102 protein-coding genes and 1 pseudogene (2 of these 103 cut by a window edge) are annotated in these 114,695 nt (G+C 63.2%); 47 read left to right on the forward strand and 56 right to left on the reverse strand.

Annotated features, from left to right (window positions below):
- The 3 genes from AC3YOG_RS14960 to AC3YOG_RS14970 all read right to left on the reverse strand — a co-directional run.
- Positions 1-267 carry the beginning of a DMT family transporter gene (locus tag AC3YOG_RS14960; protein WP_172124224.1) on the reverse strand. 666 nt of this gene lie to the left of the window's left edge, so the window shows 267 of its 933 coding nt (coding positions 1-267); the start codon lies at positions 265-267; the stop codon falls past the left edge of the window.
- Positions 268-373: 106 nt separating this feature from the next.
- Positions 374-1,219 (reverse strand): AraC family ligand binding domain-containing protein, encoded by an 846-nt coding sequence (locus AC3YOG_RS14965; RefSeq protein ID WP_489935644.1) that lies wholly within the window; start codon positions 1,217-1,219, stop codon positions 374-376.
- Positions 1,220-1,346: 127 nt separating this feature from the next.
- Positions 1,347-1,835: an MgtC/SapB family protein gene (locus AC3YOG_RS14970; protein WP_349236715.1), complete on the reverse strand. Its 489-nt coding sequence runs from the start codon at positions 1,833-1,835 to the stop codon at positions 1,347-1,349.
- A gap of 264 nt (positions 1,836-2,099) precedes the next feature.
- Here AC3YOG_RS14970 and AC3YOG_RS14975 point away from each other — a divergent pair, with 264 nt between their 5' ends.
- Positions 2,100-3,011: a bifunctional GNAT family N-acetyltransferase/nucleoside diphosphate kinase regulator gene (locus AC3YOG_RS14975; protein ID WP_489935645.1), complete on the forward strand. Its 912-nt coding sequence runs from the start codon at positions 2,100-2,102 to the stop codon at positions 3,009-3,011.
- A gap of 175 nt (positions 3,012-3,186) precedes the next feature.
- Here AC3YOG_RS14975 and AC3YOG_RS14980 read toward each other — a convergent pair whose 3' ends face one another.
- Entirely contained in the window at positions 3,187-4,101 is a 915-nt protein-coding gene (locus AC3YOG_RS14980; RefSeq protein WP_164854870.1) for a LysR family transcriptional regulator, read from the reverse strand.
- Positions 4,102-4,242: 141 nt separating this feature from the next.
- Here AC3YOG_RS14980 and AC3YOG_RS14985 point away from each other — a divergent pair, with 141 nt between their 5' ends.
- From AC3YOG_RS14985 to hisN, 3 genes are all read left to right on the forward strand, one after another.
- Positions 4,243-4,992: an SDR family NAD(P)-dependent oxidoreductase gene (locus AC3YOG_RS14985; RefSeq protein WP_489935646.1), complete on the forward strand. Its 750-nt coding sequence runs from the start codon at positions 4,243-4,245 to the stop codon at positions 4,990-4,992.
- Between the two features lie 56 nt (positions 4,993-5,048).
- On the forward strand, positions 5,049-5,720 hold the full coding sequence (locus AC3YOG_RS14990; RefSeq protein WP_127754041.1) for a glutathione S-transferase family protein: 672 nt from the start codon (positions 5,049-5,051) through the stop codon (positions 5,718-5,720).
- Between the two features lie 187 nt (positions 5,721-5,907).
- Positions 5,908-6,696, forward strand: coding sequence for a histidinol-phosphatase (gene hisN, locus AC3YOG_RS14995; RefSeq protein ID WP_489935647.1), 789 nt, complete (start codon positions 5,908-5,910; stop codon positions 6,694-6,696).
- An 18-nt stretch (positions 6,697-6,714) separates the two neighbouring features.
- On the opposite strand, the gene AC3YOG_RS15000 is transcribed toward hisN, so the two are convergent.
- Positions 6,715-7,686 (reverse strand): alpha/beta hydrolase, encoded by a 972-nt coding sequence (locus tag AC3YOG_RS15000; RefSeq protein WP_164854871.1) that lies wholly within the window; start codon positions 7,684-7,686, stop codon positions 6,715-6,717.
- Positions 7,687-8,129: 443 nt separating this feature from the next.
- Between AC3YOG_RS15000 and AC3YOG_RS15005 the strand changes: the two genes are divergently transcribed.
- The 6 genes from AC3YOG_RS15005 to hpt all read left to right on the forward strand — a co-directional run bounded on the left by AC3YOG_RS15005 (position 8,130) and on the right by hpt (position 16,896).
- Entirely contained in the window at positions 8,130-8,591 is a 462-nt protein-coding gene (locus tag AC3YOG_RS15005) for an Hsp20 family protein (RefSeq protein WP_489935648.1), read from the forward strand.
- 145 nt (positions 8,592-8,736) lie between these two features.
- On the forward strand, positions 8,737-9,210 hold the full coding sequence (gene dps / locus AC3YOG_RS15010) for a DNA starvation/stationary phase protection protein Dps (RefSeq protein ID WP_127754045.1): 474 nt from the start codon (positions 8,737-8,739) through the stop codon (positions 9,208-9,210).
- Positions 9,211-9,732: 522 nt separating this feature from the next.
- Positions 9,733-14,481, forward strand: a complete 4,749-nt coding sequence (gene gltB / locus AC3YOG_RS15015) for a glutamate synthase large subunit (protein WP_489935649.1) — start codon at positions 9,733-9,735, stop codon at positions 14,479-14,481.
- A gap of 12 nt (positions 14,482-14,493) precedes the next feature.
- The gene (locus tag AC3YOG_RS15020) at positions 14,494-14,802 is read left to right on the forward strand and encodes a hypothetical protein (protein ID WP_172124242.1); all 309 of its coding nucleotides are present in this window, start codon (positions 14,494-14,496) and stop codon (positions 14,800-14,802) included.
- Between the two features lie 73 nt (positions 14,803-14,875).
- On the forward strand, positions 14,876-16,303 hold the full coding sequence (locus AC3YOG_RS15025) for a glutamate synthase subunit beta (RefSeq protein WP_489935650.1): 1,428 nt from the start codon (positions 14,876-14,878) through the stop codon (positions 16,301-16,303).
- A gap of 53 nt (positions 16,304-16,356) precedes the next feature.
- Positions 16,357-16,896, forward strand: a complete 540-nt coding sequence (hpt, locus tag AC3YOG_RS15030; RefSeq protein WP_172124246.1) for a hypoxanthine phosphoribosyltransferase — start codon at positions 16,357-16,359, stop codon at positions 16,894-16,896.
- A 26-nt stretch (positions 16,897-16,922) separates the two neighbouring features.
- On the opposite strand, the gene AC3YOG_RS15035 is transcribed toward hpt, so the two are convergent.
- Genes AC3YOG_RS15035 through galE form a run of 3 tightly spaced genes read right to left on the reverse strand, consistent with a single transcriptional unit; the run spans position 16,923 to position 20,423 of the window.
- Positions 16,923-18,158, reverse strand: coding sequence for an SGNH/GDSL hydrolase family protein (locus AC3YOG_RS15035; protein WP_489935651.1), 1,236 nt, complete (start codon positions 18,156-18,158; stop codon positions 16,923-16,925).
- 53 nt (positions 18,159-18,211) lie between these two features.
- Entirely contained in the window at positions 18,212-19,423 is a 1,212-nt protein-coding gene (locus tag AC3YOG_RS15040) for a lytic murein transglycosylase (protein WP_489935652.1), read from the reverse strand.
- 13 nt (positions 19,424-19,436) lie between these two features.
- Positions 19,437-20,423, reverse strand: coding sequence for a UDP-glucose 4-epimerase GalE (gene galE / locus AC3YOG_RS15045; RefSeq protein ID WP_489888646.1), 987 nt, complete (start codon positions 20,421-20,423; stop codon positions 19,437-19,439).
- A 52-nt stretch (positions 20,424-20,475) separates the two neighbouring features.
- Between galE and galU the strand changes: the two genes are divergently transcribed.
- Complete coding sequence (gene galU, locus AC3YOG_RS15050; RefSeq protein WP_127754053.1) at positions 20,476-21,405, forward strand: UTP--glucose-1-phosphate uridylyltransferase GalU; 930 nt, start codon at positions 20,476-20,478, stop codon at positions 21,403-21,405.
- Positions 21,406-21,408: 3 nt separating this feature from the next.
- On the opposite strand, the gene AC3YOG_RS15055 is transcribed toward galU, so the two are convergent.
- The 3 genes from AC3YOG_RS15055 to AC3YOG_RS15065 form a co-directional block, all read right to left on the reverse strand.
- A complete protein-coding gene (locus AC3YOG_RS15055; RefSeq protein ID WP_489935653.1) occupies positions 21,409-22,614 on the reverse strand; it encodes an outer membrane beta-barrel protein in 1,206 nt (401 codons plus the stop codon).
- Between the two features lie 198 nt (positions 22,615-22,812).
- Positions 22,813-23,289, reverse strand: a complete 477-nt coding sequence (locus AC3YOG_RS15060) for an NfeD family protein (RefSeq protein WP_489935654.1) — start codon at positions 23,287-23,289, stop codon at positions 22,813-22,815.
- A gap of 10 nt (positions 23,290-23,299) precedes the next feature.
- The gene (locus tag AC3YOG_RS15065; RefSeq protein WP_127754056.1) at positions 23,300-24,277 is read right to left on the reverse strand and encodes an SPFH domain-containing protein; all 978 of its coding nucleotides are present in this window, start codon (positions 24,275-24,277) and stop codon (positions 23,300-23,302) included.
- A 138-nt stretch (positions 24,278-24,415) separates the two neighbouring features.
- Here AC3YOG_RS15065 and ku (AC3YOG_RS15070) point away from each other — a divergent pair, with 138 nt between their 5' ends.
- Both ku (AC3YOG_RS15070) and ligD read left to right on the forward strand, forming a co-directional pair.
- Positions 24,416-25,321: a non-homologous end joining protein Ku gene (gene ku / locus AC3YOG_RS15070; protein ID WP_489935655.1), complete on the forward strand. Its 906-nt coding sequence runs from the start codon at positions 24,416-24,418 to the stop codon at positions 25,319-25,321.
- A gap of 3 nt (positions 25,322-25,324) precedes the next feature.
- On the forward strand, positions 25,325-28,009 hold the full coding sequence (ligD, locus tag AC3YOG_RS15075; protein WP_489935656.1) for a DNA ligase D: 2,685 nt from the start codon (positions 25,325-25,327) through the stop codon (positions 28,007-28,009).
- Here ligD and modB read toward each other — a convergent pair.
- From modB to AC3YOG_RS15100, 5 genes are all read right to left on the reverse strand, one after another.
- Positions 28,006-28,686, reverse strand: coding sequence for a molybdate ABC transporter permease subunit (modB, locus tag AC3YOG_RS15080; protein ID WP_489935657.1), 681 nt, complete (start codon positions 28,684-28,686; stop codon positions 28,006-28,008). The genes ligD and modB overlap by 4 nt on opposite strands.
- 7 nt (positions 28,687-28,693) lie before the next feature.
- Positions 28,694-29,428: a molybdate ABC transporter substrate-binding protein gene (gene modA / locus AC3YOG_RS15085; RefSeq protein ID WP_489935658.1), complete on the reverse strand. Its 735-nt coding sequence runs from the start codon at positions 29,426-29,428 to the stop codon at positions 28,694-28,696.
- Positions 29,429-29,455: 27 nt separating this feature from the next.
- Complete coding sequence (gene eda, locus AC3YOG_RS15090) at positions 29,456-30,091, reverse strand: bifunctional 4-hydroxy-2-oxoglutarate aldolase/2-dehydro-3-deoxy-phosphogluconate aldolase (RefSeq protein WP_489935659.1); 636 nt, start codon at positions 30,089-30,091, stop codon at positions 29,456-29,458.
- 93 nt (positions 30,092-30,184) lie between these two features.
- A complete protein-coding gene (locus tag AC3YOG_RS15095; RefSeq protein WP_489935660.1) occupies positions 30,185-30,691 on the reverse strand; it encodes a hypothetical protein in 507 nt (168 codons plus the stop codon).
- Between the two features lie 64 nt (positions 30,692-30,755).
- Positions 30,756-31,715, reverse strand: coding sequence for a carbohydrate kinase family protein (locus AC3YOG_RS15100; protein ID WP_489935661.1), 960 nt, complete (start codon positions 31,713-31,715; stop codon positions 30,756-30,758).
- Positions 31,716-31,937: 222 nt separating this feature from the next.
- Between AC3YOG_RS15100 and AC3YOG_RS15105 the strand changes: the two genes are divergently transcribed.
- Positions 31,938-32,501: a TRAP transporter small permease subunit gene (locus AC3YOG_RS15105; RefSeq protein WP_489935662.1), complete on the forward strand. Its 564-nt coding sequence runs from the start codon at positions 31,938-31,940 to the stop codon at positions 32,499-32,501.
- A complete protein-coding gene (locus AC3YOG_RS15110; RefSeq protein ID WP_489935663.1) occupies positions 32,501-33,889 on the forward strand; it encodes a TRAP transporter large permease in 1,389 nt (462 codons plus the stop codon). Before AC3YOG_RS15105 ends, AC3YOG_RS15110 begins: the two co-directional genes overlap by 1 nt.
- A 77-nt stretch (positions 33,890-33,966) precedes the next feature.
- Here the strand turns inward: AC3YOG_RS15110 and AC3YOG_RS15115 are convergent, their stop codons facing one another.
- Positions 33,967-35,067 carry a TRAP transporter substrate-binding protein gene (locus AC3YOG_RS15115; RefSeq protein ID WP_127754066.1) on the reverse strand — a complete coding sequence of 367 codons (1,101 nt, stop codon included), beginning with the start codon at positions 35,065-35,067 and terminating at the stop codon, positions 33,967-33,969.
- Positions 35,068-35,317: 250 nt separating this feature from the next.
- On the opposite strand from AC3YOG_RS15115, the gene AC3YOG_RS15120 reads away from it, so the two are divergent.
- The 3 genes from AC3YOG_RS15120 to AC3YOG_RS15130 are packed head-to-tail and all read left to right on the forward strand — an operon-like array spanning position 35,318 to position 37,032.
- Entirely contained in the window at positions 35,318-35,710 is a 393-nt protein-coding gene (locus AC3YOG_RS15120) for a COG4315 family predicted lipoprotein (protein ID WP_489935664.1), read from the forward strand.
- Between the two features lie 18 nt (positions 35,711-35,728).
- Complete coding sequence (locus AC3YOG_RS15125; RefSeq protein WP_127754068.1) at positions 35,729-36,235, forward strand: sigma-70 family RNA polymerase sigma factor; 507 nt, start codon at positions 35,729-35,731, stop codon at positions 36,233-36,235.
- Positions 36,232-37,032, forward strand: coding sequence for an anti-sigma factor family protein (locus tag AC3YOG_RS15130; RefSeq protein WP_489935665.1), 801 nt, complete (start codon positions 36,232-36,234; stop codon positions 37,030-37,032). Before AC3YOG_RS15125 ends, AC3YOG_RS15130 begins: the two co-directional genes overlap by 4 nt.
- Positions 37,033-37,038: 6 nt before the next feature.
- On the opposite strand, the gene AC3YOG_RS15135 is transcribed toward AC3YOG_RS15130, so the two are convergent.
- Together AC3YOG_RS15135 and AC3YOG_RS15140 are read right to left on the reverse strand one after the other, a co-directional pair.
- On the reverse strand, positions 37,039-38,226 hold the full coding sequence (locus AC3YOG_RS15135) for an alpha-hydroxy acid oxidase (RefSeq protein WP_489935666.1): 1,188 nt from the start codon (positions 38,224-38,226) through the stop codon (positions 37,039-37,041).
- A 104-nt stretch (positions 38,227-38,330) separates the two neighbouring features.
- A complete protein-coding gene (locus AC3YOG_RS15140; protein WP_489935667.1) occupies positions 38,331-39,881 on the reverse strand; it encodes a UxaA family hydrolase in 1,551 nt (516 codons plus the stop codon).
- Between the two features lie 124 nt (positions 39,882-40,005).
- On the opposite strand from AC3YOG_RS15140, the gene AC3YOG_RS15145 reads away from it, so the two are divergent.
- Positions 40,006-40,755 (forward strand): GntR family transcriptional regulator, encoded by a 750-nt coding sequence (locus AC3YOG_RS15145; protein WP_489935668.1) that lies wholly within the window; start codon positions 40,006-40,008, stop codon positions 40,753-40,755.
- A 42-nt stretch (positions 40,756-40,797) separates the two neighbouring features.
- Complete coding sequence (locus AC3YOG_RS15150) at positions 40,798-41,646, forward strand: fumarylacetoacetate hydrolase family protein (protein WP_489935669.1); 849 nt, start codon at positions 40,798-40,800, stop codon at positions 41,644-41,646.
- 107 nt (positions 41,647-41,753) lie between these two features.
- Here the strand turns inward: AC3YOG_RS15150 and AC3YOG_RS15155 are convergent, their stop codons facing one another.
- Positions 41,754-42,128, reverse strand: a complete 375-nt coding sequence (locus tag AC3YOG_RS15155) for a RidA family protein (protein WP_489935918.1) — start codon at positions 42,126-42,128, stop codon at positions 41,754-41,756.
- 116 nt (positions 42,129-42,244) lie between these two features.
- On the opposite strand from AC3YOG_RS15155, the gene AC3YOG_RS15160 reads away from it, so the two are divergent.
- The gene (locus tag AC3YOG_RS15160; RefSeq protein ID WP_248305123.1) at positions 42,245-42,541 is read left to right on the forward strand and encodes a GNAT family N-acetyltransferase; all 297 of its coding nucleotides are present in this window, start codon (positions 42,245-42,247) and stop codon (positions 42,539-42,541) included.
- Positions 42,542-42,544: 3 nt separating this feature from the next.
- On the opposite strand, the gene AC3YOG_RS15165 is transcribed toward AC3YOG_RS15160, so the two are convergent.
- Together AC3YOG_RS15165 and AC3YOG_RS15170 are read right to left on the reverse strand one after the other, a co-directional pair.
- On the reverse strand, positions 42,545-43,585 hold the full coding sequence (locus tag AC3YOG_RS15165) for a DUF3298 domain-containing protein (RefSeq protein ID WP_489935670.1): 1,041 nt from the start codon (positions 43,583-43,585) through the stop codon (positions 42,545-42,547).
- Positions 43,586-43,682: 97 nt separating this feature from the next.
- Positions 43,683-44,303 (reverse strand): alpha/beta hydrolase, encoded by a 621-nt coding sequence (locus tag AC3YOG_RS15170; RefSeq protein WP_489935671.1) that lies wholly within the window; start codon positions 44,301-44,303, stop codon positions 43,683-43,685.
- Positions 44,304-44,483: 180 nt separating this feature from the next.
- Here AC3YOG_RS15170 and crtY point away from each other — a divergent pair, with 180 nt between their 5' ends.
- The 3 genes from crtY to AC3YOG_RS15185 are packed head-to-tail and all read left to right on the forward strand — an operon-like array spanning position 44,484 to position 48,141.
- Positions 44,484-45,728, forward strand: coding sequence for a lycopene beta-cyclase CrtY (gene crtY / locus AC3YOG_RS15175; RefSeq protein WP_489935672.1), 1,245 nt, complete (start codon positions 44,484-44,486; stop codon positions 45,726-45,728).
- Positions 45,725-47,221: a phytoene desaturase gene (locus tag AC3YOG_RS15180; protein WP_489935673.1), complete on the forward strand. Its 1,497-nt coding sequence runs from the start codon at positions 45,725-45,727 to the stop codon at positions 47,219-47,221. Before crtY ends, AC3YOG_RS15180 begins: the two co-directional genes overlap by 4 nt.
- Positions 47,218-48,141, forward strand: a complete 924-nt coding sequence (locus AC3YOG_RS15185) for a phytoene/squalene synthase family protein (RefSeq protein ID WP_489935674.1) — start codon at positions 47,218-47,220, stop codon at positions 48,139-48,141. The genes AC3YOG_RS15180 and AC3YOG_RS15185 overlap by 4 nt, the downstream gene beginning before the upstream one ends.
- Here AC3YOG_RS15185 and AC3YOG_RS15190 read toward each other — a convergent pair.
- The 6 genes from AC3YOG_RS15190 to AC3YOG_RS15215 all read right to left on the reverse strand — a co-directional run bounded on the left by AC3YOG_RS15190 (position 48,138) and on the right by AC3YOG_RS15215 (position 54,117).
- A complete protein-coding gene (locus AC3YOG_RS15190) occupies positions 48,138-48,662 on the reverse strand; it encodes a sterol desaturase family protein (protein WP_489935675.1) in 525 nt (174 codons plus the stop codon). The two genes, AC3YOG_RS15185 and AC3YOG_RS15190, sit on opposite strands and share 4 nt — an antisense overlap.
- An 80-nt stretch (positions 48,663-48,742) precedes the next feature.
- Positions 48,743-49,945, reverse strand: coding sequence for an ABC transporter permease (locus AC3YOG_RS15195; protein ID WP_489935676.1), 1,203 nt, complete (start codon positions 49,943-49,945; stop codon positions 48,743-48,745).
- Positions 49,942-50,898 carry an ATP-binding cassette domain-containing protein gene (locus AC3YOG_RS15200; RefSeq protein WP_172124302.1) on the reverse strand — a complete coding sequence of 319 codons (957 nt, stop codon included), beginning with the start codon at positions 50,896-50,898 and terminating at the stop codon, positions 49,942-49,944. Before AC3YOG_RS15200 ends, AC3YOG_RS15195 begins: the two co-directional genes overlap by 4 nt.
- Positions 50,895-51,821 carry a polyprenyl synthetase family protein gene (locus tag AC3YOG_RS15205; protein ID WP_172124304.1) on the reverse strand — a complete coding sequence of 309 codons (927 nt, stop codon included), beginning with the start codon at positions 51,819-51,821 and terminating at the stop codon, positions 50,895-50,897. The genes AC3YOG_RS15200 and AC3YOG_RS15205 overlap by 4 nt, the downstream gene beginning before the upstream one ends.
- A gap of 298 nt (positions 51,822-52,119) precedes the next feature.
- Entirely contained in the window at positions 52,120-53,145 is a 1,026-nt protein-coding gene (locus AC3YOG_RS15210; RefSeq protein WP_172124306.1) for a sulfate ABC transporter substrate-binding protein, read from the reverse strand.
- 183 nt (positions 53,146-53,328) lie between these two features.
- Positions 53,329-54,117, reverse strand: a complete 789-nt coding sequence (locus AC3YOG_RS15215) for a sugar transferase (RefSeq protein WP_489935677.1) — start codon at positions 54,115-54,117, stop codon at positions 53,329-53,331.
- 318 nt (positions 54,118-54,435) lie between these two features.
- Here AC3YOG_RS15215 and AC3YOG_RS15220 point away from each other — a divergent pair, with 318 nt between their 5' ends.
- From AC3YOG_RS15220 to AC3YOG_RS15230, 3 genes are all read left to right on the forward strand, one after another.
- On the forward strand, positions 54,436-55,224 hold the full coding sequence (locus AC3YOG_RS15220; protein ID WP_489935678.1) for a metallophosphoesterase family protein: 789 nt from the start codon (positions 54,436-54,438) through the stop codon (positions 55,222-55,224).
- A gap of 101 nt (positions 55,225-55,325) precedes the next feature.
- Positions 55,326-56,753, forward strand: a complete 1,428-nt coding sequence (locus AC3YOG_RS15225) for a mannose-1-phosphate guanylyltransferase/mannose-6-phosphate isomerase (RefSeq protein WP_489935679.1) — start codon at positions 55,326-55,328, stop codon at positions 56,751-56,753.
- Between the two features lie 32 nt (positions 56,754-56,785).
- The gene (locus AC3YOG_RS15230) at positions 56,786-58,219 is read left to right on the forward strand and encodes a phosphohexomutase domain-containing protein (protein ID WP_489935680.1); all 1,434 of its coding nucleotides are present in this window, start codon (positions 56,786-56,788) and stop codon (positions 58,217-58,219) included.
- A gap of 72 nt (positions 58,220-58,291) precedes the next feature.
- Here AC3YOG_RS15230 and glf read toward each other — a convergent pair whose 3' ends face one another.
- Positions 58,292-59,443, reverse strand: coding sequence for a UDP-galactopyranose mutase (gene glf, locus AC3YOG_RS15235; RefSeq protein ID WP_489935681.1), 1,152 nt, complete (start codon positions 59,441-59,443; stop codon positions 58,292-58,294).
- Positions 59,444-59,858: 415 nt separating this feature from the next.
- Between glf and AC3YOG_RS15240 the strand changes: the two genes are divergently transcribed.
- From AC3YOG_RS15240 to AC3YOG_RS15260, 5 genes are all read left to right on the forward strand, one after another.
- A complete protein-coding gene (locus tag AC3YOG_RS15240) occupies positions 59,859-60,965 on the forward strand; it encodes a glycosyltransferase (protein ID WP_489935919.1) in 1,107 nt (368 codons plus the stop codon).
- A complete protein-coding gene (locus AC3YOG_RS15245; protein WP_489935682.1) occupies positions 60,962-61,888 on the forward strand; it encodes an NAD-dependent epimerase/dehydratase family protein in 927 nt (308 codons plus the stop codon). The genes AC3YOG_RS15240 and AC3YOG_RS15245 overlap by 4 nt, the downstream gene beginning before the upstream one ends.
- Before the next feature lie 96 nt (positions 61,889-61,984).
- Complete coding sequence (locus AC3YOG_RS15250) at positions 61,985-63,007, forward strand: MraY family glycosyltransferase (protein WP_489935683.1); 1,023 nt, start codon at positions 61,985-61,987, stop codon at positions 63,005-63,007.
- A 569-nt stretch (positions 63,008-63,576) separates the two neighbouring features.
- Positions 63,577-65,295, forward strand: a complete 1,719-nt coding sequence (locus AC3YOG_RS15255; RefSeq protein ID WP_489935684.1) for a type I secretion system permease/ATPase — start codon at positions 63,577-63,579, stop codon at positions 65,293-65,295.
- 66 nt (positions 65,296-65,361) lie between these two features.
- Entirely contained in the window at positions 65,362-66,699 is a 1,338-nt protein-coding gene (locus AC3YOG_RS15260; RefSeq protein ID WP_489935685.1) for an HlyD family type I secretion periplasmic adaptor subunit, read from the forward strand.
- A gap of 515 nt (positions 66,700-67,214) precedes the next feature.
- Here AC3YOG_RS15260 and AC3YOG_RS15265 read toward each other — a convergent pair.
- The 12 genes and pseudogenes from AC3YOG_RS15265 to AC3YOG_RS15320 all read right to left on the reverse strand — a co-directional run bounded on the left by AC3YOG_RS15265 (position 67,215) and on the right by AC3YOG_RS15320 (position 81,862).
- On the reverse strand, positions 67,215-69,098 hold the full coding sequence (locus AC3YOG_RS15265) for a polysaccharide biosynthesis protein (protein WP_489935686.1): 1,884 nt from the start codon (positions 69,096-69,098) through the stop codon (positions 67,215-67,217).
- Positions 69,099-69,334: 236 nt separating this feature from the next.
- Complete coding sequence (locus AC3YOG_RS15270) at positions 69,335-70,111, reverse strand: SDR family oxidoreductase (RefSeq protein WP_489935687.1); 777 nt, start codon at positions 70,109-70,111, stop codon at positions 69,335-69,337.
- Positions 70,112-70,288: 177 nt separating this feature from the next.
- On the reverse strand, positions 70,289-71,518 hold the full coding sequence (locus AC3YOG_RS15275; protein ID WP_489935688.1) for an OpgC family protein: 1,230 nt from the start codon (positions 71,516-71,518) through the stop codon (positions 70,289-70,291).
- Positions 71,505-73,262 carry a glucans biosynthesis glucosyltransferase MdoH gene (gene mdoH / locus AC3YOG_RS15280; RefSeq protein WP_489935689.1) on the reverse strand — a complete coding sequence of 586 codons (1,758 nt, stop codon included), beginning with the start codon at positions 73,260-73,262 and terminating at the stop codon, positions 71,505-71,507. Before mdoH ends, AC3YOG_RS15275 begins: the two co-directional genes overlap by 14 nt.
- Before the next feature lie 41 nt (positions 73,263-73,303).
- Positions 73,304-73,441 carry a hypothetical protein gene (locus AC3YOG_RS15285; RefSeq protein WP_489935690.1) on the reverse strand — a complete coding sequence of 46 codons (138 nt, stop codon included), beginning with the start codon at positions 73,439-73,441 and terminating at the stop codon, positions 73,304-73,306.
- Positions 73,431-75,038: an OpgD/OpgG family glucan biosynthesis protein gene (locus AC3YOG_RS15290; RefSeq protein ID WP_489935691.1), complete on the reverse strand. Its 1,608-nt coding sequence runs from the start codon at positions 75,036-75,038 to the stop codon at positions 73,431-73,433. Before AC3YOG_RS15290 ends, AC3YOG_RS15285 begins: the two co-directional genes overlap by 11 nt.
- Positions 75,039-75,224: 186 nt before the next feature.
- Positions 75,225-76,292 (reverse strand): CgeB family protein, encoded by a 1,068-nt coding sequence (locus tag AC3YOG_RS15295; protein ID WP_489935692.1) that lies wholly within the window; start codon positions 76,290-76,292, stop codon positions 75,225-75,227.
- On the reverse strand, positions 76,289-77,380 hold the full coding sequence (locus AC3YOG_RS15300; RefSeq protein ID WP_489935693.1) for a CgeB family protein: 1,092 nt from the start codon (positions 77,378-77,380) through the stop codon (positions 76,289-76,291). The genes AC3YOG_RS15295 and AC3YOG_RS15300 overlap by 4 nt, the downstream gene beginning before the upstream one ends.
- Positions 77,377-78,507 (reverse strand): CgeB family protein, encoded by a 1,131-nt coding sequence (locus AC3YOG_RS15305; protein ID WP_489935694.1) that lies wholly within the window; start codon positions 78,505-78,507, stop codon positions 77,377-77,379. The genes AC3YOG_RS15300 and AC3YOG_RS15305 overlap by 4 nt, the downstream gene beginning before the upstream one ends.
- A gap of 9 nt (positions 78,508-78,516) precedes the next feature.
- Positions 78,517-79,650 carry a glycosyltransferase family 4 protein gene (locus AC3YOG_RS15310; RefSeq protein WP_489935695.1) on the reverse strand — a complete coding sequence of 378 codons (1,134 nt, stop codon included), beginning with the start codon at positions 79,648-79,650 and terminating at the stop codon, positions 78,517-78,519.
- Positions 79,650-80,717: pseudogene (locus tag AC3YOG_RS15315) on the reverse strand (NAD-dependent epimerase/dehydratase family protein); the annotation flags it as partial. The gene AC3YOG_RS15310 and the pseudogene AC3YOG_RS15315, both read right to left, overlap by 1 nt.
- 38 nt (positions 80,718-80,755) lie before the next feature.
- Positions 80,756-81,862, reverse strand: coding sequence for an NAD-dependent epimerase/dehydratase family protein (locus AC3YOG_RS15320; protein WP_172124378.1), 1,107 nt, complete (start codon positions 81,860-81,862; stop codon positions 80,756-80,758).
- A gap of 586 nt (positions 81,863-82,448) precedes the next feature.
- Here AC3YOG_RS15320 and AC3YOG_RS15325 point away from each other — a divergent pair.
- Complete coding sequence (locus tag AC3YOG_RS15325) at positions 82,449-83,435, forward strand: MDR/zinc-dependent alcohol dehydrogenase-like family protein (RefSeq protein ID WP_489935696.1); 987 nt, start codon at positions 82,449-82,451, stop codon at positions 83,433-83,435.
- A gap of 42 nt (positions 83,436-83,477) precedes the next feature.
- Here AC3YOG_RS15325 and ku (AC3YOG_RS15330) read toward each other — a convergent pair whose 3' ends face one another.
- Together ku (AC3YOG_RS15330) and guaD are read right to left on the reverse strand one after the other, a co-directional pair.
- The gene (ku, locus tag AC3YOG_RS15330) at positions 83,478-84,404 is read right to left on the reverse strand and encodes a non-homologous end joining protein Ku (RefSeq protein ID WP_489935697.1); all 927 of its coding nucleotides are present in this window, start codon (positions 84,402-84,404) and stop codon (positions 83,478-83,480) included.
- An 89-nt stretch (positions 84,405-84,493) separates the two neighbouring features.
- A complete protein-coding gene (gene guaD / locus AC3YOG_RS15335; protein WP_489935698.1) occupies positions 84,494-85,894 on the reverse strand; it encodes a guanine deaminase in 1,401 nt (466 codons plus the stop codon).
- 70 nt (positions 85,895-85,964) lie between these two features.
- Between guaD and AC3YOG_RS15340 the strand changes: the two genes are divergently transcribed.
- Positions 85,965-86,222: a hypothetical protein gene (locus AC3YOG_RS15340; RefSeq protein WP_172124384.1), complete on the forward strand. Its 258-nt coding sequence runs from the start codon at positions 85,965-85,967 to the stop codon at positions 86,220-86,222.
- Positions 86,223-86,234: 12 nt separating this feature from the next.
- Here AC3YOG_RS15340 and denD read toward each other — a convergent pair whose 3' ends face one another.
- From denD to AC3YOG_RS15365, 5 genes are all read right to left on the reverse strand, one after another.
- Positions 86,235-87,221, reverse strand: a complete 987-nt coding sequence (denD, locus tag AC3YOG_RS15345; protein WP_489935699.1) for a D-erythronate dehydrogenase — start codon at positions 87,219-87,221, stop codon at positions 86,235-86,237.
- Between the two features lie 86 nt (positions 87,222-87,307).
- On the reverse strand, positions 87,308-88,063 hold the full coding sequence (locus tag AC3YOG_RS15350) for a glucosamine-6-phosphate deaminase (RefSeq protein WP_489935700.1): 756 nt from the start codon (positions 88,061-88,063) through the stop codon (positions 87,308-87,310).
- Positions 88,064-88,172: 109 nt separating this feature from the next.
- Positions 88,173-89,984: an ABC transporter ATP-binding protein gene (locus tag AC3YOG_RS15355; RefSeq protein WP_489935701.1), complete on the reverse strand. Its 1,812-nt coding sequence runs from the start codon at positions 89,982-89,984 to the stop codon at positions 88,173-88,175.
- A 21-nt stretch (positions 89,985-90,005) separates the two neighbouring features.
- The gene (locus AC3YOG_RS15360; RefSeq protein ID WP_489935702.1) at positions 90,006-91,451 is read right to left on the reverse strand and encodes a M81 family metallopeptidase; all 1,446 of its coding nucleotides are present in this window, start codon (positions 91,449-91,451) and stop codon (positions 90,006-90,008) included.
- A gap of 14 nt (positions 91,452-91,465) precedes the next feature.
- On the reverse strand, positions 91,466-92,587 hold the full coding sequence (locus tag AC3YOG_RS15365; protein ID WP_489935703.1) for an ROK family protein: 1,122 nt from the start codon (positions 92,585-92,587) through the stop codon (positions 91,466-91,468).
- A gap of 103 nt (positions 92,588-92,690) precedes the next feature.
- Here AC3YOG_RS15365 and AC3YOG_RS15370 point away from each other — a divergent pair, with 103 nt between their 5' ends.
- Genes AC3YOG_RS15370 through AC3YOG_RS15395 form a run of 6 tightly spaced genes read left to right on the forward strand, consistent with a single transcriptional unit; the run spans position 92,691 to position 99,217 of the window.
- A complete protein-coding gene (locus AC3YOG_RS15370) occupies positions 92,691-94,232 on the forward strand; it encodes an ABC transporter substrate-binding protein (RefSeq protein WP_489935704.1) in 1,542 nt (513 codons plus the stop codon).
- 57 nt (positions 94,233-94,289) lie between these two features.
- Complete coding sequence (locus AC3YOG_RS15375) at positions 94,290-95,210, forward strand: ABC transporter permease (RefSeq protein WP_127754138.1); 921 nt, start codon at positions 94,290-94,292, stop codon at positions 95,208-95,210.
- Complete coding sequence (locus tag AC3YOG_RS15380; protein ID WP_489935705.1) at positions 95,211-96,077, forward strand: ABC transporter permease; 867 nt, start codon at positions 95,211-95,213, stop codon at positions 96,075-96,077.
- The gene (locus AC3YOG_RS15385; RefSeq protein ID WP_489935706.1) at positions 96,074-97,048 is read left to right on the forward strand and encodes an ROK family protein; all 975 of its coding nucleotides are present in this window, start codon (positions 96,074-96,076) and stop codon (positions 97,046-97,048) included. Before AC3YOG_RS15380 ends, AC3YOG_RS15385 begins: the two co-directional genes overlap by 4 nt.
- A gap of 4 nt (positions 97,049-97,052) precedes the next feature.
- A complete protein-coding gene (locus AC3YOG_RS15390; RefSeq protein ID WP_489935707.1) occupies positions 97,053-97,778 on the forward strand; it encodes a copper homeostasis protein CutC in 726 nt (241 codons plus the stop codon).
- Positions 97,779-97,789: 11 nt separating this feature from the next.
- Positions 97,790-99,217 (forward strand): amidohydrolase, encoded by a 1,428-nt coding sequence (locus AC3YOG_RS15395; RefSeq protein ID WP_489935708.1) that lies wholly within the window; start codon positions 97,790-97,792, stop codon positions 99,215-99,217.
- A gap of 37 nt (positions 99,218-99,254) precedes the next feature.
- On the opposite strand, the gene AC3YOG_RS15400 is transcribed toward AC3YOG_RS15395, so the two are convergent.
- The 4 genes from AC3YOG_RS15400 to AC3YOG_RS15415 form a co-directional block, all read right to left on the reverse strand.
- Positions 99,255-100,022 (reverse strand): aspartate dehydrogenase, encoded by a 768-nt coding sequence (locus AC3YOG_RS15400; RefSeq protein ID WP_489935920.1) that lies wholly within the window; start codon positions 100,020-100,022, stop codon positions 99,255-99,257.
- A gap of 91 nt (positions 100,023-100,113) precedes the next feature.
- The gene (locus AC3YOG_RS15405) at positions 100,114-100,464 is read right to left on the reverse strand and encodes a DUF2200 domain-containing protein (protein WP_489935709.1); all 351 of its coding nucleotides are present in this window, start codon (positions 100,462-100,464) and stop codon (positions 100,114-100,116) included.
- Positions 100,465-100,523: 59 nt separating this feature from the next.
- Positions 100,524-102,146, reverse strand: a complete 1,623-nt coding sequence (locus AC3YOG_RS15410; RefSeq protein ID WP_489935710.1) for an ABC-F family ATP-binding cassette domain-containing protein — start codon at positions 102,144-102,146, stop codon at positions 100,524-100,526.
- A 159-nt stretch (positions 102,147-102,305) separates the two neighbouring features.
- The gene (locus AC3YOG_RS15415; protein ID WP_489935711.1) at positions 102,306-103,166 is read right to left on the reverse strand and encodes an alpha/beta fold hydrolase; all 861 of its coding nucleotides are present in this window, start codon (positions 103,164-103,166) and stop codon (positions 102,306-102,308) included.
- 249 nt (positions 103,167-103,415) lie between these two features.
- On the opposite strand from AC3YOG_RS15415, the gene AC3YOG_RS15420 reads away from it, so the two are divergent.
- Positions 103,416-103,901, forward strand: a complete 486-nt coding sequence (locus AC3YOG_RS15420; RefSeq protein WP_489935921.1) for a methyltransferase family protein — start codon at positions 103,416-103,418, stop codon at positions 103,899-103,901.
- Between the two features lie 27 nt (positions 103,902-103,928).
- Here the strand turns inward: AC3YOG_RS15420 and AC3YOG_RS15425 are convergent, their stop codons facing one another.
- Genes AC3YOG_RS15425 through AC3YOG_RS15435 form a run of 3 tightly spaced genes read right to left on the reverse strand, consistent with a single transcriptional unit; the run spans position 103,929 to position 107,672 of the window.
- Entirely contained in the window at positions 103,929-105,401 is a 1,473-nt protein-coding gene (locus tag AC3YOG_RS15425; protein ID WP_489935712.1) for an NAD-dependent succinate-semialdehyde dehydrogenase, read from the reverse strand.
- Positions 105,402-105,417: 16 nt separating this feature from the next.
- Positions 105,418-106,641 (reverse strand): iron-containing alcohol dehydrogenase, encoded by a 1,224-nt coding sequence (locus AC3YOG_RS15430; protein ID WP_489935713.1) that lies wholly within the window; start codon positions 106,639-106,641, stop codon positions 105,418-105,420.
- Positions 106,638-107,672, reverse strand: coding sequence for an Ldh family oxidoreductase (locus AC3YOG_RS15435; RefSeq protein ID WP_489935714.1), 1,035 nt, complete (start codon positions 107,670-107,672; stop codon positions 106,638-106,640). Before AC3YOG_RS15435 ends, AC3YOG_RS15430 begins: the two co-directional genes overlap by 4 nt.
- Before the next feature lie 156 nt (positions 107,673-107,828).
- Here AC3YOG_RS15435 and AC3YOG_RS15440 point away from each other — a divergent pair, with 156 nt between their 5' ends.
- The 3 genes from AC3YOG_RS15440 (at position 107,829) to AC3YOG_RS15450 (ending at position 111,091) form a co-directional block, all read left to right on the forward strand.
- Positions 107,829-109,019 carry a pyridoxal phosphate-dependent aminotransferase gene (locus tag AC3YOG_RS15440; protein ID WP_489935715.1) on the forward strand — a complete coding sequence of 397 codons (1,191 nt, stop codon included), beginning with the start codon at positions 107,829-107,831 and terminating at the stop codon, positions 109,017-109,019.
- A gap of 42 nt (positions 109,020-109,061) precedes the next feature.
- Positions 109,062-109,940, forward strand: coding sequence for an extensin-like domain-containing protein (locus AC3YOG_RS15445; protein WP_489935716.1), 879 nt, complete (start codon positions 109,062-109,064; stop codon positions 109,938-109,940).
- A gap of 68 nt (positions 109,941-110,008) precedes the next feature.
- Positions 110,009-111,091, forward strand: a complete 1,083-nt coding sequence (locus AC3YOG_RS15450; protein WP_489935717.1) for a L,D-transpeptidase family protein — start codon at positions 110,009-110,011, stop codon at positions 111,089-111,091.
- A gap of 68 nt (positions 111,092-111,159) precedes the next feature.
- Here the strand turns inward: AC3YOG_RS15450 and AC3YOG_RS15455 are convergent, their stop codons facing one another.
- A complete protein-coding gene (locus tag AC3YOG_RS15455; protein WP_489935718.1) occupies positions 111,160-112,008 on the reverse strand; it encodes a helix-turn-helix domain-containing protein in 849 nt (282 codons plus the stop codon).
- A 153-nt stretch (positions 112,009-112,161) separates the two neighbouring features.
- Between AC3YOG_RS15455 and AC3YOG_RS15460 the strand changes: the two genes are divergently transcribed.
- The 3 genes from AC3YOG_RS15460 to AC3YOG_RS15470 form a co-directional block, all read left to right on the forward strand.
- Positions 112,162-113,439 (forward strand): extracellular solute-binding protein, encoded by a 1,278-nt coding sequence (locus AC3YOG_RS15460; RefSeq protein WP_489935719.1) that lies wholly within the window; start codon positions 112,162-112,164, stop codon positions 113,437-113,439.
- Between the two features lie 70 nt (positions 113,440-113,509).
- Positions 113,510-114,370 (forward strand): carbohydrate ABC transporter permease, encoded by an 861-nt coding sequence (locus AC3YOG_RS15465; RefSeq protein WP_489935720.1) that lies wholly within the window; start codon positions 113,510-113,512, stop codon positions 114,368-114,370.
- Positions 114,367-114,695, forward strand: the 5' end (the start) of a protein-coding gene (locus AC3YOG_RS15470; RefSeq protein ID WP_489935721.1) for a carbohydrate ABC transporter permease. 508 nt of this gene lie beyond the right edge of the window; 329 of the gene's 837 nt are visible here — the first part of the coding sequence; its start codon is at positions 114,367-114,369; its stop codon lies beyond the right edge, outside the window. The genes AC3YOG_RS15465 and AC3YOG_RS15470 overlap by 4 nt, the downstream gene beginning before the upstream one ends.

Consider the following 114,695-nt stretch of genomic DNA (forward strand, 5'->3'; position numbering starts at 1 on the left):
CACTGCTAGAATAACGCCGAGCACAGCAGCCCGCACCAGGTCCGCCCGCGCAGCAGATGCCAGTTCGCGCCGCGCCAGCATGGACATGATGCAGGCAGTGGCGAAAAACCGGTAGAAAATCAGGACCAGAACCGGCGCATAGGCCAATGCGCCTTTGCTGACCGGGTAGCTCGCCCCCCAAACCACCGCCACGCCCAGCACGGCCAGGTCGGCCAAGCCGGTGGAGCGGCGATCATGTGTTGCCGCCGCATGGACCCTGTCCGTCATCGTCTTTACCCTCGTTCAACTCAGACCGGCCACTGTGGCTCACGGTCTAGCTGTCAGTGGGTAGGCGATGGCACAGGCGAGCTATAGAACGAAAGTGCAGCCCCGGTCAGGCCTGCGCATAAGCTGCCGGTGTGGTGCCGACTATGGCCGTGAAGTGCCGCGTCATGTGGCTCTGGTCGGCAAAGCCCGCCTGGGCCGCCGCCGCAGCCAGCGAGTGCCTTTCGCGAAGCAGGTTCTGCACCAGGCGCACCTTCAAGCCGATATGGTAGGCATGGGGCGGCAGTCCGGTGCGGCGCTTGAACAAGTCGATCGTTTGCCGCCGACCCAATTCGGCCAGCGAGGACAGCACGTCGAGACCGACATCCTCTTCAACATGGGCATGGAGGTAATCGACAAGGTTTCGGGCGCGGTGATCCGGAAGAATAATCGCCATTTCTGTTGGGGCAGTGTTACCGGCAAGCCTGGCCACCACATCCCCCAGGGCATCGAGGGCCGTGTCCCGGGACAGCGCCAGCCGTGACGCATGCACAACCTGGTGGATGCGTTCCAGCCGCGCCGCGAGAGAGGGATCACGGCGGTTGGAGAGCTTGAAGTCCGGCAGGGGCACGCCCTCGCGGCCTTCCCGATTTCCCAGGATGTCCCTCATGGTTTGCTCGGAGACATAGAACATCCGTTGCCCCCAACCGTCCTCGACCGCCGCATTGCCGTGGTGCACGTCGCCGGGCCGCATGGTCATGACGGTTCCCGCGCTCACGCTGAGCTGCTCACCCCGGCACCAAACCGAATGCACGCCGGCTGTGATCACCCCAATCAGGTATTGCGGGTGAAAATGGGGTTTGAACGATTGGCGCACATAGTGAGCGGCGAGGGTTTCGAGGCCCCCATGGACCAGTGGTCGCCGGAAGGAAACGCGCTCCGATCCTCCCTTCGCCCGCGCTGGCCTATCGTTCACCGCTCTCGCCTACTCGTTTGTGCCGCAAGGATCCTGCCACCATCGCAGATAAACCGCAGGGAGCGGCGAGTAAATAAAATCCGCAGACCACATCAGCCCCCGTGTCCCCCCGGGGCCTGGCGCTTGCCTACTGGCTATCGCCGTTATCGGCTTTTGACGGCAAGATCAGTGGCACCGCCGCCAGGATGATGAGGATAACAGCCGCCGACAGCACCGCGGTTGCTTCGAGGCCCAAACCGGCAATGACACCAATGCCCGCGGTCGCCCAGATATTGGCGGCGGTGGTCAGGCCCTCCACCTGGTTCTTTGCCGTGCGCACGATAATTGCGCCGGCGCCGAGGAAGCCGATCCCCTGCACAATGCCCTGCAAGACCCGCGACATATCCTCGATCGGCATGCCACTCTGGGTCGGTCCGATGACAAACAGTGCCGCCCCCACGGCAACCAGCATATGGGTGCGCACCCCTGCGCTTCTGCCTTTGCGTTCACGCTCATAGCCAAGGATCCCACCAAGCATGGCGGCGAGCAGCAACCGCATGGCAATGCGCGTAATGGTCGAAACGTCTGGAACGTCTGAAAATTCACTCAGGGCGGTCGACCAGATTTCGTCTAGCACGGTTGGTTTCCTCATCATGATGCCGGGGCACGGCGTGCCGCTGCACCTATAAGGCAACAGGCCCTACATGGATGCCAGGGGCATGCAAATGCGCGTCCCTGGGTCGCAGCCCGGGGCCTGACCCTCCGCGTGAGCACCCCGGCGCTGGCCTTGGCGGGTACATCCTTGCTATGGTGTGCTTTCCTGTTTTTCAGCTCTGACCCGAAAGAACCAGCACGGCCATGACCGTGACAGGCTTTCATTCTTGCGACCAAGGTGGCGAAGATGAACAAGCCTTTTGTGGCGCTGCGTCCGGAAATCACGCGGACCCACGCCCAGATCCTGATGCGCTGGTTGGAAGATGAACGCGTCACGCGCTATCTCAGTGATTCAAGCAGCGTGTCCCGCTTCATCGCCCAGGCCGTCGATCGAACGCAGCTGCCGATCCTGACCCATTTGTTCAACGGGGGCGGACGCTTCTTCATGGCCCATGATCGCACTGATCGGCCCGTGGGCTTCGTCCGCCTGGTCAAGACCGGCCCTGATTGCGAAATCGTCCTGGTGATCGGCGATCACGACAACTGGGGTCGCCGGCTCGGCGCCAGCACCATCCGCGAAGGGCTGAAGCTCGCCTTTCTCGATATGCGCGCCCGCACCGTCATCGCCAAGATCCATCCGGACAACACCCGCTCGCTCAAGGCCTTTGAGCGCTGCGGCTTTCTGGTCGATCGGGAAACACCAGGGCTTACCGCCCTGTCCATGACCTCTGCCCGCTATCTGCAGCGCCTGCGTGACGGAGCCATGGCCGAAGCCGCCGAGATTTACATCACCGAGATGGACAAAGCCCGCCTCCAGGACCTGATGGCCTACGAGCAAGGGCCGGCCATTGTGGACCTCGAACACGAGATCGAACGAGCCATTGTGGTTGATCCCCGGCGCGTCGCGCGCGATGTCGTCACCATGAATTCCAGGCTCGTGCTGCAGCTGGACGACGAGCAGCGCGACGTGACGCTGGTTTATCCGCAAGACGCCGACAAAAACTCGGGCAAGCTTTCGGTGCTCTCCGACCTCGGCGCCGCAATCCTGGGTTATGGTGAAGGCCATGCCATCGACTGGCTGGTGTCCGATCGTCCACAGCAGATCCGCATCGAACGGGTACTTTACCAACCCGAATCCGCCGGTCACTTTCATCTCTAGCGGCAGTATCGGGCCGCTACCCCCTACCCCAGCAGCCACCCAAGCCACCAATCCGGCTCAGCGACCCGGAACGGCCACCATGGGGGTGGGAAGCTGAATGCCGGCTTTCAGCAACGGAGCCGAAGAAGAAACAGGCCACACGCTGTGCTAGAGCTTTGCTTTAGGTTCCAGACCGCTACCCAGTCACGGTGTTCTCGAGCAATTGTGGCGCGTTCAGAGCTGGCTCGTGGGAGAATTTATCGGCAATAAAGTCCATGACCACGCTAACACGCCGCGGCAGGAGCCGTGTCGCGGAGTAAAGGATGTTGATCGGCGTGGGCTCGCCCAGATGATCTGCGAGAACCACCCGCACAGATCCGCTCCGTATGGCATCTTCGAAAAGCCAGAACGGGCCATAACCAATCCCGAGCCCGTCACGCACTGCCCGATACACGGCGTCGATAGAATTCACCTTTAAGCGTCCAGTGACCGGGATGTCTCCGCTTCTGAACGACCACGCTCCTGTGGTCAGCAACGTGTAGACAATGCAGGTGTGATCTTTGAGGTCGTCCGGGACTTTCGGCTCGCCGCGTCTCTCAAGATAAGTGGCGCTGGCGACGCAAACTCTTACAGAACTACCGATCCGCCTGGCACGCATGGCGCTATCACGGAGGGTCCCGATACGGATGGCTATGTCGACACCTTCGCCAATAAGGTCGACGTACTGGTCGCCGATCTGAAGGTCCATCTGCAACTCGGTATAGCGTTCCAACAACTCGCCCAACCAGGGAAGCAGGACCTGGCTGCCGAGTGAGGTCGCGCAGGCCACACGCACAAGTCCACTCGGGCGGTCTTCGCCGCGGGCATTCGCCTCCGCCTCGTTTAGTCCGTCGAGTACGGCACGGGCTTCCTGGTAAAAACGTTCGCCTTCGGGCGTCAGACTGAGTTTTCGCGTCGACCTCTGCATGAGGCGTGCACCGAGATGCTTTTCCAGTGCCGCGATGTTTCGGCTGACGGCCGGCTGCCCAACGCCCATTTCACGGGCCACAGCTGTGAAACTGCCGGTCTCGACAGCCCGTGTGAACGAAAGCATCAGGGTAAAGCGATCCACGCGAATTCATTCCTCAAAAGCATGAATGATATACAAAAGCGCCGACTAATCCAGGCTTCGCAGAAGTCTATATCCAGACAACGGTCGAACGAACGCTCCGTTTGGAAGTGTCTTGTGCCGATTTGATTCTGGATGACGATGATGGGTAGGCTTCAAGGAAAGGTTGCCGTCGTGACTGGCGGTACGAGCGGTATCGGGCTGGCAACAGCTCTGCGGTTCGTGCAGGAAGGCGCTTCGGTCTTCATCACGGCTCGCCAGCAGGTGGACCTGGACAAGGCGGCAGCGGCAATCGGTGGTGACATCACTGCCATCCGCGCGGACTCCACCAATCTCTCGGATCTCGACACGCTTTTCCGTGCCGTAAAGTCGGCAAAGGGGAGGCTTGATATCCTGGTGGCAAGTGCCGGTCTCGTGGACCCGGTGCCATTCGGCGATATCAGCGAGGCGAGCTTCGACAAGACGTTCAATCTCAATGTGCGCGGCACGATGTTCACTGCGCAAAAGGCGCTGCCTCTGATGGCAGCTGGCGGGTCCATCATCCTCGTCGGGTCTGCGGCCAGCTATATGGGGCTTCCTGGCTACAGCACCTATAGCGCTACCAAGGCGTCGCTGCGCTCCTTCGCCCGAACTTGGACCGCAGAACTCAAGGCAAGCGGGGTTCGAGTCAACACATTGAGCCCTGGCCCGATCGACACTCCGATCATCGATAGCCAAGCCGATTCCAAGGAAGGCGCGGACGCCATCCGGACGGCATTCGCATCCATGATTCCGTTGGGTCGGATGGGACGTGCCGAGGAAGTGGCCAACGCGGTTCTTTTCCTCGCCTCAGATGAAAGCAGTTTCGTTGCCGGAACCGAGCTTAGTGTCGATGGCGGCATGGGGCAGGTCTGACCCCACACGGCCACGCCCTGGTGTGGCCCACTACTCAAACAACCAAAGGAGCAGTTATGACAATCAAGATTTACGGCGATCCCGGTTCGGGCAGTTTGCGTCGCGTGACCACCGCCGCAAAGATCATGGGCATTGAAATAGAACGCGTGAAGGTCGATCTGTTTAAGGGCGAAAGCCAAACCGACGAGTTCAAGTCGCGCTTCAATCCACATGGCTTGACGCCGGTTTTGGAAGACGGAGATTTCATTCTCTATGAAGCCGCCGCCATCAATTTGTACCTGGCTAACAAGGTAAACTCACCGCTGGTCGGAGCTACGGAGAGAGAACGCTTCGAGGTCCTTCAGTGGATGTTCTGGTCGGGCGAGCAATGGCGTATCTTTGCCACCACCCTATTCGATGAACGGGTCGGCAAGACGGTCATGGGCGCACCAAAGAACGAGCCGGTGATCACGTTCGCTGAGGGCAAGATGCGCGCCGCAGCGAAGGTGCTCGACCAGCATCTTGAAGGGCGCAAGTTCATGGTAGGCCAAGCTCTGACCCTTGCTGACTTCGATATTGCGGGCCCCTTCTCCCAGATTGATCGTTCGAAGCCTCCTCTCCGGGACTATCCTAACCTTATGGCGTGGCACGACAATCTTCTTCAGTCGGTCCCAGAGTGGGCTGAAACAAAAGAGGAAGTCGACAACCGTATCGACAGCTTCCTGGGGAGCGTCGGCGTAAAGCTGTAAATTGCAGCCTTTCCTTCTGGCCAGCGCGCATCTGGAATGGTGCTCGCTGGCAAGAGGGGGCCTGCAGTGGGTGGAGTTCGGGGAGCCCACCCAGTTCCTCCCCTCACCTCTTCATGCTACCACCACCGCGTCTCCCCCAGACCTCCTGGTGAGCCCCAGCCACGAGGTCGTGCCCCGGACCTCCTGCATGACGCCTGATTTCGCTGCCATCCAAGCCACCCTGCTCCGCGCCGCCGACGCCGCTGCGGCCTGCACCCTGCCCTTGTTCCGCACGCCCCTGCTGGTCGACAACAAGCTCGCCGGCGGTTTTGACCCGGTTACCGAGGCCGACAAATCAGCGGAAACCGCCATTCGCGCGGTGATCGCTGAAGCCTTTCCCGATCATGCCGTCATTGGCGAGGAATGGGGCAACACGGGCGAGCACCGCTTTTCCTGGATCATCGATCCCGTGGATGGCACCCGGGCCTTTATTTCGGGTGCCCCCGTCTGGGGCACGCTGATCGGCTTTGCCGTGGACGGCGTGGCGGTCGCCGGGATCATGACGCAACCCTTTATCGGGGAAACATTTTTGGCGGTGCCTGGCCAGGCCAGCTATCGCCGCGGCCAGACCCAGGCACCCCTGCGCAGCTCAGGGCAAACCGAGCTTGCCGCCTGCCGCGTGTTCACCACCACGCCCGAGCTTTTCCGCACGCCCGAGCTGCAAGCCAAATGGCAGGCTGTGGCCGGCGCCACCCGTCTGCAGCGCTTCGGCATGGATTGCTATGGTTATGCCCTGCTCGCGGCCGGCCATGCCGATCTGGTGGTCGAGCCTTTCCTTAACACCTATGACATCGCCGCCCTGGTGCCGATCATCCGCGAAGCGGGCGGCGCCATTGCCCGCTGGGACGGCAGCGAGCCCACCAGTGGGGGCAATGTGGTGGCCGCGGCTTCCCCCCGGCTGCTGGATGCTGCGCTCGAACTGGTGAATCGCGCCTGAGCGGACGGAGCCCTGCGGTCAGCTCTGCTCGGTGATGAACGCGTCAAAGGCGGCGAACACCTGCGCGCGAATCGCGTCGGTTTCCATGAACAGCTCATGCTGGGCCCCCGGCACCACCATATGCCGGCCGGTGCGCAGGCGCAGGCCCAACTCCTCGGTCGCCGGTGTCCAGACCACCCGGTCCCGCGCTGCCGCCAGGATCAGGAGGGGCACCCGCAGCTTTTCGGGAAAGTCATCGCGCTGTGCCGCAGCCATGGCCGCCAGCGCCGCCCCGGTCCACTGGATCGTTGGCGCCCCGATTTCAAGTTCGGGATGGGCCTTGAGCACCGCGATGCTCCGGGCAAAGCGCTCGGGATCCCCGGTCAGCGGGTTGTCGGCAAACGCCATTTTCGAGGCAGCCTTGTCCTGCGGCCGCCGCAACGGCAACCGTCCGAGCCCAAGAAAGCTCATTGCGCTCAGGATCCGTGCGGCGCCCGCGGTGCCGAAGGGCGGCGATTCCAGCCCCACCATGGGCGAGGACAAAAAGATGCGCTCGAACATCAGCCGGTCATTGACCCCGGCAAACAGCGCCGCGAGCCCGCCCATCGAATGGGCCACGAGGTAATAGGGCGGCGGGCAATCGGGCAGCAGGATTTCGCTGTGAAAGCTTTTGAGGTCGCTCCAGTAATCGGAGAACTTGTCGACATATCCCAGCTTGGGATTGCCGATCAGCCGTTCCGATCCACCCTGCCCGCGCCAGTCAAAGGTCGCGACGCCAAAGCCGCGCGAGCGGAAATCGGCGATGGTCTCGAAATACTTCTCGATGAATTCGGTTCGCCCCTGCAGCAGGCACACCGTGCCCCGATGCGGCCCCACGCCCTTGGGCCAGATCGCATAGCGCAACCGCACCCCGTCGGCGGACCGGAAGAACCCGACGCGCCCCCCTTCGGGAACCGGATTGTTCGGGTCGCTGGCCAGTTTGGGCCCATTGGGATCCACAACAATGGTCATGCCAGAACCTTCATGCCGGAGGGGCCGGTGCTGGAGGCAAGCCGGCCGGAGGGGTGGGCTTATATAGGCGCTGGACAAAAGAAAGCCAGCACCTCTTGCGAGATGCTGGCTCCCTTACGCTGCGGGCCCGTGCGGGGGGCGGGTGACAAGCCCGCAGTTGCGTAGCGCCGGCTTTGGCCAGCACATGCCCCCTTATGCGCCCCCCATCCTGAACGGGGATGCAAAACCGCGTTCAGAATGCGTTCATCTACATGGCCATTGCGGGGCAAAAAAATTTGCAGCGCCCGCTGTGCAACGCTCTTGAACCCCCAAACCGGGCGCCTAGATATAGCTCGTCCGCCGGCTATCCGGGGACCTCACCCGAGCAAAATCAACGGCTTGCCTCTTTTGGGAGCCGCATAGCAAGGGTCGAGAACACCACGTTGCTTTCAGGAGAATGTGTTATGCAGACCATCGATTTTTCCCCCTTCTACCGCTCCACCGTCGGCTTCGACCGCCTCTTTAACCGCCTCGATACCCTGAGCGGGCAGGAAGCAAAAACTTATCCTCCCTACAATATCGAGCGGACCGGCGATGATGCCTACCGCATCTCCATCGCCGTGGCTGGCTTCTCCAATGGCGACATTGCCATCGAGACCAAGGAAAACAGCCTGGTTGTGAAGGGCGCCAAGCCCACTGAGAGCACTGAAAAGGCCCGTGAATTCCTCCATCGCGGCATTGCTGAGCGCGCTTTCGAGCTCCGCTTCCAGCTGGCCGACTATGTCGAGGTTCAGGGTGCCACGCTCGAAAACGGACTCCTGCATCTGGAACTGAAGCGCGAACTGCCCGAAAGCAAGAAGCCGCGCACCATCCAGATCAGCGGCGGCACCAGCCAGCCTACGATCGAGGACCAGTCGGTCAACTAGTCCGACCCGTTCGCAACGATCCAAGAGGCGCAGTCCACCCGGGCTGCGCTTTTTCATTTACCCCCAGCCGGAACTTCACCGCGGCCACAATGGTTTCCTCCAGAGCACACGGCAGCCATCTGCCCCTCACCTCAAGGACAAACCCATGGCCATCCCCTCGGTAGAATTGAAGTCCAACTCCAAATCCGCGGTGATCGAGCTGCTCAATGCCCGCCTTGCCGACTCCATCGATCTGGCGCTGCTGACCAAGCAGGCGCACTGGAATCTCAAAGGCTTGCAGTTCATCGCGGTGCACGAAATGCTCGATCCATTCCGCGCCGCCATCGACACCCATACTGACGTGATCGCCGAACGGGTGGCGCAGCTGGATGGCATTGCCTTGGGCACCAGCCAAGTGGTTGCCGCCTCCACGAGCCTGCCGCCCTATCCCACCGAGATTCGCAAAGTCCCAGACCATCTTGCGGCACTGACTGAGCGCTACGCCCAACTCGCCAACCAGATTCGCGACGATATCGACACCGTCGAAGAGGCCGGCGACCCCACTTCAGCCGATATTTTGACCGCCTTCTCGCGCGAGCTCGACAAGGATCTGTGGTTCCTTAAATCTCATCTTGAGTAGCCCCCGTTCCGCGGTCTGCCTAGCTCACGCGGCTCTTCTCTTCGGAGAGCCGCGACCCTCCTGAGCGCAGCTTTCCTATCCTGAACTTGGTAATTTCCTACTTGGCTGTCCCAAGCCGCTCATATCCCGCTTGACCCCCGGTTTCTATTTGTGCAATTGTGACCGCGATAGGGCAGCACGTCTGTCCTTTCTGACGCGTCGCCCCGGTCTCCCCGGCCAGCACGCACGCCGATCCGGCTGGCCCGCTATGCCATTAGCGGAAACGGAAAGGCGGGGATAAATCCGAGACGCCGAACGCCCGTTCAGGCCAGTCTCGAAGCCCGAATGAGCGGCCATTTGGATGCAGCGCCGCTCCCACGCATGGACGTATTTGCTCTTCCGAGCCGTACCAGGTACGACCCGCTCGAGCAACGCGCCCACCAGAGGACGACAACGCATCCGCCCCGCCGGTCTGCCGGCACACCCAGGATGCACACGACATAGCGACATGCCCGCTTGGGCCGACAGAGCAAGGATACGACCATGGCACTCCACCGGAACGGACCCACTTCTCCCGTCACGAGCCCAGCCAGCACTCGTAAAACTCTGATCGAGAATGGTCGCCCTGTCGCTCTCAACACCGGCCGCCCCGCTGCCCAGGGTCTTTACGATCCGGCCAACGAGCACGATGCCTGCGGCATCGGCATGATCGCCAATATCAAGAACAAGCCCAGCCACGAAGTGGTCGAAAAGGGTCTCGAAATCCTCGAGAACCTCGAACACCGCGGCGCCGTAGGTGCCGATCCGCTGATGGGTGATGGCGCGGGCATCCTGGTGCAAACGCCGCATGCCTTTTTCAGCAAGGTCCTGCCGTTCCCCCTGCCCGAAAAGCAGTTCTACGCGGTGGCCATGCTGTTTTATCCCAACGATCCCGCCCTTCGGGATCGCTGCGCCCAGACGGTGCGGGCGTGCCTCGCGAGCGAAGGGCTGACCCTGCTCGGCGAGCGCCTCGTGCCCTTCGATAACTCTGCCCTTTCGGCCGGCGTTATCGCCACCCAGCCCATCATCGAGCAGATGGTGATCGGCCGCCCCGTTGGCCTTACCATCGATGAGTTCGAGCGCAAGCTCCTGATCGTGCGCAAGGTGATCTCCAACACGGTTTATCGCGAGATCCCCGAAAGCGACACGGACAACGGCTTTTACGTCGTCTCCATGTCGGCGCGCACCATTGTCTACAAGGGCATGTTCCTCGCCTACCAGCTTAAGGCCTTCTACCCCGACCTGCATGACGAGGACTTCGAGTCCGCGATTGCCTTGGTGCACCAGCGCTTTTCCACCAACACCTTCCCCTCCTGGAAGCTGGCGCATCCCTATCGCATGACCACCCATAATGGTGAGATCAACACCATCCGGGGTAACGTCAACTGGATGGCTGCCCGCCAGGCCTCGGTGTCTTCGCCCCTGTTTGGCGAAGACATCACCAAGATCTGGCCCATCTCCTATGAGGGCCAGTCCGATACCGCCTGCTTCGATAACGCGCTCGAGTTCCTCGTGCGCGGCGGCTATTCGCTGCCCCATGCGGCCATGATGCTGATCCCCGAAGCCTGGGCCGGCAACCCGCTGATGGACGACACCCGGCGCGCCTTTTACGAATACCATGCTGCCCTGATGGAGCCCTGGGACGGTCCCGCTGCCATGTCGCTGTCCGATGGCCGCTATGTCGTGGCAACGCTCGACCGCAATGGCCTTCGCCCCGCCCGTTACCTCGTCACCAAGGAAGGCCATGTCGTACTGGCCTCCGAATCGGGTGTGCTCGACATCCCCGAGGAAGATGTGGTCGAGCGCTGGCGCCTGCAGCCCGGCCGCATGCTGCTGATCGACCTTGAAGAAGGCCGCATCATCTCTGATGACGAGATCAAGCAGAGCCTGGCCGTCCGCAATCCCTATTCGGCCTGGCTCGCCCGCACCCAGATCGTGCTCGAAGACCTGCCCGAAACCCAGCCCAAGGCGCCGACCACCTCGGAGTCGCTGCTCGACCGCATGCAGGCCTTTGGCTACACGCAGGAAGACATCAAGCTGCTGATGACGCCCATGGCGACGACCGGCCAGGAAGCCGTTGGCTCCATGGGCACCGATACGCCCATCTCGGCGCTCTCGGACAAGAGCAAGCTGCTTTACACCTACTTCAAGCAGAACTTCGCCCAGGTCACCAATCCGCCCATCGATCCGATCCGCGAGGAATCGGTGATGAGCCTCGTCTCGTTCATCGGGCCGCGGCCGAACTTGTTCGACCTTGAAGGCGCATCGCATCACAAGCGGCTAGAAGTGCGTCAGCCCATTCTGACCAATGAGGATCTCGAAAAGATCCGCGCCATTGGCGACATGGCCGACAACGAGTTCCGCACCCAGACCCTCGACATCACCTACCCGGCCGCTGAGGGCGCGGCGGGCATGGAAGCGGCGCTTGCCGCCATCTGCGAGGCCGCCGAAACCGCAGTGCGGGGCGAATTCAACATCATCATCCTCTCGGACCGCCTGGTTTCGGCCGAACGCATCGCCATCCCCGCACTGCTGGCCACCGCTGCTGTGCACCATCACCTGATCCGCAAGGGTCTGCGCACCTCTTCCGGGCTCGTGGTGGAAACCGGCGAAGCCCGCGAAATGCACCACTTCGCCATGCTGGCTGGCTATGGCGCCGAAGCCATCAACCCCTATCTGGCCTTCGAAGCGCTGGCGGCCCTGCATGCGGAAGGCGAGTTCCCGGCCGAAGTCGACGCCCATGAAGTGGTTTACCGCTACATCAAGAGCGTCGGTAAGGGCCTGCTCAAGGTCATGAGCAAGATGGGCATCTCCACCTATCAAAGCTATTGCGGCGCCCAGATTTTTGACGCCGTCGGCCTCAGCAGCGAGTTCGTCAAGCGCTTCTTCTTTGGCACGGCAACCACGATTGAAGGCGTGGGCCTGCTCGAGATTGCCGAGGAAACGGTCAGCCGCCACGCTGGCGCCTTTGGCGACGACATCGTGCTGCAAAAGTCGCTCGATGTCGGTGGCGAATATATGTACCGCATTCGCGGGGAAAAGCATGCCTGGTCGCCCGATGTGGTCGCTGACCTGCAGCATGCCGTGCGCACCCGCGAAGACAGCCCCGAAACGGCCCAGGACCGTTACAACAGCTTCGCGCAGCGCGTGAACACGGCCGAGAACGGCTATCTCGCCATTCGCCACCTCCTCGACTTCAAGCCTCTCGGCCCCGCCGTTGCGCTTGAGGAAGTCGAGCCAGCCGTCGATCTGGTCAAGCGCTTCGTCACCGGCGCAATGAGCTTTGGCTCGATCAGCCGCGAAGCCCATACCACGCTTGCCATCGCCATGAACCGCATCGGCGGCAAGTCCAACACGGGCGAAGGCGGCGAAGAGCCCGACCGTTACAAGCCGCTCCAGGATGGCTCGTCAAACCCGCTGCGCTCGGCAATCAAGCAGGTTGCGTCCGGCCGCTTCGGTGTCACCACCGAATATCTGGTCAATGCCGACCAGCTCCAGATCAAGGTCGCGCAGGGTGCCAAGCCCGGCGAAGGCGGCCAGTTGCCTGGCCATAAGGTGGACTGGATCGTCGCCAAGACGCGCCACTCGACCCCTGGCGTCGGGCTGATCTCACCCCCGCCGCACCACGACATCTATTCCATCGAAGATCTGGCGCAGCTGATCTACGATCTCAAGAACGTCAATGAGACCGCCGATATCTCGGTCAAGCTCGTCTCGGAAGTCGGCGTCGGCACCGTGGCCGCCGGCGTTGCCAAGGCGCGCGCAGACCACATCACCATCTCGGGCTATGATGGCGGCACCGGCGCGTCCCCGCTGACTTCGCTCAAGCATGCCGGCGGTCCGTGGGAGATCGGCCTCGCTGAAACCCACCAGACCCTGGTGCTCAACCGCTTGCGCGCCCGCGTCAAGCTGCAAGTCGATGGCGGCCTTAAGACCGGCCGCGATGTGCTGGTGGGTGCCCTGCTGGGCGCCGACGAGTTCGGCTTTTCGACCGCACCACTGATTGCCGCTGGCTGCATCATGATGCGCAAGTGCCATCTCAACACCTGCCCGGTTGGCGTTGCCACGCAGGATCCCGTGTTGCGCAAGCGCTTCAAGGGCACACCTGAGCACGTCATCAACTACTTCTTCTTCATCGCCGAAGAACTGCGCGGCCTGATGGCACAGCTGGGCGCCCGCACGATCAACGAGTTGGTTGGTCGCTCCGACCTCATCGTGCAAAAGCCCATGCCGGAGCACTGGAAGAGCGAAGGCGTCGACCTTTCTCGCCTCCTGTTCAAGCCCGAGCCGCTGGGTGGCGACACGCTGTTCCAGTCCGAGCGGCAGGATCACCATCTTGAAGCCGTGCTCGATCGCAAGCTGGTCGAACTGGCCCAGCCAGCTCTCGAACATGGCAAGGCTGTCCAGATCGAGCTGCCGATCCGCTCCCGCGACCGCTCGGCCGGCGCCATGCTGTCGGGCGCCCTGGCCAAGCGCTATGGCCTCGAGGGCCTGCCTGAGGACACCATCTCAATCAAGCTCACCGGTACTGCGGGGCAGGCTTTTGGCGCCTTCCTCGCCCATGGCATTTCGATCGATCTGGTGGGCGACGCCAACGACTATGTCGGCAAGGGTCTTTCGGGCGGCCGCATCGTCGTGCGTCCATCCCCGACCACGAGCATCATCCCGGAGAAGTCGATCATCGTGGGCAACACGGTGCTTTACGGTGCCATCTCGGGCGAATGCTACTTCCGCGGCGTGGCCGGTGAACGCTTCGCCGTGCGCAACTCCGGTGCCCTTGCCGTCGTGGAAGGCACGGGCGATCATGGCTGCGAGTACATGACCGGCGGCGTGGTTGTCGTCATTGGCCAGACCGGGCGCAATTTTGCGGCCGGCATGTCGGGCGGCGTTGCCTATGTCCTCGACGAGGACGAAACCTTCCGCTCGCGCTGCAACCTCGCCATGGTTGAGCTTGAGCCGGTGCCTGAGGAGGAATCCCTCATGCAGCGCCTGCATCACCATGGCGGTGATCTGGAATGGCATGGCCGCGTCGATATTTCAGGCGACATGACCAAGCACGACGATGAGCGTTTGCATCAGCTCATCTCCAACCACCTGCACTATACCGGCTCGACCCGTGCTAAATATGTGCTGGATCACTGGGCAGAGATGCGCCCGAAATTCGTCAAGGTGATGCCGGTAGAATACCGCCGCGCCATCCTCGAAATGGAAAAGCGCCGCGCCGGCACCAACACCGTCGTGGCAGCGGAATAAGGCACAAGGATCATGTTAAGAATCGTTGTACTCGCCGCTTCCCTCTGCTTGACCACCTGGCCCGTCGCCGCTGCAGAAAAGGAAATCGCCATTGTCGCTCAGTTCTTGTCGCCCGATGGCGAGCAGCGCATCGAGCTGACCTTTGGTCGACCCGGACTTAGTTTGGCGGATTGCCGACGCGACTACTACGCATCCCTGCGTTCGATCAAAAGCCAGATGGCCAACGGCTTTGTGCATCCTAATCTGCGCCGTTTCACCTATGTTGACGGCAGCTGCCAGGACGTAACCGGCCAGGGACGCGGATCGCCAGCAGTACGCTAGGGCAGGTTCGGCATCGTCAACGGCGACATCCACTTCTGACGACCATCGATAGACGGTCAGCTAAGGCTTAATAATGGGCAAGGTTACAGGCTTTCTTGAGATCGAACGCGAAGAACCGCGTTACGAGCCGGCATCCGATCGGGTGCGCCATTTTGGTGAGTTCACCATCCCGATGACCGAAGGGCGCGTTGCCGATCAGGCCGCGCGCTGCATGGATTGCGGCATTCCGTTCTGCCACGGCGATACGGGCTGCCCGGTGCACAACCAGATCCCAGATTTCAACGACCTCGTTTACCACGGGGATTGGGAGGAAGCCTCGCGCAACCTTCACTCCACCAATAACTTCCCAGAGTTCACCGGCCGCATCTGCCCGGCGCCCTGCGAGGAAGCCTGCACCCTCAATCTTGAGGACACCCCGGTCACCATCAAGACCGTGGAACAGGCTATCGCCGATAAGGCCATCCGCTCAGGCTGGGTCAAGCCGCAGGTCGCAGCCATCAAGACCGGAATGTCGGTTGCCGTGGTCGGAAGCGGTCCTGCAGGCCTGGCCGCAGCCCAGCAATTGGCGCGCGCCGGGCACGATGTGCATCTCTATGAACGGGAGCCCAAGGCTGGCGGCCTGATGCGCTATGGCATTCCCGACTTCAAGATGGAAAAGGACCATATCGACTTTCGGGTCGAACAGATGACCGCCGAAGGCGTCACCTTCCATTATGGCGAGAATATCGGGATTAGCCGCCCCTTATCCGACCTACAGGCGCGTCACGACGCAATCCTGCTGTGCGGTGGCGCCGAAAAGCCGCGTGACGTCTCTGCTGAAGGCGTTGAACTCAATGGCGTTCACTTCGCCATGCCGTTCCTGGTGCAACAAAACCGGCGCTTGGGCGGGGAGCCTATTCCCGAAGAAGCCGTGCTCAGCGCAGCAGGCAAGCATGTGGTCGTTGTGGGCGGCGGCGACACCGCTTCGGACTGCGTGGGCACGTCCTTCCGCCAGGGCGCTATTGCGGTGACCCAGCTTGATGTGCGTCCCATGCCGCCTGAAATGGAAAACAAGCTGACCAACTGGCCCAACTGGGCGGTCAAGATGCGCACCTCTTCGTCCCAGGCTGAAGGCGCCATTCGGGAATTTGCCGCTGGGACGATGAAGATCATCGGCAATGCCAAGGGCCAGGTCACCGGCGTTGAATGCGCCCGCGTTGATCGCGCGCGCCAGCCGATCCCCGGCACAGAATTCGTGATCAAGGCTGATCTGGTCTTGCTGGCGATCGGCTTTGCCGGTCCGGTCCAGGAGGGTATGCTGACCCAGCTGGGCGCGCAACTCGACAAGCGCGGCAACCTGTTTGCCGATACGTTTAGCTACAAAACCAGCGTCGAGAAGGTTTACACCGCCGGCGATATGCGGCGTGGTCAGTCGCTCGTGGTCTGGGCGATTCGCGAAGGCCGCCAGGCCGCTCGCGCCATCGACCTCGATCTCATGGGCAAGACCGCTCTGCCCCGCTAAACTCTGGTGGGGCGGGAGCGATCCCGCCTCATCAACCTGCTTCGGACCTGCCAATGACTTCCCCGGCCTATGTTGTCGATGAACTGATTTCCGCCAAGGCGATTGCTGCCCGCGTGGAAGCTCTCGCCAAGGAAATCTCGGCCCATTTTGCCGACACCGACAAGCTCGTCGTGGTGGGTCTGCTGCGCGGCTCCTTCATCTTCATCGCCGATCTCGTGCGCGAGCTCGATCTGCCGGTCGAAGTGGATTTCCTGGAAGCCTCGTCCTATGGCAATTCCACGGAATCGAGCCGGGAAGTGCGCATCCTCAAGGATCTGCGCGGCGAGATTGCCGGCCGCGACGTGCTGGTCGTCGAGGACATTGTCGATACCGGTCACACGCTCAAGCATGTGCTCGAAATCCTGCAAACGCGCCATCCCCGGCGCGTCGAGGTTTGTGCCCTGCTCAACAAACAGAGCCGCCGCGAAACCGACGTGCACGCCAAATGGATCGGCTTCGACATCCCGGATAAATTCGTTGTCGGCTACGGCATCGATTATGCGCAACGCAATCGCAACCTGCCCTATATCGGCGCAGTGCGTTTCCTCGATTAGATCAGGCCCGCTCTGAAGTGGCGATCCTAGAGCGGGCTTGCGCCATTATCGGCTGGTACTGCTTCCGGATTGATGCCCACGCCGAACGCATCCACCCGCCCCATCGGGGCATTCATCAACTGATCGAGCGTGAACGCTGGCGTGGGGCTCGGCGCACCGGTTGCCGTTAACAGATCGCCGGCGCGAGCCGGGGCGCGGTTAAGCGGGATAATGGCCCCTGCCACTTCAAGCAGCCGGATTTGCCCCAAGCCCTGAAAAGGAGGCCGCAGCATCGCCGCGGCATCGGTGCCGGCGAGCGGATCGGCAACCGCCACGCTCACCCCACCACCGCGGTAAAAGGTGCGCAGTGACTGGCTGACGTAAAAGGCAAGCTTGTCCGCTCCTGCCGAGGAGAAATGGATGCCGTCATCTCGGCGCATGCGGGCGTTCTGCCCGTTCACATCTGGACCATAGGTGGCGTACTTGCCGTCCTCACCTACAAACCGTTCATAGATGTCGAGGAACTCGGCGCCGCCTGAGAAACTGGCCAGCCGCTGAATGGCATTGATCTGGCTGATCGCGGTTGAATAATCGTTCTTGGACATCGGTGGCAGTCCCACCCACAGGACCGGCTTGCGCGCTGCACGCAGCTTTTGCAGGAACTCGGTAATCCGCCCTTGGTAGAGGCGGCTCCACTGCTCGCTGAGCGGCTCCAGCGTCTCGCCTTCCGCCTTGATCTCCTGGCGATCATTGAGCCCGATAATCACCACCGCCAGATCGAAGCTGCCCTCGGCGATCTCCTCTTCGACCTCTGCCGTCCAGTTGAAATGATCCTGTCGCACAAAGCCGGAATCACCCACACCCTGATCGATCACCACCAGGTTTGGGTCTTCGGCGTAGAAGCGCTCCAGCGCCTTGGCGAGATCAACAGCCATGGAGTCGCCGAACACGGCCAGCTTGGTTGCATCCGCCGCTTTTTCGACCGTGGGCTTTGGGGGCGGCGCAGCTGCCGCGGGCGCCTCCCGCCGCCTTTGCTGCTGCTGTGGCTCCTGGCGCGGCTGCTGGCGTTGCTCCTGTTGGCGCGGCTGCACCCGGCGCGGTTGCTCAACCGGGGGAGCGGCCTGAGGCTCCTCGCCAAACAGCAGGTCAAACAAGGTCCGTCGCTTTTGCTGCTGGGCGACTAAGATGTCGGGCACAGGTTGTGCCAAGGCCGGCGCCACGTCCACGAACATGAACATGGCGAGCCACAGGGCCACAGCAACACGGACAAAAGGAGCCTTCATACGCATGGCGCTATATTAGCCCAGGCGCAGTGTCAAAACCATGGCCCTCGATGTCAGCGTGCTGCAGACACCAAGGCTTGATAAGCAGCGCGCGTGATGAAGCCGTCCGCCACCTCACCGCGGCTCGCCTGAAAGCGCGCATAGGCCTCCTGCGTGATCGGCCCCAGCCGTCCGTCCACCGCCCCGTCATAGAGCCCCAGGGCCTTGAGCGCCGCCTGCACCGCCTCTCGCTGCTGCAGATTGGGGAACACCGTGTCGCGCGGCCAAGCTGCCGCAAAGGCGCCTCCGCCCTTGAGGCGATCGGTGAGATGCGCTACCGCCAAAGCATAGCTGTCGGAAAAGTTATAGCCCTTGAGCACCAGATAATTCTGCGTCAGCAAGAACTTGGGCCCGTTCTGCCCTGCCGGCACATACAAGAACACCGGCAGGCCCGGATTGGCAAAGGCCCGCCCACCGGCCCGGGTAATCCCCCGTTCAGCGAAAAACGCGATGGGCCGCATCTGGGTGCGCGACGCCAGCAAATAGTCGAAGCCCTGTGGCACTTCGACCTCAAAGCCCCAGTCTACTCCCGGCTGGTAACCGAGCCCGCGCAGATAAACCGCACTGGTCGCAAGCGCATCGGTCAGCGAGTTGTGCAAATCCACCCGGCCATCGCCGTCCCCATCCGTGCCGAACTTCACCACATTGGATGGGTTCACCTGCAGGTGCCCGATCGCTCCCGCCCAGGAGCCAACAAGGCGCTGTGCATCCAACGGTCCGCGCTGCACCAGCAGCAGCGCCGCAATCAAATCGCCCTCATCTTCCAAAAGCCGCGAGCGACGCTGGTGCACAAGGGTCGCGAGCGAGCGCACCACCGGCCGGATCAGTGAGTTGTTGCCCAGCACCGTGCCATAATCGGTTTCCATGCCCCAAATGGCGCCAAGCAGATAGGGATCAACCCCGTATTGCTGCCCCACTGCACCGAACAGCGCCGCGTTGCGCTCGACCGCCGAGCGGCCACGCGCTACCCGCTCGCCGGTCACCCGTCCATCAATATAGTCCCAGATGGGGGTAGCAAACTCGGGCTGGCTGGTGACCAGACCAGGCGTACGCGGGTCGGGCGAGAGCCCGTCCATGGCCGCCGCGTAGGTTTGAGCACTTACGCCGGCAGCCAGTGCCTTGGCGCGAAAGCTCGCCACAAAGCTGTCAAAGCTCTCCGCGGGTTGTCCCCATGCCGTGGACAGCCCCGCCAAGCTCAACACCAGAACCGCCAGCAGCCGCTTCATCTTTGTTCCGATCCTAGCGATTGCGCACCATCAGGTGCTTTTCCCAGTCATAGGCCGTCCGCACGATTTCGGTGAGATCGTCGTGCTGCGGCGTCCAGCCCAGCAGCGAGCGCACCTTCTCGCCCGTTGCGGTAATGGAGGCCGGATCGCCCGGTCGGCGCGGCCCCTCCTCCACCTTAAAGTCTACGCCCGACACCGATTTGACAGTGTCCACCACCTGCCGAACCGAATAGCCTTGCCCATAAGCGCAGTTCAGCGTCGTGCTCTCGCCACCCCCGCGCAGATGCTCCAGCAGCAGCGCATGGGCCTCGATCAGGTCGGTGACATGAATATAGTCGCGCACGCAGGTCCCATCGGGCGTTTCATAATCGGTCCCGAAGATGTCCATCTTGGCCCGCTGCCCCAATGCAGTCTGGCAGGCAACCTTGATCAGGTGGGTCGCGAGCGGCGTCGACTGGCCCGAACGCTTCTCGGGGTCGGCACCAGCGACATTGAAGTAGCGCAACACGCCATAGGTCATTGGATGGGCCGCCGCCACGTCCTGCAGCATCCACTCGGTCATGAGCTTGGAGCGGCCATAAGGCGACATCGGGTTGAGTGGAGTGGTTTCCACAACTGGCGCCAGTCCGGTCATGCCGTAAACTGCCGCCGTCGAGGAGAAAATGAAGTGCTTGACCCCACCCGCAACCGCAGCCTCGATCAGATCGCGCGAGGCGGCGGTGTTGTTGGCGTAATATTTCAGTGGATTGCTCACCGATTCCGGCACCACAATCGAGCCGGCAAAATGCACGATCTCGGTTATGCCATGATCGGCGATTATCCGACCGACCAGTTCTTGGTCGGAGGCGGAACCTTGCACGAAACTGGCACGCCCATCGATGGCCCAGTCAAAGCCGGTAACCAGATTGTCCAGCACCACGACGGCTTCGCCGGCATCGGCAAGCTTGAGAACCATATGGCTGCCGATATAGCCGGCGCCTCCCGTTACCAGAACGGCCATAGATTAACTCCTGTTGGGCAACCCACTGTTGCACGATGGGGTTATGTGGCAGATGTTGCCACCCCTTCATAGCCTTTACCCTTTCGGGAGTGAACGATTGCACAAGCGCGTACGAACAGCGGTTTTTCCGGTTGCAGGTTTGGGGACCCGGTTCCTGCCGGCAACCAAAGCTCTCCCCAAGGAGATGCTCACAGTGGTAGACCGGCCGCTGATCCAGTATGCGGTTGATGAGGCGCGCGAGGCCGGCATCGAGCATTTCGTCTTTGTTACCGGGCGCAACAAGGGCGTGATCGAAGACCATTTCGACCGCCAGTTTGAGCTCGAAACCACCCTTGAACTACGCGGCAAATCCGCCGCGCTCGACGAGTTGCGCAAGGACCTGCCTTCGGCGGGCCACACCAGCTTCACCCGCCAGCAGGAACCTTTGGGCCTTGGTCACGCGGTGTGGTGTGCCCGTGACATTGTAGGCAACAACCCATTCGCCCTTCTGTTGCCCGACATGCTGTTCAAAGGCACGCCCGGCGTGCTCAAGCAGATGATGGATGCCTATGAGGAAACCGGCGGCAATGTCATCGCCGTCGAGGAGGTGCCCCATGAGGAGGTTTCTTCCTATGGCGTCGTTGCCCGTGGTCCAGGGGAGGATAATGGCTTCCGCATCACCCAGATGGTCGAAAAGCCCAAGCCCGCCGATGCCCCGTCCAACCTCATCATTTCCGGGCGCTATATCCTGCAGCCCGAAATCTTCTCGCTCCTTGCCGAACAAACCAAGGGTGCGGGTGGTGAAATCCAGATCACCGATGCCATGCAGACGCTCATGCAGGGCCAGCAGTTCACCGGCGTGAAGTATGAGGGCAAGTCCTTCGATTGCGGATCCAAGAACGGCTTCCTGATGGCCAACATCGTCTACGCCCTTGACCGCCCCGACATCCGCGACGGCTTCCTCAAGGAATTGCGCAAGCTCGATCTGTCCGATCAGCTCTGAGCCTTAGCGGCGCAGGGTAACACCCAGGCTGAGCTGATGGCTGCGATCGCGGCCATCAGCAGTGCTGTCCGTCCTTGCATAGCCATAATCAACGCTTGCGGCAGTATGCGCGTTGACCCGATAATCTGCTCCGGCACCGAGACCATAACCGGTTTCCGTGTCGGCGCTCCCCTCGAAGCGGGCCGTGTGCCATCCCGCTAGCGCGCGCAGAGCCAGCCATGAATTGACGGTGTAACCCAGATCGGCGCTGGCGCTATACTGCACCCGGGTCGTGCCGCCATTGTCCGGTCCCGATGGCTGCACATCAGTGGTCAGAGCCCCTGTCAAGCGCCAGGTGGAATCGGGCCGGTAGGTGACAGCAGCTTCAAACAATTGCGCCGTCACTTCCTCCAGGTTCTCATCATCGAAACGCCGTAACGCCAAACCGGTCGAGGCGGAGGCCTCAAGGGTTTCGTTCCAGCGCCCCACCACCCCGACACTGACTGAACTATCGGTGGCATCGCGCGTCGGCATGCGAGTCTGCCGTGCAAACAAGTCGCGGCCCAGATTGCCCTCCCCGAAGACTTCAAAGATGGGAGTCGCCTGGAAGCCGAGGCGCAACCCGCCATCGAGCGTCCAGTAGTTGTCGTCCTCGTTGTCCTCGACTGTCCCGTCCACCAACTCGGTGGGACCATAAAGATACCGGGCTACTGCGCCGGTTACGCCGATATTGAACCTGCCGAACTGCCGTGTGGCGCCACCATTGAGGCTGCCCACCAGCGTTGCGGCGGGCTCGGCAATATCATTGGCGAGCCCCGGCGTGCTTGCCGGCTCCTGCGCGTAGGACAGGTCGGCGGCCCCGCTCAGCGCCGTAACGCTGTCCAGCGCGTAACCGCCCTCAAGGTTAAGTCGCAAGCCGCTAACATCCACCTCGTCGGCATCGGACGGTCGGATAAGCTCCAGCTCTCCCGAGGCTCCGAGCTGGGATCTCGACCCCTCATGCTCAAGCGCGAAGCTCGGGACGAACCGGATATCGAAAGTCTCGTCATCCGTAGACTTGGTATAGGTTCCCCGCAGCGCAGTTGCCCAATCCACGTCGAAAAACGGATGCGCGGGTTCAGCTAGCCCCGCACTGCTCGCCAGCACCGGCTCGGCTGGATAAACATCGGGGAGCAGCCGCTCATTGCTGGTCTCGGAGCCATCGCCAGTGGCATGGTCAGACGCAGCCATGACCGGTCCGGCAGCCAACAGCACGCCAAGCAAGCATGCTCCTGCTGATCGCCGCCGCTGCATTTTGAACCGCACGCTCAAATCCCGCTCCACCCGCCTGTTCGCGGCGCCCGAGGGTTGTCGCTGCGGCCAACCTGTCAGTGTATGGTTAAAAAACCGTTCGGGGCGGCGTGTCGGCAACAGGTTGAACGCGGGCGTCTATGCGTTGGTTGAGGGAGCAACCTGGTCGGCTGGCACTACCCGCAGCACCGGACCATTGCTGCCGGTCACCCGCACCCGTGTGCCCTGCGGCAAATCGGGGCCGGACACCCGCCACAAACTATCGCCAAGGGCTACGCGCCCGAACCCGCCCTCAATCGGGGCCTGGAGCGCCACGACCTGCCCCACCAGGCTTTCGGCGCGCTCGTTCAATTGCGGGTGGTCGCTTTCAGGCGGGCGCGAGCGGCTCCAGCGCACCCAGACAAAGATCGCGATCAGGGACAGGCCCCCGAACAGCAGCCATTGCAGCGGCCAGGAAATAGGCTGGAAAAACAGCATCAGCCCGGTGACGATACCGGCAATGCCCATCCAGACCAGGAACCCGCCCGGCACCACCAGTTCCAGCGCCAGCAGCACCAGTCCCGCGACGATCCAGGACCATGGTCCATAGCTTGCGATAAAACTGATGACTTGCATGGCCTGTTTCTCAGCTCTGGCCGGCGCTAGGCGGCCGTGCTGACCGGGGCGGTGCTGCCGGCGCACCAAAAGTCTCGCGGGCGATTTCCGCAATGCCGCCAATAGAGCCGATGACGCTCGCGGCCTCCACCGGCAACATCAACACCTTCTGGTTGGGTGAAGTCGCGATCTTGCCTAGTGCTTCGATGTAGTTGTTGGCCACGAAATAGTTGATCGCCTGCACGCTGCCCGAAGCGATGGCATCACTGACCATCTGGGTGGCCTTGGCCTCTGCTTCAGCGGACCGCTCGCGAGCCTCCGCGTCCCTAAACGCGGCTTCCTTGCGCCCCTCAGCTTCCAGAACCTGCGCCTGCTTGGCGCCTTCGGCCTGCAGGATCGCGCTTTGCCGGCGCCCTTCGGCCTCAAGGATCGCCGCGCGCTTCTCGCGCTCCGCCTTCATCTGCCGGCCCATGGATTCCACCAGATCCTTGGGCGGATCGATATCCTTGATCTCGATGCGGGTGATTTTGACCCCCCAAGGGGACACAGCCGTATCCACCACCCGCAGCAGACGCTCATTGATCTCGTCGCGATGGCTCAACAACTCGTCGAGATCCATCGACCCCATCACCGTGCGGATATTGGTCATGGTGAGGTTGAGAATAGCGTTTTGCAGGTCGGTGACTTCATAGGCCGCCGCCGCCGCATCCAGGATCTGGTAGAAGGTGACGCCGTTCGCCGTCACCGTGGCGTTGTCACGGGTGATCACTTCCTGATGAGGAACATCAAGCACTTGCTCCATGACATTGATCCGTTTCCCCACGCCATCAATGAACGGCACGATGAGGTTTAGACCCGGCTTGAGCGTGCGGGTATACTTCCCGAACCGCTCGATGGTGTAGTTGTACCCTTGGGGTACCGTCTTTGCCCCGGCGAACAGCACGAGCAGGGCCAGGATGCCCAGGACGATCAGTGTGATGCTGAGCCCATCAAGCGCAAATCCGTCCATCGATCCCATCCTTGGTTCCGCCTCGTCTCTCGGTCATGGACCTTAGGGGGCGCACCGGCCTGACGCAATTGGGTGGGCGGGAACAAAGCCCATCACGGACTCGTTTACCGCCAAAGTTTCCCCGCGCGCGAGTATCCCATGGCAGCGTCACGTCCCGTCTGGAAAGGCCAGCTTCGTTTGTCGCTCGTGTCGATTGCCGTCGAGCTCTATACGGCCACCAAGAGCAACGCCAAGCCATCCTTTCATCAGATCCATGAGCCGACGGGCCAGCGCATCCACTATGAAAAGGTGGTCGAAGGCGTGGGCCCGGTCGATCCCGACGAGATCATGAAGGGCTTTGAATACGAAAAGGGCGACTATGTCCTCCTCACCGACGAGGAGATCGACGCCGTCAAGCTCGACACGCGCAAGACGCTGGAGCTGACCCAATTCGTGGGCGCCTGCGAGATCGACCCCATCTATTTCGACAAGCCTTACTTCGTCGTCCCCGCCGACGACCTGGCCGAGGATGCCTTCCGCGTTATCCGCGATGCCCTGCGCGAAAGCCAGAAGGTCGGGCTCGGCCAGCTTGCTCTGCGCGGCAAGGAATATCTCGTCGCCATCAAGCCCACCGGCACGGGCCTCCTCATGGAAACGCTTCACTACGAAGAGGAAATCCGCAAGGCCGACCCGTTCTTCGCTGAAATTTCCGCCAAGAAGGCCGACCCGGACCTGCTGGAGGTCGCGACCGCCCTTATCGACAAGAAAACCGCCAAGTTCGATGCCGGCGTGTTCAAGGACCACTACCAGGCGGCGCTCCGCGATCTGATCGCGCAAAAGCTCAAGTCCAAGGGCAAAAAGGTCGAGGCCAGTGACGAGGCGCCCGACGACAAGCCGAACACCTCCAATGTGGTTGATCTGATGGCCGCACTCAAAAGCAGCCTTGAAGGCAGCGGCGGCTCGGACAAGGCGTCGGCCAAAGCGACGGCGAAGCCGGCGGCCAAGACCAGCAAGTCACGCGCCACGGCGGAAAAACCTGCACCCTCTCGCAAAAAGGCGAGCTAACCAATGGCTACCAAGTCCGACACGCTGCTCAAGGACTACCGCGCCAAGCGCGACTTCGCCAAAACGCAGGAGCCATCCGGCGAAAGTGCCGCCAAACAAGAAGAGGCCGGCGCCCCCCTGAGCTTTGTCGTGCAAAAGCACGACGCCACCCGCCTCCACTACGATTTCCGCATCGAGCTCGATGGCGTGCTCAAGAGCTGGGCCGTGACCAAGGGACCATCGGACAATCCTGCCGACAAGCGGCTGGCCGTCCATGTGGAAGATCATCCGCTCGACTATGGCACTTTCGAGGGCACGATCCCTGAGGGCGAATATGGCGGCGGCACCGTGATGCTCTGGGACGAAGGCACCTGGGAGCCGATCGGCGATCCGCATGAGGGCCTCGAAAAGGGCGACCTCAAAATGCGCATCAACGGCAAGCGCATGAAGGGCGAATGGGTGCTCGTGCACATGAAGGGGCGCGATACCGCCCGCAAATCCGGCCCGGCCCGCGAGAACTGGCTGCTGATCAAGCACAAGGACGATTACGCCAAGCCCGAGGAAACCCTCACCACCCGTTTTACCACCTCCGTCTCGACCCGTCGCGACCTTGCCGGCATTGCCAAGGGGCTCAAGCCCAAGAAAGCCAGTGCCACACCGGCGGACGCCGTCTGGCATTCCAACCGCGAGCCCACCCCCGACGCGGCATCAAAAGCCAAGCCGACCAAAACCGCCAAGCCCACGCGCAAATCATCCGCCAAGTCGCTTACCCTGCCCGAGTTTCGGCCGCCCCAACTCGCCACCCTGGTTGACGAGGTGCCGCAGACCAATGGCTGGGTGTTCGAGATGAAATATGACGGCTACCGGTGTCTCGCCGCGCTGTCAGCCGACCAGGTGCGGCTCTACACCCGCAACGCCAATGACTGGACGACCCAGTTCGCTGCCATCGTTCCAGCACTCAGCCAGGTCACCTCCGGCTCGGCTCTCATTGATGGAGAACTCTGCGCCTTGGACGATAAGGGCCGCACCGATTTTTCGACCCTCAAAAACGCGCTGTCCACCGGCGAGTCCCTGGTTTACTTCGCCTTCGACCTGCTTGAGCAGGACGGCGAGGATCTCACCGCGCTCCCGCTGACCGAGCGCAAGACCCGCCTGCAGGCGCTGCTCGGAGAAACCGGGCCCGATAGTCCCATTCAGTTCTCCACCCACGTCGTCGGCAACGGCCTGCGCGTGTTCCAGAGCATCTGCAGCGCCGGCCATGAAGGCGTGATCGCCAAGCAGGCCGACGCGCCCTATCGCGGCGAGCGCTCCCGCTCTTGGCTCAAGGTGAAATGCTCCAAACGGCAGGAATTCGTTATTGCCGGCTGGAGCACCTCGACCAAAAAGAAGTCCTTCGCTTCCCTGCTCCTCGGGACCTGGGAAGACGGCAAGCTGATCTATCGCGGCCGCGTCGGCACGGGCTTCACCCGCGACGAAGCACAAGCCTTGCAAAAGCAGCTTGATGCGCGCGCCAGCAAGACCAACCCCTTCAGCAACATTCCGCGGGCCGCCACCCGTGGCGCCAACTGGGTCAAGCCCGAGCTCGTGGGGGAAGTTGCGTTCACCGAATTCACCCCTGATGGGGTTTTGCGTCACCCCTCCTTCATGGGCCTGCGCGAAGACAAGCCGGCCAGCGAAGTCGTGATCGAAGCTCCGGCCCCCCTGCCTGCCGAGGCGAGCAAAGGCGGCGCGGCCAAGCCGGCACCTTCTCCTAAAACCAAGGCTCAGGAGCCCGCTGAGTCCCCTAAGCTAGATCGCGAGGCAGGCCTCGCTGCCGCCGAAAAGGCGGGCTTGCACGTGACCTCTCCCGATCGGGTGATTTATCCCGGCCAAGGCGTGACCAAAGCCGATCTGCTCGCCTATTACGCCGCGGTCGCCGATCGCATGCTGCCCTATATTGCCGATCGCCCGCTCAGCCTCGTGCGCTGCCCGCAGGGACGCGCCAAATACTGCTTTTTCCAGAAGCACGATTCCGGCGGCTTTCCCGACGCGATGAAAACAGTGATGCTGACCGAAAAGGACGGCAGCGAGGTGGACTATTTCTATGTGGACTCCCTCGCCGGCCTCCTCGCCGGCACGCAGATGAATGTCATGGAATGGCATCTCTGGGGTGCCCGCAAGGAGGATGTCGAGCGGCCCGAACGCATCATCTTCGACATCGACCCCGATGAAGGCCTGGCCTTTGCCGATGTGCGCGCCGCCGCCCGGGACATCGCCAAACTACTGGAAGAGCTGGGCCTCAAGACCTATCCACTGGTCAGTGGCGGCAAGGGAATCCATGTGATCGCCCCGCTGACCCCAAAGGCGCAGTGGCCCGAGGTCAAGGCCTTCTGCAAGCGGGTGGCGCAAGTGCTGTCCGAGCGCGAACCCGACCGGTTCATCGCCAATATGAGCAAGGCCAAGCGCAAGGGGAAATTCTTCGTCGATTATCTGCGCAACGAGCGTGGCTCGACGGCCGTATCGCCTTGGTCCAGCCGGTCGCGCGAAGGCGCTCCAGCTGCCGTGCCTGTCACCTGGGAGGAACTCGAAGCCGTTAACGCGGCCAATCAGTTTACCCTGGCGTTGGCCGCCGAGCGGGCGAAACGACCCGACCCGTGGACCGGCTATTTCGATTTGGACCAGGCCATCACTCCGGCCATGCGCAAGGAGGTCGGCACCCCCGACGCTTAGGGCGCGGTTTGCACCCGCACCCGCCCAAGCGTCGTGGTCAGCACGATCGCCAAAAAAGCGAACACCACCATGCCCGCAGCCAGCAGGTGAGCGGTGCTCCAGTCCAGCCGCTCCACATAGTCATAGATGGCAATGGACAACACCTTGGTCTGCCCGGGAATATTGCCCCCGATCATCAGCACGACCCCGAACTCCCCCACCGTATGGGCAAAGCTGAGCACGGCTCCCGCCACATAGCCCGGCCGCGCCAACGGCACCGCCACCCGCCAAAAGCGCTGCCACGGACTGGCGCCCAGGCACAGCGCCGATTCCAGGGGCTCACTGCCGATCGCGGCGAAGGCCCCGCGCAAGGGCGCAATCATGAACGGCAGCGACGACAGCACCGACCCGATCACCAGCCCGGTGAACGAAAAGGCGAGCGTCCGCCCGCCCCAAAGCGCGGCGAGACTCCCGCCTGGCCCATTGGGTCCGAGCGCCAGCAACAGGTAAAATCCCACAACTGTCGGAGGAAGCACCAGTGGCAGGGTCAAGAACGCCGCCACCGGCTCCACCCAGCGCCTGCGGCTGCGCGCCAGCCACCAGGCTATGGGCGTGCCGGCAACCACGAGAATGGCTGTTGTCACCGTCGCCAGCGCCAGGCTCAACCCGACCGGTTGCAGGATCTCGGCCATGTTCATCACCGGCTCACTGCTCGATCCGGTAGCCCGCCGCCTCGATCAACGCCACAGCCGCATCGCTGCGCAAGAACTCGAGAAATGCGGTTGCCGCCGGATTGTCGGCACCCGGCTTGAGCAGCACGGCATCTTGCCTGATCGCCGTATACAGCTCGCTCGGAACAATCCACACGCCGGACTGGCCCTGCACCTGGCTCAAACCCACAAAGCCCAGCTCGGCATTGCCGGTTTGAATGAACTGCAGGGCTTGGCTGATGTTCTCGCCCAGAACGAGCCTGGGCCGGAGCGCGTCATAGATCCCCAGCGAGGTCAGGGTTTCAACCGCCGCTTGCCCATAGGGCGCCGACTGCGGATCGGCGATGGCGAGCTTTTCGAACCCGCCACGTAGCGCCGCTGGCCCACCGGTCACATCGAGGCTCATGCTGTAGAGCGCCAGCACACCGGTCGCATAGCTGAAGACGCTGCCCTCAACGCCAAAGCCTTCATCCACCGCACGTGCTGGCCGCTCGTCATCGGCAGCCAAGAGCACATCGAAGGGCGCCCCTTGCGTGATCTGGCCATACAGCAAGCCCGTGGCGCCAAAGCTGAACTGCACCTCGTGCCCGGTTTGCGCGGAAAACACGGGGGCCAACTGTTCGGCAACGCTGGTGAAGTTGGCCGCAACGGCGATCCGGGCCACCTCGGCCTGGGCCGGCCCCGCCAACAGCACTCCCCAGGCGGCGACAACCAGCACCATCTGCTTCATCGCCGACGCTCCGGTTCCTGGTGCTGCTTAGCCGCGCAGCGTCGAGGCTTCGCGCGCTAGCGCTTCGATCCGGCCAAAGTCATTGGCGGCCAGCGCATCGGCCGGCATGATCCAGGAGCCCCCGACGCAGATCACATTGGACAGCCCGAGATAAACCTTGGCCTTGGCCGGATCGATGCCGCCTGTCGGGCAAAAGGTGATGTCGGGGAGCGGCGAAGCGAAGGCCTTGAGCACCGGCGCGCCACCCAACGCTTCGGCGGGAAAGAACTTGAGGAAACTATAGCCGCGTTCCGCCGCCGTCATCGCTTCACTCGGGGTGCCAATGCCGGGCAACAGCGGAATACCCATGTCGTCAGCCGCATCCAGGATACGCGGCGAGATGCCCGGCGAAACCATGAACCGGCACCCGGCATCCACCGACTGCTTCATGTGCTGGGCGGTTCGCACCGTGCCCGAGCCGACAATGGCGCCAGTAACCTTGCCCATTTCCTCTATCACCTTGAGCGCATTGGGCGTGCGCAGGGTGACTTCGAGAATGGGCAGTCCACCCGCCACGAGCGCTTCAGCCAACGGCCGTGCCAGCGCCACATCATCGAGGATGATGACCGGCACCACGGGCGCGAGCGACAAAATGGAGCGCATGGCTTGTGCGTCTTGCGGCATGGGAACTCTCACGGCAAAGGAACGATAGCACAGGGTTATGAGCTTGCCGGCCTGCCTGCAACCCCGTTGCGCAGCAAACGCCGCCGATTTGACCTATCGCGCCGCAGCTCGCATAAAAACCTGCATCCGGTGAAATGCCAAACCTTCCGGATCGGGAGCCGCCTCGGGGTCGCTGGGCAAAGCGAGCCGGCCATCGGCATTGAGCCTGGTCAGCAATTCACGATCAAGCCGGCTGAGATCAACAATGATCTCGTAGCCCGGCCCAATGGTCAGATAGCCCGCCTCAAACGCCTGATGCGCTTCAGCGCTGAGGCACAGGAAATTGCTGGCCTGCAAACTGCCGCCAGCGTCGCGCGGCCGCAGGGGCGTAACCTCCAACCGCGGATGGGCACTCTCTGCCCCCGCTGCGAGTCCGGTCAGCGCGCAACGATGGCCGTAGTGGCTGAGCACGCTCTGGAAGAGACCGGCATAGCTCTCCAGCGGCTCAGCTTCGAAGCCACCAAAGGGCACCGCAGCCTCTTCAAGCCCGCGCAGCCAATAGGCCGGGTTGCCGGGATCGTCGATCCCGCGATTGCTGTCATCATCGCCGCCGTCAACCACGTACCGAGCTTTCCGGATTGGATTGCCGGAGCTTATACGTAATTAGCCGCAGCTAAAAGGCGGATCAGAATTGTGCCTCTGCGAGCACCCGGTCCACCTGGCTACGAACCGGCGGCCGGCAGCCCTTTTCGGCGCAGTTGAGACCGGCCACCACGGCGCCAAAGCGCAGCGTGGTTGCGAGCGCCGCATCATCGAGCCCCTGCAACGCGCCTGCCCGCAGGGCGCCGGTTTCGCCCAGCCAGGTCAGGATACCTGCCATCAAGCTGTCCCCTGCCCCCACCGTGTCGCCAAACACCGGCGGCGCATAAATCCCGACCTGCGCGGTGCCAGATGCCGTAAAGGCGCGCGATCCCTTTTCGCCCAGGGTCACCACCACCAGCTCGCAATTGGGCCGCGCCAACAACTCGGCGGCATGCGCCTCGATGCTCTTGCCCGCATCCAGCGCCTCCATATCCTCTTCCGAAACCTTGATCACATGGGCAAGATCGAGAAAGGACGACAGCCGCTGCTTGTAGCTCTCGAAGTCATCCACCAGCGATGGCCGCACATTGGGGTCGATCGAGATCGTGGCGCCCTTGGCGACTGCCGCCCGCACCACGTCGAGCCACGCTGCCGCGTCCTCGGGCAGGATCGGACAAAAACCGCCGATCTGATACAGCGATAAATCCTCGGGCAAAGCCGCGATCATGCTCGCCGCAGTAAATGCGCGATCTGCGCCGCGGTAAAACTCGTATTGCGCCTTGCCCTGCGCGTCGAGCGTCACCACGGCCAGCGTGGTCGGCGCCGCGACCCGCTCCTGCAGCAGCGTTTGCACACCGGCCTGCGCTAGTGGCTCGAGCAGATACGAGCCAAACCCATCCTTGGAGATGGGACACAGATAACCCGTCGCGTTGCCCAGCTTGGCCAGCGCTATGGCGCAGTTATAGGGCGAACCACCCGGATGGGCCTGCATCCGGATCTCCTCACCCCCTTGGCGCGGCTCGGATACGAGATCAATCAGGCTTTCCCCACCCACAACAAACATGCGCGCTCCTTTGTCGGCGTTTTGCTGCCGTTCTGCAGCGCCATAGCATCTAGGGCGACCTTGTCACCAGCAGACTGCAGTTTTGCCCCTTCTATCGATTACTAACAAGTTGACGCAAAGCGTCGATGCTGTTCAATCGCAACATCAAAATTTCCGTGCTCGGCAAGGAGTTGGATCCCCAAAGATCCGCAGCCGTGCGGAAACTCTGCTGGGGGATATCGATTGCAATTGCTCGCCATGCTCGTCAGGGGCATCAGCGCCATCAATTGGCTTGTGGGACAAATTCTGTCCTGGCTCGCCTTGGCCTGTGTCCTCGTATGCTTCACCGTTGTGGTGCAGCGCTACTTCTTCAACACATCAACGCTCTGGGTGCAGGATCTCTATGTCTGGCTCAGTGGCGCCATGTTCACCGGGGTGGCCGGCTTTGCCCTGCTCCGCGACGACCATGTGCGCGTTGACATCTTCTACCGCCCCGCTTCGGTACGCTGGAAGGCCACCGCAGATCTCTTTGGTGTCGTCTTCTTCCTGCTGCCCTTCATGTATGTGGTGCTGGCCTACACCTATCCCGCCGTCGCCCGCTCTTGGGGCTATTATGAGGGCTCCAGCAATATCGGGGGCATGCCCGGTCTTTTTGTGCTGAAGAGCTTTGTGATCGTCTTTGCGGTCCTTGTCGGGCTGCAAGGCATCGCCATGGCCCTGCGCTCGATCCTTGTTCTCACCAACAACGAGAACCTGTTGCCCACCGATCTGCGCTACGGCGCTAACGACGTCAAGGAAGCGCATTGATGGACCCTGTACTGATCGGGGAGATACTCTCCGCCTTGATGTTTGTGGGCGTGGTCGGCGTCCTGATGCTTGGCTTTCCGGTGGCATTTTCGCTTGCCGGCACCGCGCTGATCTTTGGCCTCGTCGGCTGGTGGCTCGGCGTTTATGACCCCTCCAATTACGGCTCCCTGGCCGGCCGCTATTTCGGCCTGATGACCAGCGAAACGCTAGTTGCCGTGCCGCTCTTTGTGTTCATGGGCGTCATGCTCGAACGCTCCGGCATTGCCGAGCAATTGCTCCTCACCATGGGCAAGCTCTTCGGCAATCTGCGCGGCGGCCTCGCCCTTTCGGTGATCGTGGTTGGTGCCCTCCTCGCAGCTTCCACCGGCGTGGTCGGCGCAACCGTTGTTACCATGGGCCTCATCTCGCTGCCTGCCATGCTGCGGGCCGGCTATGACCCCAAGCTGGCCACCGGCGTGATTTGCGCTTCCGGCACGCTGGGACAGATCATCCCGCCCTCGACCGTCCTGATTTTCATGGGCGACATGCTCTCGGGCATCAATGCCCAGGTGCAGATGGAGAAGGGAAATTTTGCCCCCGAGCCGGTTTCGGTCGGCGCCTTGTTCGCCGGCGCCATTCTGCCTGGCCTGCTGCTGGTCGGGCTTTACGCTATTTGGGTCATCATCAAGGCAATCATCGATCCAAAGTCGGCGCCGGCTACGCCCGTGCCCGAAGATGAGAAAAAGCATCTGCTGCGCGAAGTCTTTGTCGCCCTGGTGCCGCCGCTCCTGCTGATCATCTCGGTTCTGGGCTCGATCCTGGCCGGTATGGCGACCCCTACCGAAGCGGCATCGGTCGGCTCGGTCGGCGCCATGATCCTGGCGGCAATGCGGTGGCGCTTGAGCTTCTCGATCCTCAAGCAGGCGGTGATCTCGACCGCCACCATCACCTCGATGGTGTTCATCATCCTGTTTGGCGCGGCAGTGTTCTCCGTCGTGTTCCGCATGATGGGCGGCGATAATCTGGTGCATGAATTCCTGTCCAACATGCCGGGGGGCGCAATCGGCGCCACCATCATCGTCATGTTGATCATGTTCATGCTCGGGTTCATTCTCGATACCTTCGAGATCATCTTCATCGTGATCCCGATCACAGCGCCAGTGCTGCTGGCCTTGGGTGTGGATCCGATCTGGCTCGGCGTCATGGTTGGCGTGAACCTGCAAACCAGCTTCCTGACCCCGCCCTTCGGCTTTGCCTTGTTCTATCTGCGCGGCGTGGCCCCACCGCGGGTCAGCACCGGCATGATCTATCGCGGCATCATTCCCTTCGTGCTGCTACAGATTTTGGCGCTGTTTATCCTGTTCTTCTTCCCCCAACTGATCACCTGGTTGCCCAGCATGCTGTATTAACCTGTGGTCGATCACTGACGCACAAACAAAAAGCCCGGGCAAATTGCCCGGGCTTTTCTGCATCCAACCGATGCCGCTTAGCTGTACTGCACGTATTTTTCGCGCGCTACGAGATAAGGCATGTCGGTGTTCTCGGTGCGGGTGCGCAGCAGGTTGAACGCGGCGATAAAGCTCTCCGCCGTCTTCTTGGTCAGCGGGTCGCCGCCTTCACGGATTTCGGTCAGCAGTTCAACCGACGCCTTGGCACCAGCCTCGACGATCTCCTCGGGGAAAGCGCGGACCTGAACGCCATGTTCGCTGACCAGCGCCGCGAGCGAGCGAGGCTCATTGGCATACATGTCCGAAGCAACGTCGTCGTAAGCCGCCTGGGCGCAGGTGGCGACGAGTTCCTGCAGGTCTTCGGGCAGTTCGGCGAGCTTGGACTTGGACACCACCAGTTCAGTGGCAAGGCCCGGCTCAACGAAGCTGGGGAAGTAGTAGTTCTTGGCGATCTGGTAGAGCCCCAGCGCCATGTCGTTATAGGGCCCGACGAACTCGGCAGCATCAAGCGTACCCGACTGGAGGGCGGCAAAGATTTCGCCTGCCGCCAGATTGGTCACCGAAGCGCCCAGCTTGGCCCAGACCTGACCACCGAGGCCCGGCGTGCGGAAACGCAGGCCCTGCACATCGGCAACCCCGGTCAACTCATTGCGGAACCAGCCACCGGCCTGCGTGCCGGTATCGCCCGACATGAAGCCCTTGACGCCGAACTGGTCGTAGATCTCGTCCCAGATTTCCTGGCCGCCGAGATAGCGCATCCAGGCGGTGTGCTCGCGGCTGGTCAGCCCGAACGGCACGCCGGTAAAGAACGACAGGCCCTGGCTCTTGTTCTGCCAGTAATAGGGCGTGCCATGCATCATCTCGGCCGAGCCATCGATCACGGCGTCCAGCGCCTGTAGGCCCGGCACCATTTCACCGGCGGCGAAAACCTGAACGTTGAGCCGTCCGCCTGAAGCGCGGCCGATCCGGTCCGCCAGCCTTTGCGCGCCGACACCCAGGCCCGGAAAGTTCTTGGGCCAGGTCGTAACCATGCGCCAGTTGATGGTGCCCTGCGCAATTGCCGGAGCAGCCAACGTAGTTGCGGCTGCAGCACCAATCGTGGCCACCGATGCGGACTTGAAAAACTCGCGTCTTTTCATGCACTTCCTCCCAAAGGTGCAGCTTTGCTGCACAAATACCGTTGTCGCGCCGAGACCAGCCTTTGGCCCTGTCCGTGACAAGTTGAAGTAAAAAATCAGCCGGCACGCCGCCTGTCCAGTATCTTGTTGCAATCCCAGCAAGATCGTCTCTGCAAAGGTTTTTTTGGCCCACCGGGATTAAACCGCTTCGGGCGGTGTTGACGCTGCTGAGGGCCGCTTTGCCGCCCCGCCAAACCGGAAGGAAAACTCCATGTCGATCCGCATGTTTGTTGCCACCGCCTCTGCACTCGCCTTGTTTGCCACCCCACTCCTTGCCGCCGAATATCTGGGCGGCGCGGTTCAATCCACCGATATCGGGGGCAAGATGGTCCTGACTGATGCCGATGGCATGACCCTTTATATCTTCGATAAGGACGAGCCCGGCGTCACCAATTGCTATGAGAAATGCGCCACCAACTGGCCCCCGCTCCTGGCCGAGGACGGCGCCACGCCCGAGGGCGAGTTCACTCTGGTCGATCGCACCGATGGCGGCCAGATGTGGGCCTATAAAGGCTGGCCGCTCTACTACTGGAAGGACGACATGCAGCCCGGCGATATCACCGGTGACGGCGTCGGCGGCGTCTGGCATCTTGCTGTTGAATAAGGACGGCGGAAGCCTGGGGTGACCGAGTTCCTCGACGATGTCGAAGCGTGCGTGCCAGCTCTCCGGCGTTATGCCCGGGCGCTGACGCGCAGTGCCGACCTCGCCGACGACCTGGTGCAGGATTGCCTGGAGCGCGCCATTTCGCGCCGTGGCCTGTTCCGCCCTACCGGCCCGATGCGGGCCTGGCTGTTCACCATTCTGCTCAACCTGTACCGCAATGACCTGCGCACCCGGCACCGCCAGGGCGCGATGATGCCGCTCGACGCCATCGCCGAACCAGCAACCGCCGCGCCCCAGCCCGGCCATCTCGCCCTGGCCGAAATGGCGCGGGCCATCGAAACCCTCCCGCCCGAACAAAAGGAAGCCTTGCTGTTGATTGCCCTTGAAGGCCTCTCCTATGCCGAGGCCGCTGCTGTCCTTGGAGTTCCGCTGGGCACGCTGATGTCTCGCCTCGGCCGCGCCCGCGCCGCCCTGCGCCTTCTGACCGGCACCCCGGCCGAGCCGCATCTGAGGACTGTGAAATGAACGCCCCCAGCCGCGATACGCTGATGGGCTTTGCCGACGGGCAGCTCGACCCCACAACGCGCGAACAGGTCGAGGCCTATCTGGCCGCCAATCCTGAGGTCGCCGCTGAAGTTTCAAATTGGGCCCGCCAAAACGACGCCATTCGCACCTTGTTCGAGCCAGCAGGGGCGGAGCCGGTACCGGTGAGGCTGCATCCCCGGCGGATGGCCGCCGAGCTCACCACCCGCCGCCACCGCCTCTGGCGGCAGGCCCTCGCCGCCGTCCTCCTTGTGGGTTTGGGCCTGGGCGCAGGCTGGTTCGCCCGTGCCTGGTCGCCTGCCCCGCAGCCCAGCACTGTGCTGATCGCCGATGCCGTGCGCGCCCATGACGTGTTTGTGGCTGAGAACCGCCACGCCGTGGAGGTCGCCGCCAGCGAAGAGGACCACCTGACTTCCTGGCTTTCCAACCGGCTGGAAACGCCCCTCGCCGCGCCCGACCTCGCGGCCGAAGGTTTCACCTTGGTGGGTGGCCGTCTGCTGCCCGGCACGGCCTCGGCCGGCGGTCGCGCCGCTCAGTTGATGTACGAAAATGCTGGGCGTGACCGGGTAACCATCTATGTCACCGCAGCCCTGCCCGACCGCGAACACGCCTACGAATTCGCCAGCCTGGAAGGGGCGGAAGCCTTTTACTGGGCCAATGCCCGCATCACCTGCACCGTGGTGGGCACCCTGCCCGAGCCGCAGATGCAAATCGTCTCGCAGGCGATCTACCGGCAACTGACCGGTGACGGAGAACCTGAAGAACACTATCGCAGCTAGCGGCGGTCAGCCATTGGCGCCCAGCGGCGAGTTCCGCGGCGGCAGGTCGATGGAATAGATATTGTGCAGCCCCACCGCCTTGATATCGCGCTCCCCGCAAAGCGCCATGGTGATATCGAGCTCCCGCCGGATGATCTCCAGCGCCCGCGTCACCCCGGCCTCGCCGCCTGCCCCCAGTCCCCACAGGAACGCGCGGCCGATAAAGGTCCCCTTGGCGCCCAGCGCCATGGCCTTGAACACATCCTGGCCCGAGCGGATGCCGCCATCCAGATAAACATCGGTGCTGTTGCCCACGGCATCGACGATTTCGGGCAGCACCCGAATCGAGGATGGTGCACCATCGAGCTGGCGCCCGCCGTGATTGGACACGATGATCCCGTTGGCCCCATGCGCCACCGCCTGGCGCGCGTCCTCGGGATCGAGAATGCCCTTGACGATCACCGGCCCGCCGAAGCGCTCCTTGACCCACGCGATCTCTTTCCAGCTCAGCGCCGGATCGAATTGCGACGCGGTCCAGGCAGAGAGCTTGGAGAGATCCCCCGCGGCATCCACATGCCCCACAATATTGCGGAAGGTGTGCCGCTTGGTGCCCAGCATCTGCATGGCCCATTGCGGCTTGCGCGCCATTTCAAAGACGAACCGCGGCGTGAACTTGGGCGGCGCCGACATGCCGTTGCGCAAATCCTTGTGCCGCTGCCCAAGGATCTGCAGGTCCATGGTCAGCACCAGCGCCGAGCACTTGGCCGCCTTGGCCCGGTCGATCAGCCGCTCGATAAACCCCCGATCGCGCATCATGTAGAGCTGGAACCAGAACGGCTTGCCGGTATTTTCCGCCACATCCTCGATCGAGCAGATGCTCATGGTCGAGAGCGTAAACGGCACGCCGAACTTCTCGGCCGCCCGCGCCGCCTTGATTTCCCCGTCGGCGCTCTGCATCCCGGTAAAGCCCGTCGGGGCCAGCGCCACCGGCATGGAGGCCTGCTCGCCGCAAATGGTAGTCGCGAGCGTGCGGCCCTCCATGTTCACGGCCACCCGCTGGCGCAACTTGATCTGGCTGAAATCCTCGCTATTGGCGCGATAGGTCCCCTCGGTCCAGGAGCCGGAATCGGCATAATCGAAGAACTGCTTGGGCACCCGCCGCTTGGCGATTGCCATCAGTTCATTGATGGTAAGGGCTTTGTCGAGGGCGGACATGGGTAAAAGCTCCGGGCGAGCGGCGTGGCCGAGCAACTTGGATTTTGGCGGTTCATCGAGGCCGCCCGGCTAGGGGCGGCCACTTGGGAGGACGCAGCGCGCCCCTACATGGTCGCGCCGACCTGCCAGGGCACGAACTCGTTGTCGCCATAACCCAGCTGTTCGGACTTGCTCTTTTCGCCCGAAGCGATGCGCAGCAGCAGATCGAAGATTTGCTGGCCCTTTTCCTCGATCGAGACGCCCTCGATGATATCGCCGCAATTGATGTCCATGTCCTCGGTCATGCGGGCATAAACATCGGAATTGGTGGCCAACTTGATCGAGGGCACCGGCTTGCAGCCATAGGCCGAACCGCGCCCCGTGGTGAAGGCCAGGATATTGGCGCCACCCGCCACCTGGCCGGTCGCCGAAACCGGATCGAAGCCGGGCGTGTCCATGAACACAAAGCCCTTTTCGCGCACCTGCTCGGCATATTCATAGACCGCCGTCAGCGGCGTGGTGCCGCCCTTGGCGGTCGCGCCCAGCGATTTTTCGAGGATGGTGGTCAACCCGCCCAGCTTGTTGCCGGGCGAGGGATTGTTGTTCATTTCGCCACCGCTGCGGCGGGTATAGTCTTCCCACCAGTGGATGCGCTCGATGAGCTTTTCGCCCACTTCGCGCGATACGGCGCGGCGTGTGAGCATATGCTCGGCGCCATAAACCTCAGGCGTTTCGGACAGGATCGCGGTGCCGCCCTGCTGCACCAGCAGGTCAACGGCATAACCCAGCGCCGGATTGGCGGTGATGCCCGAATAGCCGTCCGAGCCACCGCATTGCAGCGCCAGCATCAGCTCGGACGCATCCACCGTTTCGCGCTGGGCCCGCGCCGCCACGGGCAGCATTTCCTTGATCCGCTCGACGCCCCAATCGACCATTTTGCGGGTACCGCCGATCTCCTGGATCGTCATGGTCTGGAAGGTGTCGGTTTCGCTCAGCCCGTAGCTTTCCTTCATCTTGCCGATCTGGAACGCCTCGCAGCCCAGCCCCACCAGCAGCGCTGCGCCCAGGTTCGGGTTGGCAGTATAGCCCCATTGGGTGCGCCGGAAGATCTGATAGCCCTCGCCCTGGATATCCATGGCGCAGCCCGTGCCATGCACGAACGGGATCACACCATCGATATTGGGGTAGTCGGCCAGAATGCCCGAGCGATTGATCTCCTCGGCCATGAACTTGGCGACGGTCGCCGAACAGTTCACCGAGGTCAGGATGCCGATATAATTGCGCGTTCCCACCCGCCCATTGGCGCGGCGGAAGCCCTGGAAGGTCGCCCGCTCGGCCACCGGCACCATCTCGGGCGCCACCGCCCCCTCGGCAAAAGCGTAGTCGTGATGCAGCGTGCCATCGGCGCCACCCATCCCGCAATTGTGCTCATGCACCCAGTCGCCCGCCGCGATCGCGTCCTTGGCAAAGCCGATGATCTGCCCGAACTTGGTGACGGCCTCGCCGGCGCGGATCGGCCGCACCGCGAATTTGTGCCCCTTAGGCACGCGCTTGCCGATCACTACGCCCTGCGGCGTCACCGTCCCGGCTTCCAGATTGGACAGCGCCACGGCCGTGTTGTCGCGAGGGTTCAGCACCAGGGTCCTGGCTTCCGGACGAATCATGGTCTCAGACATAATTGGCTCCACTCATGGGTCTCTGGGCGCTCTCGCCTGCGGACTTGCCGCCAGACTGCGGCACGGGAAAACCGCTCCGCGCGTTGGATTTGCCAGGAACCTCGACTGCGACTAACATGTTAGCATGAGTTCGGAAGCCCGTCCCTACCAATTTCTGCAGCGAAGCCATGCCCCAGCGCGTGGCAGCGTCACCCTTGATGTGACCAATTCGCTGCGCCAGGCGATTGTCTCGCTGCAACTGGCTCCCGGCGAAACTCTCGACAAGGCAGCCATCTGCGAAGAACTGGGCGTTTCGCGCTTTCCGGTCAGCGAAGCCCTGGGCCGCTTGCAGATCGAGGGCCTCGTTGAAATTGCCCCGCAACGCGGCTCCACCGTGTCCCTCGTACGTATTGCCGATGTCCGGGAATACATGCTGATCCGCAAGGGCCTCGAAAGCGAAGCCCTGCGCGTGCTGATCGGCAATCACGACGCCGAAGTAATCGAGGCGCTGCACGCCAATATGGCGGCACAACGTGCCGCCGCCCTCGAGGAAGACAGCGAGCGCTTCCATGGGCTCGACATTGATTTCCACGACATCATCTTCCGCTCCATGCGGTTCACCAAGATCAAGGGCATCATCGATTCGGCCCGCGCCAATCTCGACCGCGCCCGCCGCCTCATCATCACCCCGCGGCGCCTTGCCCTCACCATTGCCGAGCACCAGGCGATCTTTGACGGCATCCTGTCGGGCGACCAGAACCAAGCCACCTCGGCCATCCGCGCCCATATCGATGCGGTAATGGTTGAACTCTTCGCCTTTGCCCGCGAGTACCCACACCTCTTCGCCGACAGCGACGAGAGTGCCGACACCCCCGACACCTTTCCCTATGGCTGAGCGCAATCCGCGCAAAGCCACTTACAACCATGGAGTTCGCCGATGAAACTGCTGCGCGTTGGGCCTAAGGGCGCCGAAAAGCCCGCCATTCTGGCCGAAGACGGCACGGTTCGTGACCTGACCGGCATTGTGGCCGATATTGGCGGGCAAACCCTCTCGGACGAAGGGCTGGCGCGCATCCGTGCGGCTGATGTCAACGCCCTGCCCCAATTGCAAAGCGATCGCATCGGCCCCTGCGTGGCCAATGTGGGCAAGTTCATCTGCATCGGCCTCAACTATGCCGACCATGCCGCCGAAACCGGCGCTGCCATCCCCGAAGAGCCCATCATCTTCATGAAGGCCACCAGCGCCATCATCGGCCCCAATGACGACGTCATCATCCCCAAGAACTCGATCAAGCCCGATTGGGAAGTCGAGCTCGCCGTCGTGATCGGCAAGGAAGCCCGCTATGTCGACGAGGCCGATGCCATGGATTATGTCGCCGGCTATTGCGTCTGCAACGACGTCTCCGAACGCCACTTCCAGACCGAGCGCGGCGGCACTTGGGACAAGGGCAAGGGCGCCGACACTTTTGGCCCCATCGGCCCCTGGCTTGTGACCAAGGACGAAGTTGCCGATCCGCAGAACCTCAAGATGTGGCTCGAAGTGGACGGCAAGCGCTACCAGGACGGCTCCACCAAGACCATGATCTTCGGCGTCGCCCATGTGGTCAGTTATGTCAGCCAGTTCATGAGCCTGCAGCCCGGCGACATCATCACCACCGGCACCCCTCCGGGCGTCGGCATGGGCATCAAGCCCGAGCCCGTTTGGCTCAAGCCCGGCAACGTCATGCGCCTCGGTATCGAAGGTCTCGGCGAGCAGCAGCAGACCGTCAAAGCCTACACCGCCTAAGCTCACCGGCCCCGCAGTCAACACCCTCCCCTCGCGGGGAGGGATCAAGGGTGGGGGGCGAGAGCCTCGATCAAAGGCATCTCCCCACTGCTCAGCACCAAACGCCTCTAAGGCCGCCGCGCCACCAGATCGATCTCGACCAGCGCCCCCACCGCGAGCGCCGTGACCCCCACCGTGGTCCGCGCCGGCAGCTTGCCCGGCTCAAAAAAGCTCGGCCACAGCGCATTGAGCGCCGCGTAGTCCCGCTCGAACTGGGTGAGGTAAATCCGCGCCATGGTGACATGCTCGAGCCCCAGCCCGACGCCGGCCAGCACCACGCGCAGATTCTCGACCACCCGACGCGTCTGCGCCTCGATCCCATCGGGCAGCGGTGCATCGGGCGCCGCCGGGTCGGTCGGCATTTGCCCGGTGACGAACACCCAGCCATCGGCCTCCACCGCATGGGAAAACGGCGCCACCGGTTGCGGGCCGGCGGCAATCATGTGGTGAATAGGCATGGACATCTGCGTCTCCAGGTCTCGCGGCCACCCCGCCGGCAACTTGCCGGCGCCCCGCTGCGTTGCATGATCCGAGCCCAATCCAACCAAGGACGAGCCCCTTGAGCGACACCCAATACACAGTGGAACGTGAAGATGGTCCCAAGAGCGGGCGCTACCTCGTGCGCCTAGATGGCGGGGCAGAGGCGGAAATGACCTACCGCACGGGACCCGATGGCTCCATGGTCATCGACCATACCGGCGTGCCGCCGCAATTCGAAGGCCGCGGCATTGCCGCCCGCCTCGTCAATGCGGCGATCAGCGATGCGCGCGCCGAGGGCTTCAAGATCACCCCGCTATGCTCTTATGTGGTGGCACAGTTCCGCCGCCATCCCGAATGGGCCGACCTGCGCGCCTGAGCCTCAGGAGCCGTAGCGCACCGCATTGGCATTGGGGCCGAGCAGGTCCTCGAGCTTGTCCCAGCCGATCGTGACCGTCGGGGCGCCATAGGCGTAGGCGGCCACCTCATAGGGCTCGAACTGCATGGTGAGCCCGCGGTCATTCTCAAAGCTCCACCGGCTGGGATCGATCACTACCTCGGCCAGGTCCTGCGGCCCCTCGAGCTGCAGGTTTTCGCCATGCTCTTGTTGCAGCTGCTGCCAGACCAGGTCGAGCAGCTTGCCCTGCCAGCCCTCACCCGTGAACAAGTCGCTGGCCTCCAGCGCGCGGTTCTCGGGCACATAGTAATGCAGATAGGTGGTCGCCCAATTGCCGTGCGCCGCGCCATGCCCATACCAGAAGGTCGACACATCAAGGCTGATCCGGCTGGGCGTGACCTCCTGGACCGTAATCGCGACATCGCTGTCGCTGCTGGTTTCCAGCGCTTCGGCTTCCCCCTCATCCGCCAGCGTGCGTAGGGGCGTCAGCTGATTGGCCTGCGCAACCACGAACTCATTGAACCCCGCGGCTAGGGGATCGTCGCTGTCCAGCAGGGGCAGAGCCAGCTCATGGGTGGCCACCTTCCAGAAAGAATCCGGATCGCCTGCCGCGTCCGGGTCGGGCAGCACCGCGTAGTTGCTCGTCGGATAGAACCGCTTGCCACCCAACATGCGGCTGCCTTCCAGCACCTTGCCCCGGTTCTCGAACAGGGTGCGCAGGCACGCGACCCCTTCTTCGTCATAGCTCCCGGTGGTCAAGGGCTGCGCATCATCGGTGCAGGCGCGCTGGGCAAAGTCGAGCCAGCTCCGCTGGTCGGCGCGCAGGGCATCCGTCGCTTGGGTGGTCAGCCCACCGGTCGCCGTGGCAAAGCTCTTGGCAAGGGTCTCGTCGGCGCGCGACAGCTCGGGGTTCTCGCAGATGGCGCGCTCGAAAGGCGTGCTCGCCTTGCTGCAATCAAAGCTGGCGGCCGATGCCGGCACGGACAGCATGGCGATGATCAAGGCTGTAACAGCGATACGGCTCATCGAAGTCCTCCCCCGGATCGTCATGTGCTAGCACGACAATCCGGTCCGGCAAATCCCGGGCCTTTGACAAGCTTAATCGGGCGGCTCAGGGCGTCGCTCAGGCCTCCCGGGGCGCGAAAGAGCTGAGAAAATCCCGGACTTCCAGCAGTTCTTCCTGCCGCAACTCATGGCCCCCTTCATGCCAGAAGAGGCGGGTCTGCGCGCCCTGCCCGGCGAAATACTGCTCTAGCGCCTCGGTCGCCCCGGCCGGCACCATCGGATCGCGCCGGCCCGCCGTCAGCAGCACCTGCCGCCCCGCCAGACCCGGGCTCGCTGGCGGCGCAAACGGGATCAGCGGGTGCATCAGCACGCTGGCATCGAACAGATCGGGCCGGACAAACTGTAGCGCCGCGAGGATATTGGCGCCATTGGAATAACCCAGCCCGACAAGCTTGCTCGGCTGGCTTTCCGCCCGTCGCGCCTCGATGAACGCGGCCATATCAGCCACCCGCGCCCAAAGATCGTCCATGTCATAGACGCCCTCGCCGGTGCGGCGGAAAAACCGCAGCGCCCCGCCTTCGCTGACATCGCCCCGTGGCGTGACCACCCGCGCACCCGGCAAAAGCTGGCTCCCAAGCCCGAAGAACTGGTTCTCGTCCCCGCCCGTGCCATGAAACAGCACAAACAGCGGTGCCTCCGCTCCCGCACCCGGCGCGTCGCGATAATGTTCGATAGCCATGGCCTCACTCCTCGGGCTTGTCATGGCCAGGAATATCGGTCACCGACCGGCGGCGGCGCAACCGCGCGTTAGCGCTACACTCTGTTGCCCCAGCGGCAACGATGGCGCCAAAGGCCCGCTGGTCGGGAGCATCTGACAACTTCGCGCTCGAAGATGTTAGCGCCGCTGCAACGAAGCTTGATGACTTTGCCCGCCAATCCCCTATTGTCCGCCCCGCAACACCGAGCGGATCCCACCTTCTACATGCAGCATGGCACCACCACCGATCCGCTGATTCTCGTTGGTGCGGGACTGGCCAGCGGCTTGATTGCGCAACGGCTCGCCAAGACGCCCAATCCCCCGCCCATCGTCATGCTCGAAGCCAGTGACCAGCCCTTTGGCGAACATACCTGGTCGTTCCACACCGGGGATGTCAGCGCTGCCGACCTGCATTGGCTGTCCCCGCTCATCGCCCATCGCTGGGCTGGCCAGTCCGTCCGCTTCCAGGCCTTTTCACGCGATCTCCGCTCCGGCTATGCGAGCCTGTCCTCGGCCTCGGTGGCCGCAGCCATGCAAGCTCTTCCCAACCTGACGATCCGCAGTGCCGCCCCCGTGGCCGATCTGCGCCCGGAGGGAGTGACCCTCGCCAGCGGCGAACAGCTGCGGGCCCAATGCGTCATCGACACCAGCGGCTTCACCCCCAGCCCCGCGCTGGCGCTCGGTTTCCAAAAATTCGTCGGGCAGGAAGTTGAAACCACCGAGCCGCACGGGATCAAACTCCCTGTGATCATGGATGCCTCGGTCGACCAGCGCGACGGCTACCGCTTTGTCTATCTCCTGCCCTTTTCGCCCACGCGCATCCTCATCGAGGACACCAGATATTCGGATGGCGACAACCTCGATCGCGATGAACTTGCCCGCGACATAGCTGGCTACGCCCAGGCGCAGGGCTGGACCATCGCCAGCGTGGTGCGCGAGGAACATGGCGTCCTGCCGATCGCGCTCGCCTATGATGCCGAGCAATTCTGGGCTGATCGTCCCCGCGACATCCCCCAGGCGGGCATGCGGGCTGCGCTCTTTCATCCCACTACCGGCTATAGCCTCCCCGAAGCGGTGCGAGTCGCCAATCTAGTGGCCGACGCCTGGCCCTCCGCCAGCCCCGAACTGGCCACGCGCATCCGCGCCCACGCTATCGGGCGCGCCCATGCGCAAAAATTCTATCGCCTGCTCAACCGCATGCTGTTTCGCGCCGCCAGGCCCGAGCGACGCCATCTCGTCCTGCAGCGGTTCTACCGCTTGAGCGAACCGCTGATCGAGCGCTTCTATGCCGGCCAAACCACGCCGGCCGACATGGCGCGCATCCTGATGGGCAAGCCGCCCGTCCCCATTCATCGCGCCCTGCCCTGTCTGAGGGAAGCGCCCTTCTTGTCCCAGGAGCACTCGTGAGCGCCAAGCCCAACCAAACCGCGGCAGTGATCGGAGCTGGCTTTGGCGGGCTGGCCCTCGCCATTCGCCTGCAAAGCGCCGGCATTGCCACGACCCTTTATGAAAAGCGCGACAAGCCGGGGGGGCGCGCCTATGTTTATAGCGACGATGGCTTCACCTTCGATGCCGGCCCCACCGTCATCACCGATCCCGACTGCCTTGAGCAGCTCTGGGCGCTGAGCGGACGCAAGCTCTCGGACTATGTCACCCTTTTGCCCGTAACCCCATTCTACCAGCTCTGCTGGGAGGACGGCTATCGCTTCGACTACGCCAATGATCAGGCCGATATCGATCGCCAGATCGCCGCCAAGTCCCCCGAGGACGTGGCTGGCTACCACCGCTTCCTGCGCTATTCCGAAGACCTTTATCGCGAGGGCTACGAGAAGCTGGGCACCGTGCCGGTCCTCAACTTCTGGTCGATGATCAAGGCCGCACCCCAGCTGGTGCGCCTCGAAAGTCATCGCAGCGTTTATTCCAAGGTCGCCCAGTTCATCAAGGACGACCAACTGCGCCAGGCCTTCAGCTTCCATTCGCTCCTGGTTGGCGGCAATCCCTTCGAGACCTCTTCCATCTATGCCCTGATCCACGCCCTTGAACGCAAGGGCGGCGTCTGGTTTGCTCAAGGGGGCACGGGCGCCCTGATCGCGGGCATGGTGCGCCTCTTCGAGGATCTGGGCGGCAAGGTCCATCTCAACGCCGCCATCGACCGCATCGAAGCCGAGGGCGACCGCGTCACCGGTGTATCACTCGCAGATGGCACCACCCAGCGCTTCGACATGGTCGCCTCCAATGCCGATGTGGTGCACACCTATAAGCACATGCTGCGCGCCACCCAGCGCGGCCCCGCCCAAGCCAAGGCGCTGGAAAAGAAGCGCTTCTCCATGTCGCTCTTCGTGATCTATTTCGGCCTCAAGACCGAACATCCTGAGCTGCGCCACCACATGGTGCTGTTCGGGCCCCGCTATCGCGAGCTGATCTCGGAAATCTTCAAGGCCGATGGTCTTGCCGATGATTTCTCGCTTTATCTGCACGCCCCGTCAGTCACCGACCCCAGCCTCGCCCCGGCCGGCTCCAGCGCCTATTACGTGCTCTCGCCCGTGCCCCATCTGGGCACTGCCCATATTGACTGGGACGTGCAGGGGCCGATCTATCGCGACCGGATACTCCAATACCTCAACGATCACTACATCCCCGATCTCCTCAAGGATCTGGTGACCGTTCGCCACTTCACCCCCTTCGACTTCCGCAACGAACTCAACGCCCATCTCGGTTCAGCCTTTTCGGTCGAGCCGATCCTGACCCAGAGTGCCTGGTTCCGGCCGCACAACCGCGACGACAACTTCGCCAATCTCTATATCGTGGGCGCCGGCACCCATCCCGGCGCCGGCATTCCCGGCGTGGTCGGCTCGGCCAAGGCCACCGCCGGCCTGATGATTGCGGATGCCGCCCCATGAGCGATGCGGTCGTTACCCAAAGCGAAACCGCCATTGCTCAAGGCTCCAAGAGCTTTGCCGCCGCCGCGCGCCTCTTCGATCGGCAAACCCGCGACGACGCCGTCATGCTCTATGCCTGGTGCCGCCACTGCGATGACGTCATCGACGGGCAGACCCTGGGCCATGCGCAGGATCCCGAATTCCGGCGCGGCCAAGCCGAGCGGCTGCACCAGCTGCAGGAACAAACCGCCGCCGCACTACGGGGCGAAACGGGAAGCGATCCAATTTTTGAAGCGCTGCGCCGCGTCGTCGAGCGCAACCAAATCCCGGCGCGCCACCCTCAGGAACTGCTGGCCGGCTTCGCCATGGATACCGCCGAGCGCCATTACGCCACCATCAACGACACCCTCGATTATTGCTACCACGTGGCTGGCGTGGTTGGCGTGATGATGGCCATGATAATGGGCGCCCGCGACAGCCGCGTGCTGGATCGTGCCTCGGACCTCGGCATCGCCTTCCAACTCACCAATATTGCCCGCGATGTAGTTGAAGACGCCCGCGCCGGCCGGGTTTACCTGCCCGCCGACCTGCTCGCGCGCCATGGCATCACCACCATCGAGCCCGACAATGCCTCCCAGCGCCCGGCGCTGCATCGTGCGGCGCTCGAACTGCTGGACCTGGCCGAGCGCTATTATGCTTCCGCAGGATCGGGGATGGCGGCGCTGCCACCACGCTCCGCCTGGGCCATCGCTGCCGCGCGCCGGGTTTATCGCGCCATCGGCACCCAGTTGCGCCAGGGCGGCCCCCAAGCCTGGGACGCCCGGGTGTCCACCTCCGGCACGCGCAAGGCCGTGCTGGTTCTGGCCAGCCTAGCCGATGTGGCCGCCTCCCGCCTTCCGCGGGCGCAAGCCGGCCGAGATGGACTGTGGCAGCGCCCTTAGGCGGTGGGACGTTCTTCGTCCTTGAGCGCCTCGGCATCGAATGGCCGGCGACCCGTGTTGAGCTTCTTGACCAGCTTGTCCACCGGCTCGGCATAAACAAAGCCGAATGACACACACCCGTCCTTGCCCTGCACGGCATGGTGGAGGCGATGGGCCTGGTAGACCCGCTTCAGATAGCCTTTGCGGGGCACATGCTTGAACGGCCAGCGCTGATGCACCAGCCCGTCATGCATGAGAAAGTACAAGGCGCCGTAGATGGTGATGCCCAGCGCAATCCAGGTCAGTGGCCACCAGACAAAGGCCCCCAGCGCGAACAAGGCGATGGCAAAGCCGGCAAACACGACCGCAAAGAGATCGTTCTTTTCCAGCGCGTCGTCGTGCGGCTCGTGGTGTGACTGATGCCAGCCCCAACCCCAGCCATGCATGATGTGCTCATGCGACCAGGATGCGAACCATTCCATGAAGGCGGTGGTTGCCACCACCAGCACGGTCGGCACAAGAAAGTGGAGAAGCGTGTCCATGTTCAAACTCGATCAGGCGCCTATGTCTAGTCTAGCATAGCCCAGAACGCGGCTTAAGTGAGGGCAAGAGCTCGCGCGGCCTAAAAGCGCAGCCGCAACCGCGAGATCCCCACCGCCAACGACACCCCGACCAGCCCGGTCCCGACCAGAACGGCGAGGCTCGGCGCCAATGCCGCCAGGGCATCCCCCCGCCACATCGCACCCTGATACGCCTCGATGGCCCAGGCATTGGGGGTGAACCAGCCCAGTTCTTGCAGCCAGGGCGGCATCATGAACCGAGGCACCATCGAGCCACCCACCGCCGAACACACCAGCACAAGAAAGGTCGCAATGGTCTGAGCCTGCTGCTTGCTGGTGCAAAATGCGGCTACCGCCAGCCCTAGGCCCGCCGCCGCCACGGCCGCGGCAACAGTGGTCAGCAACCAGGGCCACCAATGCTGCAGCACCGGCACCTGGTAAAGCAGGATGGCGAGCCCGAAGATCAAGCCGGCCTGCACCACGCCCTGCCCGATCAGGAACAGGAACTTGCCGATCACGACGACATCGGTTCCCGCTGGCCCCACCGCCAGCCGATCGACAATGCCCGAATTGCGCTCCTCGATCAGCGTCGCCGCCCCTTGCATGGCCGAAAACAGCAGAAACAGGATCGCGACGGCACCCGCATAATAGGTGACCGCGGCGCTGCCATCGCTGGCCTCACCCACCGTATGGATCTCGCTGAGCTCGGCGCTCGCACCGCCCTCCGCCGGCGCTGCGGCCAGCGCGTTGAGAGCCGCGGTAAGACGCTGGGATTGTTCCGGTGAAAAGCCGCCCACGAGCTCACCCACCAGGGGTGCCGTTCTCGACACCGCGACATCGGGCAGATCCTGGGCCAGGATGCGCTGCACATGGCCCATCAATATGGCCGGGGCCATGCTCTTGGCGGGGTCGGCAAAGATCACCACTGGTGCGGCATCGGTGCGCGCCAGCCCATCGCGCAGAAACAGTCCCACATCGGCGTGGCCTGCCTGCACCAATGCCTGCATCTCGGCTTCCGAGCCAATGCTGCCCTCCAGCACCCGAAGCGCGGGGATTTCACGTAACGCCGCCTCGAACCGGGGATCGACGGACGCAGCATCAGCCACCCCGAACCCTACCTGGAGGCGCATTTCCTCCCCCCCGGTCCCTGCAAAAATTGCGGCAAAGATCACAAAGATCATCGGCGGCAGCACAAATGCCATCGCCAGCGCACCGCGATCGCGCACAAGACTGAGCACCATGACGCGCAGCATGGCCAGGATCACGCGGCTGCCCCCGGCACTGCTTGCCCTTGCCGCGACAGGTGGAGAAAAAGACTGTCCAACCCTGGCTCCCGCAGCCGCAATTCACGCGTTTCGACGCCGGCATTGGCCAGCCATTTCGCCAGGTCTGCAGCCGGTATCGGCGTCGCCCCGCTCATGCGCGACCAGATCATCGCTGCCTGCACCGGCTCAAACCCACGCTGATTGAGGAAGTCGATCTGCTCTGGTGTTGGGGCGCGCCGCAACTCGACAATGATCTGTTGGCGCCCTTGAAACACCTCATCCACGAGGGCCCGTGGCGCGCCCTGCGGCCCGATCACTCCGCCGCGCAAAAAGCCCACCCGGGAACAAATGGTTTCGGCCTGATCGAGATCGTGGGTCGCCAGCAGCACTCCCATGCCCGCACCCGCCAATTCGGCAATCACTTCGTGCAGATGGTTACGCGCTTCCACATCGACCCCGACGGTGGGCTCATCGAGGATCAGCAGCGCCGGGCGATGCAGAATAGCCGCCGCGATATTGACGCGGCGCTTCCAGCCACCTGACAGGATCCCCACCTGATCGGCCAGTCGCGCCTCGATATGGGTGGCAGCACTCGCCCAGACCACAGCGGCCTTCGCCTCGGCGGCCGAAAGCCCCATCAAGCGCCCGAATACCAGCAGGTTTTCGCGCGCCGTGAGATGGGGATAAAGCGCGATCTCCTGCGGCACGAGGCCGATCTGGCGGCGCACATCCCTGCTCCGGCCCACTTTGCCGGCGATGGAGATCTGCCCCGCATCGGGTTTGCAGCGCCCGCAGATCGACCGGATCAACGTCGTCTTGCCTGCGCCATTGGGCCCAAGCAAGCCGAAGATCTCGCCCGCGTTCACCACGAGGTCGACCCCGTTAAGGACCTGTCTTTTGCCATAGCTGATGCGCAGCGCCTGGACTTGTAGTGCCGCTGGCTGCGAGATCACGGCGTCGGGGTCTCGCGTCGTTCAAACAGGCGGGCGATCATGGCCATCAAAGGTCGGGCATTGATCCGAGTCTGCAACAGCGCAGCTTCCGCCTTGTCCAAATGCTCGCGATAGCTGAGAAGCGCCGCCTGTTCGCCAAACAAGGTCACGAGCGTGGTCTTGTTGCCATCCTTGCCGACATCCTTGCCTGCCTCGTCGGCCGTCGCATTGCTGTCGAGCAGGTCATCGGCAGTTTGAAACGCCAGTCCCAAATGGGAAGCAAACAAGCCAACGGCCTCAACCTCCTTATCGGGCAGGCCGCGCAGCATGGCGCCCATCCGCGCGGCTGCGACAAACAACACGCCTGTCTTGAGCCAATTCAGCTGCTCGATTCCATCGACGGCAACAATACTGGCGCGCTCATTGACGTCGAGCTCCTGGCCCGCCACCAAGCCGGTCCAGCCTACCGCCGCCGACAACTCCGCCGCCAGTCGGGTCTTGGTGGCATCGTCAACGCCGGCAAGCGCCGCCAATATCCCAAAGGCCTGGCTCAAGAGGGCAATAGCCGCCAGAATGGCGGTCGCCTGCCCAAACGCCATATGCGTTGTCGGGCGTTGCCGGCGCATCACCGCATCGTCCATGCAGGGCAAATCATCCAGAATGAGCGAGGCGGTGTGGACCATCTCCACCGCGCACCCCAGGTCGAGCGCGCCGGCAATCTGCGCGTCCTGGGGCTCCACCACATGATAAACCAGCAAGGGCCGGATGCGTTTGCTGGGGGCAAGCAGCGCATGACGCAACGCCGCGCTCAAATTGGGCGGCACACCTGTTGGACTGGCAAGCAACTGCTCCAGCCGACCCTCGATTGCGTCCCGTGCGGAAAGCATCCCTGCGAGTTGCTGATCAGGGAGCGGCATGCTGTGGCTGTTCCCGGCAGCGCTCATGCTTGCTCCCGCTTGGCCCGCGGGCCCATTGCGACAAGGCTACGGCTGTCGGCTACTGGGAGGCTGGCGCAGTAAGCCGATGGCCGATCGGCAATTACGAATGATTCCTCAGGCACTCCCGTGCCGACGCCGCCGTCTTTGATCATGCTCTTCGCCTTCTCGCCCGACGCTTATGCGCGAGATACCTTAGTCGGGCATAGTGACGCAAGCGAATGGATAGACCCGCACCACCTCGGGATGGGCGAAAAAGGGATCAACAAGGCGGGGATCGGCCGGCTGCCCGGCCGATCCTCCAAAACTACTGTGTAGGGCCTGAGTAAATTTGGTCGAAGATGCCCCCATCGGCAAAGAACGCCGGCTGCGCCTCGCGCCAGCCGCCGAACTCCTCGATAGTCACAAGATTGACCTCACCAAACCGCGCAACATCCTCGGGAGCCGCAGCCTCGGGGCGGAATGGGCGATAATAGTTCGCAGCGGCGATGGCCTGCCCTTCGTCTGAATAAAGATATTGCAGATATGCCTCCGCAACGTCCCGCGTCCCCTTGCGGTCCACATTGCCTTCCACCAGGGCGACGGGCGGCTCGGCCAGGATCGAAACGGAGGGGGTCACGATGTCGAACGCATCGGGGCCAAGCTCCTCCATCGCGAGGTAGGCCTCGTTCTCCCAGGCCAGCAACACATCGCCGATGCCGCGTTGCACAAAGGTCGTGGTCGCGCCACGCGCGCCGGTGTCGAGCACCGGCACATGCTGGTAAAGTTCGGTGATGAAGGCCTTCGCCGTTTCGTCGCTCCCGCCCTCCTGGGCGCGCGCCCAGGCCCATCCAGCCAGAAGATTCCAGCGGGCGCCGCCCGAAGTCTTGGGATTGGGCGTAATCACTTCCACCCCCTCCTTGATCAGGTCACCCCAATCAACGATGCCGTCCGGATTGCCCTTGCGCACCAGGAACACGATTGTGGACGTATAGGGTGCGCTGTTGTTCTCGAACCGCCCGCGCCAGTCGTCGGGGATGAGATCGGTTCCGTCAGCGATGGCATTGATGTCGCTCTCGAGGGCCAGGGTGACCACATCGGCCTCAAGCCCGTCGATCACCGTGCGCGCCTGCGAGCCCGAACCGCCATGGGTCACCTGTACGGCAATGTTTTCGCCCGTAGTTTCCTGCCAATGGCGCACAAAGGCTTCATTGAACTGCCGGTACAGCTCACGCGTCGGATCATACGAGACATTGATGATGGTCCGATCCTGCCCATGCGCCGTAACGGCAAAGCCCAGCACCAGAGAAGCGCCCAAGGCGCCATAGGCAAGCAGTCTGGCTGTCGTTCTCAATCTGAGTCTCCCTGAAGACGTTGCGCGCAATACTCTAGCAGGAGAGTAGAGTTAAACGAGATCATCGCGTGGCGCGCGCAGCAGCACGGGTAAAATTTCTTGCCCTTGGCTGGCCCTTGCATGCACACCAACTGCTCTCACCGTTCCGACACGATGAGGGCACCCCCGCCATTCACCAACAGCTTAGTGGCCGGACCCGGTCAAAAACTGGTTGCGCAGGGTAAGACCCAGTATCCTGAGATCAAGCCACACGGACAAGTTCTGCATATAGGCCAAGTCGAACTCGATGCGGGACCGTGCCGCCTCCGCATCACCCGTCGGCCCGCGCAGGCCATTGGCTTGCGCCCAGCCAGTGATCCCCGGCCGCACGGCAAGCCGACAATCGTAATAGGGTACCAGATCCTTGTAGGGCATGCCCCCTGCAAACATGCCCGGCACATGCGGACGAGGCCCGACCAGGGACATCTCTCCCCACAGCACATTGAGCAATTGCGGCAGCTCATCAATGCTGGTCCGGCGGATAAAGGCGCCAAAAGGCGTGAGCCGCGGATCATTCCGCCTGGTTTGCTGCAACCCGCTCCTGTCACAGCGATCCACCGGCATGGATCGGAACTTCAATGTCCAGAACAAGCGCCCACCCAGCCCTTCGCGCCGCTGCCTGAACAGGATGGGACCCGGGCTGGTGGCGGCCACAAGGACTGCGACAAGGAGCAAGAGCGGAGCCAGCCCAAGAAGCGCTGCCAGGGCGAGGGTTACATCGACCACTCGCTTGATCTGCAACTGGGACGAGCTCGGAACAGCCGCGACGGGACAGCCGTCTTCCCAGAGCAGCGGCAGGCCTCCATGTTCCGTTTGTACGGGCAGTTCATTGTCGTTTTCCGGAACCACTTGAACAAGAGCGCCCTCAGCGCCCGCATCCTCCAGCAAAAGTTCGGCAATGTACTTTGCTGTCTGGGTATCAAGAGGACGCATGACATTGTTCATGGCAGGCCTGATAGCTCGCGTGGTAAACAGAGTATTGCGTATGTAGAACTCCTAGCCAACTTGAATCTTCAAGACTCTTCTGTTCCAGTTAATGTTGGGCGTTTGCACTGCTAAATGTGAGCCAGCGGGTGACCACATCGCCGTCGGCACGATGTGATGAACAGTCCTGCCCGATTTTGAATCATGGCGTCGGCACGATCTCCTTGGCAGCCTTTGCTGCAATACTGGTGTTACAAGAGAACTGGCTCACCTAAGCCGAACCGCCCCCGACCCAAGCCGGCACTTGTGCCGCGGATGGTGCACAAGATGAAGTTCCTGCAGCGGCTGCTCGATCGATCTGCACTCACCGCCGAAGGGGAGCGGCCAAGGCTGCGCGCTTCAACTGATCCGGCAGTCGTCTATGCCGTGGGCGATGTTCACGGCTGTCTTGATCTGCTCGAGCAACTGGAAGGCATGATCCTTGCTGACGCCGCATCATATGCGGGCGAGAAATGGCTCGTGATGTTGGGAGACTATGTTGATCGCGGTCCCCGCTCCGCCGGCGTGATCGAGCATCTGCTCGCGCCCCCGCCGGATGGCTTCACGCGGCTGGCCCTGGCCGGCAACCACGAAGCCATGATGCTTGATTTTCTGGCCGCCCCTTCCGAGCGGCACCATTGGCTGGGGCTTGGCGGGACGCAAACACTGCAGTCCTACGGGCTGACTGCCGGTGCGCTTCGCGGCCTTTCCGGCAAAGGCGCCCGCGCCATATTGGAAAGCTCCATTCCCTCGGCTCACCGACGGTTCATCGAAGCCGCCCCCAGCATGATCGAAACGCGGACCACCATCTTCGTGCATGCAGGCTTGCGCCCCGGCCTGCCCCTCGAGCAGCAAAGCGAAGACGACCTGCTCTGGTACCGCCCCGACGCCACCACCGATTACACCGCCTTCGGCAAGGTCGTGGTGCATGGCCACACTCCGCTCCCAACTCCCCTCCTCTTACCCTCCCACATCAATATCGACACCGGAGCCTTCGCCACCGCCCGCCTCACCGCCGTCCGGCTCGTGGTGGGGCACAACCCTGCGCTGCTTCAGGCAGGTCCTTCGGATGGTTAGGAGGCGACGGAAGGACACAGTGCCCCTTTTTCTAACATTTGCTGCTGCCCAGTCCCCATTCAGATGCTATGCACCCGAATCTCGTCAGTGAGAGGACAACAATGAGCAGGCAGATTGTTCCAGTCGTATTAGCTGGTGGCCGGGGAACCAGGCTGTGGCCGCTTTCGCGTGCCGCACGCCCCAAGCAGTTCCTGCAGCTGACGGGCCCCGTCAGCCTCTTTCAGGAAACACTCAGGCGCGTCAGCGATCACTCGCTCTACCTGCCAGCACTGGTGATCACCAATCATGAGTACCGCTTTGTGGTGGCCGAGCAGGCTCTAGAGATTGGCTCGGACCTCTCCGGCGTGCTGCTCGAACCAATGTCGCGCAACACCGCCTTGGCCATAGCCAGCGCGGCCTTATTCGCTCAGGGCAAGTATGGCGAGGACGTGGTGCTGCATGTTCTGCCTTCCGATCACGCCGTCGCGCCAGACGAGGGGTATTGGCGTTCTATCCATATAGCATTGGGTGCCGCGCAAGCTGGTAACCTTGTGACCTTCGGCATCACCCCCACCGCCCCGCAAACTGCCTACGGCTATATTGAAGCCGGCGAGGCTATTTCTCCTGAGGTGCAACGCGTCGCTCGCTTCGTTGAAAAGCCCCCCCTGGAAAAGGCCGAGGCGATGGTGACCTCAGGCAACTTCTTGTGGAATGCCGGCATCTTCATGATGTCCGCGGCCGACTTTCTTGAAGATTGTCGCTCCTATGCGCCACAAACCTATGAGAGCGCCCAGCAGGCTGTAAGCGGCGCCAGCGCCGACCTCGACTTCGTCCGGTTGAACAAGGACGCGTTTGAAGCTGCCCCCGACATTTCCGTCGATTATGCCGTGTTCGAGAAAACGGCACGCGCGGCGGTTGTGCCGGTCAACTACAAATGGTCCGACCTTGGCTCCTGGGATGCCGTCTGGAATGCCAGCGACAAGGACGAAGCCGGCAATGTCGCCCAAGGCAGGGCAACATTTAGCAACACTACCGGCTCGCTCGTGATCAGCGAAAAGGCCCATATTGCGGTTGAAGGCCTCGAGAACATGGCTGTCATCGCCACCGAAGACGCCATCTTCGTCGGCAAGCTCTCGGAAGCTCAGAAGGTCGGCGCTATTGTATCGCAGTTGCGCCAGCAGGCCGATACCGTGCACCTGACCGAGTTGCACAAAACCGCTTATCGTCCGTGGGGCGGCTATTCCTCGGTGCTGTCCGGGGAACGCTTCCAGGTCAAGCGCCTGTTCGTGCATCCCGGCAAGAAGCTGTCGCTCCAGCGCCACCATCATCGCTCCGAACATTGGATCGTGGTGCGTGGGACAGCTGAAGTCACGGTGGATGACCGTGTTTCGGTGATTACCGAAAATCAGTCCATCTACCTGCCATTGGGGGCAACCCACCGCCTGGCCAATCCGGGCAAGATTTTGCTGGAGCTGATCGAAGTACAGACCGGCTCTTATCTGGGCGAGGATGACATCATCCGAATCGAAGACGATTTCGGGCGGACCTGACAACCAGCAGTGTGAAAGGGTGTTCGCTCCGGATGAGTAACTCAAGCGTAAGATTTGGCACCAGCGGATTGCGGGGCCTGGCAGTGGAACTGCAGGGCGAGGTCGCGCGACGCTACACGCGCGGCTTCATCGAGTACCTTGCGAGCATCGGTGCGAGCTGCAGTGGCAGGGTCTACCTTGCTCAGGACTTCCGGCCGAGCAGTCCGGCAATCCTGCAGGATTGTGCCGCCGCTATTCGCGCGGCCGGTTTGACTCCCGTCGATTGTGGCCTCGTCCCCACGCCCGCCCTGGCGTTCCATGCCATGCAAAACCAGAGCGCTTCGATCATGATCACCGGCAGCCATATCCCGGCTGATCGGAACGGGCTCAAATTCTATACGCCCGCCGGGGAAATCAGCAAAGCTGATGAGGAAGGGATCACTGCAGCGGCGGGCAAGGCCCAAAGTGCCGCCGATGCCAGTGTCCCGCCGGAACAAGACAGTGCCGCCGCCAACTTGTACCTCTGCCGTTACACCTCGCCTCGCCCCATGGCCGATCTTACCGGGCTCAGGATTGGCGTTTTCGAGCATTCAACCGTCGCACGCGACCTTCTTGTTGCCGCACTGCAGCACAGTGGAGCAACCGTGTTACGCCTGGGCCGTCGCGGAGACTTCGTGCCAGTGGATACCGAAGCCCCGAACGATCCCGTCTTTGCTCCTCTACCCGGCTGGATTGCTGAACACCGGCTCGATGCCATCATCTCCGCCGACGGGGATGGCGATCGGCCGTTCATGGTTGATGGCAACGGCACGTTTGTGCGGGGTGACGTGCTCGGTTTGCTGACGGCGCAGTTCCTGCAGGCGGACGCCATCGTAACGCCGGTCACTTCGAACTCGGCAATTGAAAGAACCGGCCTTTTTGCTGCGGTCCTGCGCACAAAAGTCGGCTCTCCCTATGTGATCGCCGGGATCGATGATGCGCGCGCGCAGGGCTATGGCAGGATCATTGGCTTTGAAGCCAACGGAGGCACGTTGCTGGGCTCGGACTGCTCCACGGGGAGCATTGACCTATTGGCCCTGCCAACTCGCGACGCGCTGTTGCCCTTGCTCGCTGTCTTGGGCCTGGCGGCGCGCCAGCAGGTATCGGTGGCGAACCTAGTGGCAGGCCTGCCGACGCGTCCGATGGTGAGCGACCGGCTAGAAAACGTACCATCGGCTGCCTCCGCCAGGCTCCTCCAGCGTCTTGAAAACGAACCCAAGTTTGCTGAGAGCTTCTTTGCGCCGATCGGCGCAGTTGCCAGCCTTTCGGCAGTGGATGGGCTCCAGTTCCGTTTGGACACCGGATCCACAATCCATTACCGCGCCTCAGGCAATGCCCCTGAGATGCGTTGCTACGTCGAAGCTGACGATGCTGCACGCGCCCGGGCAGTTCTGTCCTGGGCCCTAGACGCCGCCGAGCGCGCGGTTCGCCCGGCGGATGCGAACTAACCCTGCCGGTCTCACTGCCCTCATTCGTTTGCGGTGGGCAGGACCACAACGCAGTGCCGATTGATCCAATAGCTAGGCCCGGCTTAGCCGCGGCTGCACTTCGGTGTCGAAGGCCTTGAGCGCCGCGCCGATCGCCTGGTGCATGTCGAGATAGCGATACGTCCCGAGGCGACCGCCGAAGATCACGTTCTCTTCGCCTTCGGCGAGGCTGCGATAGGCCTGGAAGACCTTTTTATCCTCGGGCGTATCGATGGGGTAATAGGGCTCGTCCTCGTGCCGCGCGAAGCGGGAATATTCGCGCACGATATAGCTCTTTTCAGTCTGGTAATTCCGCTCGGGATTGAAATGGCGGAACTCGAGGATGCGGGTAAAAGGGATATCCTCGTCGGCATAGTTCATCACTGCCGTGCCCTGGTAGTCACCGACACCCACGATCTCGGGTTCGAAATCGATGGTACGCCAGCTCAACTCGCCCGCCCGGTAATCGAAGTAACGATCGATCGGTCCGGTGAACACAACGAGCTTGTCCTTGGGGATGGTGTCCTTGATGGCGAAATAATCGACCCCGGTCTGGATCTCGATCAGGGGATTGTCGAGCATGCGCTCGAAGATGGCGGTGTAGCCGTCAACCGGCAGGCCTTCATACTTGTCGCTGAAATAACGGTTGTCGAAATTATAGCGGACCGGCAATCGGCTGATGATGCTTTCGGGGAGCAAGGTGGGATCGGTCTGCCATTGCTTGGCGGTGTAGCCGCGGATGAACGCCTCATAAAGCGGGCGGCCAATCAGCGAGATCGCCTTTTCCTCGAGATTGCGCGGGGCAGCGTCGCCGAGCTCGGCTGATTGTTCGCGCACCAGCGCACGCGCTTCGTCGGGCGACATCTGCTTGCCGAAATACTGGCAGATCGTCGCGAGATTGATCGGCATGGGATAAACCTGCCCCTTGAACGAGGTGAACACCCGGTGCTGGTAGCCAGTGAAGGCGGTAAAGCCGTTCAGATAATCCCATACGAGCTTGTTGGGCGTATGGAACAGATGGGCGCCATAGCGGTGCACCTCGATCCCGGTTTCGGGGTTGATCTCGGAATAAGCGTTGCCCCCGATATGGTCGCGCCGGTCGATCACCAGCACCCGTTTGCCCAGAACATTGGCGACGCGCTCAGCGATGGTAGCGCCGTAAAAACCCGCGCCGACCACAAGGATATCAAAAGACGTCGGATCCACTTGGCCATCCAGAGTTGGAGAATATGACAGCCCGGCCAGGACGCTGCACCACGAACGCGGCTGGCGACCTGATGTGCCGGACCCAGAGCTGGCAGTGTATGCACCAGCATGACCTAACAGCGCTGAACGTAAAGAACCGTCGCAACAGCCGGCGGAGGTATATGCCCGCCCGTGCTTAACGTTTAGGAGGAACATTAGCTGCAAGCGCTCTCAAGATCGGCCGAAAGCTGCCGCGACCAAGGCGCGCAAGCTTCCTGTTGCGTTAACTAACGCTGGACCCGACCGGGAAAGCCAACTAGCTGCTTCTTCGAGAACTAAAAGCGCAGGCGCAGTTTTGATCCGCCGGCGGAGCTTCGCTACGCTCATCGGGCGACGTTCTTGCCGATATGCCCAAAACCTTGCTTCAGGAAGTCGAGTGCGAGTCCTTCATCTCTTCAAGGTCTATCTTCCCGACAGCTACACGGGCGTCGAGCGGGTAATTTGGCAAATAGCCGAAGGCACCGCGCCCTTGGGCGTGACTACGGACGTGTTATCGCTCAGCGCTCATCCCGATCCGAACCCAGTCCGCATCGCCAACCACTGGGCTCACCAGGCCAAGCTCGACTTGTATGTGAGGTCAACCGGGTTGTCATTTTCGCTGCTGCCCAAGTTCCAAAAGCTCGTGGCGAAGGCAGACCTCGTTCACTACCACTTTCCATGGCCGATGATGGACGTGATGCATCTTCTGGCGCGTGTCCGAAAGCCTTCGGTCATTACCTATCATTCCGATGTTGTCCGACAGAAAAACCTTCTGCGCCTCTACCGCCCCTTGATGGATCGCTTCCTGGGTTCGGCGGACCACATCGTGGCGACCTCACCCAATTACGCGGCCAGCAGTTCCGTGCTGGCCCGATATCGTGACAAGCTGTCGGTGATACAGATCGGGATAGCCGAAGCGCCTGCGCCCGATCTCAACCGCATTGCGGCAATGCGACAACACGTCGGCGAAGGCTTCTTCCTGTTTGTCGGCGCGCTCAGATACTACAAGGGACTGCCTTTTTTGCTAGAAGCGGCACGCTCCACCGGTCTTCCCGTCGTTATTGCCGGCGGGGGCGACCCCTCGATTGTTGCGCGCGAGCGGCTCGGTAATGTAACACTTCTGGGTCGGGTCGATGAAGCTGACAAGCAAGCCCTGCTGTCGCTTTGCCGCGTTTTCGCGTTCCCGTCCCACTTGCGCTCGGAAGCCTTTGGCGTGGCCCTTCTCGAGGCCGCTCAGGCTGGCAAAGCGATGATTTCCTGCGAAATGGGCACAGGCACGAGCTATGTGAATCTGGACAAGGTTACCGGTTTGACTGTCCCGCCCGGCAACGCCTCAGCTCTTGGCGACGCGATGCAGCGCCTGGCTAGCGACCCAGGCTTGGCATTGCGCATGGGCGAGGCCGCCCGCCAGCGGTATGTCGAACTTTTCACCGCCGAGGCGATGGGCAGATCATATGCGGCGCTTTATGGTCAGCTCATTGCGGCCAAGGCGAGCGGACCATGAAAATCCTAGTCACCGGTGCCAGCGGGTTCGTAGGAAGGCACCTTGTCTACGCGCTGCGCGCTAGCGGGCACGACGTGAAAACCGCCGGATATTCCAGCAAGACTCCTCTGGATTTCAGAGTCCAACTCTCATCTGACGCCGATTGGACCGCCGCATTGGCCGGGTGCGACGCGGTGGTTCATGCGGGAGCTCGCGCCCATGTCTTCGGTCATATCGGACCGGAGCAGGCCAGCGCGTTCGCGGATGTGAACACCGCAGGCACCATGGCCCTGGCCCGGGCCGCGGCAACGGCAGGCGTTTCCCGCTTCCTCTTCATCAGCTCAATCGCCGCTAGCGGACCGGGTGACGGCGCGGCCATCCGTGAAACGGACACCGCCCGCCCCGTTACCGCTTACGGCCAATCCAAGTTGGCCGCAGAAAAGGCGATTGCTGAGGTCGCTATTCAAACGGGCCTGAAGGTCGTTTCTCTTCGCCCTCCCCTCATCTACGGCGCCGATGCCGGCGGAAGATTTCGGCAAATGCTTGACTGGTGTGATCGGGGCTTCCCATTACCATTTGGCGGCATCAACAACCGCCGCAGCTACTTAGCAGTGCAAAACCTTGGCGATGCGGTCCTGACCTGCCTTGAGCACCCGGCCGCGGTAGGAAAGGTGTTCAACATCGCCGATACCGATCCCCTTCCAACCCCTGCTCTGCTGCGCCTGATCTGCGATGGCCTTGGCAAACCATGCCGGTTGGTTACGGTGCCAACACTGCTGCTGCGCGGAGCACGCAAATTTGGGCTCGCCGCTCCAATCGATCGCCTGTCCGAGACAATGCTGCTCGACACCGCTAGCATCCGGGAAACGCTGAACTGGCACCCGCCTGTGACTGTGCAAGATGGCATTCGCACCGCAGCTTACAATTTTGCTTCCCGGAAGTGACGCGAAACCCCACCGGAATTCGGCTATGATCCAGAAGAGCCTGACTTGATTTTGAGGCTCCGGTAACAGCAGTTCAGAAACACCGAGTCATACGTTTTGCCACCACTCCTCCTGCCCAGCATCGCGTTATCGGCCGGAATTATCGCGGTCCTGCTCACCATCTGGCTGGAGCGTCATGCGCAACGCCTAGGTCTCGTCCAGGCACCCAATCATCGCTCGTCCCATACCAAGCCAACGGCGCGTGGTGGCGGGCTGGCCCTTGCCGTGACTATCGTGGCCGCCGCAATTGCGTTGAGCCCCATGGGCAGCCCGCGCCTTTTGTGCATTGCCGCCTGCATCGCCGCGATTGCCCTCTTAGGCTTTGCGGATGATCTCAAGGACCTCTCGGCTCGTCTGCGCTTCGCCGCCCAGGCCGTGATCCTGGTTGCCCTGCTTTGGGCCGCCGGACAGTTGCCCTCGCCCGGCCCCGACTGGCTGGCCGGTCCTATCCTGCTGCTGCTCCTGCTGTTGGTTGGGCTCTGGTGGATCAACCTTTTCAACTTCATGGATGGCATCGACGGCATCGCCGCCAGCCAAGCCGCCCTTGTTATCCTGGGGGCGATGCTCGTCTGGAGCCTGGGGAAGCCCCAGGCGATCAGCCAACCGACCTTTTGGCTCGGCTGCTCAGCGGCCGCTGCCAGCCTGGGCTTTCTCCTCCGGAACTGGCCGCCCGCACGGATTTTCATGGGCGACTCCGGCTCTAATGCCTTGGCATTGACCGTGATGGCGCTGGCTCTTCTCTCCATCTCGGCGGGCGAATTGGGCTACAACTGCTGGCTCATCCTGCCAGCAGTTTTCGTCAGCGATGCCACTGTTACCCTGTTGCGAAGGCTGTCCAGAGGCGAACGGCCCTGGCGAGCGCATCGCCGCCACGCATACCAGCAACTGGCGCGCCGCTATGGCCATGCGCGGGTTACCACGGCCTATTGCATCATCACCATAGGCTGGTTGACGCCACTCGCCGCCGCCGCAGAGTGGTTCCCCGCTTGGCAATGGCAGTTAACACTAACCGCTTACCTTCCCTTGGTGCTGGGCGCCTGGCTGTGCAATGCGGGAGCCCGCACGGAAACCGCGGTGTAAACTGCCCTTGCCAACGTCGATAACTTGGCCGTCGAGTCGCCGATCGAGTTCACCACCTAACCTCCCAGCCATCCTTACCACCGCACCCTCCTGGAATCGCCAGACGGACTTTCTTGATTGCACTCTGGCATAGCTAACCTCATCGGCAATGTGCCTGGCCCCGGTCATTGGCACTGCTGATCGTCCTTCCCCTCCAGACCGCCCGGGCTGCGATTAGGCCAGCAGGCTCAATGGGCCCGGCTAAACCACGAGGAGGTGGTTACCAAATTGGGACAACCCAACCGAACAACACCGCTGTGGGTCACACCTTCTTGCGAGAAGCTCTGTCGCAAGTCACAACTAAGTAGCCTACATGTTCCGGAAGTGACCATGATTTGGTCATAGCCGCACCAAGTTGCGATAACATGATTACTCTCACTTAATTATTGCCTTCGCGCTGCTGTGGGCTTTGCGGCATGTCCGTACCCTCAATCAGGATCCCAAGCTAAGCTCTACCCGCCCTCATCAATGTCAGAAGCTGCAGCGATTACACCGACCTCCCATACCACTGAGCACCACGAAGGCCCGCAATGAAGAATAAGAACGTCTTTTCTGACGCGCTCAAGACGTACCGCTCCGTACTCTTCTCGACTGTCGTCTTTAGCGCGGCGATCAATGCGCTGATGTTTGTGGGCCCGCTCTATATGTTGCAGGTCTATGACCGGGTGCTGCAAAGCCGTAGCGAAATGACGCTTCTGGTGCTGACCTTCATAGCTGTGTTCATGCTGGCGATCTATGGTGTGATGGAATGGCTGCGCTCGCGCGTATTGGTGCGGGCCGGAATGCGACTCGATGACACGCTTGCCAACCCGCTGTTCAATCGCGTGGTCACCAGCACCATTACCCAACCACAAGCCAAGGCCCATTTCGCTTTGGGCGACATCGACCGGCTGCGCGAGTTTTTCACCGGATCAGGCCTGATCGCCATCTGCGACGTCCCTTGGGTGCCAGTATTCCTGGTCGTCTGCTTTGTTTTCCACCCCCTGGTCGGGTGGGTGGCCACGTCTGGCGCCGTCATTATCTTCGTGCTTGCGCTGCTCAACGAGGTCGTTACCCGCAAGTCCTTGGGTGAAGCGAATACGCACTCTCTGGCAGCGCAGCACTTCGCCAACACCACCTTGCAGAACGTGGAAGTGATTCGCGCCCTGGGCATGGAAGACAGCCTTCGCCACCGTTGGGCCGAAATGCATCGCAAGATGCTCGAACTTCAGGCAGGCGCGAGCGATCGAGCCGGCGTTCTCCTTTCCGCCTCTAAATTCGTCCGCATGGGACTGCAGGTTGCAATCCTCGGAACGGGAGCTTATCTCGCCCTTGAGGGGCAGATCTCACCGGGCGTGATGATCGCTGCTTCCATCATGATGGGCCGCGCTCTCGCCCCGGTTGATCAAGTTGTCGGGCAGTGGAAACAGGTTATTGGCGCGCGGCAGGCTTATGCTCGCCTCAAGCAACTGTTCGAGAACCTGCCTGGTGAAGAGCTACGTCTGCAGCTGCCACGCCCCCTCGGGCGCATCTCGGCCGAGGGCGTAGCCATAGCTGCTCCCGGCTCGCGCATGCCGATCGTGCAAGGGGTCACGTTCCAGCTCGAGCCCGGTGAAACCCTGGCTCTGGTCGGGCCAAGTGGCGCAGGGAAGTCCAGCCTCGTTCGGGCTTTGGTCGGCATATGGTCGCCACTTGCCGGTGCAGTTCGGATCGATGGATCCGAGCTTGATCACTGGAACCGCAGTGAGCTGGGCAATTACATGGGCTACCTGCCTCAGTCGGTTGAACTCTTTGCCGGCACGATCGCGGAAAACATTGCGCGTTTCCGCGAAACCGATCCCGAGGCAATCGTCCTGGCAGCACAACGCGCCGGTGTTCACGACTTGATCCAGTCGCTTCCAGAGGGCTACGAAACTCAGATTGGCGTTGGTGGCGGACAGCTATCAGGCGGCCAGCGCCAGCGCGTTGGACTCGCCCGGGCCTTGTTCGGCGACCCAGCTTTCATCGTTCTGGACGAACCCAATGCCAATCTTGATGGTGAGGGGGAAGCCGCACTGGTGCGGGCGCTAAAGGATCTAAAGGAACGTCGCCGCACGGTTGTTTTTGTCAGTCACAAGACTGGGTTGCTGGCTTTGTCAGACAAGACCCTGATCATGGCCGACGGACGCATGCGCGCATTCGGCCCAACGCGCGAAGTCTTGCAGCCCAAACCCGCCGTTGCTGCCCGCAAGGAAGCGGCCCAAATTGCTCAAGTGTCTGCAGCAAGCTAGAAAGTCACCCCTTTTGCGCTGCCATCAGATCGCAGCTTGCGCGCGCGAATATCAGGAACGGGACATATGACCGATCTAAGCATCAAGACCGCGGGTATTTTACCTAAGCGCAAAGCGGACGAGTTTTCACCGCGTCCTTACATCCTGGCGGGCTACGCCACGATCATCCTGGCTTTTGGCGTCTTCGGAACCTGGGCGGCAACAGCCTCTCTGGCGAGCGGCGTCGTTGCGTCGGGCACGGTTTCTGTGGAATCAAATCGCAAGTCGATCCAGCACCTAGAGGGCGGCATCGTCAAAGAGATCTTGGTCCGTGAAGGGGATGTTGTTGATGCTGGCCAGCCTCTTGTAGTCTTGGATCCCACCCAAGCTCAGGGCAACTTCGCCGTGATGCAGACGCGCCAAACTATCCTGCAGGCGACCGAGGCGCGCCTCATGGCTGAAAGTCTTGATGCAGCTGAAGTGGCGTTTCCACCTGAACTTCTTGCCAGCGACAATCCCGAAGAACTCGCTGCGCTTGAAATGCAACGCACACTTTTCAACGACCGCAAGGCAACAAAGGACGGCCAGATCGGCATTCTGCGCGTGCGCAAAGACCAACTCAACGAGGAGGTCGAGGGCCTTGCCGTGCAGTTGCAGGCGACGGACGCGCAGAGAACTTCCATCGAGGACGAAGTGCGGCGGCTGACCACGGGACAGGAAAGTGGCGTTATCTCTACTAACCAGCTTTCCCAGCTAACCCGGCAGAGCTTGGAACTGCAGGGAAACTATGGCCGCCTCGTCGCTGAGATCGCCAAGATTAAGCAGAGTGTCGCCGAAACCGAACTGCAGATCCTCCAGCTGCGCCAGGAGTTTGTGGAACGTGCTGGCAATGAGTTGCGCGACGTCCGCGACCAGCTCAACGAGGTGTCCGAGCGCTTCATAGTTGCCAAGGACGTGCTCGACCGCACCATTGTTCGTGCTCCAGTGCGCGGCATGGTCCAGGGCATCATGGTGCATACGACCCAGGGCGTCATCCGCAGCGCGGAGCCAATCATGGATATTATCCCGCTCGATGATGATCTGATCATCAGCGCCCGTATCCGGCCACTGGACATTGACAGCGTGTCGGTCGGCAGCACGGCTGAAGTGAAGTTCCCTGCCTTCCAGAGCCGCACCACGCCGGTAATTTTTGGTGAGGTACAGGTGGTGTCGCAAGACGTGTTCGACCCCAAGGACGGGCGCACCGAGCCCTACTATATCGGACGCGTTCGGGTGGCGGACGAGAACGTGCCCGACGAGATCAAGGGTCGCCTCGTCCCCGGCATGCCTGCCGACGTGATCATCGCCACGGGCGAGCGGACCATGGTTGAATATTTCTTTCGCCCCATTGCCGATGCGTTCTGGAAGGGTTTGAGGGAACGCTAGCAATTGGCCGCTATGCGCTTACCCTGCAGTCGTGCGGGGAGAACTTTCGCCCGGGGCGACCAGTTTTTGGCAATGCTTGTGCGGGTGCCCAGCGACAGGTGGCCGGCCGCATTCGACTACGCAGATTAGCCTGAGGCTTGCAACGTCCGGCCACGCACAGGTGCTTATAAAAGAATGCTACCCAAGGTCCAACTCGCCGAATTATTGGTTATCTGGCTGCGCAGCTTACCCTCTACCAGCCCCAGTGGAAGCAAGAATCGACGGGACCTGGCAACCTGCCGCGCGCAGCTGTAAGAATTGACACTTTGGTAGTTTATCAGGAGAAAGTTCACCCCTAGCGGGCGAACTAGCAAGGCGGCGAGGTTCTGCTTCGTCGATCCACATGCATGCACATTTGACGATGAAGCCGGTTGGGATCTGATTGCAGCAGAAGCCCCATGATACCGACCGAACTAGATGAAACCCTATGTGAATGCCTTCACAGCAACACGTCGGACCCGTTGAGGGCTGATTATCTAAACGGCTGCTGGCGCGTTCGAAACCTTGACTCGACCATCAAGAGGAAGAACCGGCGCGGCAATCCGACCAAACAGCTCTGTGCGCGCCGCGGCCTCGTCGCCGCGCTTAATGGCGGCTTGCAGCGCTTCGAGGGCGTCGGGCACTTCATGGGCGCCGTTGCGCAGCGTGGCGCGCAGGATCTTGGGGTGGCGCGTCGGGTGGGCGCTGCTGGCGTCGTAGAACAGTTCTTCGAACATCTTTTCGCCCGGCCGGCTGCCGACAGTGACGATCTCGATACTGCCGCCCGGATTGTCGTCGTCGCGCACCGTGTGCCCGGCGAGCTGGATCATGTTGCGCGCCAGGTCCGAGATTTTGACAGGCGCCCCCATTTCCAGCAAGAACACATCGCCCCCGTCCGAAAGCGCCCCCGCCTGCACGATCAGCTCGGCCGCTTCGTGGATCGACATGAAATAGCGCGTCATCGCCGGATCGGTCAGCGTCACCGGGCCGCCCTTGGCGATCTGCTCGCGAAACAGCGGCACCACCGAGCCATTGGAGCCCAGCACATTGCCAAAGCGCACCGCACAAAAGCGCTGCCCGGTGCCCGCCGCTTCCGCCAGCCCCGCATAATGGCGCATGATCAGCTCGGCCCAGCGCTTGGTGGCGCCCATCACATTGGTGGGCCGCACCGCCTTGTCGGAAGAAATCAGCACGAACTGCTCCACCCCTGCCTCAAAGGCAGCGCGGGTGATGCAAACCGAGCCGAAAACATTGTTGCGCATGCCCTCGAGCGCATTGGCTTCCACCAGCGGCACATGTTTGTGAGCGGCAGCGTGAAACAGCACATCGATCCGGGCGCAGTTCAGCGCGCGGCGCACCGCGGCCTCGTCAGTGACCGAAGCCAGCACCGGCACGATCTCGGCATCGGTCTGCTCGATCAGTTCACGGTGAATGTTGTAAAGCGCGAATTCGTTCTGCTCCAGCAGCACCAGCCTTTGCGGCGACCAGCGCGCCACCAGCCGGCACAACTCCGAGCCGATGGAGCCGCCCGCCCCGGTGACAAGAATGGAGCGCCCGCGGATCATCTCCCCCAAAAGCTCGGCATCGGCCGGCACTGAGGAGCGCCCCAGCAGCTCATCGATGTCGATCTCGCGGATCTGGTTGACCAGATATTTGCCCGCCAGCAGATCGGCGATATGGGGCAGCGTGCGGATCTTGATGGGGTGTCGCGTCAGATCGGCCACGATGCGTTGCCGCTGGGCCGAAGTCACCGACGGCATCGACAGGATCACTTCTTGGATGCCGAAATTGGCGATCAGCTGGGGCAGATAGTCCGGCGAATAAACCCGCAGCCCCGCTACGTCACGTCCCTGCAGCGCGCGGCTGTCATCCAGAAACCCGGCGATCAGGCGCCGCCCTTGCGAGCGCAATGCCATGGCCAGCTGCGAGCCGGCTTCCCCGGCGCCATAGATCAGGATTTGCCCCGATTTCAGCTGGTCGTCGCGCGGCGCCCAGATGAACTGCTTGGCGGCAAAGCGGCTGCCAGCGATGAACAGCAGCCCGATCATCCAGTAAAAAAACGGCACCGAGCGCGGCACAATGCCATTGCCGGCCATTTCGGTTACGAACACCACCGCCACCCAAGCCAGGGCCGCCAGGGTCATGGCCTGCAGCATGGTCCAGATTGCCCGCTCGGGCAGGTAGCGGATCACGGCGCGATAAAGGCCGTGCCGGATAAAGATGGGAATGGCCACCAGTGGCGCAGCCGCAATCAGCAGCCATTGCGCGGGCGTGGGCACAAAGGGGGCGCTGTAGCGCAGCGAATAGCTCACCCAAACCGCGCCGGCCAGCACCACGGCGTCAAAGCCGATCAGCAGGACCCGCTTTGCCGGACGAGGCATGGCACCGAGGGCCGTTCTGAACCGTTCCAAAAGCGCCAAGATCAACTCAAATTCCCATGCATACGCCAAGCCGCCGACGCATCACCTGGCCATTAGTTACCCCGACGGGGCGTCCAGGAGAAGTGTATGCGGCACACACCTGGGCTTAAATAGGACGCAGCCCCCACTCAATGCTGCGGTGGAAGGGCTGAACCTGCGTCAAAAGAGCTAGTCAGGGCGGGCACCGGCCCCTGGCTTTATGGCGTATTGAGCACGTCCTTGATGAAGCGGTAGTGGCCGGCAGTCAGGCCCCCATCCACGGGGATGGTGACGCCGGTAATGCCTGACGCGGCGTCCGAAGCCAAGAACAGCACGGCATTGGCCACTTCCTCGGCCACCACCATGCGCCCCATCGGGTAATGCGGCAGCACCTTGTCGAGCAGATGCGGGTTAGCATGGAGGCGATGGTCCCAGGCAGCCGTTCGCACCGAGCCGGGCGCCACCACATTGGCGCGCACACCGCGCGCACCCAGTTCCACTGCGATGGCCTTGCCATAGGCGATTAGCCCGGCCTTGGCCGCGGCATAGGCCGGATTGCCGAAATGCTGCAGCCCGTTGACCGAGGAAATCAACACCACATTGCCCGCGCCCCGCTCGGCCATGCCAGCAGCGATGGGGTCAACCAGTGCATAAGCGCCATTGAGGTTGATGGCCATTTCGCTGGCCCAAACCGCATCATCGAGCTGGCCGAAATGCTCGGCGCGGGTGTAGCCGGCATTGGCGATCACCGCATCGGGCACGCCATTGGTCGCCAGGTGCGCCTGGACGGCCTGGCGCGTGCCCGCGGAATCGGTCTGGTCAAAGAGGATGCGAGCGGCGAGCGGCAGGCCTTCCAGCATGCCCAGGTCGCGATCGGCGCCAACCACCTGCGCGCCCGCTGCAGCGAATTTTTCCACCAGTACCCGGCCAATGCCACCCCCAGCGCCCGAAATCAGCACCGTCTTGCCCCCGAGCCCCAAGAAAGCCTGCGTCATCCCTGCTATCTCCATCTGGTCTGCGCGAAACCGGCGGCCATAGGTGCCGGTGCAATCAACGTTCTGCACGCGCGGTGATATACGGCCGATCAGGGAGCGTGAAAGCGTCTTTTGCACCCGCCGCGAGAAATTCGCTGCGCAAGAGCTCAGGCTGCGGCGGCGGCTTTCGCCAAGAACTCAGGCGGGAGCAGGTGATGACCGGCGCCGCAGCTTGGCTGTTTGCACCAGCGTCCAGGCCAGCAGCAATTGCATGGCCAGGCCCGCCAGCAACATGGCCCCATCCAGCAGCGGATCGGGCGAAACCCCGGTCTTGATCGTTTGCAGCGCCATGCTGATCAATGTGCCGGTGGCAAAAACCGCAAGACCCTGCTGGCCCATCCAGCGCAAGGGCGCGGCATAGGGCGACCCCGCGATCTGTCGGGTCCAGGGCAGGCAGGCAAAGACATAAAACAGCGCCAGGGCATGCAGCAGCCGCGGCAGCGCCAGATAGGTCTTGTCGAACCAGGTGATGTAGAACGGCAGCCCGGCCCGGCTCAGCGCCCCCAACACCCCGCGCCCCGCTTCCGCCAGCGCTGGAATGCGCGCCCACAGCAGCACGAACAGCACAAAGCCAAGCGCCACCCGGAACAAGGTCTTGTTGGCCGGCACAAAGCTTTCCCCCACTTTCATCGCCGCGCCCGAAAGCAAGCCGACGATAAAAAGGATCTGCCAGGACAGCGGCCCCAGGAACCAGCCGCCTGGGGCGGGATAGCTGGGGAAATTGAGCCGGAACTGCCCCGCCACTATCCAGACCAGCACCGAGCCCGCCATCACCCAGAGCGGCTTGCGCAGCCCGGCCCAAAGCAGCGCTGGCGTCGCCAGGAGCAGCACGAAGTAAAGCGGCAGGATATTGAGATAGCCCAGCTGGTGGCTCAGCAGCGGAATGCCGATCATCACCCCGAGCGGCTGCTTGAACAGCGCCGCCACATTGTTGGTGAGCAACATATTGGGCAGGCCGTACCACAAGGCGCCCGCGGCAAAGATCGCCAGCGTCACCACCGTCATGGTCAGGTGCACGAGATAAAGCTGGCGCGCCCGCGCCCAAACCTTGGCCAGCCCCGCCCAGAACGAGCCGGTGCGAAAACTATTGGAATAGGCCAGCCCCGCCGCCAAACCCGACATGAAGACAAAGGCTTCCGCCGCGTCGGAAAAGCCGAAATTGCGGCTGGTGAAATTCTCGTAGATCGTTCCCGGCACATGGTTGATGAAGATCATCACCAGCGCCAGGCCGCGGAACATGTCGAGCCGCGGATCGCGCCGGCTGGCCGGGGCACTCGCCTCCCGCGCCAGCGCTCCGCTCGCAGTGCCCCTGGTCCTTAAGGTGTGCCCTGCCTGGGTCCGGCTGACCGCCGGCTCAAGCGTGGACATGCTGGCCGATCTTGCTCGCTGTCAGGTCCGTTTCCGGCTTGCCCTGCCATTGCTCCATGATGGCCACATGCTCCTTCATCACAGGGGTGATGCACTGCTCGGTCGGCGTGCGGAACAGCCTTGGCAGTTTCGATTTCGTCGTGGCATGCGAGCTCGCGGCAATCAACACTGGCGCAAGGATCGCGGGCAGCATGGCAGGCGCCAGCCAGAGCGCCGCCCCGGGCGCCAGCGCCAGGGTCAGCCCCAGCGTCACCACCCCCGTCAGCACGATCCACCAGCTTGCGGACCAAGCCTGCCGCAGCGTCAACCCGGTTTGCGCCCGGTGGGTGGCGGGCCAGCCGCCATCGATCCCCAGCAGCACCTGCACCACGGCACGGCTTTGCAGCAGCAGCATCACGGGCGCGAGGACCGTGGAAAACACGATCTCCCCCAGCACCGACAAGAGGGCCACGCCCGTGCCGCCGACGCGCCGGTTCTGCCCGTCCACCATGCCACGCAAGAGGATCAGCAGTTTTGGCAGGACCAGCACCAGCGCCACGGCAAGCCCCAGCCCCCAGATGCCGCCCGTCGCCTGCGGCAGCGCCGGCAACACGATCGGCTGGCGCGGAAACACCGCTGCAATAATGCTTGCCGCCAGCAGCAGCAGCCAGAACGGGGAAGCCATGTAAGCCATGACCCCCTGCACAAAGGTGAACCGGCTCCACCATTTCAGCCCTGGCGCCGCCAGCAGCCGCCAATGCTGCAGATTGCCCTGGCACCAGCGCCGGTCGCGCTTGGCATATTCGATGAGGTTTTCCGGCCCCTCTTCATAGGAGCCCTCGAGCGCAGGATCGACCATCACGGTCCAGCCGCCGCGCGACAGCAGCGCGGCTTCCACATAATCGTGGCTCAGGATGTGCCCGCCCAGCGGCGGCTTGCCCGACAGCACCGGCAGCCCGCAATTGGCGGCAAAGGCGCTCACCCGCACAATGGCATTGTGCCCCCAATAGGGCCCTTCGCGGCCCTGCATCAGAGCCGCGCCACGCGCAAAAGCGGGCGACAGATAGCCGGCCGAAAACTGCATGCAACGCCCGAACAGGGTCCTGGCATTGATGACGCGCGGCACGGTCTGCAGCAGCCCTAGGCTCGCGTCCGCATCCATGCGCCGCGCCAGCTCGCCAATGGTTTCCCCTTCCATCAGGCTATCGGCATCCAAGATCAGCGCATAGTCATAGGCCGCGCCCGAGCGGGAAATGAAGTCCTCGATATTGCCGGCTTTCTTGCCGACATTGTTTTGGCGCCGCCGATAGAAAATCCGCCCAGCCGCCCCAGGCTCGCGGATCAACTGCTCGAACCACACCGCTTCTTGCGTCGCAGCTTCCAGCGAATTGCTGTCGCTGAGCACGGCGATATGGAAGCGGTCCGCGATGCCCAGCGCCACAAGGCTGCGGTTCATCGCGGCAATGCGCGCGAACACCGCCACGGGGTCCTCGTTATAGATCGGCACCAGGATTGCGGTCAGCCCCTTGGGCTTGGCGCGCGCATCAAATGCGGGCCGCCGCGCCGGCGTGAACACGCCCAGCACCGCCGCCGTCGCGCCCCAGACCAGCCAGAACCCGCTCAGCCCCACCAGCGCCACGCGCACCAGATCGAGCACCGAAATGCCGTCCGCGCCCGTATACTGGAGAAAAAGATAGCCGCCCCACAAGCTGGAGCCGGCAGCAACCAGGAGCGCCAGACCCCGCACCAGGACTGGCCGCATCATCGCAGGTAAGCCATGAACCGCATGGTAGGCGCCAGTTCCCCTCAGAGCCACGAGAAGGAAGTTATGGCATTGCGGAGCGCCTGGAACAAGGAGCGGCGCCGCTCCAGCTGTTGCTTGGGCATGGGGAGGGGAGCGTCAGGCAAGGCACTGGCAAAGAAGAGGTCGCCATCATACTTCATGGGTTGGCCTCCACTGATACAGCCAGGTTTCGGTCAGCTTGCGGCCGGAGCCCACAAGATAGGCCATGATTTCCATCGGGTTCAAAGCGTCCGCCTCGATATCGAGCACCAGCCGCCAGGTGCCATTGGCCGGCACTTTGGACAGCGCGGAATGGCGCACCACGCCGCTCGAGACGGTCGCGAGCACGTCGATACGCGCGTCCTCGGGCATGCCGGCGAGTTCACCGCCTTTGAAGTCGACGACGAATTTGCGCAGATTGGCGGCATTGGCGACGCCCGAGACCCCGCCCTGCCCGGCCCGGGTTTCGGCGACATAGGCGATTGGCGCGTCTTCACTCGGATCAAGATCGCCCCAGATCAGCTTGTAGCTGAATTCGCGTTCCGACCCCGCCACAACGGGTTCGGCCGGGATCCAGAACGAAACGATGTTGTCGTCCACCTCGAGTGTCGAAGGAATTTCGATCAACCTGACCGTCCCTTCGCCCCAATTGCCAATTGGCTCGATGCGCACCGAAGGGCGGCGCTCGTAATGGGCGCCGGCATCCTGGTAAGTCTCGAAATCGCGGCCGCGCTGATAAAGACCGAACGCGCGTGGATTGTTTTCCCACAGATAGGAATTGCCCAGCGCATCGGTATTGCTGAGCGCGCGCCACAGCACTTCCCCGTTCTCGCGCTCAATGAGCAAGCCATTGCTGTCATGCACTTGCGGCCGGTAATCGTCAAAGCCGGCGCGATTGGCTTCGGCATAAAGGAACATCGAGGTCAGCGGCGCTATACCGAGTTCCTTGACGTCCTCGCGGAAATAAAGCCGCGCCGTCACATCCATGGCCGTGGCCTGGTTGGTGTCGCTGGCCGGGGTGAACACAAAGCGGTAAGCGCCGGCAAGGCTCGGGCCCTCGAGCGCGGCATAAACCACCAGCGGCTCGTCGCCTTGTGGCTTTTGCAGGTAGAACTCGGAAAAGCGCGGAAACTCCTCGGGCCCCTCGACCCAGGAATTAAGCACCACACCGCGTGCGCTCAGCCCATACACATTGTCCCGCCCCAGCGCGCGGAAATAGCTCGCGCCCAGAAACGAAATCAGCTCGTCCCAGGCTTCGGGGCGGTTGAGCGGATAGTTGAGGCGAAAGCCCGCTATGCCGGGGAATGGCTGGGCGTGGGCGGCGGCATCCACTTCGGTATCGTGGTACTCAAAATCGTCGGCGCTGAATTCCATGGGGTGCGCCACCCCGCCTTCGATCTCGTAGATGCGGATCGGCTCGGCAAACAACCAGCCCAGATGGAAGCCATGCACCTGGTAGCCGTGGTCGTCGCCGGCCCACTTGGCGCGCTCGCCACGATACTGGATGCGCCGATAGGCGTCGTAATCGAGCCCGGTAAAGCTTTCCGGCAGGTTGAACACCGGCTTCTGGTAAGGGGCTGCGCCGATATCCTTCATGCGCGCGCTGAACGCGTCGAAATCAAAGGCAAATTCCTGCCGCTCCTCAAGTGCGGCATAAGCCGTGCTCGAAAGCGAAGTCGTCGACAGGAGCGCCAGGCCGGCGCCCATGATGTGCAGAAAATGGCGTCGATTCGGCAGCTCAAGGCGTGAACGCGTCAACTCAGTACCCAATAGGTTTGGCTCTATGCTCTTTCGGCAAATTCCGAATGGCGCATAGCCGTAAAAGTTGACGCATGGATGATATGCAACATCGGCATAACTTGGGCGGACCCGTCACACCCGTTTGCAAGCCCCAATCTGTGGCAAGAAGGACACAGTTTCGTGAGCTAGGCGCTGCCCTGCCCGCTACAGTGAGGCCAGCGCCGCCAGCAATTCGCGCGCCCGCGCTTCTCCGGTATGACCCGCCAGCACCAGGCTCTGGGCCTTCGCCGCCATGGCTTCGCGCTGCGCTTCACTCAGCGATTCCAGCGCATCGATCACATCGTCGCTCGTGCGGGCGAGCACGATGGCTTCCCCTTCCGGCAACAATTCGGTCAGGCCCGGCCAGATATCGCTGATGATCGGCGTGCGGCACGCCGCGGCCTCGAACAAGCGCACGCTGGGCGACCAACCCGCCGCAATCATGTCGGCCCGCGTCACATTGAGGGTGAAGCGTTGCGCGCTGTAAAACGCGGCATGTTCGGCCGGCGGCAAATGCTCGATGCGCTCCACATTGGCCGGCCAGTCGATCTCGGCCGGGTATTGCGGCCCTGCCACCACAAAGCGCCGCTCCGGCAATTGCCTCGCCGGCTCCAGCAGCAGCCGCTCCAGCGTCGGCTGCCGATCCGGGCTATAGGTGCCGAGATAGCCCAGGTCCCAGCGCATCTCAGCGCCAGTGGGCCCGTAACGCTTGGCATCCACCGAGCAATACAGGGCCTCTGCGCGCTTGGCGCCATATTCCGTTTCAAGGCGCGTCAGCACCGGCCCGCCCGAAAACGAGAAATAGATGTCAAAGAGCGGAATCTGCCGGCGCGCCAGATATTCCTCGTCGCCCCGGTCGAGCTTGGCCAGGGTCACGGGCGTGTCGATGTCGTAAAAGCAGAACCGCGTCAGCCCGAGGCTCGACAGCGCATCGATGGCGGCAACGCCCTCAGGCACATAAGAGCCCACCAACACCGCATCGGCTGCCTGCAGCGTCGGGCCAAAGCGCGCGAGCAGGTCATCGACGCTGCTGTAGTAGGCCAGTTCGCAAAAGTCCGGGTCCGGCAGGTCGCGGTTATTGGCGTACCAGGGCACGTCGCGCTCCAGGAACAGCACGCGCTTGCCCTCGGCGGCAACGCCGTGCAACAGCGCCCGGAAGGTCGTCGCATGCCCATTGCCCCAGGACGAGCTCAGCGACAGCCCGACAACGACCAGATCGAAATGCTCGGTCATTGGGCGGCCTCTCCGACCCGCTCGCTATACTCCCGGAAGATCCGGTCGGCTTCCACCGCCCGATGATCATAGGTGTGCTCGCGCAGCACCCGCGCCAGCGCCGCCTGCCCGATCGCCTGCGCCCGCTCGGGAGATAGGGCTGCCATGATCTGCGCCACGTCCTGCCCGTCACGCGCGACCAGCACTTCGGTTTCGGGCTCGAGGAACAACTCGATTCCTTCCCAGAAGTCGGTGATCAGGCACGCTCCGGCGCCTGCCGCCTCGAACACGCGCGTTGCCGGCGAAAAGCCATTGCTGGCCATGCTTTCGCGCGAAATATTGAGCACGGCCTTGGGCGTCACATTGAACGCATTGTGCTCGCCCGTCGGCACATGGCCGATATAGTTGATATTGCTGGCCATCGGCTTGTCGTGCCAGCCCGAGCCACCCAGCATGAAGCGCTGGCCGGGCGTGCGGGCCGCCGGCTCCAGGAAGAAGTGTTCCACGCGCGCTTCGCGGTCCGGCAGGCGATTGCCCAAAAATCCCAGATCGGCGGTGAAGCGCGGATTGGGCGCCACCGGATGATGGGTCTGCGGATCGAGCGCATTATAGACCGGGATGCACTCCTTGGCGCCCACCGCCTTATAGGCCGCAACCACCGGATCGCCGCCGCCATAGGTCAGCACCAGATCGATCTGCCCTAGCGCCCGGCGCAAGGGGTGTTCGGGCGCGGCGCGCAGCTCGGCGAGGGTCGCCGGCGCATCCACATCCCAGAAAATCTTGAGCGCACCGGGCCGCGAGGCTTTCAGCACCTCGTTGAGCAACAGATCGTCCTCGTAGCCAACGCCGCTGGCCTTGACCACGATATCGGCTTCCACCGCATGGGCGGCCGCTTGTTTCAGCGCCTCGATCGTGCCTTCATAAACGACGACCTTGCACCATTCCGGTGGATCGATGTCGCGGTTCTTCTGGCGGTCATACACATCGGGTTCGTAGAACGTGATGTCGTAGCCGCGCGCCGCCAGCGCCCGTAGCAGGCCGCGATAATAGGTGGCGGCGCCGTTCCAGTAAGCGGACAGCAGGCTCGAGCCATAGAATGCGATTTTCAAGAGGCGGCCTCCCCCGGGGCACGTTGGTTGGAAACGCGGGCCGTGCCGTGCTGGCCCAAAATGGCCAGCAATTCGTCGACCCGGTGCCGGCAGGTATGGCGCGCCTGGATGGTTTCGAGACCCGCCGCGGCCAGCGCCGCCGCCCGGTTGGGATCGGCCAGCACTTCGGCCAGCAGGCGCTGCATGTCCGCACCATCGCGGGCAAACAGGAAATCCGTGCCCGCCCGGAACAGCCCCTCGGCATCGCTCCAGGGCGCCGAGATCAGCGGAATGCCGCAGGCCAGCGCCTCGAACATGCGAATGGTCGGGATGCCCGGCAGGTTCTGCACATAAGGGCGGCGCGGAATATGGACGGTGACGCGGTGCTGCGCAAAGGCGCGCGGTGCATCGGCATTGGCGATCCAGCCGCCATAATCGAGCCCGGCCGCCTTGAGCGCGGCGAGCGCCGACTCCGGATAGCGCACGCCGCGCACCGTGCCCGTCAACTTGAGCTGCCGCGCTGGCTCGACAAGGAAACTGGCGATCTCGGCAGTGCGCTCATCGTCGCCCCAATTGCCGATCCAGATCAGGTCGCGGGTCCGCTCGATCCCTGGCATGGGGTGGAACAACGCATCGTCCGCCGCCTCGTGCCAGGTGAACACCTGCTTGCCCCAGCCCGCCCGCAAATAGCGCTCGCGCAGCGTTTCCCCAAAGGCGAGGATCGCGTCGTAATGCTCGAGCTCGAGCCCCGCAATATCGCCTTCGGCGGAAACCGCGCGGTGATGGGTGTCATGGAACAAGAGCGTCCAGGGCGCACCATCGCGCCGCAATTCCCCGATCCGCGCCACCAGCGCCGGCTCGGTCCATTCATGCACCACCACCACATCGGCCTCGGCCAGCGCCGCTTCGTGGTCGAACCCGGCGCCATATTGCTCGGAGCGCAGCATCGGGAAATCGCTGGCAAAGCGCTCGACCGCCCCCGGCCCTTGTTGGGCCAGCAGGTTCTGCCGGCTCCAGGCATCCTCGGGTTCGAGCGCCAGCGCCTCATGGCCGCGCCGGACCAGGTCGCGCATCACCCCGCGCAGGAAGTGGGCATTGCCGTGGTTCCAATCGGAAACCAGCGAGTGGGTATAGAAAACAAAACGCATCAGAAATCCTTAGGCACGGCCCGCAACGGCACCGGCCGACAACAGCTGGCGATACAGCTCGCCCATCGCGCCCGCTTGCGCGGCAACGCTGAAGCGCTGGGCGCGCTCCTGCCCCTTGGCCGCCAGTTCCGCCCGCAGCGCGGGATCGCCCGCCAACTGGTTGATGCGGTCGGCAAAGGCCTTGGGGTCATGCGGGCCGGCAAACAGCGCCACCCCATCCCAGAGTTCGCGATAGGTCGGGATATCGGCCAGCACCAGCGCCGCCCTTGCCCCCGCCGCTTCCAGCGGCGCCAGCCCGAACGGCTCATAGAGCGAAGGCGACGCGACAATGGCCGCTTCCGCCATCAGCGCCTTGACCCCGCCATGGGTCAGCTCGCCGCGATGATCGGCATGCTCGATGGCCAGGAACTGCCCGTTCGGCCCGCTATTGGCCCCCGCCATCACCACCGGCCACACCGTGTGCGCGGCTGCCTGGTCCAGCACCCGCCCGTTCTTGCCATCATCCCACCAGCGCCCGGCGGCAAACACCAATTCCGCCTTGTCGATCTCGGACGGCGTCGGATGGGCGCCATTATAGATGACTTGCAGCCCCTTGATCGGGCCATAGCTGCGCCGCAGCATATCGGCATGGGTTTCGCTCGGCGCCACCACCGCATCTGCATGGTCGAACCCGCCCCGGTTGAGCCGCTGCTGCCAGTGCCAGTCCAGCGGCACCGGCCCATTGCGCACCGCGGCAAACCAGGTGACGACGCAGGAATGGCTCACCACCAGCACCGGCACATCCAGTTTGAGCCCATAGGCTTGCGAGGGCAGGTTGAGATGCACCAGATCCACCTGATGCTCTTCGGCCAACGCAGCGATCAGCCCGGGCACGCCATCCAGCGCCGCCTCGTTTTGGGCGGTCCAGTCCAGCGGCGCTTCGAGCCACACCAGCGTGCCCAGCCGCTGAGCCTCCTCAACCTGCGCCACTGAAGGCCCCGGCCCAAACCCGGCAAACACAAAGCTGAAGCCCTGCTCGCGCAGTGCCGAAGCCAGGTCCATGGCATAGCGCCACACCCCGCCCACGGCATCCAGCGACATCAGCACCCGCCGCGGCTGCGGCCCGGTGCTGTTGCCATTGGCGGCCCCGATTGCCTCGGCCATTATGCCCGCACCCGCTGCTGGCTGGCCTTGGGCACCGCAATGGCGTGCTGTGGCGCGAGCCAATTGCACAGATCCACGATCCCCTCGCGCCAGCCCATCCGCGCGCTCCAGCCCAGTTCCGCTTCGAGCCGGCCGGTATCGGCGACGAAATACAGCTGATCGCCCGCCCGCCAGTCGCCATAGCCGATCTCGACCTTGCGCCCGACCAGCTGCTCGATTTCGGCCAGCACCATGTTGAGGCTGACCGCATTGCGCGGCCCCCCGCCCAGATTGAAGGCCCGGCCCGAAACCTTGCCGATATTGCTCAGCACGCTGCGATAAGCGGCCACGGCATCGCTGACATGGAGCACATCGCGCACCTGCTTGCCGTCGCCATAAAGCGTAATCGGCTCGCCCTTGAGCGCCCGGATCAGGAAATGGGCGACCCAGCCCTGGTCCTCGGTGCCGAACTGGCGCGGCCCATAGATGCAGCTCATGCGCAGCACCGCCGTGGGCAAGCCAAAGCTCTTGGCGTAATCGAGCACATATTGGTCCGCCACGCCTTTGGAGCAGCCATAGGGCGTGCAGAAATCGAGCTTGCGGTCTTCCGACACGCCACGGGCCCGCATCACCTCGTCGACAGGCAGATAGCGCCCATCGCTTTCGGCCATGGCCATGTCCTCGAGACCGCCATAAACCTTGTTGGTGCTCGAAAACACCACCGGCGCATTGTGCCCAGCCGCGCGCACGGCCTCGAGCACATTGATCGTGCCGCGCGCATTGACCTCGAAGTCATCGAGCGGATCGACAAGACTCGTCGTCACCGCGGTTTGCGCGGCCAGGTGAAACACCGCCTTGGCGTCGGCGAACACGGGCTTGATGGCCGCCAGGTCGCGGATATCGGCGCGTGCCAGCTGCACGCGCTCGCCATGGTTCTGCTTGAGCCAGGCCAGGTTCTGCTCGACGCCGGGGCGGCTGAGATTGTCGAGCACCACCACCTGTTCGCCATCGCGCAAAAAGCTGTCGGCGAGATTGGAGCCAACAAAGCCGCTCCCGCCCACCACCACGATGGTGCCGGCAGCAGGGGCCTTGCTCATTGGGTTGGCGCTGAGTGGTTTGCTCGCTGTCACGAAACCAAACCCCGCTCCTCCAGCTGGCGCTTCATTTCGGCGCCCCGGTCGATCGCCTGCGCCTCGCGCACCCAGTCCGCCAGCTCGCCCAGCGAATCTTCGAGTCGATGCTGCGGCTCAAAGCCGAGCAGCTCGCGCGCCTTGGAGATATCGGCAAAGCAGTTGCGGATATCGCCCGAGCGCGCCTTGCCCATGATGTCTGGGGCGATCTGGGGCACGCCCATGGCTTCGGCCAGGAGCGTTGCGACCTGGGTGATCGTATAGGCATTGCCGCTGCCCACATTGATGACATGGCCGGGTGCTTCGGCCCCTTCGAGCGCCAGCCGGAAGGCGCGGGCCACATCGCGCACATGCACGAAGTCGCGGCGCTGCTCGCCATCCTCAAAGATCATGGGCGGCTGCCCATTGGTGAGGCGCGAGGCGAAATTGGCTAAAACGCCGGTATAGGGATTGGACAGCGCCTGGCCGGGGCCAAACACGTTGAACAGGCGCAGCGCCACGGCGTCGACCCCATAGGCCTCACCAAAGATCAGCACCTGCCGTTCCTGGGAATATTTGGTCAGCGCATAGATCGAGGCCAGGTCCACCGGCTTTTGCTCGTCGGTGGGCGCGGGCGTCAGGGTTTCGCCATTGGGGCCAGTGGGGTTCCAGGCGCCGGTCTTGACGCTGGCGGCGCGGCGGCGAATGCTTTCGAAGCGCTGCCCTTCGGAGCCGACATAAACGCCTTCGCCATAAACGCTCATCGAGGAGGCCACGACGATGCGCTTGATCGGGCGATCGATCATGGCTTCCAGCAGCACCGCGGTGCCGAGATCATTGCCCCCTACATAGCGGGCGATTTCATACATGGATTGGCCCACGCCCACTTCGGCGGCCAGGTGGATGACGCTGTCGATGCCCTCGAGCGCCGCGTTCACCGCATCCTTGTCGCGCACATCGGCGCGGATCACCTCGACCCCGGCAGGGGTTGGCGCTGCCGCATCCCCATGCACCTGGTCGATCATCGCGTCCAGAACGCGCACCTGGTAATTATTGGCCAGCAATTCCTGCGCCACATACCGGCCGATAAAGCCGCAACCACCAGTGATAAGAACGTGAGTCATGTGCACCTGACGCTTGAAGATCCGCCGAGATTTCGGCAGAAAAGAACAACCAAAGCCAGTTTCCCCCGATTGCGGCGACCGGGCAACCCTGAGGGCTGCATGAACCGGAAAATCGCCGCCAAGGAAACCAGCGCAGCAGCAAAGCTGCCTCAGCTTCATGTACTTAGATGATGCTTTGAGGTCAAGCACACCAGCCCGATCTGCACGGCTTCAGGCAGGCAAATTAACCCAAGTTACTTATAACCTATTTTATTTAGCGGTTCATGGAACCAAATTATACCACCGCGCATTTATGCTTCTTGGCGCCAGCGCGATCTCTCCTCCGCGCCCCTGATTCTTTCTTCACATTGTCCTGCCGTTAAGCTGAATTGTCGTCAGCCCGGATCCAGTCCCCTCCCCCTTGAGGGGAGGGCTAGGGTGGGGGTCCCTCCGCCAACCACCCACCCAAGAGCGGCCTCCTCCCCTGACCCCATCTGACGCAGCTCCCCCGCACCAAAACTTGCGGACAACTGCCCCGCCTTGCGCTACCAAGACACCCCTGATTGCGCCCCTTTGGGCGCCCTGAAACTCAACCGAAAGGCAGGTCATGAGCGAGATCGAGGCAGCAGCACCCGAGATGGCGGCCGCAGTGGTTACTGGTCCCGGCGCCATTCGCATTGATCGCCAGCCAGCGCCCCGGCCCGGCCCCGGCCAGGTCCGCGTGGCGCTCGAAGGCTGCGGCGTTTGTGCGTCCAATCTCACCCCTTGGGCAGGCCCCGAATGGATGCAGTTCCCCACCGAGCCTGGCGGGCTTGGCCATGAAGGCTGGGGGCGCATCGATGCGCTGGGCCAAGACGTGACTGGCCTGGCGGTCGGCGACCGCGTGGCCGCGCTCTCCTATCATAGCTATGCTACCCACGACCTGGCCGAAGCCGATGCCGTGGTCAAGCTGCCCGCCGCTCTCGACAACCAGCCCTTCCCCGGCGAGCCGCTGGGCTGCGCCATGAACATCTTCAAGCGCAGCGACATCCAGCCCGGCCAGACCGTCGCCATTGTCGGCATCGGTTTTCTGGGCGCCCTCCTCACCCAGCTGGCCTCGCGCGCCGGCGCCCGGGTCATCGCCATTTCGCGCCGCCCCTATTCCCTCGATATCGCCAAATCCATGGGCGCTGCCGAAGTGATCCCGATGAACGATCACTGGCAGATCATCGAGCAGGTCAAGGCACTGACCGATGGTCAGTTCTGCGATCGCGTCATTGAAGCGGTGGGCAAGCAATGGCCGCTTGATCTCGCGGCCGAGCTGACCCGCGAGCGCGGCAAGCTGATCGTTGCCGGCTATCACCAGGATGGGCCGCGCCAGATCAATATGCAGCTCTGGAACTGGCGCGGGCTCGACGTGATCAACGCCCATGAGCGCGACCCCAAGATCTATATTCAGGGCATTCGCGATGCCGCCGATGCCATCATGGCTGGCAAGCTCGATCCCTCGAGCCTTTACACCCATGATTTCGCGCTCGAAGAGCTCGACACCGCCCTCGACACCACTCGGGATCGTCCCGATGGCTTCCTCAAGGCGCTGATCCGCTTTGGCTGAACCAACCTCTGTGCCAGCTGGGCACCGCTGACCCGCTGAACGCTAGCCCGCCTTTTTGGCCGGCGCGCGTTTGGCAGGGGCGCGCTTGGCGGGCGCCTCGCTCGATGTGGAAGGCGCCTTGGGTGCCTTCGCCGCCGCCGCCCGCCGCGGTGCGCTCGGCTTGGCTTCAGCGGCCGGCGCCTGCTCGATCGAGCGTTTGAGTGAAGCCATCAAATCGATCACATTGCTGCTGCCCTTGATGGGTTCGGCCGGCTCCGCCTTGGGCTTGCTGCGCTTGGCATGCGTCTTGAGCTTGGCCGTGATCAGCTCCTTGACGCTGTCCTCGTAATGATTGTGGAAGGCGGCGATATCGAATTTTTCGGTTTGCCGTTCCATCAGCGCCATCGCCATCTTGACGGCCGCCTCGTCGGCGGGCGCCGGATCGATGCGGCCAAAGAACTCGCGGTCATCCTTGAGCTCTTCCTTGTAGTGCAGCGTATTGAGCACCAGCCCCTCGCCCGAAGCCTGCAGCGCTGCCAGGTGCTCCTTGCCATTCATGGTGATCTGCCCGATCCCCACTTTCTGCCCTTGCTGCAGCGCGTCGCGGATCACCACATAAGCATCCTCGGCGAGGTCGTCCGCCGGCTGCACATAATAGGCCTTGCTGAAATACACCGGATCGATTTCGCTCAGTTCAACGAACTGCGACAACTCGAGCGTGCGCTTGGTTTCGAGCTTGACCGCGTCGAGTTCGTCTTCGCTCAGCAGCACATGCTCGCCCTTTTCATATTCAAAACCCTTGATGATGGTTTCGGGCTCGACCGCGCCGATCCCGTCCACCACTTTTTCATAGTGGACCGGCTGCATCGTCGGCTGGTGGATCATTCGGAATCGGGTGCGTGCTTCGGTTTGGGCCGGATAAAGCTCGACGGCAATCGAGACCAGGGAGAGGCGGATCTGGCCCCTCCAGGCCGGGCGTGAAGCAGGCATGGCGGGTACTCTCGAATCACTAACAGGCCGACTCAATCCCGCGCCCGGTGATTCGTTCCGACTCCAAAAATGAATCTGCGCCCAATGGTTTAGGCGTGATTGCCGCCGCCCCAGGCACCCTCCCGCCAGCCCCGGTCGACGCGGCAAATCCCGTCCACCCAGACGCCAGCAACATTGCTGCGATTGGCCCCATAAACGATCTTTTCGAACACCGCCCCGGGCTCGGTTTGCCCGAAGAGGCGTATCCCGCCGTCCACCGCCCCGGTGTCGATGGCGAGCGCATCGAACCGGTAGCCCGCCGCAAACACCCCGATCGGCAAGTCGAGCGCTACCCCGCCCCCGGCCGTTGCCAGGTGAAACGCGGTGACAAGGTCGACCCGTCCACTGCCACGGCCGCGCTCGGCCGCGGACAGCGCCGGATCCACCCCTTCTTCGAGCATCCGCGACACCTGCACCGTTGTGCGGCACGCCTCCCACATCGATGCACTGGGCCCACCCGAAATATCGGTCCCCAGCCCCACATGCAGCTGCTTTTCGAGCGCCTGGCGCAGCGGAAAGACGCTGTTGGCGAAATAGAGATTGGAGAGCGCGCAATGGGCCACCGCCGATCCCCGCTCGACCAGCAGGTCCATATCGTCCTCCGACAAGAACGGCGCATGCGCCACCACCGATCGCCGCCCCAACAGCCCGAACCGATCCAGCGCAGCAGCATCGCTGATTCCGAAGCGCTCAAAGGCATAGTGGTGCGCCCAGTCGCTTTCCGAGCAATGGGTCTGCACATGGCACTCGCATTCGCGCGCCAGCTGCCCCAGCCCCTCGAGCGCCGCATCGGTGCAGGAGGGTACAAAGCGCGGCGTTACCACCGGCAGCACCCGCCCCTCGCCATTGTCGGCATGCCCACGGATATAGTCGATCACCGCGCGGGTATCGCGCACCGCCGCTTCCGCACTCTCGTCGCGGTAATCGGGCGGGCACGCCGCCGGATCGTCCATCGCCACCTTGCCGATCAGCGCCCGCTGCCCCGCCGCGATGCACAGATCGGCCAGCACTTCCGTCGCCGCACGATCCTGCGTGGCGAAGTACAGCGCCGTGGTCGTCCCACCCGCGAGGAGGTCTGCCACCAGCACGCTATAGCGCTCGCGGGCAAAGTCGAGGTCGCGATACTGCGCCTCGAGCGGGAAGGTATATTTTTGCAGCCACACTTCCAGTGGCTCGTCGAGCGCCAATCCCAGCTGCGGATATTGCGGCGCATGCACATGCAGGTCGACCAGACCGGGCAAACCATAATGCGTATCCGGTAGTCGGATGACGCGCTCGCCCAGTTCGTTCAGAACCCGTTCACCTTCATGGCTCGACCGGGGCAAAACCGCGCTGATCACCCCCGCCTCGTCCACGCAAATCAGCGTATCGGCCAGCACGTCGAGCCGCTCCGGCACCGGCGCATGCAGGAAAGTCCCCAGTACCGCACCGCCCCGCACATCCGTTGTCATGACCTTCTTGCTCCTTTGCTGCCGCCCTCGGCCCCGCTATGCTGGCCCACCTTCTTGAGAACCTACACCCATGACCAACGACCTCGCCTTCCTCGATGCCGCGACCCTCGCCGCGCTCGATCGCTTCATCGACAAGACCGACGAGCCCCCCACTCCGCGCTTGTCCCGCGAGGAAGCGGTCAATGTCGTGGTCCAGGATTGGCTCATGGCCCAGGGCTATATGCCCATTCCCCAGGAGCCCGGCGAGACGGTGGAGACCAACGAGGCGGCGGTCCCGGCCGCCCATGTGCTGGACGACACCAAGACCACCTTTGGCGAAGAACCCTGATCGGACAGGCGGTTAGCCGAGCTTCGGCTTGCCGCCCATTTCGTCCTCGATGAACACCTGAACGATCTCGTCGAACGAGTTTTCGGCCCGGAAGCCCAGCGCCTTTGCCCGCTGCGGATCGAAATTGCGCGCCCAGCCGCTGACCATGCCGGCTACAGTCGGATCGGGCTCGCGGCGGATCAGCGCGACCGCCTCATCCCCCGCCACCCGTTGCAGCGCCGCTATTTCCTCGGCCACCGTGGCGCTCACGCCCGGCATGTTGAGCGAGCGCCGATTGCCCAAGGGCGCCGTATCCATGGTCGCGGCATGCAGCAGGAACCCCACCGCCGAACGTGGGCTCGCGAACCAGTGCCGCACATTCTCGTCCACCGGCAACACCGCTTCCTGCCCATTGAGCGGCTCGCGCAAGATTCCCGAAAAGAACCCGGACGCCGCCTTGTTGGGCTTGCCCGGCCGCACCACGATCGTGGGCAGGCGAATGCCCACGCCGTCGAGAAAGCCGCGCCGGGAATAATCGGCCAGCAGCAATTCGCAGATGGCCTTTTGCACGCCATAGCTCGTGAGCGGCGTCAGCATCTGCTCGTCCCCGATCACATCGGGGAAGGGCATGCCAAACACGGCAATCGAGGAGGTGAACACCACCCGCGGGCAGTAACCGCCACCCCCGCTCGCTAGCCGGATCGCCTCCAGCAGCGCCCGCGTGCCATCGAGATTGATGCGATAGCCCTTCTCGAAATCGGCTTCCGCTTCCCCCGAAACAATGGCGGCGAGGTGAAAGATCAGGTCCGGCCGGCCAGCAATCAGCTCTTCGGCCACCCCGGGGTCCGACAGGTCCGCTGCACGCAACTCCACCGCCAGCCCCTCGGGACGCGCCGGCGCGATCACATCCACCAGGGTCAGCTGCTCGATCGCCTGCTCGCCCACCTTGCCGGAGCGCACCAATTGCTCCGTCAGCTTGCGACCGACCATCCCCGCCGCGCCAATCACCAATACCCGCATGCCTAAGCCTCCTCCGATAAGAGGCTATTGGCTAACGGTATTGTGGCGCCCTGTCACGGCCTTCCTGCACCGGCTACCCGCCTGGGCTAGCCGCGCAGCTGGGCCGGCAACAGCGCCGCCGCCGCCTCGTCGCACACCAGGGTGACACGCGGATGGGTCTGCAGGAACGAGGCTGGGTTTTCGGGTCGCACGGCCCCGCTCATCGCATCGGCCAGCGCTTCGGCCTTGGCCGCGCCCGTTGCCAACAGGATGATCCGGCGCGAGTCGAGAATGGTGGCGATACCCATGGTCACCGCGTGGTGGGGCACCTCGGCGCCGGGCGGGAAATCGGTAGCATTAACCTCGCGGGTGCGCTGCGCCAGCTCGACGATCCGCGTGCGCGAATTCTGCGGCGAGCCGGGCTCGTTGAAGCCGATATGACCGTTGCGGCCAATGCCCAGCAGCTGCAGCTCGATCCCGCCGGCTGCCGTGATGGAGGCCTCATAGGCGGCCCCGGCCTCGGCCGAGTTGCCATCCGGCAGGTGCAGCTTGCTGGTATCAGCATCCACCAGGTCGAACAGGTGCCGGTGCATATAGGCGGCAAAGCTCGACGGATCGTCCGCTGCCAGCCCGCAATATTCATCGAGATTGAAGCTCGTCATCCCCGCAAAGGACAAACCTTCGTCGCGGTGCAGCCGCACGAGCTCACGATAAACCCCGATCATGGAATTGCCCGTGGCGAGGCCCAAAACGCTCGCCGGAGCCGCCCGCAGCTGCGCTCCGAGCTCCGCTGCAACACTGATCTCGGCTTCCTCCGCTGTCGGGAACACACGAATTTCCGGCATCGGGGTCGGACTGCTCACTGCATTGTCTCCAAAATCTGGTCGTCCCGCGCTTGGAAAGCCTTTCGCGCGGCAAATCAAGCTGGTTAGGCCAGCCGGAGAGGCAGACCCAACAAATTATTGGCCGTCCCTAGGCGACCTGCACCACATGACCCGGCGCCACTTCCTCGTAGCGCCGCTTGGGCGGCACAAAGCCGGCCGGACGAACCGGGCTGGGCAATTCGTCATTGGATACGGGCCGCCGCACTTGCCGGCGCGCCGGATCGGGCACCGGCACCGCCGCCATCAGCTTGCGGGTATAGGCGTGCTGGGGATTGGCAAAGATCGCCTGGCGCGGCCCGATCTCGACGATCTCGCCCAGATACATCACCGCCACGCGATGGCTCACCCGCTCCACCACCGCCATATCGTGCGAAATGAAGAGATAGGAGAGGTTCAGCCGCTCCTGCAGATCGAGCATCAAATTGATGACCTGCGCCTTGATCGACACATCAAGCGCCGACACCGCTTCATCGGCCACGATCACCTTGGGATCGAGCGTCAGTGCCCGGGCAATGCAGAGCCGCTGGCGCTGCCCGCCGGAAAACTCGTGGGGAAAGCGCTTGGCCATTTCGGGCGATAGCCCCACTTCCTCGAGCAGGTGCAGTGCCTTGTCGCGCGCCTCGGCCCGGGTGCCAAGCTTATGGGCGAGAAAGGGCTCCATCAGCGCTTCCCCGATCCGCATGCGCGGATTGAGGCTGGCAAACGGATCCTGGAAGATCATCTGCACGGTCTGGCGCAGCTCGCGCAGATTGTGACCGGAGAGGCTGAGGATATCGCGCCCTTCCACATCCACTTCCCCGCTGCGGGGTGTGGTCAGCCGGGTGATGGAGCGGCCGATCGTTGACTTGCCGCAGCCCGATTCCCCCACCAGCGAGAGGGTTTCGCCGGGATAAAGCTCAAAGCTCACATCCTCCACCGCATGCACCGCGCCCCCGGGTCCGCGCAGGAAGCGGCCGCTGAGATCATAGCGGGTAACGAGATTCTTGACCTTGAGGATCGGCGCCGTCCGGTCCACTTCCCGCGTGGTCGGAGCCGGCTCGCTGGCTGCGCCCGTTTGCGGGTCGATAATGGCGAAGCGGCGCGGCTTGGGCTCATCCTTCATCGCGCCCAGCTGGGGCACGGCGGCGAGCAGCGCGCGGGTATAGGGGTGCTGGGCGCCCCGGAACAGGTCAGCGGTGGCGCCGGTTTCCACCGCGTCGCCCCGATACATAACGACGGTGCGGTCGGCGATCTCGGCCACCACACCCATATCGTGCGTGATGAAGAGCACCGACATGCCCTCTTCTTCCTGCAGCGCCTTGATCAGGTCGAGGATCTGCCCCTGGATGGTCACGTCGAGCGCCGTCGTCGGCTCGTCGGCGATCAGCAGCTTGGGGCGGCTCGCGAGCGCCATGGCGATCATCACGCGCTGCCGCATCCCGCCCGAGAACTGGTGTGGATATTCCTTGAGGCGCCCCGCGGCATTGGGAATGCGCACCCGCTCGAGCAGGCGAATGGTTTCCGCCCGCGCTTCGGCCGCGCTCATCGGATTGTGGCAGGTCAGGGCTTCGGCGATCTGCCGTCCGACCGTGAACACCGGGTTGAGCGACGTCATCGGCTCCTGGAAGATCATCGAGATCTCGTTGCCGCGCACCCGCCGCATGTCTTCTTCGCTCAATGACAGCAGCGAGCGGCCATTGAGCAGGATTTCGCCCTCGATCCGGCTGCTGCCCGGGGGCAGCAACCGCATCACCGACAGCGAGGTCACGCTCTTGCCCGACCCCGACTCCCCGACAATGGCCACGGTTTCCCCGGGCATGACGTCAAAGGATACATTGCGCACAACGCTGTTCCACTCCCCGCCAGTGCGGAAGGAGGTGGAGAGGTTGCGAACGGACAGGACGGGCGCGGGCGTAGTCATGGGCAAATAGCTCCGAATTGCTTAGCGCTTGGCGCGCTCGGCGCGGGCGGAAGGCACGGCTTCCGGCACGAACGAGAAATCCTTGTCGAACGGATAGGTCGGGTGCGGCTTGTGGTTGCGCTCGAGGCGCTCCACAAACTGGTCCACCACCCCCGGCGACAGGGCCATCAAATTGGGATTGGCGATCGGGCTCAATTCGGGCGACAGATAGCCCGATTTGACCACCACGATCTTGGCCGCCACGGGATCAAGCCCGAGCTTGGTGAAGTCAGCGATATAGTGGAAGGGCCGCCGGCGCGCGGTCAGCACCAGCTCGATCCCACCGATCCGCACCACCGCTTCACGCAGGCGCTCCTGCTCGACTTCCAGCAAATTGACCACCTCGACCTCGGCCTCGACCGGCGTGCTCGAAACATCAAGGCTCGCCCCGATGCGCAGATGCAGCTTGGCGCCGATCCCCGCCCCATAAGCGGCATCGGTCGCCGCCTTGTCGGTAATCCCGGCAAACACCACGCCCTGGGCGTTGCGCTCGATCAGCGCCGCCAGCACTTCGGCGCGATCGCCAACGCCGCCGCCGGTGGGATTATCCCCCGCCTCGGCCAGCACCACCGGGGCCGTGGGCGAACTCACCGCCCAGTCGACGCATTCATCAATGCTGCCGGTCTTGGGGCCGAAGCGGAACTCTTCGCGCACATTCCAATAGTCCTGCGCCAGATGCTTGGCCGCTGCTTCCATGGCGGGACGATTGACGCCCGTCACCACCGCGCAGGCCGTAGCGCGCGGCTCGTCGGCCCAGACATAGCCAACCTGGAACGAGGCATCCCAGATGCCTGTCGGGTCTTCCACCGCCTGCATCTGCGCATAAAAGGTCTTGGCGGGCTCGTCCTGCGTGCTGGTCCGCTCGCCCGGCAGCAGCACCGGCACCGGCGCCCAAAGGATATGCGGCCGCTCGCCGCTCGACAGCGCGCGCACCAGCATGGTCACCGCCCGGCGCATCGTGTCGGCCACGTCGATATGGGGCGCAGTGCGATAGGTCGAGAACATGTCGAGGCTGTCGATGATGCGCTGGCTGACATTGCCATGCAGGTCATAGCTCGCCGAAATCAGCACATCGGGCCCCACCAGTTCGCGCACCGCGCTGATCAGGTCGCCCTCGGCATCCTGCAGGCCCTCGACAAACATCGCGCCATGCATGGCGAGATAAACGCCATCGAGCGGCAGCGCCGCGCGAATGCCCTCGAGGATCTCAGCCTTCCAGGTCGCATAGATCGCCCCTTCCACCGGACCACCCGCAATGGCGCGGGCATGCAGCACGGTGATGAACTCGGCCGGGAAATGGGTCAGGAACTCGAAATAGCCGTCCTTGATCATCGAAGGCCCGCGCAGCACGCGGAAATCGGCCTCGCGCGCCAGAACGGGATTATATGTGCTACATTCGACATGCAGACCGGCAACGGCAATGCGCATGCATCTTCCTTCCATTAAATAAGACCATTCAAGAAGCTTTCGGCCACCACGCTCGCGGCGCCCCGGCTCCACACATCATTGTCCACCCGCTCGGTGCGGATGGGGGTGCGGCCCGACAGGCGCGGCAGCACATTGGCTTCGATGGCCTGCTGCATCACCGTGGCAAACAGCCCCGAAAAGCTCTTTTCCTGATGCGCGATCAAGATCATCTGCGGATCGTTGATCTGGATCACAGTGGCGATCGCCAGCCCCAGCGCCGAGCCCGCGCGATGCAGGATCCGGATGGCGGCCGATGACCCATTGGTCGCCTCGTGCTCAAGCTCGCTCAGCGAGGAAATCTGCAGCCCCTCCTCACGCGCCAGTTCGGCCAGCGCATTGAGCGAGGCCACGGTGTCGAGGCACCCCACCTTGCCGCAGCGGCAGGGCCGTCCCTGCAACTCGATGGTGCAATGAGCGATCTCACCCGCCCCGCCATGCGCCCCGCGATAAAGCCGCCCATGGATGAAATGGGCCGAGCCGATCCCGCCACCCAGCGAAATCACGCTGAAATTGTTGAATTCGCGCGCTTCCCCGAAATGCTTTTCGCTGATCGCCAGCGCCTTGGCGTCGTTCTCGACAAATGTGGGCACCCCGACGCGCTTGCCGATCAGCTGCGCCAGCGGCACATCCTGCCAGCCCAGCAGCGTCGACTTGATGCAGCGCGCCTGCTCTTCATCCACGAGGCCCGACAGCGCCACCCCGATCCCGGCCAGCCGCTCGCGCGCGATGCCAGCGATCAACCCCGGCACCGCGGCCGCCACATTGTCGGCGAATCGCTCGGGGTCGGGATCGAACTGCAGCGCCGCCCGAGCAAAGATATTGCCCTTGAGGTCGGTCAGCGCGATCTGCGCGGGCCGGCTCAACAGCGAAATGCCGATGAAATAAGCCCCGTCCGCCCGCAGGTCGAGCAACACGGCCGGCCGCCCCTGGCGCTGCACGCTCGTGGTTTCCTCCACCAGCGCGCCCTCGATCAGCTCGCGCGTCAGCCCGCTCATCGCCGCCTTGCTGAGCGCGAGTTGGCTGCCCAGCTCCGCCCGGGTGAGCGGACCCGAGGAATTCAGGCTGCGCAGAATGCGATGGTGCGTGGGTGTGAGCAAATGAACCTCTTCCCTTGACACTAAGTCCTATGAGTGAACTACTCAAGCCAGGTTAGTTCACTCACTAACAAAACTTTCACAGGTCGATCCCGGAGCGCGTTGGATGAAGTTTGTGCCTACTACCCGCAGCCTCATGGCTCGCATTGCCCTTGCCGGCGTGCTTGCCTTCACCCCTAGCCTCGCCATGGCGGACGTTCTCAACGTCATGCAGAGCGAAGCCCCCCGCTCCATGGATCCGGGCGATCAAAGCGCGACCTTCACCAATGCGCTGCTCCGCCCGATGTTCGAAGGGCTGACCGATCGCGACGCCAACCAGCAGATCGTGCCCAAGCTCGCCACCGAATGGACTTCGGACGAAGCGGGCCTGGTCTGGACCTTCAAGCTGCGTGAAGGCGTTGTCTTTCATGACGGCACCCCATTCAATGCCGAAGCTGCCGCCTACAACTTCAACCGCCACCTCGATACCGAGCGCGGTCTTGCCGCCAGCGGCCGTCTGCGCACCTTCATGGCAGGCGTGCGCGCCGTTGATGAATACACCCTCGAAATCACCCTCAAGTCACCCTACCCGGCCTTTCTGGCCCTCCTGACCACGCAGGCCGGCTGGCAGGTCAGCCCCGCGGCCGACGAAGCCGGCAATCTTGGCTCTTCCTCAGTCGGCACCGGCCCCTATCGCCTCGCCGAATACCGCTCGGGCGACTATGTCCTGCAGGAAAAATTCGCTGACTACTGGGGCGACAAGGAAGCTGGCGAAGACCAGATCCGCTGGACCTGGTCGAGCGAAACCTCCGTGCTCAACATGGCGCTCCAGACCGGCGACGCCGACATCATCAACCCCGTCCCTGCCGCCTTTGCCCGCCAGATCGAGGGCAATCCCGAGCTCGCGCTCAATGTCTCGGACGGCTCGGCCGTGTTCTGGGTCGCTCTCAACACCGAGTCCGAGCCCCTCAACGACGTGCGCGTGCGCCAGGCGCTGAACTTCGCCACCGACAAGAACGGGCTCGTTCAGGCGATCATGTCGGGCTACGCGATCCCCGCGACTTCCCCGCTCGCCAGCATCACGCCCGGCTTTGATCCTTCGCTCAACCCCTACCCGCTCGATCTCGAGCGCGCCAAGGCGCTCCTTGCCGAAGCCGGCGTTGCCGATGGCTTTGAGATCGATGTCGTGGTCCAGGAACCCGAGGCCCGCATCGGCGAAGTGCTCCAGGCCATGTGGGCGCCCCTGGGCGTCAAGCTCAACGTGCAGCGCATGGAAAGCGGCGTCTGGTCCCAGGCCGCCTTTGGCGATGTCGCCCAGAAGGCCGACCAGAATGTCGACGCCGTGATCGCGTCCTGGTCATCGGGCGTCAACGGCGCCGACCTGCAGTTGCGCCCGCTCTACCACTCCTCGAGCTTCTCGCCCGGCGGCGCCAATCTCGGCTTCTTCAAGAATGACGACTTCGACGCCCTGCTCGACAAGGCCGCAGCCACCACCGACGAAGCGGCCCGCAACGAAGTCTATGTGGAAGCCCAAAAGCTCATCAATGACGAGGCGCCTCACGTCCTCCTCTATGTGAACCAGGACCTTTATGCGACCCGCGACGGCGTGTCGGGCGCCTGGATGGTGCCGGGTGGTTTCGTGCGCGTCGAAACCGCGACCAAGGACTAACAACCGTCTCCGGCCGGGCGAGCATTTCACTCGCCCGGCCCTTGCCTCGAGAGCCCAATGCAATCCTATTTCCTGCGCAAGCTGGCATCCTTGCCGCTGATCCTGATCGGCGTGTCGCTGCTGGTGTTCATCGCCATCCGCGCCCTGCCGGGCGAGCCCGCCCGCGTGCTGGCCGGGCCCGAAGCCACCCAGGAAGCGGTGGACGCCATGACCGTCAGGCTGGGGCTCGATCGCTCCATCCCCGAGCAATATCTGCTGTTTGCCACCAATGCGCTGCAGGGCAATTTCGGCAATTCCATCCGCTCCAATCTCCCCGTGGTGCAGGAAATCGCTGATCGCCTGCCCTATACGCTCTCCCTTGCCGCGCTCGCCTATCTGCTGGCGGTAGCCGTGGGCGTTCCGGCCGGCATGGCCGGCGCCATGAACCGCAACCGCTGGCCCGATTACCTCGTGATGATCCTGGCTATTGGCGGCGCCTCCATTGCCAATTTCTGGCTGGCGCTGATGGCGATGAACTATTTCTCCGTCGAGCTCGGCTGGCTGCCCCTGCTCGGCGCCACCTCCTGGCAAAGCTATATCCTGCCCGCCGTCACCCTTGCCGTTTTGCCCACCGCCGTGATCGCCCGCATGACGCGCTCGAGCATGATCGAGGTGCTGGGCCAGGATTATGTCCGCACCGCCCGCGCCAAGGGCCTGCCGGCGCGCCAGGTCTATTGGAGCCATGCCCTGCGCAATGCGCTCATTCCCATCGTCACCATTGTGGGGCTTAATTTCGGCAGCCTCATCGGCGGCGCCGTGGTCACCGAGTCCGTGTTCAACTGGCCGGGCCTCGGGCGCCTGATGGTCGATTCCGTGCGCTACCGCGATTATCCCGTGATCCAGGGCGTGGCGCTCGTTGCCGTGTTCGGCGTCGTGATCGTTAATTTCCTCGCCGAAATGCTGATCGCTGTTCTCAATCCCAGAATAAGGTTCGAATAGATGTCCGCTCCCATGACATCACCGGCTCGTCGCCCCAACGGGACGGCGCGGGCCTTGAGCTGGATTGCCGGCAACGCCAACCTCGTGATCGGTGGGGTCCTCGTGGGCCTCATCGTCATCGCCGCCATCTTCGCCCCGTGGATCGCCCGGGCTGATCCTTATGCGCAGAACCTGCTCTCGACCCTCCTGCCTCCCTCCTGGGAGCATCCCTTCGGCACCGATGATAATGGCCGCGATATCTTTGCGCGCGTTATCTATGGCGCCCGCATCACCCTGCTTGAAGTGGTGCTCGCCGTCGCGCTGGCCGTTTGCACCGGCGTCCCCCTCGGCATCATTGCCGGCATGGGCGGTCGCGTGCTCGACCAGACCATCATGTGGATCATGGACGTGCTGTTTGCCTTTCCTGGCATCGTGCTCGCCATCCTCATCGTCAGCGTGCTCGGGCCCAGCCTCATCAACCTTTTGATCGCCATCGCGATCTTTTCCGTTCCGGTTTACGCCCGCCTCAGCCGCAACCTGACCCTTGGCCTCAAGCGCATGGAGTTCATCGAGGCAGCCCAGGCCCTCGGCATCCCGCAGCACCGCATTCTGGTGCATTACATTCTGCGTAATGCCATCGGCCCCATCATCGTGCAATCAACGCTGACCGCCGGCACCGTGATCCTGTCGGCCGCAAGCCTGTCCTTTCTCGGCCTTGGCGCCCAGCCGCCAACGCCTGAATGGGGCGCGATGATGAGCGTTGGCCGCAACTATCTGGGCGTCAACATCTACATGTCGCTGTTCCCGGGCCTTGCGATCATGCTGACCGTTCTGGGCTTCAACATCCTCGGCGATGGCCTGCGCGACCTGCTGGATCCGCGCAAATGAGCACACCAAAAACTGACTTCCTGCGCGATCCGGCTGCGCCAACCACCGCGCTTTGCGCCGATATCGGTGGCTCTTTCATCAAGTTCGGCCAGGCCTTCGGGCCCGGCCAGGTGCAGCGGGTCGACGAAGTGCCAACGCCGGCCGACAACTGGCCCGCCCTCGTCGAGGCCCTCACTGGGCTCTCGACGCGCTGGAACGGCGGCGGCGCCGCGGTGCCGCTGGCCATATCGACCACCGGCCTCTTTGATCACCGCAACGGCACCGTCAACGCCGCCAATATCCCGGCCTTCAAGGGCCATGACGTAGCGGGCGAGCTTTCAGCTGCCCTGGCCCGTCCCGTAGTGATCGCCAACGACGCCGACACCTTTGCGCTGGCCGAAGCCAATCTCGGCATCGGCCGCGGCCATGACGTGGTGTTTTGCGCCATTCTCGGCACCGGCGTCGGCGGCGCCCTCGTGGTCGATGGCCGCACCGTGCGTGGGCATCGCGGCGTCACCGGCGAATGGGGTCACGGCCCCATCACCCAGACCCAGCTGACCCTGACCTCGGGCGAAACCCTGACCATCCCCCGCTTTGCCTGCGGCTGCGGCCAGATCGGCTGCACCGATACGATCGGGGGCGCGCGCGGCATCGAACGGCTGCATTCCCACCTGCACGGGCAGGAACAGACCAGCCACGAAATCCTCGATGGCTGGGAAGCCGGCGACGCCGCAGCCGCGCGGACGGTCGAGGTCTATCTCGCCCTTCTGAGCGAACCTCTGGCCTTTGCCGTCAACATCACCGGCGCTTCGGTGGTGCCCGTTGGCGGGGGCCTTGCCGCCCGCACCGCGCTGATCGCGGCGCTCGACGCACAGGTGCGCACCCGCACCCTCAACAACTTTGCCGAACCGCTGGTCCGTCCGGGTCAGTTCCTCGACAATGGCGGTCTCATCGGCATGTCGGTGCTGGTCCAACAAACCCCAAGGGCTTGACTCCATGATCCTCGAAGTTTGCGTCGATAGTCCCCGCGGCCTGCATAGCGCGGTCGAGGCGGGTGCCGATCGCATCGAACTCTGCTCCGCCCTGGCGCTCGGCGGCCTCTCACCCAATCCGGGTCTGGTTGCGCTAGCGAGCAAGGCGGCGGTCCCGGTCTACGCCATGGTGCGCCCCCGCCCCGGCGATTTCATCTTCGATGCCGCGGACGAAGCCGCCATGCTGGCCGAGATCGACCAGCTGCGCGCCCACGGCATTGCCGGCGTTGTGCTCGGCGCCAACCGCCCCGATGGCACGCTCGATGCCGACCTGCTGGCGCGTCTCATCGCCCGCGCGCAGGGCATGGGCACGACGCTGCACCGCGCCTTTGACCTGACGCCGGATCAACCGGCGGCGCTGGAAACGGCAATCGAGCTGGGCTTTGAGCGTGTCCTGACCTCGGGCGGCCAGCGCTCGGTGCTCGATGCGGCCCCCACCATTGCCCAGTTGCTAGCGCAGGCCAGCGGCCGCATCACCGTCATGCCCGGCGGTGGCATCAAGCCGGCCAATGTCGAGCAGATGCTGGCCGTGCCTGGCATCAACGAGATCCACGCCTCCTGCCGCAGCCCGCTCGGGCTCGATCCGCAATCGCTGCCCGTCCAGTTCGGCTTCCAGCCCGCCGACGAAGGCGAAACCGACCCAGTGCTTGTGGAGCGCATGCGCGCCATTCTTTCCCAACACTCGGCCTGAGGAACCACAAAATGAAAAATACCCAAGCCATCTGGGACCTGGTCGACCAGCACCGCGCTTCCCTTGTCGCGCTGGCGGACACCGTCTGGGCCACGCCCGAAACCTGCTACATGGAAACGCGCTCCGCCGCGGCCCATGAAGCGGCGCTGCGCGAGCACGGCTTTTCGGTTCGTACGGGCCTGGCCGATATCCCCACCTCCGTTGTCGGTGAAGCCGGCAGCGGCGGACCGGTGATCGCCTTCCTCGGCGAATTCGACGCCCTGCCTGGCCTCAGCCAGGAAGCAGGCAACGCCACCCACACGCCCCTCCAGGCTGGCGGCAACGGCCATGGCTGTGGCCACAATCTGCTCGGAGCGGGCAGCCTGCTCGCCGCCCGCGCCCTCAAGGATTATCTGCAAGCCAACAACCTGCCCGGCCGCGTCCGCTACTACGGCTGCCCCGCCGAAGAAGGCGGTGGCGCCAAGGCCTTCATGGTCCGCGCCGGCCTCTTCGACGAGGTCGATATCGCCATCACCTGGCATCCCGGCATTTTCGCCGAAGTGACCCGCCGCTCGAGCCTGGCCAACACGCGCATCGATTTCACCTTCACCGGCCGCGCCGCGCACGCCTCTTCCGCCCCGCACCTCGGTCGCAGCGCCCTTGACGCCGTCGAGTTGACCAATGTCGGCTGCAACTATCTGCGCGAGCATGTCCCGACCGATACGCGCATGCACTATGCCATTCTCGATGCCGGTGGCATTGCCCCCAATGTGGTGCAGGCCCGCGCCAAGGTGCGCTATTCCGTGCGCTCCTCCACCGTCGACAGCATGCTCGATGTCCTCGCGCGTGTTCAGGATGTCGCCCGCGGCGCCGCGCTGATGACCGGCACCACCGTCGAGATCAAGATCATCAGCTCGGTGGCCAATCTCATCAACAATGCCCCTCTCCAGGGCGCCATGTCCGCCGCTCTCGCCGAACTGGGCCCGCCCCAGTTCAGTGCCGAGGACGAAAGATTCGCCCGCGCCATCCAGGCGACCCTGTCACCCGAGCATATCCGCCACGATTGCGAGCGCTATGCCCTGCCCCCGCGCGAAGACAAGGCGCTGGCCGATTTCCTGATCCCCACCGATATCGCGGTCCCCACCGCCGGCGTCGCCTCGACCGATCTGGCCGATGTGAGTTGGGTCGTGCCAACGGTCCAGCTGGACGGCGCCAATTTTGCCATCGGCACTCCGTTCCACTCCTGGCAGCTGGTCGCCCAGGGCAAGAGCGCTGCGGCCCACAATGGCATGATCCACGCCGCCAAGGTCATGGCCGCCACCGCCGTCAAGGCGCTGGAAGACGCCTCTCTGCGCGAGGCCGCTGCCAACACGCTCAACCAGGTCGCCGGCCGTGCCCGCTACAAGACGGCGATCCCCGATGGCGCCCTGCCCCCCATCGCCGACATGACCGCCAGCTGATCACAACAAAAAGTCCCGGCAAACCCGGGGCTTTTTTCTACTCGAGCGGTGAGGCCGCAAAAAACTCCCTCACCGCCGCTTCCACGCTCAGCGCCGCCAGCCACGAGGTACGGGGATTGTCCGGTAATGCCGCATTCTCGAGCGCGATTCTGAACTCCCCGAACGCCCCCCGCGCCAGCACCTGATGCCGGTTACCCCCGGCCGCCGGGTCCGCCACCAGCCGCACCTGCGTTGCCTCGAACCCCAGCCCGCTCAGCGCCACCGCCGCACACACATTGGCGTTCTTGGGAAACAGCCGCGAGGCCTCCGCCGCCGTGCCGCTGAAAAACTCGGTGGCTTCCGTAATCGAGCCGAGCGCCACCAGCGTTTCGGCACGGCTGCCCGCCCAGGCCTGCGGTGGCTTGGTGCCGCGATAAACCACCTCGTCGAGCCCCGCCAGCCGCGCCGCCCGCAGCACATCGAGCCCGCCGATCGCCCCCGGCACCAGCGTCAGTCGTCCGGCAGCCGTGACGCTCCCCGCCACCCGCGCCCGCAGCTCCGGGTCCGCCAGCGCCCCCACGGACGCCAACACCACCGGCACCCCCGCCGCCAGCAGCGCCGGCACATGCCGCGCCACCGCCTCGTGCCCGGCGCATTCCACCACCAGTGACGGCCTCCAGCCGATCAGCTGCTCGACCTCAGTGAAAACTTGCAGTTCATCCGCGTCGGCCGGGCTGCGCACCAACGCCGCCCCGATCCGCAGCCCCTCGCCACGCGCCTCCAGCGCCCCGATCAGGCTGCGGGCCATCGCCCCCAGTCCGATCACCGCAATCCTCTGCCGATCTGCCCCCAAACACCCAACTCCGCCTGCTGCCTAATGCAGCGGGCATAGCTGTCCCCGCCCCGTCGGGCAACCGTCAGCTGCGCAGGATCTTCTCCATCGGCCGGCCCTTGGCCAGTTCATCGACCAGTTTGTCGAGATAGCGGATTTCGCGCATCGTGGGCTCCTCGATCTCCTCCACCCGCACACCGCAAACAACGCCCCGGATCAGCGCCCGATCCGGGTTCATCCGCGGCGCCTGGGCAAAGAAATCCTCGAAATTGGTGCCCGCCGCCAGCACACCCTGGAGGCTCGCTTCATCATGCCCGGTCAACCAGCAGATGATGCGGTCCACCTCCGCCTTGCTGCGCCCCTTGCGCTCCGCCTTGGCGACATAGGCCGGATAAACGCTGGCAAAGCTCATCCCATAGATCCGATGCCCCGGCATGGCTGCCCCCCCGAGCTACACTTCCTGGGGGCCAACCATAACCCAGATCAGGCCATCGGTCAGCTGCGCAGCCCCGGCGCCTCCTGCCCGGTGCTTTGCACATATTCGGTATAGCCCCCGCCATAGGCATGCACGCCCTCGGGCGTCAGCTCCAGCACTCGGTTGGACAGCGCCGCGAGGAAATGCCGGTCGTGCGACACAAACAGCATCGTGCCTTCATATTGGCTAAGCGCGGTGATCAGCATTTCCTTGGTGGCGATATCAAGGTGGTTGGTCGGTTCGTCGAGCACGAGGAAGTTTGGGGGATCGAACAGCATCATCCCCATCACGAGCCGCGCCTTTTCACCGCCCGAGAGCACCCGGCACTTCTTGTCGATCTCGTCGCCCGAAAACCCGAACGCTCCCGCCAGCGCGCGAAGGGGCGCCTGACCCGCCTGCGGAAACGAGCTTTCTAGCTGCTGGAACACGGTCAGATCGCCATCGAGTACATCCATGGCGTGCTGGGCAAAATAGGCCATCTTGACCGATGGCCCGCGCGACACCGTGCCGGCGTCCGGCTCGGTCGTGCCGGTCACGAGCTTGAGGAGGGTCGATTTACCCGCGCCATTGACCCCCATGATGCACCAGCGCTCCTTGCGCCGCACATGAAAGTCGAGCCCGTCATAGATCGAGCGGCTGCCATAGCTCTTGCTCACGCCTTTGAGCAGCGCCACGTCCTCGCCCGAGCGGGGCGCGGGGCGGAACTCGAAATCCACCGTCTGGCGCCGCTTGGGCGGCTCGACCCGGTCGATCTTGTCGAGCTTTTTCACCCGGCTCTGCACCTGCGCCGCGTGGCTGGCGCGCGCCTTGAAACGGGCGATGAAATCGAGCTCCTTGGCCAGCATCGCCTGCTGGCGCTCGAATTGCGCCTGCTGGTTCTTTTCGGCAATGGCGCGCTGCTGCTGATAAAACTCGTAATTACCCGAATAGGTGGTGAGCCCGCCCGCATCGATCTCGACGATCTTGGTGCAGATGCGGTTCATGAATTCGCGGTCGTGCGAGGTCATGAACAGCGCGCCCTGATAGTTCTGCAGAAACGCTTCCAGCCAGATCAGCGATTCCAGGTCGAGGTGGTTGCTTGGCTCGTCGAGCAGCAGCGCAGCGGGGCGCATCAACAGGATACGCGCCAGCGCCACGCGCATCTTCCAGCCGCCGGACAGCTTGCCGACATCGCCGTCCATCATCTCCTGGGAAAAACCCAGCCCATCGAGCACTTCGCGCGCCCGTCCATCGAGCGAATAGCCGTCCAGTTCCTCGAACTGGTGCTGCACTTCGCCATAGCGCTCGATGATGGCGTCCATCTCGTCGGCCTTGTCGGGGTCGCCCATATCAGCTTCGAGCGCCCGCATCTCGCTGATCAGCGCACTGACCGGCCCAGCGCCGTCCATCACTTCGGACACGACGCTGCGCCCGCTCATCTCGCCCACATCCTGGCTGAAATAACCAATGGTGATGCCGCGATCCGCCGAAACCTGGCCCTCGTCGGGCTGCTCCTCGCCGGTGATCAGGCGGAACAGCGTGGTTTTGCCGGCTCCATTGGGGCCAACCAGTCCCACTTTTTCGCCCTTCAACAAGCTGGCCGAGGCATCGATAAAGACGATCTGCTTGCCGTTTTGCTTGCCGATATTGTCGAGGCGGATCATGCGCTGTGGTGTCCAAACTAATCCGCCGCCATGAATGGCGGCGGTGAAAAATCTTTGGCACCGATTACAGCAGATTGGCGCGTCCCGAAAGCCACCCCGGCCATGGCACGTTGCCGCTCCGCCGTTTCGTGGTTGGCAACTGCTGAAAGCTGGCGCCCCTCAGGCGCGCCTCGCCTTGCGCAGACCGGCGGAAAACTGATGCGCTTCCACATCCCGCACAAACCGCGCCAGCAGCCCGTTGAAGAGTTCGGCCTGGCTCCAGAACGGCGAATGGCCCGCCGCTGGAATGGTCAGGCATTTTCCGGTCCAGAGCTGTGGAACGGTCAGAGTTTCGAGGTAATGCAGGCGCACCACCGGATCATCGCTGCCATTAACCAGGGCGATGGGGATCTCAGCCGATTCCACGACCCGCTTCTGGTCGGCGCCATCGCCTCGCATCATGCTCCTGAAAAAATTCTGCCGCAGCCGCCCGTCGGCGCGGGCAAGCGCCTGCCTGTTGAGCTCATCTGGCTCGCCCTCGCCATAGCACATGGCAAGAAAGCGCCTTGCGTCGCGTGGGGTAAACTCAGGCTTGCTGGCCAGCAGCATATCCCAGCTTGGTCGGAACCCGCGCAGCATCCCAATCGGGCCCTTGGCCACTGGCGGCGTGCCGACCAGCATGGCGCCGCTGATCCAAGCACTGCGGGCGATCATTTCGATGGCGATATGGCCGCCCAGCGACCAGCCGCACACCGCGACCTGGTTGAGATTGAGCTGGCCCAGCACCTCAAGAACCGCCTCGGCCAGATGCGTGAGGCTATAGCCGTCCAGATCCACTGCATCGGTGGAATGCCCATGCCCGGGCAGGTCCACCGCGAGGAGGCGGAGCGGCTGCAGCATTGGGCTGTCGAACTGCCGGCGGAACGCATCGGTCGAAGCGCCGGAACCATGCAGCAACAGGAGCGGGTATCCGGCGCCCCCGCTGTCGCGCAAGGCAATATCAGAATAGCGTGTCCTGATGACTTTGCTTCTGGCCCGCATAGCAGAGGCTCCCTTCGGACCACCAATGCCCCTCTAAGTTTGCGGAAGCCTTAAGCGGCATCCTTAACCGAATTATTCGGTCCGGAGCCGATGATAAGTTGACACTCCCCCGGCCTTGTCGGCAAATGACAGTCTCCAAACCGAGAGGTCCAATTGAACTCCGCGCTTGATCTTATCGTCACTGTCATCAGTTGGAGCGTTGTGGCCCAGCACATTTGGGCAACAAGAGGACACTTTGTTTCGGACAAGATGCAGTGGCCCGCAGCTTTGCTCGCGGCGCTTGTTCTGCTAACCGCGATCATATACACCGTCATTATTTGGAGCGATGAACAGCCTATATTGGCAAAATCGGTCGGCTTACTTCTGGAGCTGGCGGCCATGGCTTTGTTCTGGTCGGCCATTCACGCCTCACGCTACGCGCAGCTGCGCTTTGCCTTTGACGCAAATCAGCCCAGGACGCTGTTGCAGAGCGGCCCCTACCGCTATGTGCGGCACCCCTTCTACACGTCCTATATTCTGTTCTGGGCGGGGTGGGCGATAGCGGCCTGGTCGCCCCTGGCCATTCCGACCCTGGTTGCCATCGTCGTCATGTACATCCTGGCTGCACGGGGCGAGGAGCGGCATTTTGCCGGCACGTCCATGTCCAGCGACTACGAGGCCTATCGGGCCCGAGCCGGTCTTTTCTGGCCCCGTTTGTCGCGGTCGGGGGCTCGCAACCAGCAAGTGGGTAACTAGCGGCGGGCCGTGCCCGCCGCTCGGGACTTACCAGGACGTAGCGATATATTTGGCTTCGGTGAATTCCAGCAGGCCATGATGGGCCCCTTCGCGTCCGAGCCCACTCTGCTTGACCCCGCCAAAGGGGGCAGCAGGATCGGATACGAGGCCGCGATTGAGCGCAATCATCCCACTCTCGATCCGCTCGGAGACCCGCAGGCCCCGGGCCAGATCACCGGAATAGACATAGGCCACGAGCCCATATTCGGTGTCATTGGCCAGCCGGATAGCTTCCTCTTCGCTGTCGAAGGCAACGATTGGCGCCACCGGCCCAAAGATCTCTTCATGCACCAGCGCAGCCTCGGGGCTCACATCGGCCAGAATGGTAGCTTCGTAATAGAACCCCTTGCGCTCGGGGGCCGAGCCGCCCGTCACCACGCGCGCACCGCGCGACACCGCATCGCTCACCAGCGAAGCCACCTTGTCGCGGCTCTTGGCATTGACCAGCGGTCCCAGCTGCGTTGTGGGATGATAGCCCGGCCCAACCTGCAGCGCCTTCATGCGCGCCGCGAACTTGTCGGCAAAGGCTTCCAGCACGCCGCGCTGCACATAAAAGCGGTTGGCGGCCGTGCAGGCCTCCCCGCCATTGCGCATCTTGGCGATCATCGCGCCGTCCACCGCCGCATCGATATCGGCGTCGTCGAACACCACGAACGGGGCATTGCCGCCCAGTTCCATGGAGCAATTGATCACCTGGTCGGCCGCTTCCTTGAGCAGCACGCGCCCGACTTCAGTCGAGCCGGTAAAGGACAGCTTGCGCACCCGCGGATCATGCAGCATGGCGCTGATCACCGGGCCCGACTTGCCGGTCGTGACCACATTGACCACGCCATCGGGCACCCCCGCTTCGGCGAGGATTTCGGCCATGGCATAGGCGGTCAGCGGCGTTTCGGTCGCGGGCTTGAGGATGCAGGTGCAGCCTGCCGCCAGCGCCGGCCCGATCTTGCGCGTCGCCATTGCCGCGGGGAAATTCCACGGCGTCACCAGCACGGCAATGCCCACCGGCTGGTACTGCACGATGATGCGGTTGTTGCCGCTCGGCGCCATCGAGATTTCGCCGTTGAGCCGCACGCCTTCCTCGGCATACCAGCGGAAGAACTCGGCCGCATAGGCCACCTCGCCCCGCGCATCGGGCAGCGCCTTGCCATTCTCGCGCGAGATCAACTCAGCCAGCCATTCGGCGCGTTCGGTCATCAGGCCATAGGCCTTCATCAAGATGCCGCTGCGCTTGCGCGGTGCAGTTGCGGCCCAGCCTGCCGCAGCGGCAGCGGCAGCATCCACCGCCGCAATGCCATCCTCGATGCTGGCATTGGCAACGGTGGTGATCACCTCTTCGGTGGAGGGATCGAACACATCAATCCGCTCCCCGCTTGAGGCGGGACGCCAACGGCCGCCAATAAACAGATCGGTGGCGAGATTGTCGTAATCGCCCTGGGCGCGGATTGCTGATGACTGGGACATGGGAACTGCCTTTGGTTCAATGGCGGCGCAGGCGATCGCGATCGCCGGCATGAGCTGCTTGGACAATCTGCTGCATGGCAGCCAGATCGAGAGGTCGTGGATTGTTGTTGACGAGCCGGGCCGACAGCAGCGACTGCTCGGCGACCCAGTCGAGCCGCTCGACGGGAACGCCCAATTCGGCCAGGGTGCGCGGAATACCCAAGGTGGCAAAGAGTTCGGCAACGGCTTCGATCGCGGCATCGGCCAATTGCGCCTCCTCGCCTTGCGTGATGCCGAACAGGCGGGCGATCTCGGCGAACTCCGGCCCGCAGGCTGATCGGTTGAAGTCCATCACATAGGGCATCAGCACCGCCACCCCAAGCCCATGGGCGGTCTTGGTCAGCGCCCCCACGGGATATTGAATGGCATGGGCGGCCGCCGTGCCGGCCACGCCAAAGGCCTGCCCCGCGCAAAGCGCGCCATACATCACCTGCTCGCGCGCGCTCGCATTGCCCCCATCGGCCACAGCCGCCGCGAGATTGCCCGCCAGCGCGGCAATGGCGATCCGCGCCTGCGCGTCGCTCTGGGTGTTCTTGCCGATAAACACCTGCTGGAGGGCGCGCCCCGGGTCCATCGGGTGCTTGATGGCGGTAAACGCCTCGATCGCATGGGTCAGCGCATCTGCCCCCGCCACCGCCGTCAGCCCGGGCGGGCAGGTCGCGGTCAGCTCGGGATCGCAGACCGCCACTTCCGGGATCAGATAAGGGCTGGAAATCCCCACCTTGGAGATCCGCACCGGATCGGCCAGCACCGCCACGGGCGTCACCTCCGAGCCCGTCCCTGCCGTGGTCGGCACCGCCACCACCGGCAACACCGGGCCGGGCACCTTGAACTCGCCGTAGAATTCGGAAAGCTCGTCGCCATGCGTCAGGGTGAGCGCCACCAGCTTGGCAAGGTCAAGGCAACTGCCCCCGCCAATGCCCACGATCACATCGGGACCAAACGCGCGCGCCTTAGCCGTCGCCTCCGCGATACAGGCCAGCGGCAATTCGGCGATGGTGCCGTCATAAAGCTCCGTGCGCAGCCCCGCCCCTTCCAGCGCCGCGCGGATCGCGCTGAGCTTGGGGTCCTGGTTGAACCGCTCGTCGGAGCACAGGAGGACGCGCTGACCCAGCCCCGCCACGATGGCGGGCAGCGCCTGCCGTTGGCCGGCGCCAAAATAGATCGCCCGCGGACTGCGGATGGCGCCATAGATGCTCATGTCAGCTCTTTCGTTGTGGAAGCCGGATCACCGGCCAATTCGCATAATTTGGCCCAAAGCGGCTCGGGCAAGGCAATACCCGTTTGGAGCCGCTCCGCCCGCACGCGCATCGCCCGGTCGCCCGGCACCGCTACCTTGCGCGCCCCCTCGGCATCGCCCGAAGCGCGCACCAGGTCGAGATAAGCGGCTATCCGCGCCGACGTGCCCGGCTGCAAATCTGGATCAATCAGGATGAACACATCGCCCTTGGTGGCGGGCCGGGTCGAATCGAGCGTTCCAGTGACGTCGCGCCCGATCGCAGAATCGGTCAGCGCCACCACCAGCAGTTCAAGCGCCAGCCCCAGCGCATAGCCCTTCGCCTCCCCAAATGGCGCAATTGAGCCCTTTTTAGCGGCCTCCGGGTCGGTAGTCGGCTCCCCCTCGGCATCCAGCGCCCAGCCTTCGGGCAATTCCTGCCCGCGCTGCGCGTAATCATAGATCTCGCCCATGGACACCAAACTGGTCGCCATATCGAGCACAAAGGGCTGCCCGGGCTGCGGCACCCCGATCGCCACCGGATTGGTGCCCAGCACCGGCTGGCGCCCGCCCCAGGCATGCACCAGCGCTTCGCTCGTCGTGAACCCGAGCGTTACCAGCCCTTCGCGCGCCAGCTTTTCGGCATACCAGGCCAGCATGCCCAGATGATTGCTGTGCGCAATCGCCACCACCACGACTCCACTCTGCCGCGCCCGCTCGGCCGCAAGCTCCAGCGCCGCCATCGCCACCACCGGCCCCAGCCCATCCTCGCCGTTGACCTGTAGGAAATTCTCGCTCCGCCAGGTCATGTTGCCGGTCGCGGTGGGGCTGGTCACGCCATTGGCCATGCGGTCGGTCAAGCGCGGCAACCGCAGCAAGCCGTGCGACGGGCGCCCCCGCAGCTCTGCCTCCAGCAGCAGATCCACCTGCAGCGCCGCTGCGTCCGGGGGAACCCCAGCTCGCCTCAGCGCCGCTTCACTCACCCGCCGAGCATCTTCCGCGGCAATATTGATCATAACTATATCCTATCCGATACGATTTAGCGGCAGCACACCCGCGAAGTCAAGCACCTGCTCCGTGCTGGAAGCGATTGCCTTGGCCACGCCAATCGGCATAGCTGCGCCTTGATTTGCGGGGCAACCCATCGCCCCACCCAGCAGTGGATTGATCTCATGCACCAACATCTCGCTTCACCACCCCAGGCCCGCCAGGCGGTGCTTGATCTGGCTCCGTCCCGCATCCGGGAGGTTGCCAATGCCGGCATGGATCGCAGCGATGTGGTTCCGTTCTGGTTTGGTGAAAGCGATCAGCCCACCCCCGCCTTTATCCGCGCCGCCGCGGTGGAATCGCTGGAGCGCAACAACACCTTTTATACTCAAAATCTGGGCCGCCCCGCGCTGCGCACCGCGATCGCGAGCTACATTTCCCGCCTGCGCAACATCACCCTCGGCCCCGACCGCGTCGGCGTTACCAGCTCTGGCGTATCGGCCCTGATGTTGGGCAGCCAGCTCGTCCTATCCCCGGGCGATCGGGTAGTTGTCGTCACCCCCATCTGGCCCAACATCGCCGAGATCCCCAAGATCCTCGGCGCCGAGGTCACCCGGTTCCCCCTCAGCGTCATCAACAACCGCTGGCAGCTTGACCTCGACCACCTGCTCGCCACCCTTACCGACGACGTGCGCATGCTCGTCATCAACTCGCCCAACAACCCCACCGGCTGGACCATCAGCCCCGAGCAGCAGGCCGCCATCCTCGCCCATTGCCGCCAGCGCGGCATCTGGATCTTGTCGGACGAAGTTTATGACCGGCTGGTGTTCACCCCAGGCCAAACCGCCGCCCCCTCCATGCTCTCGGTCGCCGATCCCGAAGATCGCCTCATCGTCGTCAACAGCTTTTCCAAAACCTGGCGCATGACCGGCTGGCGGCTGGGCTGGCTGGTGCTGCCCACCAACCTCGTGCCCCAGCTCGAAAAGCTCATCGAATACAACACCTCCTGCGTGCCCGAATTCGTCCAGTCCGGGGGTCTCGCCGCCCTCACCGATCCGGCCAGCGCCGCCACCGTCACGCAGATCCACCGTGAACTGGGGGAGGCCCGCGCCACCCTGCTGACAGCCCTGCGCCAGCTGCCCGGCGTCACCCTGCCGGAAGCTGATGGCGCTATGTACGCCTTTTTCCGCGTCGACGGCCATGCCGACTCGCTGGCCCTTGCCAAGCGCCTCGTGGCCGAAGCGGGGCTGGGGCTTGCGCCGGGGAGTGCGTTTGGCGATGAAGGCGAAGGCTGGCTGCGCTGGTGCTTTGCCGCGGCGCCGGAACGCATCAATACCGGCGTCGACCGGCTGCGCTCGTTCTTGAGGCAAAGTTGAATCGCATTGGCAACGCGCGGCCTTCAGCCGCGTTCTGCCACCATGTTGCGCACCTCACTGCTTACCGTCATGCTGCTTTTGTCCTCGCTGGCGCTCGCCCAGGAAGCGCCCGAGGCGGTTCCGCCCATGCCGCGGGACCGGCCCGAAAGCCTGACCGACGCGCCCCCAGCGGATGCAACAGCGCCCGCCGACGCCGAGGCGGAAGCCCCCGACGCTGACGCAAACGCGCCCGAGGCCGGCGCCGAGCGACCTAAGGCCGATCCGGACGCACCCGAAGCCGAGCAACCGCCCGCGGATGCCGCACCCGCCGCGCAAGAACCCGCCGCGCCCGCCAAGGTCGCCGAACCCGCCGAGCCGCCTCGCCCCTATCAGACCCAGTGCCCCGCTGTGATCGGCGGCCAGATCGAAGCCAAGCTGCTGCCCCCCATCGATGAAGGCGAATGCGGCACCCAGTCCCCCCTGGCGGTCACCGGGATCCTGGTCAATGGCCGCATGGTGCCGCTGTCGGGCGAAGCCACCCTCACCTGCGAAGTGGCCACGACGCTGCCGCAATGGGGCGAGGCGATCGATGGCTATCTGCAGGCGCGCGAAAACACCGAACTGGCCAGCCTTGATGTCGGCACCAACTATAATTGCCGTGCCCGGGTTGGCGGCAGTTCCGATCGCCTTTCCGAGCACGGCATGGCCAATGCGCTCGATGTGGTCGGCTTTACCTTTGCCGATGGCCGCACCGTCACGGTCGAAGGCGATTGGCCCGCCGCCGACGCGCCCGAGGGCAAGTTCCTGCGCTTTGCCCATGATGCGGCCTGTTCGAGCTTTTCCACCACACTTGGGCCCGAAGCCAATGCCGAACACCACGACCATTTCCATGTGGATATGGGCTGCCATGGCGCGGCCTGTCAGGCCCGCCTCTGTGAATAGGGTTTAATCGGGGCAACTCGGGCTGACATGGGGCGTTGAGGTGGCAACTGCTTGTCCTGAGATCAATTATGAACTTTGCCGCCCGGCTCTCCCTCCCCCTGCTTCTCGTCGCCTTCTCCCTTCCAACCACCGCCCAACAGCTCCCTGCCGCTTCACCGTCTCCCCTGACGCCCGAAGCGATCAATGCTGCGAGCCTTGAGCCGCTGCTGCCGCTCTTTGCCGTCCCCTTGCCGGACGAAAGTGCCGAGCCCTTGCCACCGCCCCCGCAGAACGAAGGCGCCACCGACCTGTCAGCCGAGGCTGAGGGACCCAAGCTGCCCGACCCAGCCATCGCGCGCCTCCAGATCCTTCTCGACCGTGCCGGCGTTTCTCCTGGCGTCATCGATGGCTATGACGGCGCCAATGTCCGCAAGGCTGTGATGGCTTTTGCTGCCATTAATGGCCTGCCCGGCAATGGCGCACTTGATCCTGCAGTGCTGGCGCGCCTCGAAACCCCTGACCCGGCCGTAATGGCCTACACCATCACGGCCGAGGACGTTGCCGATATCGTTGAGCCGCTCCCCAGCGACTACGCCGAATTGGCCGAGCGCGAATCCCTCGGCTATACGAGCGTCGCCGAAGCGCTTGCCGAAAAATTCCACATGGATGTGAATTTCATCGAGACGTTGAATCCGGGCGCAAGCTTTGTCGAAGGCGAAGAAATTGCCGTGGCCGCCCCAGGCGCTGACCTGCAGGGCATGGTCGCCACCATCGAGGCCGACAAGCGCATGGGCATGCTGCGCGCCTATGATGCCACCGGTCGCCTTCTTGTCGCTTATCCCGCGACCATCGGCAGCGAGGACAATCCTTCACCCTCGGGTACGCACATGGTGGAGGTCGTCGTGCTCGATCCCGATTATACCTACAATCCTGAGGTCAATTTCCAGCAGGGCGACAACACCGAGGTGCTGACCTTGCCGCCTGGCCCCAATGGCCCGGTCGGTACGGTCTGGATCGACCTGTCCGAGCCCACCTACGGCATCCATGGCACGCCCGAGCCCTCCAAGATCGACAAAACCGGCTCGCACGGCTGCGTGCGCCTGACCAATTGGGATGCCCGCGAACTGGCCGCCATGGTTGAGCCAGGCGTTCCCGTCACCTTCATCGAATAAGCAGGCTTCTCGTCGTGCCGGCCCCTCGGGTCGGCGCGGTTGCCCTCGCGACCTGGATCCGTCTTCAATCAGTTCCGCCGCAGGCCCGCTCCACCCGGTCGCGCCCGGGCATCGCGGCGAAAATCACTGGGTGCCATGCCGGCGATCTTGCGGAAGGATTTGTTGAAGGCGCTGAGCGAGCCAAAGCCGCTTTCCATCGCCACATGGAGCACATTGGCATCTTCCTGCATCAGCAGCGCCTGCGCATAGGAGAGCCGCAGCAGATTGACGTATTCGTTGAGCGTCATCCCGGTGGATTTCTTGAACACGGACATGGCGTATTTCGGGTGGATATCGGCCGAGGAGGCAATATCGGCCGAACAGATATCATGCCGGAAATTGCCGGCAATGAAATCGCAGATGCTGCTGACATTGCTGAAGGATTGCTGGTCCAGCCCTTCGAGCGCACCCTTGCTCGCCCCACCCGGTTCGACGAGATAACAGGGCTCGAACTGCACGCGCTCGATGCGCAGCAGTAATTCGTTGATGGCGTGATCGGCGCGCTTCTCATCGCCCGGTTGCATATAGCGCGACCAGCGGTTGAAATTGCCGGCATCCGTGCCGTCGGGTGTGCTGGTCACGAGCGTCGCGCCCCGCATCAGCTTTTCCGACATATCAGCGGGCAGCCTTAGCCGGAAGAAATGCACCAGCGGCAGGTGGATCGCCACAAAGAACGCGTCCTCGGAGGTGTCGATCACCTGGTGCGGCAACCCGCCCCAGAACATGCAGAGGTCATTGGCCTTGAGGGCTACATTATGCCCATGCATCCGGTACTCCACCGTACCGCTAAAGATGTAATTGATCTCCACCTGCGCGTGCCAATGGGGCGTGTTCATGATGCCTGGCTGCTCGTGGCTGACCACCAGAGTATTGGGCACGCGCTCCACCGCGCTCTTTGCAGGCTCCCAGAAGCGTTTTTCCAACTTCTTACTTTCCGGCAACTTGGCATTCCCTTTCGGAGGGACGCCGGGCACCACATGAGTAGCTTAGAAAGCGCTCAAGGGAAGAGCAAATAAAAAGGGAGGACTTTCATGCGCATTCATCTTGCCTGCGCCACGCTGGCGCTCGCCACCGCCATGGCGACTGGCTCGGCCTCGGCTCAGTCGGGCGATATCACCATTTGGAGCTGGGATTCGGCCGCACTCGCGCTGCAGTCCACCATTGCGGGCTTTAATGCCCAACACCCCGACATCACAGTTACGGTCGAAGACCTTGGCAACCAGCAGGTCTTTGACAAGCTGCTGGCCGGCTGTGCTGCCGGCGGCGCCGGCCTGCCCGACATCGTCACCGTCGAAAACGGTGAAGCGGAGATCTTCTGGAACCAGTTCCCGGACTGCTTTGTCGACCAGACCACCCTCGGCTACACCGCCGAGACCGCCGCTATGTTCCCGGACTTCAAGCTCACCGAGCTTAAGGTTGGTGACGCTGTTTACGCCATGCCATGGGATTCAGGCCCGGTCGCGGTGTTTTATCGCCGTGACTACTACGAAAAAGCCGGCGTTGATCCGGCCACCATCCAGACCTGGGACGATTTCATCGCCGCCGGCAAAAAGATCATGGAGGCCAATCCGAACGTCGTCATGACCCAGGCCGACTTCAACGGCGGCTCTGAAGTCTTCCAGATGATGGCCAATGAGCAGAACTGCGGCTATTTCAGCCCGGACGGCACCGAGATCACCATCGCCCAAACCGGTTGTGTTGCAGCCCTGGGTAAACTCAAGGAAATGAACGACGCCGGCATCATCACCGCGGCTGATTGGGGTGGCAAGATCCAGTCCAACGGGGCCGGCACTGTCGCCACCCAGATCTTTGGCGGCTGGTATGAAGGCACCTTGCGCAACAGCGCGCCCGATAGCGCCGGCCAATGGGGCGTTTACCTCCTCCCCAGCATGACGGCTGACGGCGCCCGTGCTGCCAATCTGGGCGGCTCCTCGCTCGCCATCACCTCGGCCGGCGACGCGCCCGAGGCCGCTTTCGCCTATCTCACATATGCTCTGGGCACGGTGGACGGCCAGATCACCATGCTGCGCGAGCACGGCATTGTGCCCTCCCTCAACGCTGCACTCGAAGACCCGTTTGTCAATGAGCCCCTGCCTTATTGGGGGGGCCAGCCGATCTGGGCCGATATTCTGGCGACCCTGCCCAAGATCAAGCCGATCCGCGGCACCGCATTTTTTGCCGATGCGGACGCCATCTTCCGTCAGGTGCAGACCAGCTACCTCGCGGGAAATTACCCCTCCGCACAAGAAGCCATGGCGGACGCCGCCGGTCAGATTGCGGACGTCACCGGTCTGCCGGTCGCCCAATAACCAAGTTCGGGCGGCTCACTTGCGAGCCGCCCGAACCAAGCGCCCAAAGCGGAACGGGAGGCTCCACTTCATGCGGCTGCGTACGCGAACCGCCTACGGCTTCTTGCTGCCCTATTTGCTGATCTTTCTCGCCTTCTGGATCTGGCCGATCATCAACTCGTTTTGGCTGAGCTTCCTGGCGACCCGCACCAATCCTTGGGTGTTCAATCCCGGCTTCAACTGGGGGCGGCTGATCAAGGATCCCGCCTTTTTTAACGCCCTGCGCAATACCCTGCTTATTCTCGTGATCCAGGTGCCGGTGATGATCGCATTGGCGACCGTGCTGGCCGTGCTGCTCAATTCACCTGCGCTCAAGGCGCGCGGCCTCTTCCGCTTTGCATTTTTCGCGCCCGTCGTGGTTGGGGAAGTGGCTTATGCCGCCGTGTTCCGGCTGATGTTCAGTCTCGATTTCGGCATCGTCAACAAGGTGCTGGGGCTGATCGGCATCCGCAAGATCGACTGGTTCAGCCAGCCCTCCTGGGCCATGGCGCTCATCATCATGGCCGTGACTTGGCGGTGGGTGGGCTACAACGCCATCATCATTCTATCGGGGCTCCAAGGCATCCCCGACGACGTTTATGAAGCCGCCACGCTGGACCGGGTCAGCAAGGTCCGGCAGTTCTTTTTCATCACCCTGCCGCTGCTCAAGCCCATTATCCTGTTTTGCGTGGTGCTCTCGATCATTGGCACGATGCAGCTCTTTGCCGAACCCTTCCTGATCACCAATCGCGGCGGCCCCGGCGGCGCGACCGAAACCCTGGGCCTGTTCCTTTACCGCCAAGGCTTCACCGTCCTCAATTTCGGTTATGCCTCGGCGGTCGCCTATACGCTGATGGCACTGGCCGTCGCCATTTCGATGATCAATCTCTGGTTGGGGCGGGAGCCGAAATGAACACCAGATCCGGCAACAAGACCGCTCGAACCTTTGCCCTTCATGCCTTCATGGTGCCGCTGGCGCTCCTTTGGATGTTTCCCTTGTGGATGATGTTGGTGTTCTCGACTCTGCCCGAGAACCGCATCTTCGGGCCCGGCATCAATCTGATTCCCGCCGACCAGTTCGCCACCAACTTCGCCAATCTGCAGGCCGACACCAACTTCCTGCGCGCGCTGGCTATCTCGGTCGGCGTAGCGGTGATCTACACCATCCTGTCGGTGAGCCTGACCTCCATGGCCGGGTGGGCGCTGGCGCGCTACGAGTTCATCGGCAAGCGCGTCGT

The organism is Devosia sp. Z6_126 (genome assembly GCF_058133495.1).

Coding starts and splice junctions, on each gene's coding strand:
- AC3YOG_RS15445 (WP_489935716.1), top strand. CDS start 109,062: ATGTTGCGCACCTCACTGCTTACCGTCATGCTGCTTTTGTCCTCGCTG.
- AC3YOG_RS15375 (WP_127754138.1), top strand. CDS start 94,290: ATGCAATCCTATTTCCTGCGCAAGCTGGCATCCTTGCCGCTGATCCTG.
- denD (WP_489935699.1), bottom strand. CDS start 87,221: ATGCGGGTATTGGTGATTGGCGCGGCGGGGATGGTCGGTCGCAAGCTG.
- AC3YOG_RS15040 (WP_489935652.1), bottom strand. CDS start 19,423: ATGAAGCGGCTGCTGGCGGTTCTGGTGTTGAGCTTGGCGGGGCTGTCC.
- mdoH (WP_489935689.1), bottom strand. CDS start 73,262: ATGATGCGGCCAGTCCTGGTGCGGGGTCTGGCGCTCCTGGTTGCTGCC.
- AC3YOG_RS15215 (WP_489935677.1), bottom strand. CDS start 54,117: ATGCGTCCTCTTGATACCCAGACAGCAAAGTACATTGCCGAACTTTTG.
- AC3YOG_RS15170 (WP_489935671.1), bottom strand. CDS start 44,303: ATGGCTATCGAACATTATCGCGACGCGCCGGGTGCGGGAGCGGAGGCA.
- AC3YOG_RS15165 (WP_489935670.1), bottom strand. CDS start 43,585: ATGAGCCGTATCGCTGTTACAGCCTTGATCATCGCCATGCTGTCCGTG.
- AC3YOG_RS14975 (WP_489935645.1), top strand. CDS start 2,100: ATGAACAAGCCTTTTGTGGCGCTGCGTCCGGAAATCACGCGGACCCAC.
- AC3YOG_RS15000 (WP_164854871.1), bottom strand. CDS start 7,686: ATGACCATTGTTGTGGATCCCAATGGGCCCAAACTGGCCAGCGACCCG.
- AC3YOG_RS15380 (WP_489935705.1), top strand. CDS start 95,211: ATGTCCGCTCCCATGACATCACCGGCTCGTCGCCCCAACGGGACGGCG.
- crtY (WP_489935672.1), top strand. CDS start 44,484: ATGACTTTGCCCGCCAATCCCCTATTGTCCGCCCCGCAACACCGAGCG.
- AC3YOG_RS15425 (WP_489935712.1), bottom strand. CDS start 105,401: ATGTCCCAGTCATCAGCAATCCGCGCCCAGGGCGATTACGACAATCTC.
- AC3YOG_RS15390 (WP_489935707.1), top strand. CDS start 97,053: ATGATCCTCGAAGTTTGCGTCGATAGTCCCCGCGGCCTGCATAGCGCG.
- AC3YOG_RS15260 (WP_489935685.1), top strand. CDS start 65,362: ATGACCGATCTAAGCATCAAGACCGCGGGTATTTTACCTAAGCGCAAA.
- AC3YOG_RS15435 (WP_489935714.1), bottom strand. CDS start 107,672: ATGATCAATATTGCCGCGGAAGATGCTCGGCGGGTGAGTGAAGCGGCG.
- AC3YOG_RS15255 (WP_489935684.1), top strand. CDS start 63,577: ATGAAGAATAAGAACGTCTTTTCTGACGCGCTCAAGACGTACCGCTCC.
- AC3YOG_RS15460 (WP_489935719.1), top strand. CDS start 112,162: ATGCGCATTCATCTTGCCTGCGCCACGCTGGCGCTCGCCACCGCCATG.
- AC3YOG_RS15205 (WP_172124304.1), bottom strand. CDS start 51,821: ATGAGCGCTGCCGGGAACAGCCACAGCATGCCGCTCCCTGATCAGCAA.
- AC3YOG_RS15225 (WP_489935679.1), top strand. CDS start 55,326: ATGAGCAGGCAGATTGTTCCAGTCGTATTAGCTGGTGGCCGGGGAACC.
- AC3YOG_RS15155 (WP_489935918.1), bottom strand. CDS start 42,128: ATGATTGCCGCCGGCCCGCAACCGGTGGCGCCGTTTTCCCATGCGGTG.
- AC3YOG_RS15055 (WP_489935653.1), bottom strand. CDS start 22,614: ATGGCTGCGTCTGACCATGCCACTGGCGATGGCTCCGAGACCAGCAAT.
- AC3YOG_RS15340 (WP_172124384.1), top strand. CDS start 85,965: ATGACCAACGACCTCGCCTTCCTCGATGCCGCGACCCTCGCCGCGCTC.
- AC3YOG_RS15120 (WP_489935664.1), top strand. CDS start 35,318: ATGTCGATCCGCATGTTTGTTGCCACCGCCTCTGCACTCGCCTTGTTT.
- AC3YOG_RS15130 (WP_489935665.1), top strand. CDS start 36,232: ATGAACGCCCCCAGCCGCGATACGCTGATGGGCTTTGCCGACGGGCAG.
- AC3YOG_RS15395 (WP_489935708.1), top strand. CDS start 97,790: ATGAAAAATACCCAAGCCATCTGGGACCTGGTCGACCAGCACCGCGCT.
- AC3YOG_RS15440 (WP_489935715.1), top strand. CDS start 107,829: ATGCACCAACATCTCGCTTCACCACCCCAGGCCCGCCAGGCGGTGCTT.
- AC3YOG_RS15020 (WP_172124242.1), top strand. CDS start 14,494: ATGTTAAGAATCGTTGTACTCGCCGCTTCCCTCTGCTTGACCACCTGG.
- AC3YOG_RS15220 (WP_489935678.1), top strand. CDS start 54,436: ATGAAGTTCCTGCAGCGGCTGCTCGATCGATCTGCACTCACCGCCGAA.
- ku (WP_489935655.1), top strand. CDS start 24,416: ATGGCAGCGTCACGTCCCGTCTGGAAAGGCCAGCTTCGTTTGTCGCTC.
- AC3YOG_RS15025 (WP_489935650.1), top strand. CDS start 14,876: ATGGGCAAGGTTACAGGCTTTCTTGAGATCGAACGCGAAGAACCGCGT.
- AC3YOG_RS15100 (WP_489935661.1), bottom strand. CDS start 31,715: ATGTTTGTTGTGGGTGGGGAAAGCCTGATTGATCTCGTATCCGAGCCG.
- AC3YOG_RS15035 (WP_489935651.1), bottom strand. CDS start 18,158: ATGAAGGCTCCTTTTGTCCGTGTTGCTGTGGCCCTGTGGCTCGCCATG.
- hpt (WP_172124246.1), top strand. CDS start 16,357: ATGACTTCCCCGGCCTATGTTGTCGATGAACTGATTTCCGCCAAGGCG.
- AC3YOG_RS15060 (WP_489935654.1), bottom strand. CDS start 23,289: ATGCAAGTCATCAGTTTTATCGCAAGCTATGGACCATGGTCCTGGATC.
- AC3YOG_RS15185 (WP_489935674.1), top strand. CDS start 47,218: ATGAGCGATGCGGTCGTTACCCAAAGCGAAACCGCCATTGCTCAAGGC.
- AC3YOG_RS15275 (WP_489935688.1), bottom strand. CDS start 71,518: ATGTCCACGCTTGAGCCGGCGGTCAGCCGGACCCAGGCAGGGCACACC.
- AC3YOG_RS15385 (WP_489935706.1), top strand. CDS start 96,074: ATGAGCACACCAAAAACTGACTTCCTGCGCGATCCGGCTGCGCCAACC.
- AC3YOG_RS14985 (WP_489935646.1), top strand. CDS start 4,243: ATGGGTAGGCTTCAAGGAAAGGTTGCCGTCGTGACTGGCGGTACGAGC.
- AC3YOG_RS15245 (WP_489935682.1), top strand. CDS start 60,962: ATGAAAATCCTAGTCACCGGTGCCAGCGGGTTCGTAGGAAGGCACCTT.
- AC3YOG_RS15135 (WP_489935666.1), bottom strand. CDS start 38,226: ATGTCCGCCCTCGACAAAGCCCTTACCATCAATGAACTGATGGCAATC.
- AC3YOG_RS15305 (WP_489935694.1), bottom strand. CDS start 78,507: ATGCGTTTTGTTTTCTATACCCACTCGCTGGTTTCCGATTGGAACCAC.
- AC3YOG_RS15150 (WP_489935669.1), top strand. CDS start 40,798: ATGAAACTGCTGCGCGTTGGGCCTAAGGGCGCCGAAAAGCCCGCCATT.
- AC3YOG_RS15265 (WP_489935686.1), bottom strand. CDS start 69,098: ATGCCTCGTCCGGCAAAGCGGGTCCTGCTGATCGGCTTTGACGCCGTG.
- galE (WP_489888646.1), bottom strand. CDS start 20,423: ATGGCCGTTCTGGTAACGGGAGGCGCCGGCTATATCGGCAGCCATATG.
- dps (WP_127754045.1), top strand. CDS start 8,737: ATGGCCATCCCCTCGGTAGAATTGAAGTCCAACTCCAAATCCGCGGTG.
- AC3YOG_RS15145 (WP_489935668.1), top strand. CDS start 40,006: ATGAGTTCGGAAGCCCGTCCCTACCAATTTCTGCAGCGAAGCCATGCC.
- AC3YOG_RS15285 (WP_489935690.1), bottom strand. CDS start 73,441: ATGAAGTATGATGGCGACCTCTTCTTTGCCAGTGCCTTGCCTGACGCT.
- ligD (WP_489935656.1), top strand. CDS start 25,325: ATGGCTACCAAGTCCGACACGCTGCTCAAGGACTACCGCGCCAAGCGC.
- AC3YOG_RS15450 (WP_489935717.1), top strand. CDS start 110,009: ATGAACTTTGCCGCCCGGCTCTCCCTCCCCCTGCTTCTCGTCGCCTTC.
- AC3YOG_RS15370 (WP_489935704.1), top strand. CDS start 92,691: ATGAAGTTTGTGCCTACTACCCGCAGCCTCATGGCTCGCATTGCCCTT.
- guaD (WP_489935698.1), bottom strand. CDS start 85,894: ATGACAACGGATGTGCGGGGCGGTGCGGTACTGGGGACTTTCCTGCAT.
- AC3YOG_RS15430 (WP_489935713.1), bottom strand. CDS start 106,641: ATGAGCATCTATGGCGCCATCCGCAGTCCGCGGGCGATCTATTTTGGC.
- AC3YOG_RS15405 (WP_489935709.1), bottom strand. CDS start 100,464: ATGCCGGGGCATCGGATCTATGGGATGAGCTTTGCCAGCGTTTATCCG.
- ku (WP_489935697.1), bottom strand. CDS start 84,404: ATGCCTGCTTCACGCCCGGCCTGGAGGGGCCAGATCCGCCTCTCCCTG.
- AC3YOG_RS15005 (WP_489935648.1), top strand. CDS start 8,130: ATGCAGACCATCGATTTTTCCCCCTTCTACCGCTCCACCGTCGGCTTC.
- AC3YOG_RS15325 (WP_489935696.1), top strand. CDS start 82,449: ATGAGCGAGATCGAGGCAGCAGCACCCGAGATGGCGGCCGCAGTGGTT.
- AC3YOG_RS15355 (WP_489935701.1), bottom strand. CDS start 89,984: ATGACTACGCCCGCGCCCGTCCTGTCCGTTCGCAACCTCTCCACCTCC.
- AC3YOG_RS15110 (WP_489935663.1), top strand. CDS start 32,501: ATGGACCCTGTACTGATCGGGGAGATACTCTCCGCCTTGATGTTTGTG.
- AC3YOG_RS15140 (WP_489935667.1), bottom strand. CDS start 39,881: ATGTCTGAGACCATGATTCGTCCGGAAGCCAGGACCCTGGTGCTGAAC.
- AC3YOG_RS15295 (WP_489935692.1), bottom strand. CDS start 76,292: ATGACCGAGCATTTCGATCTGGTCGTTGTCGGGCTGTCGCTGAGCTCG.
- AC3YOG_RS15065 (WP_127754056.1), bottom strand. CDS start 24,277: ATGGACGGATTTGCGCTTGATGGGCTCAGCATCACACTGATCGTCCTG.
- AC3YOG_RS14990 (WP_127754041.1), top strand. CDS start 5,049: ATGACAATCAAGATTTACGGCGATCCCGGTTCGGGCAGTTTGCGTCGC.
- gltB (WP_489935649.1), top strand. CDS start 9,733: ATGGCACTCCACCGGAACGGACCCACTTCTCCCGTCACGAGCCCAGCC.
- AC3YOG_RS15465 (WP_489935720.1), top strand. CDS start 113,510: ATGCGGCTGCGTACGCGAACCGCCTACGGCTTCTTGCTGCCCTATTTG.
- AC3YOG_RS15310 (WP_489935695.1), bottom strand. CDS start 79,650: ATGGCCGAGGCAATCGGGGCCGCCAATGGCAACAGCACCGGGCCGCAG.
- modB (WP_489935657.1), bottom strand. CDS start 28,686: ATGAACATGGCCGAGATCCTGCAACCGGTCGGGTTGAGCCTGGCGCTG.
- galU (WP_127754053.1), top strand. CDS start 20,476: ATGTTGCCACCCCTTCATAGCCTTTACCCTTTCGGGAGTGAACGATTG.
- modA (WP_489935658.1), bottom strand. CDS start 29,428: ATGAAGCAGATGGTGCTGGTTGTCGCCGCCTGGGGAGTGCTGTTGGCG.
- AC3YOG_RS15410 (WP_489935710.1), bottom strand. CDS start 102,146: ATGATCCGCCTCGACAATATCGGCAAGCAAAACGGCAAGCAGATCGTC.
- hisN (WP_489935647.1), top strand. CDS start 5,908: ATGACGCCTGATTTCGCTGCCATCCAAGCCACCCTGCTCCGCGCCGCC.
- AC3YOG_RS15320 (WP_172124378.1), bottom strand. CDS start 81,862: ATGACTCACGTTCTTATCACTGGTGGTTGCGGCTTTATCGGCCGGTAT.
- AC3YOG_RS15360 (WP_489935702.1), bottom strand. CDS start 91,451: ATGCGCATTGCCGTTGCCGGTCTGCATGTCGAATGTAGCACATATAAT.
- eda (WP_489935659.1), bottom strand. CDS start 30,091: ATGCCGCAAGACGCACAAGCCATGCGCTCCATTTTGTCGCTCGCGCCC.
- AC3YOG_RS15115 (WP_127754066.1), bottom strand. CDS start 35,067: ATGAAAAGACGCGAGTTTTTCAAGTCCGCATCGGTGGCCACGATTGGT.
- AC3YOG_RS15270 (WP_489935687.1), bottom strand. CDS start 70,111: ATGACGCAGGCTTTCTTGGGGCTCGGGGGCAAGACGGTGCTGATTTCG.
- AC3YOG_RS15415 (WP_489935711.1), bottom strand. CDS start 103,166: ATGCGGGCCAGAAGCAAAGTCATCAGGACACGCTATTCTGATATTGCC.
- AC3YOG_RS15420 (WP_489935921.1), top strand. CDS start 103,416: ATGCAGTGGCCCGCAGCTTTGCTCGCGGCGCTTGTTCTGCTAACCGCG.
- AC3YOG_RS15230 (WP_489935680.1), top strand. CDS start 56,786: ATGAGTAACTCAAGCGTAAGATTTGGCACCAGCGGATTGCGGGGCCTG.
- AC3YOG_RS15190 (WP_489935675.1), bottom strand. CDS start 48,662: ATGGACACGCTTCTCCACTTTCTTGTGCCGACCGTGCTGGTGGTGGCA.